A 114,089-nucleotide genomic window follows, 5' to 3' on the forward strand; every position below is an offset into this window, starting at 1 on the left:
TTGTGAAAGGGAGACGTCAATAAATAAAAAAACTCTTGCCCCGCGGCAAGAGTTTTTTTAATGAACGGCCTTTTTTTCTGCGGCCAGAGCAGGTGTTTTCAGTTTCTTCGGTGTTATATTCACTAAACAAATGCTTGTGACGATCAGAAGCAGTCCGGCTAAAAGGCTGACGGTAAGCGGCTCATGCAGGAATATCGAGCTGACGACAATGGATATGAGCGGGATCAGGAAGGTGTAAGAGGCAACCTTGCTTGCTTCCCCTGAACCGACAAGCGTAAAAAAGGCGAGCCAGCCGAGCGCGATAACAAAAACTGAAATGAACAGAAGGCTCAGAATGAACGGAGCTTTCCATTGAATGGCTGAAAAGCTTTCTGAAAAACGGCCGGAGCTGACAAGCAGTACGCCGCCGATCAGAAGCTGAAGAGCGACCATCCAGATAGAATCCGCGCGTCCGCCCGTTCTTTTCACATATACCGTGCCGAGCGCCCAGCTGACCGCAGAGCCTAAGGCCAAAAGAATGCCGGCGATGGAAATATGGCCTCCGAAACCGGCTGCGCTGATGACGGCGACACCGGCAAAGCCCAGAATAAGACCGGCTATTTTTAAAGGATACATCGATTCCCCGAGCCACAGCCAAGAAAAAACGCCCATTAAAACCGGCTGGAAAAACACGATGGCTGAAAATAAGCCGGCAGGCAGGTAATTCAATCCGACCGTTTGCAGGCCGTAAAATAAAGTAATATTTAAAATGGCAGAAATAAGATAGATCGGCCACGTTTCTTTAAAACGCAGCTTTTTAAAACGGGGCAGCGCCACCATTAATAATAGAAGTCCGCCGATCAGCGTGCGGATTCCGGCAAACAGAAGAGGCGGCGAATAGGCAAGCGCGGCCTTTGTCAGCGGCCAGTTAATTCCCCATACCGTGACTAGAAACGCCAGCATAAGAGCCGTCTGTATTTTCGAAAGCTGTTTCACGTCGTTCACTCCTTGTAGAACAATTCCATCATATGATACGGTAATCAGTAAGATAAATAAAATGAATCTTTTTTATAAGGAGCATAAGTAAAACGTTATGACAATTACACAACTGCGGGTTTTTGTTCAAATCGCTGAAACGGGAAGCTTTACAAAAGCGGGGCAGGCGCTGAATATGACGCAGCCCGCCGTCAGCCATGCCATCTCTGCGCTTGAGTCAGAGCTCGGCATCAAGCTGATCATCCGCGAGCGCCGCAACGGCGTAAGGCTCACGGACACGGGCGGAAAAATTCTCGTCCATATCAGAGAGGTGCTCAAAGGCATAGAAAAAGCCGAGCAGCTGGCGGCCGCGGAAAGAGGTCTTGAACAGGGAACGATTCACATCGGCACATTTCCGGCCGCTTCCGCTTATTTCATTCCAAAGCTGATCAGCGTGTTTAAAAAACGGTATCCGAAGCTTGAACTGGTGCTTCATGAAGGAACGGCGGACGAAGTAAAAGAATGGCTGCAATCCCGGATGATTGACGCGGGCATTCTGCTGTTCCCGACAGAGGATATGGATTCCTTTCTGCTGAAAAAAGACAAAATGGCAGCGGTTATGCATAAAGATCATCCTCTCGCCGCACGCTCAACCGTAACGATAAAAGATCTGGACGGTGAACCGATGGTGGTTTGCGAAGGCGGTTACACGTCACCTTTTGCAGGCCTGTTTAAACAAGCCGGTGCCGAACTTTGCGCCGCCTTTACCGTGTTTAATGTCAGTACGTCCATCAATATGGTGCGGGAGGGGTTGGGCATGGCAATCTTATCCGATATGTCCATGGCCGGCAATCCCCTCCCGGAAGAAGTGGTGATTAAAGAGTTTGCGCCGGATGTATTCAGGGAGGTGCAGCTGGCGGTTCCTTCCATGAAAGACGCATCACTTGCCGCCAAGCTTTTTATTGATGTCGCCGAGGAGCTGTTCATCCGTAAGAAAACCGCCGCTGACTGATTGTTCGAAGATCATCGAATCAAATTGTTTAACTCACGGGAAAAGCTGTGGTAAGGTGTGTGGTAAAGACCTTGTTTAAGATCTGCTTACACTAAACCGCAAAGGAGAAAACGATGGCTGAACATACATTGAAAGATACTGCGTTTTCCGTATTGAATTTATCGCCGGTCGTACAGGGAGGAACGGTTGCTGAATCGTTCCGCAACAGCATGGATTTAGCGCGCCGCGCCGAGGAGTGGGGCTATAACCGCTATTGGCTGGCGGAGCATCATAATATAGAAGGTGTCGCCAGCTCGGCAACGGCGGTGCTGATCGGCCATATCGCCGGCGGCACGAAAAAAATCCGCGTCGGTTCTGGGGGTATTATGCTGCCGAATCATTCGTCACTTATAATCGCGGAGCAATTCGGAACCCTTGAAACGTTATATCCAGGGCGGATTGACCTCGGACTCGGGCGTGCGCCGGGTACCGACCAATTAACGGCGAGGGCCTTAAGAAGAAACATAAACAGCGGGGAGGATTTCCCGGAGCAGCTTGAAGAATTGAGAAATTACTTCAAACCGTCAGGCAATGTGCGCAATCAAGTCCGCGCCATTCCGGGCGAAGGGCTGGACGTGCCGATCTGGCTTCTGGGCTCAAGCGGCTTCAGCGCGCGTCTTGCGGGAGAGCTCGGGCTTCCGTTCGCCTTTGCGGCTCACTTTTCACCGAAAAACACCGTGCCCGCCCTTGAGCTGTACCGCAGCTCCTTCCGTCCGTCAGACGTACTGGATCAACCGTACGCGATGGTCGGCGTCACCGTCATTGCCGCCGATACGGATGAAAAGGCGGAGCATCTGGCAACATCGCATTATCAAAGATTTTTAGACCTCGTCCGCGGCACGCCGAACCAGCTGAAGCCTCCTGTTGAAGACATGGATCAAATCTGGTCGCCGTATGAAAAAGCGATGGTCAATGAACAGCTCAGTTCAACGATCGTCGGCGGACCGGAGCGTGTGAAGGAAAAGCTGGAAAGCTTTATCCGGACAACACAGGCGGATGAAATCATGGTGAATTCAGAAAGCTTTGAGCATGCCGACAGAATGAGATCATTTGAGATCATCGCCGAATTAAAAAACAGCTGAGCAAAAAAAGCAATGTGCCGCGCACATTGCTTTTTTTATTCGCCGATCAGCTTGACTGAATTCCGGATGATGAGTTCCGGTTCATACACGACGTCATCCTTCTTCGGTTTTTTATGTTCTAAGCAGTCGATGACGTATTTTGCCGCCGCTTTCCCCATAATGGATTTCGGATGCTTGACAGAGGTGAGCTTCACCTCGGAAATCTGGGCGAAATGTGAATCATCATAGCCCATGACCGATACGTCATCAGGCACCTTTAACCCGAATTCTCTGAGAAGATTAATCGTCTTCAGCGCAATTTCGTCATTGTAGCAAAGAATGGCCGTCGGATGTGACCCGCTGTTTTGCTCAAGGGTATGCTTAATTTTTTGGAGAAGCACGGTTTCTTTTTCCTCAGTCGTGTAAGTCACGATCATGTCCGGAGACGGAAAAATCCCGCGCTCCCGATGCGCCTGAAGATAGCCGTTCATCCGTTTGACGCCCTGCGTGTCATCCGCTTTAAAGATTCCCATAATGTGCGTGTGGCCGAGGGACATGACGTATTCGCAAGCCATCATGCCGCCTTTGACATCATTGACGGAAAAGCTCGGTGCGGCCAGCTCCGCATAAGAAGCGTTAATCATGGCAAACGGAATGCCGTTTTTCTCCAGATTGAGATAGTAGCCGATGTTGGGCGTCTGCAGCGCGCTTTTTGTAGGCTCGACAATCAGCCCGTCTATATTTTTGGACAGCAGGTTTTCAAGGCCGCGCCGTTCACTTTCTGTATTGTTGTTGGTGCTCGTCAGCAGCATGGAATAGCCCTGTTCGCTTAAATACGATTCGATTCCCCTGATGATGCTCGGAAAAATATAGTCTGATATGTACGTTGTAATGACGCCGATCGTTTTGTTTGAATGCATGGCTGATTTCGCCGTGCGTGAAGCGACAAAGGTGCCTCCGCCCTGAACGCTGTACAGCAGCCCTTGCGAGACCAAATCTCCGATCGCCTTTCTGATGGTATGGCGGCTGACGCCGAACTGCTGCATCAGCTCATTTTCCGTAGGCAGCTTTTCGTCCGGCTGTATTTTTCCTTGATTCAGCCATGAACAAATTTCTTCTTTTACTTGAGCATATTTCGGTAGCATATCAATTCCTCCAAAATGTATACGGACAAATTCCAGTATAACATAGTAAGCCCTTTCATCAAGCTGTAAAAATAATTGACAGATTATGAAAAACTGCTTATTCTTTATTTGTACGTACTAATTTTCCTTATTTTTAGATAAAATTCTTTATAAGTACGTACAAATGTGGCGATTCTGAAGAAAACAAAGCAACATCAAGCGCCGCACTCAGATTTGTAAGCGTTTTTATTCTATTATTCGCGGGAGGGTAAAATTCATGAAGAATCACCCGGCACCAATTGGCTCAAATGTACCTGTCACTCGGCAGCATTCCAAGTGGTTTGTCATTCTCATCTCATGCGCGGCCGGACTGGGAGGGCTTTTGTACGGTTATGACACGGCGGTGATTTCCGGCGCCATCGGTTTCCTGAAAGATTTGTACCGCTTAAGTCCTTTTATGGAAGGGCTCGTGATTTCAAGCATAATGATCGGCGGTGTTTTCGGCGTCGGGATTTCCGGATTTTTGAGCGACCGTTTCGGACGGAGAAAGATTTTGATGGCAGCGGCGCTGTTGTTTGCGGTGTCAGCGGTTGTCTCTGCGCTTTCTCAAAGTGTGTCTTCCTTAGTGATCGCCAGAGTCATCGGCGGTCTGGGAATCGGCATGGGCTCCTCGCTTTCTGTCACGTATATTACCGAAGCCGCTCCGCCGGCAATACGCGGCAGTCTGTCTTCACTGTATCAGCTGTTTACGATATTAGGGATTTCCGGCACTTATTTTATTAACCTCGCCGTTCAGCAGTCCGGCTCATATGAATGGGGGGTGCACACCGGCTGGCGGTGGATGCTCGCTTACGGCATGATTCCGTCCGTCATCTTTTTTATCGTGTTGCTTATCGTGCCTGAAAGCCCGCGCTGGCTTGCGAAAGCGGGGCGCCGGAATGAAGCCCTCGCCGTGCTGACGCGCATTAACGGCGAGCAGACCGCGAAAGAAGAAATCAAACAAATCGAAACGTCTTTACAATTAGAAAAAATGGGGTCATTGTCTCAGCTGTTTAAACCGGGGCTGAGAAAAGCGCTTGTGATCGGGATTCTGCTGGCTTTATTCAATCAGGTCATCGGCATGAACGCAATTACGTATTACGGGCCGGAAATTTTCAAAATGATGGGCTTCGGACAGAATGCGGGGTTTATCACGACATGCATCGTCGGTGTCGTTGAAGTGATTTTCACCATTATCGCGGTTCTTTTAGTCGATAAGGTGGGCCGGAAAAAGCTGATGGGGGTCGGATCTGCCTTTATGGCGCTGTTCATGATCTTAATCGGGGCATCCTTTTATTTTCAGCTGGCGAGCGGTCCGGCTTTAGTCGTCATCATATTGGGATTCGTCGCCGCTTTCTGCGTATCAGTCGGGCCGATTACGTGGATCATGATTTCGGAAATCTTTCCGAACCACCTCCGCGCACGCGCCGCCGGTATCGCGACGATATTCTTATGGGGGGCCAACTGGGCGATCGGCCAGTTCGTGCCGATGATGATCAGCGGGTTAGGGCTCGCGTACACCTTCTGGATATTCGCCGTCATTAATATTCTCTGTTTCTTGTTTGTCGTGACGATCTGCCCTGAGACGAAAAATAAATCATTAGAAGAAATAGAAAAACTCTGGATAAAATGAAAGCGTTTTACGACAAAAGTCCGCTCCGGCGGGCTTTTGTCTGTCACCTTCATTCCGTTTCTGTATATAATGACTGTATCAAGGAGATACTGGAAAATCCTGCGAAGAATGTCGACGAATTGACCTTTAACAGTTGAATTAACAATGTCATCCTGTTAAAATAATTAAAGAAAGCAGACATAATTTTTTTTGGCTATGATGGGACGTTTTTTGTCATAGCGGGACATTTTCTGTCCAGTATGAATAGGAAGGAACGTTTGAGTCATGAACCAGTTAATACAAGCTCAAAAAAAATTATTGCCTGATCTTTTGCTTGTGATGCAGAAAAGATTTGAAATCTTGCAGTATATCAGGCTTACCGAACCGATCGGCCGCAGAAGTCTTGCAGCCAGTCTCGGATTGACCGAGCGCGTTCTCAGAAGCGAGGTTCAGTTTTTGAAAGAACAGAATCTCATCGATATTAAAACAAACGGCATGACAATGACGGAAGAGGGCTACTCACTGCTTTCGATTCTGGAAGATACGATGAAGGATGTTTTAGGATTGACGCTTTTGGAAAAGACATTAAAAGAGCGGCTTAATCTGAAAGACGCCATTATCGTTTCCGGAGACAGCGACCAATCTCCTTGGGTCAAAAAAGAATTAGGGAGAGCGGCCGTTGCATGTATGAAAAAGAGATTTTCAGGCAAAAATATCGTCGCTGTAACCGGCGGTACGACAATTGAAGCCGTCGCCGATATGATGACGCCGGATTCAAAAAACCGCGAGCTCCTGTTTGTGCCCGCAAGAGGCGGTTTAGGCGAAGATGTGAAAAACCAGGCGAACACCATATGCGCGCATATGGCGGAAAAGGCTTCAGGCACTTACCGGCTTTTGTTCGTTCCCGGGCAGCTGTCACAAGGCGCCTACTCATCTATTATTGAAGAGCCTTCCGTAAAAGAGGTGCTTCACACGATTAAATCAGCGAGTATGCTCGTTCACGGAATCGGCGAAGCTAGAACAATGGCGGAGCGAAGAAACACGCCTTTGGAAGATTTGAAGAAAATAGATGACAATCATGCGGTGACAGAGGCATTCGGCTACTACTTTAATGCGGACGGAGAAGTCGTTCACAAGGTGCATTCAGTCGGAATGCAGCTTGATGACCTCGATGCCATTCCCGACATTATCGCGGTAGCGGGCGGATCATCAAAAGCAGAAGCAATTGAAGCTTATTTTAAAAAGCAGCGAAACACGGTTCTCGTCACGGACGAAGGAGCCGCAAAGAAGTTATTAAGGGATAACAGTCCCTCAATATAAATATCTCTCACTTATTTAAAGGAGGAAATAATCATGGCAGTAAAAGTCGGTATTAACGGTTTTGGTCGTATTGGACGTAACGTATTCCGCGCAGCATTAAACAATCCTGAAGTTGAGGTAGTAGCGGTTAACGATTTAACAGACGCTAACATGCTTGCTCATCTTTTACAATATGATTCCGTACACGGAAAATTAGATGCAGAAGTTAAAGTTGACGGCAGCAACCTTGTTGTTAACGGCAAAACAATCGAAGTTTCTGCTGAGCGCGATCCTGCGAAACTCAGCTGGGGCAAACAAGGCGTTGAAATCGTAGTTGAATCTACTGGTTTCTTCACAAAACGCGCAGACGCTGCGAAACACTTAGAAGCAGGCGCGAAAAAAGTTATCATCTCTGCACCTGCTAACGAAGAAGATATCACAATCGTTATGGGTGTTAACGAAGACAAATACGATGCGGCTAACCACCATGTTATCTCTAACGCATCTTGCACAACAAACTGCCTTGCGCCGTTTGCAAAAGTACTTAACGACAAATTCGGCATCAAACGCGGTATGATGACAACTGTTCACTCTTACACAAACGATCAGCAAATTCTTGATCTTCCGCACAAAGACTACCGTCGTGCGCGTGCAGCAGCTGAAAACATCATTCCTACATCAACTGGTGCTGCTAAAGCAGTTTCCCTTGTTCTTCCTGAACTGAAAGGCAAACTGAACGGCGGAGCTATGCGTGTGCCGACTCCAAACGTTTCTCTTGTTGACCTAGTTGCTGAACTGAACAAAGACGTAACGGCTGAAGACGTAAACGCAGCTCTTAAGGAAGCGGCTGAAGGCGATCTTAAAGGAATCCTTGGCTACAGCGAAGAGCCATTAGTATCCGGAGACTACAACGGCAATGCTAACTCTTCTACAATCGATGCTCTTTCTACAATGGTTATGGAAGGCAGCATGGTAAAAGTAATCTCTTGGTACGATAACGAAAGCGGCTACTCTAACCGCGTTGTTGACCTTGCAGCTTACATCGCAAAACAAGGTCTTTAATTCATAGCTCCCGGAAAGGGCCGGACTTGGTTCTTTCGGACAGAAACGCTATAATGAAAGCGGACAAGGGAAGGGGACGGACTCCCTTTCCCTTTTTCCATGAGAACCGGCTTTCAGAAAGCGCCGGATTGCTGCAGAACGTCCGCGTTTTGAAGTTTCCGCGGCACTTTCGTTTTCTGAGCCGCCTGCCCTGGCTCAGAAGACGATCTGCCCCGTGCCCGGAAGCTGCAATCTGCCCCGCGGCGGAAGCATCATGAGGCGTTTTCACGTTTCACGTTTTTCGTGCTATGCAAACCATTTTGAAGGAGGATCTCCTAAGGCATGAATAAAAAAACAGTAAAAGACATCGACGTAAAAGGCAAAGTCGTATTCTGCCGCGTTGACTTTAACGTTCCAATGAAAGACGGGGAAGTAACAGACGATACTCGTATCCGCGCTGCGCTTCCAACAATCAAACACCTTGCAGACCAAGGCGCGAAAGTCCTTCTTGCGAGCCACTTAGGCCGCCCGAAAGGCGAAGTGGTTGAGGAGCTTCGTTTAACTCCTGTCGCTGCACGCTTAGGCGAACTGCTCGGCAAAGAAGTGAAAAAAGCGGATGAAGCTTACGGCGATGCTGTAAAAGCACAAATTTCCGAGATGAAGGACGGAGACGTTCTTGTATTGGAAAACGTACGTTTCTATCCTGGTGAAGAGAAAAATGATCCTGAACTTGCAAAAGCATTTGCTGAGCTTGCGGATGTATATGTCAATGACGCATTCGGTGCTGCCCACCGTGCTCACGCATCTACAGCCGGAATTGCCGAGCATCTGCCGGCGGTTGCAGGATTCCTGATGGAAAAAGAGCTTGACGTTCTCGGCAAAGCCGTGACAAATCCTGAGCGCCCGTTTACGGCAATCATCGGCGGCGCGAAAGTAAAAGACAAAATCGGCGTAATCGAAAGTCTGCTTGATAAAGTGGACAACCTGATCATCGGCGGAGGTCTTGCTTACACATTCGTAAAAGCGCTTGGCTATGAAGTCGGTAAATCTTTGCTTGAAGAAGATAAAATCGAACTTGCAAAATCATTCATGGACCGCGCGAAAGAAAAAGGCGTTACATTCTATATGCCGGAAGACGTGCTCGTTGCTGATGATTTCTCTAACGATGCAAACGTTCAAATCGTGCCGATCTCTGAGATTCCAAGTGATTTAGAAGCGATCGACATCGGAACGAAAACCCGCGAAACGTACGCTGAAGTTATCAAAAACAGCAAACTTGTCGTATGGAACGGACCGATGGGCGTATTCGAAATCGACTTGTTCGCTCAAGGCACAAAAGCAGTGGCTGAAGCATTGGCAGAGGCAAACGATACATACTCTGTCATCGGCGGAGGAGACTCTGCGGCAGCCGTTGAAAAATTCGGCCTTGCTGACAAAATGAGCCATATCTCAACAGGCGGCGGCGCATCCCTTGAATTCATGGAAGGCAAAGAGCTTCCGGGTGTAGCTGCGCTGAACGATAAATAAAAACTGCTATAAGGAAGTGGAACAGATGAGAAAACCAATTATAGCCGGTAACTGGAAAATGAACAAAACACTCGGCGAAGCTGTCAGCTTCGTTGAAGAAGTAAAATCTTCCATTCCAGCAGCAGACAAAGCGGAAGCCGTTGTTTGCGCACCAGCTCTTTTCTTAGAAAAGCTGACTTCTGCTGTTAAAGGAACTGACCTGAAAGTCGGCGCCCAAAACATGCATTTTGAAGAAAACGGTGCGTTCACAGGTGAAATCAGCCCGGTCGCTCTGAAAGACCTTGGCGTGGATTACTGCGTCATCGGCCACTCTGAGCGCCGTGAAATGTTCGCTGAAACTGATGAAACAGTTAACAAAAAAGCGCATGCCGCTTTCAAACACGGCATTGTGCCGATCATTTGCGTAGGTGAAACGCTTGAAGAGCGCGAAGCCGGAAAAACAAATGATCTTGTTGCCGATCAAGTGAAAAAAGGTCTTGCGGGTCTTTCTGAAGAGCAAGTTGCCGCTTCCGTTATTGCGTACGAGCCAATCTGGGCAATCGGAACAGGCAAATCTTCTACAGCGAAAGATGCTAACGACGTCTGCGCACATATCCGTAAAGTCGTTGCTGAAAGCTTCAGCCAGGAAACTGCTGACAAGCTCCGCATTCAATACGGCGGCAGCGTAAAACCTGCAAATATTAAAGAATATATGGCAGAGTCCGATATTGACGGTGCTTTGGTCGGCGGCGCAAGCCTTGAACCGCAGTCATTCGTTCAATTATTGGAGGAAGGTCAATATGAGTAAAAAACCAGCTGCACTCATCATTCTTGATGGGTTCGGATTACGCAATGAAACAGTCGGAAACGCAGTCGCACAAGCGAAAAAAACGAATTTCGACCGTTATTGGAACCAATACCCTCATCAGACGCTGACGGCATCAGGCGAAGCAGTCGGACTGCCTGAAGGACAGATGGGGAACTCTGAAGTCGGTCATTTGAATATCGGCGCAGGACGTATTGTGTACCAAAGCTTAACACGCGTGAACGTTGCCATCCGCGAAGGCGAATTCGAACGCAATCAAACGTTCCTTGACGCCATCAAAAACGCGAAAGACAACGACAAAGCGCTGCACCTGTTCGGCCTTCTTTCTGACGGAGGCGTACACAGTCATATCAATCATTTATTCGCGCTGCTGAAGCTTGCGAAAAGTGAAGGACTGACGAAGGTGTATATTCACGGTTTCCTCGACGGCCGCGATGTAGGTCCGCAAACAGCGAAAACTTACATTCAGCAGCTGAATGAGCAGATCGAAGAAATCGGTGTCGGCGAAATCGCCAGCATTTCCGGACGCTACTACTCCATGGACCGCGACAAACGCTGGGACCGTGTGGAAAAAGCGTACCGCGCAATGGCTTACGGCGAAGGCCCGTCTTACCGCAGCGCGATGGATGTAGTCGACGATTCTTATGCGAACGGCATTCATGATGAATTCGTCATTCCGTCCGTCATCACAAAAGAAAACGGTGAACCCGTTGCGAAAATTCATGACGGCGATTCTGTGATTTTCTATAATTTCAGACCGGACCGCGCCATCCAGATTTCAAACACGTTTACCAACAAAGATTTCCGCGATTTCGACCGCGGTGAAAATCATCCGAAAAACCTGTATTTCGTCTGCCTGACTCACTTCAGTGAATCTGTTGACGGATATGTGGCTTTTAAACCGGTAAACCTTGACAATACGGTCGGTGAAGTATTAGCACAGCACGGGTTAAAACAGCTTCGCATTGCAGAAACTGAAAAGTATCCGCACGTTACGTTCTTTATGAGCGGCGGCCGCGAAGAAGAATTCCCGGGCGAAGAGCGCATCCTCATTAACTCGCCGAAGGTCGCGACATATGACCTGAAGCCTGAAATGAGCGCGTATGAAGTGAAGGATGCTCTTGTAAAAGAAATCGCGGCTGACAAGCACGACGCGATCATCCTGAACTTTGCAAACCCTGACATGGTCGGCCACTCCGGAATGGTCGAACCGACGATTAAAGCAATTGAAGCAGTGGACGAATGCTTAGGCGAAGTGGTTGACGCCATCATCGCTAAAGGCGGACATGCCATCATTACCGCTGATCACGGTAATGCGGACATTCTGATTACAGAAACAGGCGAACCGCACACTGCCCATACGACAAACCCAGTCCCTGTCATTGTGACGAAAGAAGGCGTGACGCTGCGCGAAGGCGGAATCCTAGGCGACCTCGCACCAACGTTATTAGACCTTCTCGGTGTTGAAAAACCGAAAGAAATGACAGGAACATCTTTAATTCAAAAATAAGCGTAAATCAAAAGGAGAGACAAACTCATGCCATACATTGTTGATGTTTATGCACGCGAAGTCCTCGACTCCCGCGGCAACCCAACAGTTGAAGTTGAAGTATATACAGAAACAGGAGCTTTCGGCCGCGCATTAGTGCCAAGCGGAGCTTCTACAGGTGAATACGAAGCGGTTGAGCTTCGTGACGGCGACAAAGACCGTTACCTTGGAAAAGGCGTGTTAACTGCTGTTAACAACGTAAACGAAATCATTTCTCCAGAGCTTCTCGGCTTTGACGTAACTGAACAAAACGCAATCGATCAGCTTTTAATCGAGCTTGACGGAACTGAAAACAAAGGCAAACTCGGTGCGAACGCAATCCTTGGCGTATCTATGGCTTGTGCGCGCGCAGCTGCTGATTTCTTACAGATTCCTCTTTACCAATACCTTGGAGGATTCAACTCAAAAACGCTTCCTGTACCGATGATGAACATCGTAAACGGCGGAGAGCATGCTGACAACAACGTAGACATTCAAGAATTCATGATTATGCCTGTAGGCGCGCCTAACTTCCGTGAAGCGCTTCGCATGGGCGCTCAAATCTTCCACAGCCTGAAATCAGTTCTTTCTGCTAAAGGAATGAACACAGCTGTAGGTGACGAAGGCGGATTCGCTCCGAACCTTGGTTCTAACGAAGAAGCGCTTCAAACAATCGTTGAAGCAATCGAAAAAGCCGGCTTCAAACCTGGCGAAGAAGTGAAGCTTGCTATGGATGCTGCATCTTCTGAGTTCTACAACAAAGAAGACGGCAAATACCATCTGTCTGGCGAAGGCGTTGTGAAAACATCTGCTGAAATGGTTGACTGGTACGAAGAAATGGTTTCTAAATACCCAATCATCTCTATCGAAGACGGACTTGACGAGAACGACTGGGAAGGCCACAAACTTCTTACAGAGCGTCTTGGCAAAAAAGTTCAGCTTGTCGGTGACGACCTTTTCGTTACAAACACGAAAAAGCTTGCTGAAGGTATCAAAAACGGCGTAGGCAACTCTATCCTGATCAAAGTAAACCAAATCGGTACATTGACTGAAACATTCGATGCGATCGAAATGGCGAAACGCGCGGGCTACACTGCCGTTATCTCTCACCGTTCAGGTGAAACTGAAGACAGCACAATCGCTGATATCGCTGTGGCAACTAATGCAGGACAAATCAAAACAGGTGCTCCGTCCCGTACGGACCGTGTTGCGAAATACAACCAGCTTCTTCGCATCGAAGATCAGTTGGCTGAAACTGCTCAATACCACGGTATCAACTCTTTCTATAACTTGAATAAGTAATCGAAAAAACCTCCCCATGGGGAGGTTTTTTTATATATCTGCATAAAGCCTTACCATGTCGCGGCACTGTATCCCGTTTTCGAAAATCTCCTCTTCATAATGCCTGATGAAAAAATCATGGTCGATGGCTTGAAGTCTGAAGCCACATTTTTGGTAAAGGGCAAGCTGGCCTATACTGGAGTTGCCCGTTCCAATTTCAATAGTCGCCGCTCCCATTTGTTTTGCCTTATTCACGGCCTCTTCTATGAGCTTTCTGCCGATGCCATTGTTGTGCATTGATTCTTTCACCGCAATATTGACGATTTCTACTGTTTTTGGTCTTGTTTTCAAAAGGACGAAGACCCCTGCAAGCTCGTCTGACGTCCAAGCCGTATAGCATTCTCCTCTTACAAGATAATCATCGACAATCTCTTTCGACGGATCGGCCAGCAGCAATAGTTCATACAGCGCTTCATCCGGCTCCGCGGCTTTTCGGATGCTCAGTTTTTGCATGTCCGTTTCTCCTCCTCCGTTATGATCGACAGCTATTTTTCAAAATAACTCCAAAATCATTCTACTTTATTATAAAATATGAAACATAGGAAAAGTTATACAAGTTTTGCAGATTGAATAGGAGGAAAGTCATGTTTTTTTGTAAGTATTGCGGCCAGCAGAACAACGAAGAGGCGCATTTCTGTAAAGAATGCGGAAAACCGATCGGGAAAGGAAGCCGGCTGGAGCGGCAGGCGGCTGAATCCGCATCACAGCCGAGAAAGCCGATCCCTAAAAAAACGCTCTTCCTATGGGGAGGCATTGCCGCAGCGCTGATCTTATTGATTGCCGCATATAAAACCGGAGCCTGGCTGACATCTGAAAAAAGGCTCACAGATCAATTCGAACAGGCGGTTCATGACGGGGACACGAAAAAGCTCGCAGCCCTGCTCACTCCTTCAGACAAAAAACTGAAGCTGAATGAGACCAATGTCAAACCGCTCCTTGCATACGCAAAGAAACACGATGAACTGCTGGCATCGCTTCGCGGCAATTCATCAGAAAAAGATGCGGTATACGTCAAAAAAGAGGGAAAAACCCTTCTTTTGTTTGACCATTACGAACTGAAAGTCGATCCGGTTTATTTCCGCGTCACAAGCAATTATAAAGGCGCCGATCTTTATATCAACAGCGAGAAAACAGGTACGGTCAAAAAAGCCGATGAAACCCAAATCTTCGGCCCGTATGCACCCGGTGTCTACACGGCGGAAGCCAAGCTTAAAAATGAGACGGTTGACGTTGTCAAAAAGCAAGAGGCAGAGGCGGCCGGCAGCCGGAATGTTGAGTTTGACCTGCCGTTAGACGCCGAGGATGTGACGTTCACTCCGGCAGACAGCTTCAAAAGCGTGAAAGGCGATCTGCTGATAAACGGCAAGTCCGTCCATAAAGATCCGTTTACATCCGTTACATACGGTCCGCTCTTAACTGACGGTTCCATGACAGCCGCCGTGGAGGCTGATTTTCCTTGGGGGAAAATGAAAACTGCCGATGTTCCGATCAACAGTACTGATGTGGACTTAACGCTTATCCCGGATCAAGATACACAACAAACAATCATGGACACGATTGTCAAAACAACGAAGCAGTATACAAAAGCGATGGCAGACGGAAATACTGATCAGATGACCGAGGCTGGTTCCGCCTGGAAAGAGCAGACGAAAGAAGCGGTATCCGGCATGAAGAGTTCCGGCACCTTTTTGAAGGATCAGTATAAAGAGACAAGCTTTGATCTGGATTCATTTGCGATTTCTCAAGAGAACGGCCGCTGGCAAGTAACTGTTACGGGTAAAGAGCTTCATGAGTCTGCTTATTTCGACGGGAATACGAAGCCTGATATGGAAGAGGCTGAGCCGAGTTTTCACTATGTACTCTCATATGATACAAAACATAAAAAATGGGTTTTCGAAAAAGCTGATCCTGCCTCAGATTCTTCCGGGACAAATGTAAAAAAAATAAAAAATGACCAGCCGAATACCTATACATCCGCATGGGCATCATCCAAAGGAAATACAGCTTCAGGCAGCGTGACAAACGAGCAAGTCACATCGTTTATGACTGATTACCTGACAAATCAATCAAGCGCCGTCAGCCTTAACAATTTTGCCATCATGGCGGGCAATTTAGAAGAGGGGAGCCCTTTGTATGCTGATCAGCAGAAACTGGTCAAAAAACTGCACAGCGAGGGGACGACCGAAGTATTTAATGAAGTGAATGTCAAAAGCTTTTCACAGAAAGGCTCCCATTTGACGATTCACACGTACGAGGAGTTTTATATTACGAAAGCCGGCGGCAGTCCGAAGCTCAGAACATACAATTGGACGTATGGCGGCGTTGTTAAAGACGGAAGAATTTATTTAACATCCATTCAATAAAAAAAACCCCCGCGCCAATCAGGCGGCGGGGGTTTCCGTTTTTAAAAGAAGAAATAATTCATGAGTTCTTTTATATAATGCTTGATCGTGAATTGAAACGTTACGCAAATGATCAAATAGATGACGATAACAGAATAAATGATATCCGCCTTAGTAGTGAGCTGATGCTGATAGCTCGCCAGCATGAGCGGAGGCACGGCAAACGCCGCTCCTAAAAGACCGACAGCCAGAATGGTGAAGCAAACGGTTGTATGAAGCAGCATAAAAATGAGGGCAAGAAGCAAAATAGCTGTAAACGGAATCAAAAAGGCCCCGAATCTGGACAGCGAATCTTTAAATGACACCTGCGCGCCGCCGGCCTTCAAAGCGATAAAAATCAAGAGATACAGGCAGAAAACGCATAATGCAAAGGTAAGCGCCGGTTTGATCACAACCGCGGTAAAACTGACGTCACGAAAGCCGTCTGATAGGAGAATATAAAACATAATCGGCGTCACCAGGCAGAAAAGCACCATGTTGATGATGCTGCTGACAAGCTGTTCGCCGCCTGTCGTTTTACATGTTTGGTACGGTCTCTTTAACACATCAAGCACGAATAAGGCAAATTGCTTTGAAGCCTGCTTAGCCGCGGCGCCGGCCTGAGCGGCCTGGCCTTGCGTTTGGCCTGCGCCTCCCTGCCCGGGCTGGGGCGCCCCGCACTTTTCACAAAACTTTCCGCCATCAGTATGATGGCCGCATTGAGAACAATACATTCTAAAACTCCTTTTACAAGTAATATAGGGATTTTGTTCAATATTTACATTATAAAAGAAAATAGGGCGGATGTAACGGAGTTTTCTAAAGATATACAAATCACTTTCTCTATGAATTGATAATAGAGAAAAAGTACCCATTATGGTAGAATTTTAATGGAGCTGATAGATATCATGTCTCTCGGCGCATTGATTCAGAGTGAAAAAGGAAATTAACGCATGCTAAAAAAATTGAAAATGCTTTATCGGCTGTTGAAATTCGGAAAAGGCTTATGGAGATAGCAAACAAAAAAACCGTCCTTACAAGGACGGTTTTTTTCTGTTTCCGGATCGTCCGGCTGAGGTTAAAAAGCAGACCCCGGGGTAAAAACCATGCATAAGAAACAGCGGAGAACAAAACATAACTCAATAATGGCAAGCCATAAGGAGGTACGCATGTTTTCATTCATCATTCATGTCTTCATTTCACTGTTTGCAGTCTCCAATCCCATCGGAAACGTGCCGATTTTTCTTTCACTGACGGAAGGGTACTCGGAGAAAGAACGGACAGCGATTGCGCGCAAGGCTTCCGTGCTGTCGTTTATCATCTTGGCGGCTTTTTTAATCTTCGGCCATCTGATCTTTAAACTGTTTGACATTAACATTCATGCCTTACGTATCGCGGGCGGCATTTTTATTTTCGGCATCGCTTATAATCTTCTGAACGCGAAGAAATCTCATGTACAGTCTCTCCATCATGAAGAGAAAGGGGAGAGCAAGGAGAAAGCCGATATATCCGTGACGCCTTTGTCGATTCCGATTATCGCCGGTCCCGGTACGATCGCGACGGTGATGAGTCTGTCGGCCGGCCATGGCGGCATCTTCCATTACATCAGCGTGCTTATCGGCATTGCGGCCGTCATCGCGATGACGTTCATCTTCTTTCACTATTCTTCTTTCATCAGCAATAAGCTCGGGAAAACCGAAATGAACGTCATTACCCGACTGATGGGGCTGATTTTGGCGGTGGTGGCGATCGGCATGATAGGCGCCGGTCTGAAAGGCATGTTCCCGATATTGGTTTCCTGACTTAAAAAAAAGCAGCGCCCGGTTATCTTCGGGTGCTGCTTTTTTCTATTTTCGGCACATGCTGAAACACTTCTTCACTCTCAAAAAATTCTATCAAACGGCTCAGCCAGTCATAATAATGGAGCCAATCCGTCAGTTCATCCAAAAGCTGGCGGGCTTTTTCTTCAATATCGGGACTGAGATTTTCCGATTCCAGAAGCTCAGTCAGCTCGCGGTTCAGCTTTTTATAGAGCATTTTGTTTTTGCTGACCGCCTTTGTCCAATTTGCCGTAAACAGGGAGATAAACGTCTGGTAATAATCACGCTCGACGTCGTAAAGGTCTTTCCGAACGCCTTTTTCAAACACTTTTTCAGCCAGATTGGCATCGGTCATTTCGCGGACCACCTGGCTCATCCTCGTTTTGCTCATCCCGGTCGCCTCTGACAGCTCATTTAACGTCATCGGCTTGCGGTTCATATAAATAATACCGAGCACACGTCCAAGTGTGGCCGGCATTCCGAATGTATGCATATTCTCGGCGATTCTCTCAATGAGATGCTCTTCAGCATGCCCGATGATATCAAGAGCGTTTTTTTCCACGGCTGATCATCCCTTCACTGGCTTTTCATGCTGACAATATATCATATTTTTTACAGTTGATGAAAAAGATGATGCGGCAGGATATGCGAGCTATCGGGAGCGATTGTAAGAACATCCGCATTGTCAGCGGGATAACATGAAAAAATACGTATATTGTATATAATTTCAACACATTGTAAACTTTTTATTTTACAAATTTCATCTTATAATAAAGATTATACTTTTCAGAAAAATAACGGAACCCTTCGGAGGTGCGCGGATTGCTGAGATTAGAAAATGTATCGAAAGTCTATAAAGGCGGAAAAAAAGCTGTTAACAGCATTGATTTAAATATCGAAAAAGGCGAGTTTATTTGTTTTATCGGGCCGAGCGGCTGCGGAAAAACGACGACGATGAAAATGATTAACAGACTGATTGAGCCGTCATCCGGTAAGATTTTTATCGATGGCGAAAACATTATGGAGCAGGACCCGGTGGAGCTGAGACGGAAAATCGGCTACGTCATTCAGCAGATCGGACTTTTCCCTCATATGACCATTCAGCAGAACATTTCCCTCGTGCCGAAACTGCTGAAATGGCCGGAACAAAAGCGGAAGGAACGGGCGCGGGAGCTTTTGAAGCTCGTCGATATGGGCCCGGAATATTTAGACCGCTATCCTCACGAGCTGAGCGGCGGACAGCAGCAGAGAATCGGCGTGCTGCGCGCCCTTGCAGCGGAACCGCCTCTTATTCTTATGGATGAACCGTTCGGAGCGCTTGATCCGATTACGCGGGATTCCCTTCAAGAAGAATTCAAAAAACTGCAAAGAACATTGAATAAAACGATTGTGTTTGTAACACACGATATGGATGAAGCTATTAAGCTGGCTGACCGGATCGTCATTTTAAAAGCGGGAGAGATCGTTCAGGCCGGCACTCCTGATGACATTCTCCGGAATCCGGCTAATGAGTTTGTCGAAGAATTTATCGGCAAAGAACGGTTATTGCAATCAAGACCGGACATTGAACGCGTCGAGCAGATGATGAACAAAAAGCCTGTCACCGTTACGGCGGACAAAACGCTTTCGCAGGCGATACAGGTGATGCGGGAGCACCGTGTCGATTCCCTGCTTGTCGTTGATGACCTGAATGTGCTGCAAGGGTATGTCGATGTCGAGATCATTGATCAGAACCGGAAAAAAGCGAGCCTCGTCGGCGACGTGCTCCGCTCTGATCTGTATATGGTCGAGCAGGGGACACTGCTGCGCGATACCGTACGCAAAATTTTAAAGCGCGGAATGAAATATGTACCCGTCGTTGATGAACAAAGGCATTTAGTCGGAATTGTCACGCGGGCGAGCCTTGTCGACATCGTTTACGATTCAATCTGGGGCGAGGAAGACCAGCTGGTGACAGGCTGACAAGGGGAGGAACGCTTACAATGAATGAAATGATCAAGTTTTTGCAGACGAACGGCGGAGAACTGTTATATAAAACGTGGGAGCATTTATACATTTCGATCATCGCCGTCATATTAGGCATTGTCGTCGCCGTTCCGCTCGGAGTGGCGCTGACGAGAATGAAAAAGGGCGCAGGCGCCGTCATCGGCGCCGTCAACATTGTGCAGACCTTGCCGAGTCTCGCGATACTGGCATTTTTTATCCCGCTGTTAGGCGTGGGAAAGGTGCCCGCGATCGTCGCGCTGTTTTTCTATTCGGTGCTGCCGATTCTCCGGAACACGTATACAGGCATTCAAGGCGTAAACAAAAATCTGCTGGAATCGGGAAAAGGCATCGGGATGACGGTCTGGGAGCAGATCAGGCTTGTGGAACTGCCGCTTGCGGTTCCGGTGATCATGGCAGGCATCCGCACATCCACCATTTATCTGATCGGCTGGGCGACGCTTGCTTCCTTTATCGGGGGCGGCGGGCTCGGAGACTATATTTTTATCGGCCTGAATCTCTATCAGCCTGAATATATTATCGGCGGCGCCGTGCCCGTCACCATTTTAGCCATTATCATTGATTATCTGCTGGCGGCGACGGAACGGAAGGTGACGCCGAAAGGGCTGAAAGGACTGAAGGAAGTATCATAAGGAGTTGGCTGTTTTGAAAAGAAATCAAAAGAGATGGATGTGCGCACTGGCGCTGTCGGCTGCTCTGCTTCTAGGCGGCTGTTCCCTTCCCGGCCTGAGCGGGGCTTCCGATGATACGATCAAAATCGGGGCGCAAAGCATGACGGAATCAGAAATTATCGCCAATATGATCGCACAGATGATTGAACACAATACAGACTTGAATACGGCATTAATTAAAAACCTCGGATCGAACTATGTCCAGCAGCAGGCGATGCTCGGCGGTGAAATCGATATCGCCGCGACGCGCTACTCGGGAACGGATTTAACGAGCACCCTCGGCATGGAAGCGGAAAAAGACCCGAAAAAAGCATTAGCCATCGTCCAGAAGGAATTTGAGAAACGCTTCCATTACAAATGGTTTGATTCTTACGGATTTGAGAACACATACGCTTTTACCGTCACGAAAGAGCTTGCGGAAAAAGATCATTTAGACAAAGTGTCCGATATTAAGAAGCATGCGGATCAATTTAAGCTCGGTGTAGACAATGCGTGGCTGAAAAGAAAAGGTGACGGCTATAAAGGCTTTATCGACACGTACGGCTTTGAATTCGGCACAACCTATCCGATGCAGATCGGACTTGTATACGATGCCGTGAAAAACGGGAAAATGGATGCCGTCCTCGCCTATTCAACGGACGGACGGATCAAAGCGTACGATCTGAAAATTTTAAAAGACGACAAGCAGTTTTTCCCGCCGTATGACTGTTCGCCGGTCATTCCCGACAGCGTGCTGAAGCAGCATCCTGAACTGAAGGGCATTGTGAATAAACTGATCGGCAAAATTGATACGGAAACGATGCAGGGATTGAATTACGAGGTGGACGGCAAGCTGAAAGAACCGTCCGTCGTCGCTAAAGAATTTTTGGAGAAACATCATTATTTTGAATAAGAAATGAGGTGGGGCAAATGGAAGTGCTGCAGCAGCTCGGCACTTATTATTCTCAAAACGGCGCCTATGTGCTTCAGGAGTTTTACCGCCATTTTCTCATGTCGGTATACGGCGTTTTATTTGCGGCGATCGTCGGGGTTCCGCTCGGCATCTTCATTGCCAGGTACAGAACATTAAGCGGCTGGGTATTCGCGGTGACAAACGTGATTCAGACCGTGCCGGCGCTTGCGATGCTTGCGGTGCTGATGCTCGTCATGGGGCTCGGCGCCAATACGGTGATATTGTCGCTGTTTTTATATTCGCTTCTTCCGATCATCCGGAATACGTACACGGGAATCGCCAGCATTGAACACGCTTATCTTGAATCGGGAAAAGCGATGGGCATGACCAAATTTCAGGTGCTCCGCATGGTGGAGCTGCCGCTTGCGCTTTCCGTCATCATGGCGGGGCTGCGGACGGCGCTCGTCATCGCGATCGGCATTACGGCAATCGGTACGTTTGTCGGCGCGGGCGGACTCGGTGACATCATTGTCAGGGGCTCAAACGCCACGAACGGAACCGCGATTATTTTGGCCGGCGCCATTCCGACAGCGCTGATGGCCGTTATCGCAGATCTTGTGATGGCATGGCTGGAGCGGGCGCTGAGTCCGGTGAGAAAGAAAAAACGAACCAAAGCGCCGAATGCGGCATGAAAAAAACGCCTTGCGGGTCAGGGCGTTTTTTTCTTATGGCTTCGGAACATGCTTGAAAATTTCTTCGCTTTCAAAAAACTCGATCAGGCGGCTGATCCAGTTGTAGTAATCAAGCCAATCCTTTAATTCTTTCAGCAGTTCGTTGATTTTTTCCTCAACTTCTTCCGGCACGCCGTTTTCAAGGACGGCTGTCAGTTCGCGGTTCAGCTTTTTATGCATCATTTTATTTTTGCTGACGACCTTGCTCCATGTGGCCGTAAACAGCGTAATAAAGGTTTGGTAATAATCCTGCTCGACGTCGTATAAATCTTTGCGGACGCCTTTTTCAAACACTTTTTCCGCCAGATTGACGTCAAGCATTTCACGGACCGCCTGGCTCATTCTCGTCTTGCTCATGCCGGTCGCTTCTGATAATTCAGTTAAGGTCATCGGCTTGCGGTTCATATAAATAATGCCTAAAATGCGCCCCACCGTCGCGGGCATTCCGAATGTATGCATATTTTCAGCGATTCGTTCTATCAAATGATCTTCAGCTTGTTCGATTACGTGTAACGGATCTTTCTCCAACAGTTTCAATCCTTTCAGTCAGCAATTCCGATGTCAATATACCACATTTTTAAACCGGCGGAAATGCTCTTCCGAGAGAATTTGGCAGTAATCCGGAGCAATAAGAAGAACTTTGCCGGTCAATACGGGTTAATCAGTGCTTACACAACCTTTATATATAATATGGACAAATTGTAAACTTTTTAATTTACAAAGTTTAATTTATAATGGGAAACGTTCAATTGTCTGAAAAGTTAAATTTGAATTTAACGAATTGAATAAACTTAATCATGGAGGTGTGAGTGTTTGCTGACATTAGAAAATGTCTCGAAAATGTATAAAGGCGGGAAAAAAGCCGTCAACAGCATCAACCTGAATATCGCCAAAGGCGAATTTATTTGTTTTATCGGACCGAGCGGCTGCGGCAAAACGACGACGATGAAAATGATCAACCGCTTAATTGAACCGACAGAAGGCAGAATCCTGATAGAAGGCCGAAACATTATGGAACAAGACCCGGTGGAACTCAGAAGAAGCATAGGCTATGTCATCCAGCAGATCGGGCTGTTTCCGCATATGACCATTCAGCAGAACATTACGCTCGTTCCGAAGCTTTTAAAGCATCCTGCCGAAAAACGGAAGGAACGGGCGCGGGAGCTTTTAAAGCTCGTTGATATGGGGCCTGAATATTTAGACCGTTACCCTCATGAACTGAGCGGAGGACAGCAGCAGCGAATAGGTGTATTACGGGCACTTGCCGCAGAGCCGCCGCTCATCTTAATGGATGAACCGTTCGGGGCGCTTGACCCGATTACGAGAGATTCCCTTCAGGAAGAATTTAAAAAACTGCAAAAAACCTTACATAAAACCATCGTATTTGTTACCCATGATATGGATGAAGCCATCAAGCTTGCGGACAGAATCGTCATTCTGAAAGCGGGAGAAATCGTCCAGGCCGGAACGCCTGATGAGATTCTCAGATTTCCGGCGAATGAATTTGTTGAGGAGTTTATCGGCAAGGAACGGCTGATCCAATCATCCAGCCCTGATATTGAACGGGTGGAGCAGATCATGAATCCCGATCCCGTGACGGTAACACCTGAGAAAACACTGTCAGCCGCCATTCAGCTGATGCGTGCCGAGCGGGTGGATTCGCTGCTCGTCATTGATGAAAAGAACGTTCTCCAAGGTTATGTCGATGTGGAGATGATTGACCGCAATCGAAGACAAGCGGTAACCGTCGCGGAAGTGCTTGAACGGGATCTGTACACGGTCAGAAGCGGCACTCTGCTCCGCGACGCCGTCCATAAAATTTTAAAAAGAGGCATGAAATTTGTGCCGGTCCTTGATGAAGCCGGCCGATTAACGGGAATCGTGACAAGGGCAAGCCTCGTTGACATCGTCTATGACTCCATCTGGGGAGAAGAGAATCAGCTCGCGGTGATGTCATGAGGAGGCTTCAATTGATATGAATCAGACCGTGCAATTTTTACAGGCAAATGGAGGAGAGATGCTTTATAAAACATGGGAGCATCTGTACATCTCATTAATCGCCGTCATGGCGGGCATTCTCGCCGCCGTTCCGCTCGGCGTCCTGCTGACGAGGATGAAAAGAGGAGCCGGCGCCGTCATCGGCATCGTCAACATCATTCAAACCTTGCCGAGCCTTGCCATTCTTGCGTTTTTTATTCCGCTTTTAGGCGTAGGAAAGGTCCCGGCCGTTGCGGCGCTGTTTTTCTATTCCATGCTGCCGATTCTCAGAAACACGTATACGGGGATTCTCGGCGTCAATCGGCATCTTCTGGAATCGGGAAAAGGAATCGGCATGACGGCATGGGAGCAGATCAGGCTTGTAGAGCTCCCGCTTGCCGCTCCGGTCATCATGGCGGGCATCAGAACGTCTTCGATTTATTTAATCGGCTGGGCGACACTCGCCTCCTTTATCGGCGGAGGCGGGCTGGGAGATTACATTTTTATCGGCTTGAACCTTTATCAGCCGGAGTATATTATCGCAGGCGCCGTTCCGGTCACAGTGCTGGCGGCAGCCGTCGATTACATGCTGGGGATGACAGAACGGAAAGTCACGCCTGACGGGCTGAAGAGCATAAAGGATGCTACATAAGGAGGAGGTCTCTCATGGGGAATAGATGCAAAAAACGGCTGCTCGCAATCGCCTGTATCGGCATGCTGCTCCTTGGCGGATGCTCGCTCCCGGGATTGAGCGCCGCATCGGAGGATACCATTAAAATCGGCGCGCAAAGCATGACCGAATCAGAAATCATCGCGAGCATGCTCGGACAGATGATCGAACATCACAGCGGGTTGAAAACATCCGTTATTAAAAATCTCGGTTCCAACGCCGTGCAGCAGCAATCCTTGATCAACGGTGATATTGATATCGCCGCTACGCGCTATACAGGTGACGCGCTGACCGGGACGCTTCGCATGGAGCCGGAAAAAGACCCGGACAAAGCGCTGCGGCTCGTTCAGCGTGAATTTCAAAGCAGATATGACATGAAATGGTTTGATTCTTACGGCTTTGATAATACATACGTCTTTACCGTTTCCGGACAGCTTGCCCGCAAGTACCATTTAGAATCGGTATCCGATGTCAAAAAAGAAGCGTCTCATCTGAAATTCGGCGTAGATAACTACTGGATGAAGCTGAGAGGCAACGGATATCAGGATTTTATGAAAACATACGGAATGTCATTTGAAGGCACGTATCCGATGCAGATCGGCCTCGTTTACGACGCGCTGAAAAGCAGAAAGATGGATATCGCGCTCGCTTATTCCACCGACGGAAGAATCATCGCTTACGGACTGAAAACGCTGAAGGATGATAAGCAGTTCTTTCCTCCGTATGACTGTTCACCCGTCGTTCCGGATCAAGTATTAAAAGAGCATCCCGAACTGGAGGGCGTGATCAATAAAATGATCGGCGCGATTGATACAAAGATGATGCAGAAAATGAATTACGAAGTCGACGGCCGATTAAAAGAGCCGTCCGTCGTGGCCAAGGAATATTTAGAAAAACATCATTACTTTGAATAACGGAAAGGAGATGTGCGGATGGACACGATGAAGGAGCTGTTTACGTATTACGCTCAAAACGGCAGCTATGTTCTGTATGAGTGCTGGCGGCACTTTCTCATGTCGGCGTACGGCGTCGTTTTCGCCGCCGTTTTCGCCATTCCGGCCGGAATTGTGACAGCCAGGCACGGGCGTCTCTCCGGCTGGGTGTTTGCTGTGGCGAATGTGATTCAAACCGTTCCGGCGCTGGCGATGCTCGCCGTCCTGATGCTTGTCATGGGACTCGGCGCCAATACGGTCATCACGGCTTTGTTTTTGTATTCCCTGCTGCCGATTCTCAGAAATACGCACACGGGCATTATCAATATCGAGCACGCTTATCTCGAGTCGGGAAAAGCGATGGGCATGACGAAATACCAAATCCTTCGTATGGTGGAGCTGCCGCTTGCGCTTTCCGTCATTATGGCGGGTCTCCGAACGGCGCTCGTCATTGCCATAGGCATCACGGCGATCGGCACCTTCGTCGGGGCTGGCGGCCTCGGCGATATGATCGTCAGAGGGTCGAACGCGACAAACGGAACCGCCATTATTCTGGCGGGCGCCATCCCGACCGCGCTGATGGCGGTGGCCGCAGACCTGCTGATGGCGTGGCTGGAACGAGCCCTCAGCCCGGTGAAAAAACAAAAAAGAAAGCTGATCGTACGCTCAGCCTCATGAAAAAAAGCATTCTTCCGCGGGAAGGATGCTTTTTTTGATTTCTTGATTAAATTTTGATAACTGCGCTGTAAAGTCTTACTTATCAAATAACAAAGCAAAGGGGTAAATCAAATGAGCAACATCATAGAAACGAGACAGCTGCAAAAATCATTCGGCAGACAACAGGCAGTGGCTGATGTGTCTCTATCAGTAAAGCGCAACAGTATATACGGCCTGCTCGGTCCGAACGGCGCGGGAAAATCAACGACACTTAAAATATTGACCGGCATGCTGCAGCAAACATCCGGCGAGGTTCTGTTCGACGGACATACATGGAAGCGCGAAGACTTGAAAAGCATCGGTTCCCTGATTGAAGCGCCGCCGCTTTACAGCAACCTGACAGCCGCTGAAAATCTGAAAGTCCGCTGCGTTATGCTCGGACTGCCTGATTCAAGAATTGCGGAAGTGCTGGAAATCACGGGATTAACGGGAACCGGAAAAAAGCGCGCCGGACAATTTTCCATGGGAATGAAACAGCGTCTCGGCATTGCGTTAGCATTATTAAGCCGTCCGTCGCTCTTAATTCTTGATGAGCCGACAAACGGATTGGACCCGATGGGAATTCAGGATTTGCGGGAATTTATCCGCTCCCTCCCCGGACAGGGCATGACGGTTATTTTATCAAGCCACCTGTTATCAGAAGTCGAGCAGATCGCAGACCATATCGGGATCATCAGTGACGGCGTTTTAGGATATCAGGGAGAAATCAGCCGGGAAGATGATCTGGAGCAGTTGTTTCTGGAGGTTGTCAAATCAACACGGGAGAAAGCGGGGACAGGAAAATGATTCAGTACATGCAGGCGGAACATCTTACATCTAAAAGAACATTTATCAGAAAGCTCATCATTCTGATTCCGCTTCTGAACACGGCTTTTTCTTTTCTGCTGAATACGGCTTATTTTATGACGGGCACGTTCAATTGGTGGGCGGTTATTTTCATGCCGCTCATGATTGCTCTAATGTGCGGTTTATCTGTTAAAAAAGAGAAAAAATCTGCGAATGACCGCGCGGTGTACTCATTGCCGGCAGATTTAAAAAGCATATGGCTCTCAAAAATAAGCTTGATCGCGCTGTATTCACTCCTGTCGCAAATCGTTTTTTTCATCATCATGTTTTTACTTGGCCTTGTATTTCCGGGAATTGCTGCGCTGCAGCTGAAAGGCGTTGAAGCAGGCTCCCTTTTATGGCTGACGACGCTTTGGGAAATTCCGTTCTGCTTATGGATTGCCAGACAGTTCGGATTTACGGCAGTCATTCTCGTGAATATGATCGCCGCTTTTGTTTTGGGTATTGTGCCGGCGTCCAGTTCATTGTGGTGGCTGAGCCCATGGAGCTGGTCAGTCCGGGTGATGTCACCGATTCTCGGGATCCATCCGAACGGAATTCCGCTTCCCGCAGACAGCGGCTTATTAAACGGAAACGTGATCATTCCGGCTATTATTCTTTCTATTCTTTCTTTTATCGCAATAAGTTTGATTTCCGCAGTGTCTTTTTCAAAAGGGGGAAACCGGTCATGACCGTGCTTTTACGATATATGTGGGCCGATGTATTAAAAATGAAGCGCACGCCGCTCATATGGATGCATGCTGCGGCGCCGGTTTTATGCGCGGGATTTTTCCTTTTGTTTTTGTATATGTATGGAAGGATTCAGGAGCCTTATGAGCTGTACAGCGTCTTCTTCAGCGCGATTGCCGTTTTATACCCTTTCATCATCAGTATTGTCTGCGGCATGTCTGCCTCCGTCGAGGAACAGGCGGGCCATTTTCAGATGATGCTGGCGGTTCCGTATTCGAAAATCGTCAGTTTTGCGGGCAAGCTGCTTCTATTGCTGCTGTTGAATGTGTTATCGATAGGTCTTGTCATCTGTCTTTATTTGGCGGGGATGAAATTTGTTCTTCACATCAATGATCTCCCCTATCTTACGTTTTTAAAAGGAGGGGCGTGGCTGATTGCCGGCAGTATTCCGCTTTATATGATGTCTTTTTTTGTCGGCGTAAAGTACGGCATGGGACCGTCCGGACTTTTAGGGGGTGCGGGATTATTAATGGCGGCGCTCATGAATACGGGACTTGGCGATATCATCTGGCGTTTTTTCCCGTGGGGATGGAGCGTGCGGCTTTCAGGCCTTGCAGGACTGCTGCATTTTGACAAAGTCAAAAAAGAGTTCCTCCCTTATGTAAGATACGATATGAGATTCGGAGAAATAATGTTATATTTTTCTATAGTGATATTATGTCTGGCCGGCCTCTTTTGGTGCAGAAGATGGGAAGGGCGGCGTTCATATGAATAAAGGCAAGGAGCGATTCGGCCGGTGGCAAACATTTTAGCAATTGATGATGAAAAAGATATTCTCGTTCTGATCAGAAACATTTTACAGCGTGATCAGCATACAGTAACGATTCTGGAAAAAGCGGAGGATCAGTCATTGGATTTTTTTCAAGGCTATGATTTGATTCTTCTCGATGTCATGATGCCCGGAACGGACGGGATTGAACTCTGCCGGCGGATTCGGCCGCTGGTGGACAGCCCGATCCTGTTTTTAACGGCAAAGTCTGACGAAGAATCCATTGTGAAAGGCCTCATGACAGGCGCTGATGATTACATCACAAAGCCGTTCGGCGTACAGGAATTGATGGCAAGGGTAAACGCGCATGTCAGAAGGGAACGGCGTGAGAAGCATCAGACGAAACGGCTGATATCAGGCTTCATGTTTGATTTTGACAATAAAGAAGTGTGGATGGATGACCGGAAACTGCCTCTTACGAAAAACGAATATAAAATCGTTGAATTTCTGGCACAGCATAAAAACAGAACATTCTCACGGGAGCAGATTTACGAGGAAGTGTACGGCTTGGACGGCGATGCGCTCTATTCAACCATTACGGAGTTTATCAGAACCATCCGGAAAAAATGTAAAGAACACGGGGCTGATCCGATCAAAACGGTGTGGGGTGTCGGATACAAATGGGAATAGCAAAAGGAAAATCCAGCATCCGCAAAGAGCTTGTCAAATTTACCATCACGCTGTGTCTGAGCACGATGGGGGTGGCGGCATTATGTGTCGCCTTAAATGCCATTGCCATGAATGCCGGAGCGATCCTGCCCGCAAACTACAGCGAGCATGAGGCGGAACAGATCAAACCCCGCCTGAAATCAGCGGAAAAGATAACAGAAGATATGATTCCCGCAGGTATGACATACGCCGTTTTTGATAAAAAAACAAAGCGGATGACAAAAGGAACGATGACGGAACAAGATGCGGCCAACGCCAGAAAAAAGATTCAGCATCAGCCGTATTTTAATTATGCTCAAAAAGGATTCATGGTGATAAATCGGAAAGATGAATACGGCGTTCTCCAATATTCACTCAGGTCGGAATTTCAGTCGCCGCTGTTAAGGCGCTATCTGCCGAATTATGAATGGACGGGTCTTACGATTCTGATCACTTTGCTTCTTTTGACCGTTTTTATCGTGACGACGCGTTTCGCCAATCAGCTGAGACGGCATTTCAGCACACTCAGCTCCATTACGGCAAGCATTCAAAAACAGAATTTAAATATCAATCCAAAAAGGTCGCGTATAAAAGAATTTGACGATGTCATTGACTCTCTGCTGAAAATGAAAGATGCGCTTCAGGCATCTCTGGCGGCGCAGTGGGAGGCGGAGCGGATAAAGAAAGAACAGATCGGCGCGCTTGCGCATGATATTAAAATTCCGGCAACGATCATTAAAGGAAATGCCGAGCTGCTTCAGTTAACAGAGCCTGATGAGGAGCAGGCGGAATATGCGCAGTATATTCTGGATGCCGGAAACAAAATCGAGCATTATGTCGGACAGCTGATCCAGCTTTCCAAAGCGGAGGAGGCAGTTGCCGTTCATGTGGAATATACTGACCTCAAAGAGTGGATTCAAAACATATATCGTGACGCGGCGGCGCTTGCGGGGCCGAAGCAGATTGATCTCGTCCTCAGCGAACGGGGAATTGACCGAATAGAAGCGCCGATCGATCATGAGCTGCTCCACAGGGCGGTCATGAATATCGCGGCAAATGCCGTCGACTATACGCCGGAAGGAGGGGAAATCCGTGTGGACGTCCTGTGCACCGATTCCGCCCTCCATCTTGCCGTATCCGACAGCGGAAGCGGGTTCTCGCCGGAAGCGCTGAAAAGAGCGACACAGCTTTTTTACACGGAGGATAAAAGCAGACATTCGGCGGGGCATCACGGCATGGGGCTTACATTCGCCCATCATGTCGTACATCTTCACCACGGCGAATTAATACTTGAAAATCAGGAGTCTGGAGGAGCCCGGGCGGAGATTCGAATTCCGCTGGAAGGCGTCAGACAAAAACAAGCCCTGCACGTATGAGGGCTTGTTTTTCTGTTTAAGAAAAAGCAAAAATAAAAACGGCTGCCCGTTTGAGAGATCAGCCGCTTATGCGGAAAAGAGTTTATCAGGAAGGATCAATCCATTGTGAAGACCACTTGGAAATTTCCTCTAAAATAGGGGCTAATGCGCAGCCTTTTTCCGTTAATGAATACTCAATGCGGACAGGCGTTTCGGGGATAACATCCCGTTTGATGACACCTTCTGTTTCAAGTTCTTTCAGACGTTCTGACAAGACTCTTCCGCTTAAATTCGGAAGCGCCGCTTCAATTTCGCTAAATCGCTGCTGTCCGTTCAATAACTGAAAGACGATTAGAGCCACCCAGCGTTTACTTAGGATGTCGACCGCTTTTTCGAATCTGGGGCACATTTCTGATTGGTTCATGCTTTTTCACCTCGTCTTCTGCTATTATACCGCAAAATCGGAGGGAACGTATGTCTGGCGCTCGTTAAGTTGGGAGGGGATCAAAAAGAGGATGAGGAATCCGGGGAGCGCTTTTTCGCTTCAGCCGCGATAAAATCAAAGTATTTGCTGACGCTTTCAATATCTTCTTTTGTGAAGTGCTGCCACTTTTTGCTGTCAAACAGCGGCAGATGCTCCGCGCCTCTGTCAACGGCGGTCTGATAGATGGCGCAGATGGATTGATAGCTTTCGGATGTTTCGCGGATTTCCTCCTGAAATGCCTTGATGTGTCCGGCCCGCGCCATTAACTCCTCGTACGGAATTTTTAATGTATCCGCCAATTTTCTGATGGTCGCCGGTTTAGGAATGCCGCGGTGCCCGTTTTCAATTCTGGAAATGGTCGCCGAGCTGACGCCGGAATAGACGGCAAGCTGATTGACGGTAAGCTTCCGGGCGCGGCGCAGCTCTCTTAATTGCTTTCCGAATGTGTTCAATAAGATCGCCTCACATGTGCAAAGTCATGAGTCTTCATTTGTTCTTTTTTTGGCTTCCGCCGCTAAGAACGCAAAGTATTTATCAAGCAGAACCAAGTCTTCTTTCGACAGGTGCCGCCAGTTCTCCCGCTCCAATAGGGATAAATCATGCAGCTCATACGTTTCGGCTTTTTCCAGCAAGGTGCAGCCCGTGTCGTACGGGGTTCTCGTTTCCTGGACGGTCTCTATGTATCCCGCCGTCTGCATCAGTTCCTCATACGGGATTTTTAACGCATCTGCAAGCTTTTTAATGGTTGCAGGTTTCGGCACCCCGCGTTTGCCGTTTTCAATCCGCGAGATTCCCGCGGCGCTGACGCCTGAATACGTTGCCAGCTGGTTCACTGTCAGATGCCTTTTTTCCCGCAATGTCCGCAATTGTTTCCCGAAGCTTTCCACAGTCTCTCCCCCTCCCGCGGTCTATTTATATTCTAGTATGTTTATTGACTAAAGGGAATAGCCAGGCTGGAAAAGTATTGACAAAAGTTAACAAAAGCCGTATCTTATGTATAAGAAAGAAAGTATTTGACAGAACGGAAGGTGAAGAAAGTGGTCGAAAAGATACAGATCAGAAGAGATTATGTGCTGCAGTATATGGTCAATAATGACTACTCGTTAAACCAGCTCGCCCTGGAGATCGGAATATCTCCCGCCACACTGAGCCGTGTACTGAATGGAGAGCGGAGGCCGGGACAGCTGGTCATCGGAAAAATGCTCTATTACTTTGACATGAAATTTGAAGATCTTTTTTACTACGACTTTGTTGACAAAAGTCAATGATGATGGAAGATTCAAACGCATTTCCGTTTTTCTGACATGATGTGCACCGATACGGCGTGACATGCCTTTGTTTTTCATGTAAAATAGAAGCAATGTAGGCCAGTCAGTCTGGAGGTGTATGGGATGCACACATTATTGATTACCTTATTGGTTATCGTCAGTATTGCACTTATTATTGTCGTATTGCTTCAAACCAGCAAAAGCGCCGGTTTATCGGGTGCAATTTCAGGCGGGGCGGAGCAGCTTTTCGGAAAACAGAAAGCAAGGGGCCTTGATCTGATTCTTCACCGCACAACCGTTGTGCTGGCAGTCTTGTTTTTCGTGTTGACGATTTCGCTGGCGTATATCGTATAAGGCAATGTTTGTATAAGGTCTGATTTAATATCAGGCCTTTTTCTTGTTGAGAGACGGCGTTTGTTTCTCGCAAAACTGTGGAAAACTAAATTGAATGTGCAAAAAAGGGGTTATGAGCATGAAAATTGTGACACCAAAACCATTTACATTTAAAGGCGGAGACAAAGCGGTGCTTCTGCTGCACGGATTTACGGGAAATACGGCAGACGTCAGAATGCTCGGCCGCTACTTGAATGAGCGCGGCTACACTTGTCACGCGCCTCAATATAAAGGGCACGGCGTTCCGCCGGAAGAGCTGGTACATACGGGGCCTGAAGATTGGTGGAGAGACGTCATGGACGGTTATGAATATTTACGGTCTGAAGGCTATGAAAACATTGCGGCCTGCGGACTGTCGCTTGGCGGGGTTTTTTCATTGAAATTGGGTTACACTGTACCCATAAAGGGAATTGTTCCTATGTGTGCGCCGATGCACATTAAAAGTGAAGAGGTTATGTACGAAGGAGTTCTTTCCTACGCGCGCAATTATAAAAAATTCGAAGGAAAACAGCCGGAGCAGATTGAAAAGGAAATGAAGGAGTTTGAAAAAACACCGATGAATACGCTCAAATCGCTTCAGGAGCTGATTGCCGATGTGCGCAAAAACGTCGACATGATCTATTCCCCGACATTTGTGGTTCAGGCACGGCATGACCATATGATTAATACAGAAAGTGCGAACATCATTTACAACGAGGTGGAAACGGACGACAAACAGCTGAAATGGTATGAAGAATCAGGCCATGTCATTACGCTCGATAAAGAACGGGACCTCGTTCATCAGGATGTGTACGAATTTTTAGAGAAACTCGATTGGTAACAAACAGGAGGTCGAATAATGGAAAAAGAAGCGTTTATGGACCGTCTTCTCGCGTTTATGAAGGAAGAGGCGTACAAGCCCCTTACCGTTCAGGAACTCGAGGAGATGCTGAACATCACGGAAGCAGATGAATTTAAAGAGCTGGTAAAAGCGCTGGTGGCGCTCGAGGAGACGGGACAGATTGTCCGCACCAGAAGCAACCGCTACGGGCTTCCGGAAAAAATGAATTTAGTAAAAGGAAAAATTTCCGCGCATGCAAAGGGATTCGCGTTTCTATTGCCGGAGGATACCTCTTTAAGCGACGTGTTTATTCCGCCGAATGAACTGAATACGGCCATGAACGGCGATATCGTCATGGTGCGGCTCAATTCCCAGTCAAGCGGATCGAGACAGGAAGGCACGGTCATCCGCATCCTGGAAAGAAGCATCGACCGCGTCGTGGGCACATACACAGAAACGAAAAGCTTCGGCTTTGTCATCCCGGATGATAAGAAAATCACGAGTGATATTTTTATTCCGAAACATGCCAATAACGGCGCTGCGGAAGGCCATAAAGTCGTCGTCAAACTGACAAGCTACCCTGAAGGCAGAATGAACGCCGAAGGAGAAATCGTTGAAATACTCGGCCATAAAAATGATCCGGGGATCGATATTTTATCAATTATCCATAAGCACGGCCTGCCGGGGGACTTTCCGGCTGAAGTGATGGAGCAGGCAACAAGCACGCCCGATACCATCGATGAAAAAGACATCAAAGACCGCCGTGATCTCCGCGATCAGGTCATTGTCACCATTGACGGCGCGGATGCGAAGGATCTGGATGACGCCGTCACCGTGACAAAGCTTGATAACGGCAGCTACAAGCTCGGCGTCCATATTGCCGACGTCAGCCATTACGTCACGGAGAATTCCCCGATTGACAAAGAAGCGCTGGAAAGAGGGACAAGCGTGTACTTGGTTGACCGGGTCATTCCGATGATTCCGCACAGACTGTCTAACGGAATCTGTTCTTTAAATCCGAAGGTCGACCGGCTGACGCTTTCCTGCGAAATGACAATCAACCAGCAGGGACAGGTAACAGAGCACGAGATCTTCCAAAGCGTCATTAAAACGACGGAAAGAATGACCTATTCAGATGTCAACCGGATCCTCACAGAAGACGACGCCGAGCTGAAAGAAAGATATGAGCCGCTCGTCCCGATGTTTAAAGACATGGAACGTCTGGCGGAAATTCTCCGGGCGAAACGGATGGACCGCGGCGCCGTGGATTTTGATTTCAAAGAGGCGAAGGTGCTCGTCGATGAGGAAGGCGCCGTAAAAGACGTTGTCATCAGAGAGCGCTCAGTAGCGGAAAAGCTGATTGAAGAATTCATGCTTGTCGCAAACGAAACGGTGGCCGAGCACTTCCATTGGATGAACGTGCCGTTTATTTACCGGATTCACGAAGAGCCGAACGCCGAAAAACTGCAAAAGTTTCTGGAGTTCGTCACGACATTCGGTTATATCGTCAAAGGAAAAGCCGGAGACATTCACCCCCGCGCGCTGCAAAGCATTCTTGACGAAGTACGGGACCGTCCGGAAGAAACGGTGATTTCAACCGTCATGCTCCGTTCCATGAAGCAGGCGAAATACGACCCGCAAAGCCTGGGCCATTTCGGGCTGGCGACTGAATTTTATACGCACTTCACATCGCCGATCCGCCGTTATCCTGACTTAATCGTTCACAGGCTGATCAGAACGTATTTGATCAACGGACAATCGGACGAAGCGACTCAAGAAAAGTGGGCCGAACGCCTTCCGGAAATTGCTGACCATACGTCAACGATGGAACGGCGCGCCGTTGACGCCGAGCGGGAAACGGACGATCTGAAAAAAGCGGAATATATGCTTGATAAAATCGGCGAGGAGTTTGACGGCATGATCAGTTCCGTCACGAATTTCGGAATGTTTGTCGAGCTGCCGAATACGATTGAAGGGCTTGTGCACGTCAGCTTTATGACGGATGATTATTACCGTTTTGACGAGCAGCATTTCGCCATGATCGGTGAACGCACGGGCAACGTTTACCGCATCGGAGACGAAATCACGGTCAAAGTCGTCGACGTCAATAAAGATGAGAGAAACATCGACTTTGAAATTGTCGGCATGAAAGGCACCCGCCGTCCGAGAGAAACAACAGGCGACCGCAGAAAACGAGGCAGACCGGCGCGGAAACGCGTGTTAAACAGCAATACCCCGGCTTCACCGCCGAAATCGGAGGAAAAAGGGGAATGGTTTACAAAACCGAAGAAGAAAAAGAAAAAACGCGGTTTCCAAAACGCGCCGAAACAAAAACGCAAAAAGAAGAAGTAAATGCGAAAAGCAAATGGGGCAAAATGCTCTGTTTGCTTTCTTTCGCAAGCCGCATTTTCATTGTCGCGGAACGCTCCATTTGCTAAAATAAAGCGTATCGCACACATGAACGGTTTTTGCGGAGAGAGGAGGATAAGGCATGCCAAAAGGATCAGGCAAAGTATTATCGCAAAACAAAAAAGCAAACCATGATTACTTTATAGAAGAAACCTATGAAACAGGCATCGTGCTGCAGGGAACGGAGATTAAGTCCATCCGCGCCGGCCGCGTAAACATGAAGGATTCCTTTGCGAAAATCGAACGCGGCGAAGTGTTCCTCCACAACATGCACATCAGCCCGTACGAGCAGGGAAACCGCTATAACCATGACCCGCTCCGGACGAGAAAGCTTTTGATGCACCGGAAAGAAATCAATAAGCTGATCGGCCTGACGAAAGAGAAAGGCTATTCCCTCGTGCCGCTGAAGCTGTATTTGAAAAACGGCTTTGCCAAAGTGTTAATCGGCCTCGGAAAAGGGAAGAAAACATACGATAAACGCGAAGATTTAAAACGAAAAGACGCCAAAAGAGAAATCGAAAGAGCGTTCAGAGACAGACAAAAAGGCTTCTGATGCATGAGCCTTGATGTGATGATATGCCCTGTGCTATACTGTTCACACATCAGATTCACAGGCTGTTTATTGAAGACATTCCCAATTGAATTTGCCTGTGATCATGGTATAATAACAGTACAGCCAGTTGAGCAAGAGCTTGATAGATCTCCCGTATACCCTTAACAAGGGGACGTTACGGATTCGACAGGGATGGATCGAGCTTGAGCTGCGAGCCGAGAGGCGATCTCGTTAACACGCACCTAAATATAACTGGCAAAACTAAAAGTTTTAACCAAAACTTAGCACTAGCTGCCTAATAAACGCAGCGAGCTCTTCCTGACATTGCCTATGTGTCCGTGAAGAGCACATCCAAGTAGGCTACGCTTGCGTTCCCGTCTGAGAACGTAAGAAGAGACTGACAGACTAGCTCTCGGAAGGCCCGCCCGCAGGCACGAAGACGAGTGAAACACGAAATATGCAGGCTACGCTCGTAGACGCTTAAGTAATCGATGTTTCTGGACGTGGGTTCGACTCCCACCGTCTCCATACATAACAGAGGAACCGCAGTGCAGTCACATGACGCACTGCGGTTTTTTCATGCCGAAATCAAGGAGTGAAAGTGAATGGAAATCGTCATCATAGACGAAAAAGATGTTACAAGCACAGAAGCATTACACCGAATCTTAAAAGATCAATTAGATTTCCCGGACTATTATGGTGAAAATCTGAATGCCTTATGGGATTGTCTGACAGGCTGGATAGAATATCCGCTGACTTTGGTGTGGAAGAATTTTGAGGCCAGTCAAAAGGCATTGGGTTCGGATGCTGATGATGTATTAAGGATATTAAAAAAGGCTCAGGCAGAATTAGATGGTGAATTTTTCATTCAAATCGATCAGCCGTCAGCCGGGACAACGGACAGGCACTAAAAAGTGCGTACTTCCTCTCATCTATTTTTCTATCCGATAATAGGGACGGACTTCTTTATTCTAATGATGGGTTAATCTATAAAACAACAGACCATTATAAAACATTTCATAAAATAAAATAGTGGAAGGTGTTATTGATGTTAAAAGTCATCATAGACGGAAAAGATGTTACAAGCACAGAAGCATTACACCGAATCTTAAAAGATCAATTAGATTTCCCGGACTATTATGGTGAAAATCTGAATGCCTTATGGGATTGTCTGACAGGCTGGATCGAACTTCCGCTGACTTTGGTGTGGAAGAACTTTGAGGCCAGTCAAAAGGCATTGGGTTCGGATGCGGACGATGTCTTGGAGCTGCTTCAAGAGGCTCAGGAAGAGTTAGGGAATCGATTTGTCATTCAAATCGATCAGCCGTCAGCCGGGACAACGGACAGGCACTAAAAAGTGCGTACTTCCCCTCATCTATTTTTCTATCCGATAATAGGGACGGAAGGTTTCAGGCTTTCGATTTCTGTCCATATATAAGAAGAGACTTGCGATAGGGAGGAATGGATGATGGATTTGCAGTTGAAAGGGAAGACGGCGCTTGTGACAGGATCTACGTCAGGCATCGGGAAGGCGATTGCGGCTTCGCTGATTGCAGAAGGTGCGGCCGTGATCATTAACGGCCGCCGTGAAGAAAAGGTGAACGAAACGATCCGGGAACTAGAGAAACAGACGCCGGATGCCCGTCTCTATCCGGCCGCATTTGATTTAGGCACGGCGGAAGGGTGCGGCGCGATTTTTCAGCAGTATCCGGATGTGGATATTCTCGTCAACAATTTAGGAATCTTTGAACCTGCGGAATACTTTGATATTCCTGACGAAGAGTGGCTCCGGTTTTTCGAGGTGAATATCATGAGCGGCGTGAGGCTGACACGCCGGTATGCAAAGCGGATGATTGAACGGAAGGAAGGGCGGGTGATTTTTATCGCGAGTGAAGCGGCCGTCATGCCTTCTCAGGAAATGGCCCATTACAGCGCTACGAAAACGACGCAGCTGTCGCTGTCACGCAGTCTGGCCGAGCTCACGGAAGGGACGAATGTGACGGTGAATACGGTCATGCCCGGCTCCACGAAAACAGAGGGCGTCGAAACAATGCTCGAGTCGCTTTATCCCGGTGAAAACCTGACCGCGGTGGAGGCGGAGAGACGATTTATGAAGGAAAATCGTCCGACGTCGATCATTCAGCGATTGATCCGTCCGGAAGAAATCGCCCACTTTGTCGCCTTTTTAAGCAGCCCGCTGTCGTCTGCCATTAACGGATCTGCATTGCGGATCGACGGCGGCTTGGTGCGGAGCATTATATAAGATGAACGTAAAAAAACCCCCGTAAAGCGGGGGTTTTTTTAATGCGGATCACGCTGAAACCGGCCGATGATCCTGCTGATTAAATCTTTTGTGGCGCAGTCAAAATGCTCTTCTTTTTGGTTTGTCAACAGCCCGACCGGTGGTGAAATTGTTAAGTTATTGATCGGAATGACCTTCGTGCCCTCGATCGGTTCTGAGTGCGCCGTCGCCGTAAAGATTGAGACGCCGATATTTTCCCTGACATAGTATTGATGAGCCATGCTGCTGGTCAGCTCCATTTTTCGATAGCGGCTCCCGATGGCACGCTGCAGGTGCTGTTCAATTTGAATCCGGATCGGGCAATTGGCGGGCGTGAAAATCAGGCATTCATTTTCTAAATCCTCGAGATTGACGCTTGCTTTGTCGGCAAGGGGATGTCTGTCTGACACGATGACATTGAGCGAGTCATGGAAAAACGGATCGAAATAATTTTCCAGAATCAGCTCCGGCTCGCCGCATACGGCAAAATCAATGGCGCCCTCCAGCAGTTTGCGGCTGCATGTATTGGCATCATCCACGCTGACATTGACCGACATGTCAGGATAATCATGTAAGAAACCCCGCAGTACGGCAGGGAAGATCAGGCTTGCCGTCGGTTCGGATATGCCGATCTGAATAAGGCCGGCCTGGCCCTGTCTGATGTCGGCCAAAGTATGGTCAAGCACCTCGTATTGCGCGAGAAGCTGCCCGGCCCGCTCATGAAACAGCCGCCCCGCCCTTGTCAGTTTCAGCTTCTTTCCCCGTTCAAACAGCTGCGCGCCTACATCTTGTTCCAGCTGTTTAATCCGCATTGAAATCGTCGGCTGTGAGTAGTTCAGAATTTCGGCGGCCTTATAAAAGCTGCCTGACTGTACGATGGTATGAAACGTTTTAATGGTGCGTAATTCCAACGAAATCCCCTCCCGGCTGTTCATTAATTTTCTTGAACCTTTCCTTTACTTTTTTTGATTAGTCAAATAAATCAGTTTGTTTTATAGTATAAACAATCAAAGCTTAGTAAACAAATTGGAATTATATATTTTTGCGGGGAGAGTGACCGGAATGAGTGAAGACATATTTCGATTGGCTGAGAAAAAGGATGCGCCGGAGTTTTTAGAGCTGCTGTACAGCGCGTTTCAGCCGATCCGCAATTTGGAGATTGACTGGCCGTCGGCGCGGGCCGACATCGATATGGTAACAGAAAATATTGAAAATCATTCAGCCGTCGTGCTCGAACGGGACGGACGGCTTCTTTCAACAATTACGATCCGTTTTCCGTGGGAGAGTGACACGCCTCCGTCAAAATATCCGTTTGTCTGGTGGTTTGCGACGCTTCCTGAGCTGAAGGGGCAGGGCATCGGCAGCAAACTTTTGACTTATGTGGAAGAACACGTGCTGCGGGATACGCTGAAGGCCCCGGCCATCACGCTCGGCACTTCGGCGCGCAAGCATCCCTGGCTTGTAGATATGTACAGACGGAGGGGGTATGAAGTGTATTTTGAGCAGGAGAAAGACGGAGACATCGGAGTCATGATGAGAAAGGTGCTCATACCGGAGCGGTTTGACGCGTCGCTGTTAGGCACACCGAGCTGGGCGCAATGATAAAAAAACGGATCAGAGCCGGCTGTCTGCTTCTGCTGCTCGGCGTGCTGGCCGGGTGCGGGCAAGGAGAAAGCACAAAAGCGGGGAGCGGCGTGCAGACCGTCATTGTCGGCACGGGAACTGATTTTCCGAACATTGCTTTTATGGATGAAAAAGGCGAGCTGACCGGCTATGACATTGAAGTGATGAAAGCCATTGATAAACAGCTGCCGCAATACAAATTTGTCTTTAAGACGATGGATTTTTCGAATCTGCTCACAAGTCTCGGAAACCGGAAAATTGACGTGATCGCGCACAATATGGCGAAAAATAAGGAACGGGAGAAACGCTTTTTGTATCACAAGATCCCGTATAACTACTCGCCGATGTACATCACGGTGAAGGCGGATAATGACGCGATACACACGCTCCGGGATTTAAAAGGGAAAACCGTCATCGTCGGCGCGACGTCAAACGCGGCGGACTATATGACGGCATACAACAAAACCCACGGCAGCCCGATACATTTGAAATACGCCGGGCAGGGCAGCAATGATACAGCAAACCAAATTGAGACGGGACGCGCTGACGCCACCGTATCCACGCCGTTTGCCGTCGATTTTCAAAATAAGACGCACGCGTTCAAACAAAAAACGGTCGGTGATGTGCTGCTGGATACCGAGGTGTATTTTATGTTCAATAAAAACAGCCAAACCCTGGCGGACGATACGGATCGGGCGATTCAAAAGCTTGAGAAGGACGGCACATTGAAAAGGCTGAGTGAAAAATGGCTCGGCGCGGATTATTCAAAATCAAGTTTCACGAAATAATTGAAGCAGAAAACGGGGCGATCACATGAAAATAAGATTGGCGGTCATGTCATTAACAATTGCCGCAACGGCGGCGTTATCAGCCTGCGGCGCGGGCGGGGAGGCGGCATCAGGCAATCAGAAAAACGTGAACAACATCACGGTCGGCACGGGAACTCAATTTCCGAATATTTGCTTTATTGATGATAAGGGCAAATTGACGGGCTACGACGTTGAGCTGGTGAAAGAGCTTGACAGGCGCCTGCCGGACTATCGTTTCACTTTTAAAACGATGGATTTCTCCAACCTGCTTGTCAGCCTCGGCCAGCATAAAGTCGATATCGTAGCCCATCAAATGGAGAAAAGCGCCGAACGGGAGAAAAAATTTCTGTTCAATCAAGTCGCGTATAACAACTTCCCGCTGAAAATCACGGTGCTTCAAGAAAACGGGAACATTCACGGCATTGATGACTTGAAAGGGAAGCGGGTCATTACGAGTCCGACGTCAAACGGCGCGCTTGTGCTGAAGAAATGGAATGAAAAACACGGCAGTCCGTTTGAAATCGCTTATGTCGGCCAAGGCTCCAACGATGCGGCCAATCAGCTGAAATCCGGCCGCGCCGATGCGACGATTTCTACGCCGTTTGCCGTCGATTTCCAAAACAAAACGAGCGCGATCAAAGAAAAAACAGTCGGCGGGGTGCTGTCAAATGCCAAAGTGTTCTTTATGTTTAACAAAAATGAACAAACGCTGAGCGATGACATTGATAAAGCCCTGCAGGAAATCATTGATGACGGCACGCTTAAAAAGCTGAGTGAAAAGTGGCTCGGCGCGGATTATTCAAAGGAGCAATATTAAGTGAAAAAGAGAGGGATCGGCAATGGAAAAAGCGTTTGATATCAGTATGATCGCGTCCTTTGTGCCGACATTGCTCGGGTATTTGCCCGTCACGCTGTATATATTGGCGGTGTCTTTGCTGTTCGGCTTTCTATTGGGGCTGCTTTTGGCGCTGCCCCGCATCTATCGCATTCCCGTCTTGAATCAGTTTGCGAAGCTGTATATCTCTTTTTTCAGAGGAACGCCTATCATGGTGCAGCTGTTCATTGTATTTTACGGTATTCCGGCGCTCACGGCGCTCGCCGGGATTGATACCTCCAAAATGGACCCTTTGTATGCGGCCATCGCCACGTATGCGCTGAGCAGCGCGGCAAGAGCGGCGGAAATCATCAGGGGAGGTGTGAACAGCGTCGACCGCGGGCAGGCGGAGGCGGCGTTCAGCATCGGGCTGAACGGGGGGCAGACATTCCGGCGCATCATTCTGCCGCAGGCGCTTGTGCAGGCCTTTCCCAACATCGGAAATATGGTGATCGGTTTCTTAAAAGATACATCACTCGCTTTTTCGATCGGGGTGATGGATATGTCGGGCAGAGGACAGACCTTGATTACATCGAGCAATCATTCTTTAGAAGTGTATATATCGCTTTCTGTTCTGTATTATGCGGCCGCCCTTTTATTTGAACGTGTCTTCAGATGGGCCGAAAAACGAATCAAGAAAGATGAGACGCGCCTTGTGACGGTTTTTGACATGAGCGCGCACGGCTGAAAAGGAGGGAGAACAGTGGAGCTGGACATTCCGTTTATCGGCACTGCGATAAAACAAATGATGAAAACCGTTCCGCTTACATTGGCGATGACGGTCATTCCGATTATCACCGGATTTTTCATAGCTCTCGGCAATATCACGGTGCGTATATTCCGCATCAAATGGCTGCTGGCCTGCTCATCGTTTTACGTGTCTTTTTTCCGCAGCACCCCGGCGATTCTCCATATTATGCTGATTTATTTAGGGGTTCCGCTGATTGCCGATCAATTCAGCCGCGCGTTTCATCTCGGCTGGTCGGCCAATCAGATTCCGGTCGTCGTGTTTGTCATCATGGCACTGTCATTAACGGCAGGCGCTTATATGACGGAAATTCTCCGATCCGGGATCATGGCCGTCGATACAGGGCAGGCGGAGGCGGCATATTCAATCGGCCTGACGCGGGGACAGATGATTCGGCACGTGGTTCTGCCGCAGGCGTTCATGATATCGCTGCCGAACTTCACCAATATAGGCATCGGCTTTTTGCATACCACTTCCATCGCTGCAATTGTTGCAGTGCCTGAAATTACAGGAACGGCGACGATTGCGGCATCCGATAACTATGCGTTTCTGGAAGCATTTATCGGGGCGGCCGTGATTTATTGGGGATTAACGCTGATTCTCGAAGCTGTAAACAGTCTGGCGGAAAAAAGGGCAGCCAGATATCAAGGAGGCGCATTATGATCGAAATCCGAAACATTCAGAAACATTTTGGCAGTCATCACGTGCTAAAGGGGATCAATTTAAGTGTCCGGAAAGGAGAAGTCGTGACCATCATCGGCCCGAGCGGTTCCGGGAAAACCACTTTTCTGCGCTGCCTTAATTTACTTGAGCGGCCGGATGAGGGCGCCATTTCGCTGCACGGTGAAGTCATTAACTGCAAAAAGCCTGCCAAAAAAGACATTCTCAGACTGAGGAAGCAGACGGCGATGGTTTTTCAGCAATATCATTTGTTTTCGCATAAAACGGCAATTCAAAATGTCATGGAAGGCCTGACGGTCGCAAGGAAAATGAAAAAACCAGATGCATACGCCATTGCCGAGCGGGAACTGGCCAAGGTGGGGCTTCAAGATAAATTGCACGCCTATCCGAATCAGCTATCGGGAGGACAGAAGCAGCGGGTCGGAATTGCCCGGGCGCTTGCCATTCATCCTGATGTGATGCTGTTTGACGAACCGACCGCAGCCCTTGATCCGGAGCTTGTCGGCGAGGTGCTCGATGTGATGCTTAACATTGTGCGGACCGGCGCCACCATGATCATTGTCACACATGAAATGGAATTCGCCAGAAGAGTGTCCGACCAAATTGTGTTTATGGATGAAGGAGCAATCGTGGAACAAGGAACGCCTGAGGAAGTCTTTTACAAGACGAAAAAAGAAAGAACGAAGAAGTTCCTCCGCCGCGTGCTGCCTGATTACGGTTATGACATAAAAGAGCGCATAAAGGAGCCTGTCGTATGATTCGTTTAAGCATTTTAGACCAAAGTGTCACCGCGGAAAACCAAACCGCAGAAGAAGCCTTGCGGCAAACGGTGAAATTGGCTCAGGAGGCCGAACAATACGGATATGACCGTTTCTGGGCGGCGGAGCATCATAACAATGAAGAGATAGCGGGATCAGCTCCGGAAATTGTTCTGGGGTATCTTGCCGCAAGCACGAAAAAAATCCGTCTCGCATCCGGCGGGGTGATGCTGCAGCATTACAGTCCTTATAAAGTGGCGGAGCAGTTCCGGGTTCTGTCCGCCCTTGCTCCCGGCCGTGTGGCGCTTGGTGTCGGCAAAGCGCCCGGCGGATTTCAGCTGTCAACCGATGCGCTGCAGCGGGAGCTTATTCAGCCCGCCCGTTTATTTGAAGAAAAGCTTGAGGAGCTGACTCATTTCATCCGAAATGATTTTCCGGACTCGCACCGCTACGCGTCATTGCGGCCGGCGCCGCATACTGAGTATGCGCCTGACCTCTTTTTGCTCGGCGGCAGCGCGGAAAGCGCGATATCCGCGGCCAAACTCGGCATTTCCTTCGTTTTCGCCTATTTCATAAACGGTGAAGAGGCTGCGTTAGAAAAAGCGCGCCACGCCTTTGACGAGCATCTGCCGAAAGGGTCGAAGGCGGAATTTCACCTTGCGCCGATGGTATTTACCGCGCATACAAAAGCAGAAGCGGAAAAACACGTGGTATCGCGTGAGTCGGTCAAAATCATTCTCGAAGACGGCAAAAAGGTGAATGTCGGTTCCCGGGAACAAGCGGAAGCGTTTCTTGAACAAGTCACGCAGCCATATAAGCTGATTACACAAAAGACGGGTGTGATTGCCGGGACAAAAGAAGAGGCCGCCGCCGAGCTGCGACGATTATCCGTTCAATACAGCATTACTGATTTTGTGATTTTGTCGCCTATCAAAAACGCTGAGGAAAAACGATTGTCTTACCGGCTGTTAAGCGAAGCGGTGCAGCCGGCCCCACAATTATAGGAGGGATGAACATGAGTCATGAAGTAAACGTAGTGGTCTGGAGCAAACAGGGCTGCTCCTATTGCGATGAAGTGAAAGGATATTTGCGGGAAAAAGCCGTTGCATACGAAACAATTGATGTGACAGAGCGGGATGAAATGCGCGACGTGCTGCAGACGAAGTACGGCATCCGTCATGTCCCCGTCGTTGAAATCGGCAGCGGTGACAGCCGTGTGTATCAGGCCGTTACTCAAGTCGGCATTGAACATGTAGAACGGGCGCTTGCCGATTACGAGGGGAAAAAGGGGGAGAGAAAATGAACCGGACGGATCTTATTCAATTCGGAGCTATGATTCACGGTGTCGGCGGCACAACGGACGGCTGGCGTCATCCCGACGCCGATCCGACAGCAAGCACGAATGCGGCGTTTTACAGGCAAAAAGCGCAGACTGCTGAAAGGGGGCTGTTCAGCTTTGCTTTTATTGCGGACGGCTTGTTCATTTCTGAAAAGTCCATCCCGCATTTCTTAAATCGGTTTGAGCCGATCACTATTTTATCGGCGCTTGCCGCCTCTACAACCCATCTTGGTTTAATCGGCACATTTTCCACATCGTTCACTGAGCCGTTCACCATCGCAAGACAGCTGATGTCTCTTGACCATATCAGCGGCGGCCGGGCGGGCTGGAATCTCGTCACCTCTCCGCAGGCGGGAGCCGCGCGCAATCACAGCAAAGAAAGCCTTCCCGACCACAGCCGGCGCTATGCCATCGCCCAGGAACATGTGGACGTGGTGCGCGGTCTGTGGAATTCCTGGGAAGAAGATGCCTTCGTCCGCAACAAAGAAACCGGGCAGTTTTTTGACCCTGACAAACTGCATCGCCTGTATCACAAAGGCGAGTATTTTCAAGTGGAGGGCCCGCTGAATATCGGCCGGTCCAAACAGGGAGAGCCGGTCGTTTTCCAAGCGGGGTCTTCAGAAACCGGCCGGTCGTTTGCCGCGAGGAATGCAGATGCAGTCTTTACGCACTCCAATTCACTTGAGGAAACGAAAGCTTTTTATGATGATGTGAAGAAGCGGGCGGCGGATTACGGCCGGGACGCTTCCAAGCTGCGGATCTTTCCGGGAATCAGTCCGATTATAGCCGGCTCACAAGAAGAAGCGGAAGCGAAATACCAAGAATTCGCCGAGCTGATTCCGATAGAGAACGCTGTTAAATATGTGGCCAGATTTTTTGACGATTATGATCTGAGCCGTTTTCCGCTGGATGAGCCGTTTCCTGATTTGGGCGACGTCGGGAAAAACGCGTTTCAAAGCACGACAGACCGTATCAAAAGAGAGGCGAAAGCCCGGAATCTTACGCTGCGTCAAGTGGCGCGCGAAGCCGCGTTTCCGCGAACCCATTTTATCGGGACGCCGGAACGTGTAGCGTCATTAATTGAAACATGGTTTCAGCGGGAAGCGGCGGACGGGTTTATCATTCACTCTGACATCCCCGGCATGCTTGAAGCCTTTGTGGATCAAGTCATACCGATCCTTCAGGAAAAGGGGCTGTACCGAAAAAGCTATCCGGCCGATACACTGCGGGGGAATCTCGGATTGGATATTCCGGCCTGCAGACCCAATCCGATTTTGAGCAGAAACTGAGGTTTCTGCTTTTTCTGCTGCTTGCTATTCCCGTCATTACAGCCTTTTCAAAAAAATATACTAATTTCGAGATATTATTGTTGCTAAATGATTTTTTTGTAACTATAATTATTACAGAACTGATCAGTATAAAAAAACATTCATATTTCATAATAAATGTGTGTGTAATCTGAAAACGAAAGGGCTGTTTATAATGGCAAAAGTACTTTATATCACTGCTCATCCTCATGATGAAAAGACATCTTACAGCATGGCGACAGGAAAAGCGTTTATCGATTCTTATAAAGAATCAAACCCGAATGATGAGGTTGTACATATCGACCTTTACAAAGAGAACATTCCTCATATCGACGCGGATGTATTCAGCGGCTGGGGAAAACTTCAATCCGGCACAGGTTTTGAAGAGCTTTCTGAAAACGAAAAAGCGAAAGTCGGCCGTCTGAACGAGCTGAGCGATCAATTCGCGGCAGCTGACAAATACGTATTCGTCACACCGCTTTGGAACTTCTCATTCCCGCCGGTTATGAAAGCGTACCTTGATTCTGTGGCTGTAGCCGGAAAATCATTCAAATATACAGAGCAAGGCCCGATCGGTCTGTTGACAGACAAAAAAGCGCTCCACATTCAGGCGCGCGGAGGCTATTACTCTGAAGGACCGGCGGCTGACATGGAAATGGGCCACCGTTACATCGGCATCATGATGAACTTCTTCGGCGTTCCTTCTTTCGACGGATTAATCGTTGAAGGCCATAATGCTGAACCGAATAAAGCACAGCAAATTAAAGAAGATGCGATTGCCCGCGCGAAAGAAGCCGGAAAATCATTCTGATCTTAAAAAAACCTCCCCGCCGTACGGCTGGGAGGTTTTTCATATTAAAGGGCAATCGTCCGTTTTTGTTCGCTGCTTTTCATCGCCGCTTCAATGACACGGATGACATCGATGCCTTCTTTTGCCGTAACGGGAAGCGGTTTTCCGTTTAAGATGCTGTCTGCCAGCAGTTTGTAGTACGTAAGGTAAGAGCCGTTCTCAGAGGGGATTGTTTCTGTATGCCTTTTCTCATCCGCTGCGGTTGTCAGCTCTCCGAAGTTGTCAGGATCATCGGCGCCCCAGCTGTCGTCAACCGGCTTTTTGCCCGCTAAAAGCGCATCTTCCTGCCCATCCATTCCGTATTTGATAAAGCTAGCATTCCGTCCGTGAATCTGATAGCGCGGGCCGCTTGCCGCATTCATGGAGCCGGATTGAAGGATGACTTGAAGCTTGCCGTAATGGAGGGCGGCCAGAAAATAATCAACGGTTTCGCTGTTGTCCCGCTGCTTCATCATATGTGCGGTGACGGATTCCGGCATTCCGAAAAGCAGAAGTGTCTGGTCAATAATATGTGAACCGAGATCATACAGCGTTCCCGTGGCGGGTCCGTTCTTTTCGCGCCATTTTTCCTGTACAACCGGGTTGTATAGATCGTAGCTGACTTGATATGTATGAATGTCTTGAAGCGCCCCGTCCCGAATCAGCTTTTGTATTGTTAAAAAGTCATTGTCCCACCGCCGGTTGTGATACACGCTCAGTAAGACGCCTTTATCTTCAGCCGTTCTTCTCAGTTCCTCCGCTTCTGCTGAAGTCGCCGTCATCGGTTTTTCCACGACGGTGTGTTTTCCCGCCAGGAGACATTTCATCGCTGATTCATAATGCATTCCGCTCGGTGTCGTGACGATGACGAGGTCAATGTCAGGATCACCGGTAATGTCTTCAATCGCGCGCACGGCTTCAGCCCCCGGCAGATCACGTTTGACCTCCTCCGTTCTGGACGTCATGACTTTTTTGATCTGATAATCATCAAGGACGTCCAAAAGCGGCGCATGAAAGACTTTACCCGACAAACCATATCCCAATATGCCAACCTGTATCGTTTTCAATGAATTTCCCCCTCTTGATATGTGATAACAATATATACCCCGCGGGTGTACTGGTAAAACTTGTGTGTTGAAAATTTTTTACACCGGATTTTCAAGTCTGTATAATGAAGATAACGAAGAAAAAAACCGAGGTGGAAAATGGACAAACATACCGAGCATCAATCGTTAAATCATAAAAGCGCCAAAGAAAAAGACCAGATCCTGAACCGGCTGAAACGGATTGAAGGCCAGGTCAGGGGCATTCAGAATATGGTGGATAACGAACGATACTGCGTGGATATTCTCGTGCAGATTTCAGCCGTACAGGCAGCCATGCAGAAAGTCGCGTTTCATCTGCTGGAAGATCACGCCCATCACTGCGTAGCCGGCGCTATTGAGAGCGGAAACGGGGAGCAGGCGATTGCCGAGCTGCTTGACGTTGTGAAAAAAATCGCAAAATCGTAAAATAAAATGTTTTGAAATACCCTACAGGGGTATGGTAACATGAAGAAGAAAAAACAAGACGTGGAGGGAATCATCATGGAACAAAAAACACTGCAAGTCGAAGGCATGTCCTGTCAGCACTGCGTCAAAGCAGTAGAGACCGGAGTAGGAGAACTGAACGGAGTGACGGCGGTTCAGGTGAAATTGGAAGCCGGACAGGTGGATGTGACGTTTGATGAGAACAAAGTCTCCGTATCAGATATAAAAGACGCGATTGGAGATCAAGGTTATGACGTCGTATAGGATTTATCGCGCTGCGGAAACGGGCGCGGTTTTCTTTTATCATAATTATACCCCCCTGGGGTTTATGAAGAGAGATGAGGACATTGAGTGAACCGAAAGAAATGACCATTCAAGTGGGGGGCATGACATGCGCCGCCTGCGCTTCAAGAATTGAAAAAGGGCTGAAACGGATGGACGGCGTTAATGACGCTTCCGTCAATCTTGCGCTTGAGACTTCAAACATTTCCTATCACCCTGACAAAATCGAAGCAAGCGCCATAAAAGAAAAAATTGAAAAACTCGGCTATCACGTCGTGACGGAAAAAGCCGAGTTTCAGATTGAAGGCATGACGTGCGCCGCTTGCGCCAACCGGATTGAAAAGCGCCTGAACAAAATAGGGGGAGTTGACAGCGCACCGGTGAATTTCGCACTGGAAACAGTCACCGTTGAATACAATCCGAAAGAGGTGACACCGAAAGAGCTGAAAGAGACCGTGGCAAAACTCGGCTACAGATTAGACGAGAAGAAAGCGGTTGATGGAGACGGCGGATTATCCCAAAAGGAGAAAGAGCAGCGAAAACAGCTGATCAGGCTGATATTTTCTGCCGTTCTCTCCTTTCCGCTTCTATGGTCGATGGTCAGCCATTTTTCTTTTACTTCTTTTATCTGGATGCCGGATATCCTGATGAATCCGTGGCTGCAATTCGCGCTTGCCACCCCGGTGCAGCTCGTCATCGGCTGGCCTTTTTATACGGGAGCGTACAAGGCGCTGAGAAACAAAAGCGCCAATATGGATGTTCTCGTTGCGCTCGGAACGACGGCCGCTTACGCATACAGCTTGTACATGACGATTGCGTCTCTCGGACGAGACGGACATGTTGAGGGGCTTTATTATGAAACGAGCGCCATTTTGCTGACTTTGATTTTGCTTGGAAAGCTTTTAGAGATGAAAGCGAAAGGCCGCTCATCAGAAGCGATTAAAAAGTTAATGAAGCTTCAGGCGAAGACGGCGGCGGTTGAGCGGGAAGGGAAGGTACAGGTGATTCCGATTGACGAGGTCCGGACGGGGGACATCGTATACGTGAAACCGGGAGAACGCGTCCCTGTCGATGGCGAAGTGATTGAAGGCCATTCCGCAATTGATGAATCGATGATTACGGGAGAGAGCATGCCTGTCGATAAGTCTCCCGGAAGCACCGTCACCGGGGCGACGATCAATGCAAACGGCTTTCTCAAAATCAGAGCGGTGAATGTCGGGAAAGATACCGCGCTTGCACACATTATAAAAATCGTGGAAGAAGCCCAAGGATCAAAAGCCCCCATTCAGCGGCTCGCGGATCACATTTCAGGCATTTTCGTCCCGATTGTGCTGGGGCTGGCCGTGCTGACTTTTCTCATTTGGTATGTATGGGCGGCGCCGGGACAGTTTTCTGAAGCGATCGGCAAATTCATCGCCGTGCTTGTCATTGCCTGTCCGTGCGCACTCGGGCTCGCCACTCCGACGAGCATTATGGCGGGCTCCGGCCGCGCAGCTGAATTCGGCATTCTTTTTAAAGGCGGAGAGCATTTAGAAAAAACACAGCGTCTGACGACAATCGTACTGGATAAAACAGGAACGGTGACAAACGGCAGACCTGTTCTGACAGACGCCGTGCCGGCAGAGGGAATGAACGAAGAGGAACTCCTGCGGCTGGCGGCGGCCGCCGAAACGGGATCAGAGCACCCGCTTGGAGAAGCCATCGTGTCAGGAGCCGAAAAACGGGGGATTGCCATCCCGAAAATCACCCGGTTCCAAGCCCGGATCGGTTCCGGAATATACGCCGAGGCTGACGGCAGAACGATTCTAGCCGGATCAAGACGGCTGATGGAATCAGAACACATTGAACATGAGGCGCTGCTTCCGCAAATGGCCCGCTTGGAGGCGGAAGGAAAAACGGTGATGCTTATTGCGGCAGACGGCAAAGCGGCGGGGCTTATCGCAGTCGCCGATACAATCAAAGAAACATCTCCGGCCGCGGTGAAACGCCTGAATGATATGGGGCTTGACGTCATCATGATGACCGGTGACAACAAAAAGACCGCAGAAGCCATTGCAAAAGCCGCGGGCATCGGCAGCGTGATCGCCGAAGTGCTTCCCGAACAAAAGGCGGCGGAAATTTCCCGGCTGCAAAAAGAAGGCCGGCGCGTGGCGATGGTCGGTGACGGCATCAATGATGCTCCGGCGCTGGCTGTGGCCGATATCGGAATGGCCATCGGCACCGGCACAGATATCGCAATGGAAGCGGCGGATATTACGCTGATCCGCGGTGACCTGAACGGCATTGCCGACGCCATCGGCATGAGCAGGCTGACCATGAGAAACATCAAGCAGAATTTAGGCTGGGCATTGGGATACAACAGCATCGGCATTCCGATTGCGGCATCCGGCTTTCTGGCCCCGTGGGTGGCAGGCGCTGCCATGGCGTTCAGCTCAGTATCGGTCGTGCTTAATGCTTTGCGTTTACAGAAGGTGAAAAAAGACAAAATGGGCTGATGCCTGTTTTGTCTTTTTTATTGACACTTTATTCAAAGCCTGCATATAATAGAGAAAACACATATATGAGTATATGTTCATATATATAAATTCGTTTAGCTGTATTGATGTTATGGGAATCCTATTACGGAAAGTAGGGTGAGTCGAAAATGAAAGCAGCCAAAGGTGAATTTGTTTTAGACGGACTTGATTGCAGCAACTGTGCAAAAAAAATAGAAAACGGCGTAAAAGCCATTGACGGCATAGACGGCTGTGCTGTCAATTTTGCGGCAAGCACCATCACGGTCTCAGCCGGCGGCAAAAACGAGCAATGGATGAAAGACGAAGTCGCGAAAAAAGTAAAGTCCATTGATCCTCATGTGACCGTCCGTGCGAAACATGAAGATAAACCCGGCGAGGATGAATACCGCAAAAAGCTGCACCTGATGTTAGTGAGGCTGGCAGCGGGAGCCGTTTTGGCCGTCATCGCTTACTTCGCGCACACGGGCGCCGTCCTTGAGTTTCTGCTCTTTTTTGCTTCATATTTGATCATCGGCGGCGATATCGTAGCCAGAGCGGGAAAAAACATTGTCCGCGGCCAGGTATTTGATGAGCATTTTCTGATGGCGCTTGCCACGATCGGCGCATTTGTGATTCATCAGTATCCGGAAGGCGTCGCGGTCATGCTGTTTTACCAAATCGGTGAATTGTTTCAGGGAGCGGCCGTCAGCCGATCCAGAAAATCGATCAGCGCGTTATTGGACATCCGTCCTGAGTACGCCAATGTGAAAACGGAAAACGGCATGACTGCCGTTCCGCCGCAGGACGTCAAAGTCGGACAGGTCATCGTCGTGAATCCCGGAGAACGGATTCCGCTGGACGGAAAGGTGCTGAGCGGTTCTTCGATGGTTGATACATCCGCTTTAACGGGCGAATCCGTGCCGAGAAAAGCGGAGCCGGGGCAAGATGTGATGGCCGGATTTATGAATCAGAACGGCGTGCTTCATATTGAAACCTCTAAAGGATATGAAGACTCTGCCGTGTCAAAAATATTGGATCTGGTCGAAAATGCGGCCGGACGTAAAGCGAAAACGGAAAACTTTATTACGAAGTTTGCCAAGTATTATACACCGGCCGTTGTCATTGTTGCGGTGCTTCTCGCCTTTTTACCGCCGCTTCTCGTGCCTTCAGCCGCGCTATCCGACTGGGTGTACCGCGCGCTGATTTTCCTTGTGATTTCTTGTCCGTGCGCACTCGTCGTCTCCATTCCGCTCGGGTTTTTCGGCGGTATCGGGGCTGCGTCTAAAGCAGGGGTGCTCGTGAAAGGCAGCAACTATTTAGAAGCGCTCAATCAGGTGGCATACGCCGTGTTTGATAAAACGGGAACCTTAACGAAAGGCAATTTCGCCGTTACTGATATCAAGCCGGCGGCGGGATTTACGAAAGACAGCCTGCTTCATGCGGCCGCGCTTGCGGAAGTCCATTCCAATCATCCGATTGCTTCTTCCATCCGTGAAGCTTACAATCAACCGCTCGCGGCTGAGGAGATTGAAGAATATGAAGAAATACCCGGACACGGCATTCGGGTGAAAACCGGCGGATCAACGATTTTGGCCGGAAATCAAAAACTGATGGCAAAAGAACAAATCGCTTCCGGCACAGCTGAAAATAACGGAACCGTCGTCTATGTCGCCGTTGATCAGCGGTATGCGGGGGCGATCGTGATCGCCGACGAAATCAAAGAGGACGCCAAACAGGCCATTGCCAATTTAAAAGCGCTCGGCGTGAAGCGGACAGTGATGCTGACGGGTGATTCAAAGCAGACCGGAGAAGCTGTCGGCCGAGAGCTCGGTATTGATGACGTGTACACAGAGCTTTTGCCGGGTGACAAGGTAGACCGCGTCGAAGAACTTGAAGCGGCGCTTGCACCGAATGAAAAACTGATGTTTGTCGGCGACGGGATTAATGATACGCCTGTGCTTGCCAGAGCTGACATCGGAGCTGCCATGGGGGCTCTCGGCTCTGATGCCGCCGTCGAAGCGGCCGATGTCGTCCTGATGACAGACCAGCCGTCAAAAGCATCCGAAGCGATCCGGATTGCACGCCGCACACGCCGGATCGTCTGGCAGAACATCGGATTTGCTTTAGGCGTAAAAATCATTTTTCTCCTGCTTGGCGCATTCGGATTTGCCACCATGTGGGAAGCGGTCTTTTCAGATGTAGGCGTCACGCTGATCGCCGTTGCCAACTCGATGCGCGTCATGAGAGTGAAAGCGGAATAATTGTCAAAGATAATTCGTTTTTCAGGGTTTTCTTAAACAAGGTTGTCTTGGTAAAATAGAGAAGCGGGCCATCCGGCATCCGCTTCTTTTTTATTTTAAAAACAATGAGGTGTCTGAGTGAAAAAGAAACAATCGTCTGCGAAATTTGCGGTGATACTGACGTTAATCGTTGTCGTTTTATTTGCGGCCATCGTAATTATTAACAACCAAACGGAAAAAGCGGGCGAAACAGTCGCCGAACAGCCTTCCATTAAAGGACAGCCCGTGCTCGGCAAAGACAGCGCGCCTGTTACGGTAGTTGAATTCGGAGATTACAAATGTCCGTCATGCAAAGTATTTAACAGCGATATCTTTCCGAAAATCAAAAAAGATTTTATCGATAAAGGCGACGTGAAATTTTCATTTGTGAACGTCATGTACCACGGAAGCGGCTCGCGTCTGGCGGCTCTTGCTTCAGAAGAGGTGTGGAAAGAAGACCCGGCATCATTCTGGGCTTTCCATGAAAAGCTGTTTGAACAGCAGCCGTCAAGCGAACAGGAATGGGTCACGCCTGCATTGCTTGAAAAAACGGTCAAAAGCACCGCGAAAAAGGTTGATCCTGACAAGCTGAAGGAAAACCTTGATAAAGAAACCTTTGCAAAAGAGCTGAAAGCTGACACTGACCTGAATGATAAATTAAACATTACGGCGACACCGACGATTTATGTAAATGACAAGGTGATTAATGACTTCTCTAAATATGATGAGATTTCAAAAACGATTAAGAAAGAGCTGAAAAATGAAAAATAGAATCGTGTTTTTATATGCTTCTTGGGTGATAGCTCTTGCTGCCATGCTCGTCAGCCTTTATTTCAGCGAGATCAGAAAATTCATACCGTGCGAGCTGTGCTGGTATCAAAGAATTCTCATGTACCCGCTTGTCCTGATTTTAGGAATCGCCACCTTCCAGGGTGACACGCGCGTGAAAAAATATGTGCTGCCGATGGCCGTCATCGGCGCATTTATATCGACCATGCATTACCTTGAGCAGAAGGTGCCCGGTTTCAGCGGCATCAAGCCGTGTGTCTACGGCGTGCCTTGCTCATCTGAATATATTAACTGGTTCGGTTTCATTACCATTCCTTTCTTGGCATTGACGGCATTTATTCTCATTATTATCTGCATGTGTTTTGTCAAAACGGAACGCACGGCAAAATAAAGAGCCTGCTCCATGGGAGCGGCTCTTTTTCTATTATTTGTACCAAGCTTTGTTTGTCTCAATCTGTCTGTTATGGGAGCTGTCCCAAATATCCACGGAATAGGCATAATCATAATTCATGACGCAGCGGATGCCGCTGCCTTGGGCGTCATGCTGAAGTCCGAAGTTATGGGAAAACTCGTGCTGTGCCGCTTTCGCCGTGTTGGCCGTTCCTTGATCAAGGTTCACGCTGAAAGCAGGGCCGCTCGGTTTGCCGTTATATACATACGCGATACCGCCGGCGTCAAAACTTGATTTTGCGGTAAAACCGACGACAAAATGATAATTTTGATTTCTGAAGCTGCCTTGGAGATTCGATAAAATCTGAGAACTGTTTGAGCCGGAAGAATTCCAAGCCTGCACGGCCTGTACGACGAAATCAATGTTGTGATCACGGTTAAAAGCGACATCCGCCTGCTCCACGATCTGGACGATTCGCGTTTGCCAGTCGCTGTATTTGGCGCGGTATTCAGCGTCCGCCACCGCCAGCACTCTGACCTTCTGGCTGCCCGTACCGGCTTTAGTTGAGGCTTTATCCTGACTGACATTGGCATTAAATCGTTTCGTGCCGACCTGCTTGCCGTTTTCATCCAGAATTTTTGTGTCAACCGTCTGTTCAACTTGGACCGGGCCCTTCAGATCTTTAAAATGATCGGCTTTCGGAAGCGGGTTCGTATACACCGTTTTCGCCGGCTCCGCATGAGTGTGCGAATGTGTATGGCTTTCGGCTGACGGCAGGCCGGGAATTAATCCGGCGGCCAATAAAACAGGAAAAACAAGTGAACTGATTTTCATCTCATAACCCCCTTTTTGTTAGAGAAAGTATTCAATGAAACTTCTAATAAACCTTCCATTAAAGTATAAAATAGGAAAATACTCTCGCTCTCAGCCGTTGCGGGTGAGGTTGTCCCGGATTAGGAATCAGAATCTTTCAAAAATAAGGTTGATTTTAAGAGAAAGCGATTATAAAATCTAATGGTCGTCAGAAAATTTAACAAATAAAAAGGAGCATATGGAATGGCCTGGGAGCTGCTTAGTGTAATCGGCATCATTGCGTTTGCGGTCAGCGGAGCGATTGTTGCGATGGAAGAGGAGTATGATATTTTAGGCGTGTATATTTTGGGGATTGTAACGGCGTTCGGCGGAGGAGCCATCCGAAATCTGCTGATCGGTGTTCCGGTCTCCGCCTTGTGGGAGCAAGGCGCGTTTTTTCAAATCGCTCTCGCATCAGTTACGATTGTCTTTTTGTTTCCGAAGCTGCTGTTAAGGCATTGGAGTAAATGGGGCAACCTATCCGATGCCATCGGGCTTTCGGCGTTTGCCATCCAAGGCGCTTTATATGCCGTGAAAATGGGCCATCCGCTCAGTGCGGTGATTGCGGCAGCGGTCCTGACCGGCAGCGGGGGCGGCATCATACGGGATCTTCTTGCCGGACGAAAGCCGCTTGTGCTGAAAGCGGAAATTTACGCGGTCTGGGCCGCGCTCGGAGGGTTAATCGTGGGCCTCGGCTGGGCCGGGGATGCCGCCGGTTTGTATGTGCTGTTTCTTGTGCTTGTGGCATGCCGCATCTGCAGTTATGTGTTCAGGTGGCGCCTGCCGAATCGTTCCTATCATATAGATCAGTAAAAAAACCGATTTCACAAAAGAAATCGGTTTTTTTTCATAACGGCTTCTGATAAAAAAAGACGCCCGATATGATAAGAAAAAGGGTATTTGACCATAATGCTGAATAATATGTTGCATATATGTTTGTATGATGAAAGCCGGATTTGTCAGCTTGATGTCGGAGGTGCCGCTGATGGCAAAACGTGATAAAGAGTGGAAAGAAGAGCAGGAAAGAATCAATTTTGTCATGAAGGAACTGGAACAGAAACAAACTCATCTTGAAGCCTCATCGGGCGGATTGAAGCAGGATATTGTGGGCTTGAGAAAAACGTTTTGGGATGATGTCACCGTGAATATGGATGATGCCCACGAAGCGGCTGAGACATTTTCAAGCATTAAACAGCAGGCAGAAATGCTTTCAGAACGTGAACGGACGCATCGGCTTCAATATCGGCAGCTTCAAAAAATCCAAAAGCTGAAAACCTCTCCTTACTTCGGCCGTGTCGATTTTACGGAAAAAGGGGAGTCCTCTTCCGAGCGGATTTATATCGGGCTGACTTCTTTGATGGATGAAAACAACGAGCAATTTCTCATTTACGATTGGCGCGCGCCCATCTCATCTCTTTACTATCAATATTCCCCGGGAAAAGCCCGCTATGAAGTTCCGGAAGAAACGATAGAGGGAGACATCACACTGAAGCGGCAGTTTATCATTAAAAACGGGACGCTTAAAGCGATGTTTAATACGGATATGACGATTGGTGACGAAATGCTGCAAGAGGTGCTGAGCGGCCATTCCGGACAGCATATGAAAAACATCGTGTCAACCATCCAAAAAGAACAGAACGAAATCATCCGGGATGAAAAAAGTAAATATCTCATCGTTCAGGGAGCTGCCGGAAGCGGGAAAACATCCGCAGCGCTTCAGCGGGCCGCTTATTTGCTGTACCGCGGGCGCGGGGTGCTTGATGCCCGTCAGATTGTATTGTTTTCCCCGAACATTTTGTTCAACAGTTATGTGTCCGCCGTATTGCCGGAATTGGGAGAAGAGAATATGGAGCAGGCCACCTTTCAGGAATATATCATCCGCCGGCTCGGACGAAAGTTTGATTGTGAAAGCCCGTACGAGCAGCTTGAATATTGCCTGACTGAACAAAACCAGGACGCACTTTCCGTAAGGATCGCAGCCATTGCTTACAAAGCATCATCAGCTTTCCAGGCCATGATTGACCGCTATGCCGGCTCGCTTTCCGGCTCGGGCCTGATGTGTAAACAGATCAGCTTCCGGGGAGACATCCTGATTTCAAAAGAGCGGATTGAAGACTATTTTTATTCGCTTGATCAGCAGCTGCCGATTCCGAACAGAGCGGAGCTGACGGCGGAATGGCTTCTCGCGGAAATCAGCGCTCTCGAAAAAAAGGAGCGTAAGAAGGAATGGGTCTTGCAGGAGAGCGAGCTGCTTGATAAGGAAGACTATGCTGAGGTTTATCAAACACTCAAGAAGCAGGCGGCAGATGATGAACCTGCATTTGACGACCATCAGCGCGAACAGCGGCTGCTTGGCGCCATTATTGTCGGCAAAGCCTTTAAATCGATTAAGCAGGCCGTCAGACGGCTCGGCTTTCTCGATATAAAACGGATGTATCTCGGGCTGTTTTCAGACTGGGGAGCTGATGAAAAGCCCGATCATTGGGAGAGCATCGGCGCTTTGACCAGAAACGCATTTGCAGAACGGTCACTTCCGTATGAAGATGCCGCTCCGTATCTGTATTTTCAGGATCTGTTAGAAGGAAAAAGAAAAAACACACAAATGAAGCACGTCTTCATTGATGAAGCGCAGGATTATTCCCCATTTCAGCTCACGTATATTCAGAGCATCTTCCCAGCGGCAAAGATGACGGTGCTCGGTGATGTCAGCCAGGCGATTTATGCCCACACCATTACGGGCCCTTCTTCCCTCGCCGGCTGCTTTCGCAATGGTGCAGAAAAGTATGTCAGCCTGAAACGGACTTACAGATCGACGCGGCAGATTGTTGAATTTACGAAAGCGCTGCTGGCTGACGGCGATGACATTGAGCCTTTTAACCGGAACGGGGAAAAACCGCGTGTTTTGCGGACGGATACAGAAAATGCGCGGCAGGAACAATTGGCGGATACAATCCGGGAGCTCAGACAAAAAGGCTGGGAGACGGTCGCCGTCATCTGCAAAACGGCCGCGGAAGCCAAAAAAGTGTTTCAGGCGGTCAGCGCCGGGAGCGGTGTCCGCTTGATCAATAAAGAAAACCAGCCTTTTCAAAAAGGGGTATGCGTCATTCCCGTGTATTTGGCAAAAGGCATTGAGTTTGACGCCGTCATTGCCGCTGACGCCTCTGCTGCCCAGTACAAAAGCGAACATGACCGTAAGTTGTTATATACGGCCTGTACGCGGGCGATGCATCATCTGACCGTATTGTCTCCGGGAGAACCCTCTCCTTTTATAAAAGAAGTGCCCGCCGGCTTATTCGTGTAAGCCCTTTGCCAAGTGCAAAGGGCTTTTTATCATTAGTAATCTTAATCATTGTCATCATGATTATATATTTTACTTACATACAAACTTTCGGTAAAGTTTCAATTAGAATATTATTTTGACAATTCCTATAGAAATAACGTACGTTACGTTTAATTCCTTGTGAGGTGGATATCGTTGCAACTTCAGGTCATGAACAGTCCGTTTAATCAGGAGCAGGCAGAGCTCCTTAACCGCCTTCTGCCGACCTTGACAGAATCACAGAAAATCTGGCTGAGCGGTTATTTGGCTGCGGCCCGGTCCGAATCCGGTGAAACAGCCGCACCCGCTGCTCAGGCTCCAGCAGAAAGCCCGGCAGTCTCAAGAGAAGTGACCGTATTATACGGATCGCAAACGGGAAATGCGGAAGGTCTTGCGAAACAGACGGTAAAGACGCTTGAGGAACGGGGATTCCAGGTCACCGTCGCGTCGATGAACGATTTTAAGCCGAATAATCTGAAAAAAGTAAACAATTTACTGATCGTGGTGAGCACGCACGGAGAAGGCGATCCGCCGGATAACGCGCTGGCCTTTCATGAATTTCTTCACGGCAGACGCGCGCCGAAGCTTGAAGCGCTCCGTTATTCCGTTTTGGCGCTCGGGGACAGCTCGTATGAATTTTTCTGCCAGACCGGGAAAGAGTTTGACGAGCGTCTTCAAGAGCTCGGCGGCACCCAGCTTGCGCCGCGGGTTGATTGCGATCTTGATTATGATGAGCCGTTTTCGGAATGGCTTGACGCGGTCATCGGCGGTTTGAATGAAGGAGCGGGAAATCAAACAGCCGAAGCGCCTGCCGAGACGCCGGCTCTCGGTGAATCCGTTTATTCTAGAACGAATCCGTTTCGGGCGGAGGTTCTTGAGAACATCAATCTGAACGGACGCGGTTCGAATAAAGAAACACGCCATCTCGAGCTTTCGCTTGAAGGATCGGGCCTCGCGTATCAGCCCGGAGACAGCCTCGGCATCTATCCGGAAAATGATCCGGCGCTCGTGGATGAGCTGATCAATGAGCTGAAATGGGACCCGAAACAGGAAGTGGCGGTGAATAAACAAGGAGAGCGCCTCCCGCTGAAAGATGCGCTTACTTCTCATTTTGAAATAACCGTCTTAACAAAACCGTTCCTGCAAAAGGCCGCACAGTTTACGGCTGACCAAAAGCTGAGTGAACTTCTGGCCGAAGGAAACGAAGAGCAGTTGAAAGCATACATCAACGGCCGTGATCTGCTTGATCTCGTCCGGGATTTCGGTCCGTGGGAAGCTTCCGCGGAAGACTTTCTTTCCATCCTGCGTAAAATGCCGGCCCGGCTCTATTCGATCGCAAGCAGTTTAGAAGCGAATCCGGAAGAGGTGCATCTGACAATCGGAGCGGTCAGATATGACGCGCACGGCAGAGAACGAAAAGGCGTCTGCAGCATTCTTTGTGCGGAAAGACTCCAGCCGGGAGATACGCTTCCGATTTACATTCAGCACAACCAAAACTTCAAGCTGCCGGAAAATCCGGATACACCGGTCATTATGGTCGGGCCGGGGACAGGCATCGCGCCGTTCCGTTCCTTTATGCAGGAGCGTGAAGAAACCGGAGCTGAGGGGAAAACATGGCTGTTTTTCGGGGATCAGCACTTTGTCACTGATTTTCTGTACCAGACGGAATGGCAAAAATGGCTGCAAAACGGTGTTCTCACAAAAATGGACGTCGCTTTTTCTCGGGATTCGGAGGAAAAGGTATATGTGCAGCACCGCATGAAAGAACAAAGCAAAGAGCTGTATGAATGGCTGCAGCAGGGAGCCGCCGTATACATCTGCGGTGATGAACAGCATATGGCGCATGACGTGCACCAGGCGCTTCTCGATATCATTCAGGAAGAAGGCGGCATGAGCCGTGAAAAAGCGGAAAGCTTCCTGGCAGACATGCAGCAGAAAAAACGCTATCAGCGTGACGTATATTGATTTTGGTTTGAAAGGAGCTTATTCAGCATGGTGAACAACATTTTAAAAGCGCCGGAAGGCCCTCCAAGTGATGTTGAGGAAATTAAAGAAAAAAGCGATTATTTGCGCGGCACATTGAAAGAAGTCATGCTCGACCGGATTTCAGCCGGCATCCCGGACGAAGACAACCGGCTGATGAAGCATCACGGAAGCTACTTGCAGGATGACCGCGATCTCCGTAATGAGCGTCAAAAACAAAAGCTTGAACCGGCTTATCAGTTCATGCTGCGCGTTCGGATGCCAGGCGGCGTTTCAACTCCGGAACAATGGCTTGTCATGGATGAACTGGCGCAAAAATACGGAAACAATACATTGAAGCTGACAACGCGTGAAACGTTCCAAATGCACGGAATTTTAAAATGGAACATGAAAAAAACGATTCAGAAAATCAATGCGGCGCTGCTTGATACCATTGCGGCCTGCGGAGATGTCAACCGAAACGTCATGTGCGCTTCAAACCCGTACCAGTCTGAAATTCATGCGGAAGTATACGAATGGTCGAAGAAATTGAGCGATGACCTTCTTCCGCGCACGAGAGCCTATCATGAAATCTGGCTTGATGAGGAACGTGTGGCGGGCACTCCTGACACGGAAACGGAACCGATGTACGGGCCGCTGTACCTGCCGCGGAAATTCAAAATCGGAATCGCCGTGCCTCCGTCCAATGATATCGATGTCTTTTCTCAAGATCTCGGCTTCATTGCCATCGTGGAGGAAGGCCGTCTTATCGGATTCAACGTGGCAATCGGCGGCGGTATGGGAATGACGCACGGCGATACGGCCACTTATCCGCAGCTTTCAAAAGTCATCGGCTTCTGCAAACCGGAGCAGCTGTATGATGTAGCGGAAAAAACCATTACGATTCAGCGCGATTACGGAAACCGTTCCGTCAGAAAGAATGCCAGATTCAAGTACACCGTTGACCGTCTCGGGCTGGAAAACGTAAAAGCCGAGCTGGAAAACCGCCTCGGCTGGCAGCTGGATGAAGCGAAACCTTATCATTTTGACCATAACGGCGACCGTTACGGATGGGTGAAGGGTGTAAAAGGGAAATGGCACTTTACAATGTTTATCGAAGGCGGCCGCGTCACGGACTATGAGAATTACAAGCTGATGACGGGATTGCGTGAAATCGCCAAAGTCCATACGGGAGATTTCCGTCTCACTTCTAATCAAAACCTGATTATCGGCAATGTCTCGAGCCAGAAAAAGAAACAAATCAGCGCATTAATCGAACAATACGGTCTGACAGACGGCCGGCAGCATTCCGCCCTCCGCCGCAGTTCAATGGCTTGCGTCGCGCTTCCGACATGCGGGCTCGCCATGGCCGAAGCCGAGCGGTATCTGCCGAAATTGATTGATAAGATTGAAGACATTGTTGACGAAAACGGGCTGCGGGATGAAGAAATCACCATCCGTATGACCGGGTGCCCGAATGGCTGCGCCCGCCATGCGCTCGGCGAAATCGGATTTATCGGAAAGGCGCCCGGAAAATATAATATGTATTTAGGAGCGGCGTTTGACGGCAGCCGTTTGAGCAAAATGTACCGGGAAAATATCGGTGAAGAGGAAATCCTGAGTGAGCTTCGCACTATTCTCCCGCGCTACGCGAAAGAGCGTGAGGAAGGCGAACACTTCGGCGATTTCGTCATCCGCGCGGGCATCATTAAAGCGACGACAGACGGCACGAATTTTCACGAATAAGATGAGCTAAGGATAGAGACACACTGACGGTGCGTTCTCTATCCTTTACTAAGCAGCATAAACGCTGCACCGCGTCATGAAACAGATGACGCAGCTTGCGAAAAAGCCTGTTTTCAGAGAAAACAGGCTTTTTCTTTTTCCGGAAAAAATGTAGCTGAAGGCAAAAAAGTTCGCCGTGAGCACGTTATGAGAAATTTTAAATAAAAACGGGTAAAATAAAAGAAGAATGGTTGCGTGCGGAAAATATATTGAATCTGCCCGATCATCGGCTCCGGCCTTTGGCAAAGGCAGAGAACAGGCAATAATGATATGATGCAGCAGATGAAGGAGGTCATGCTTTGGACATATTTTTAGTCGTACTCGTACTTTTAACCATCATCGCGATCTCAAATATCGTAAATCGGTTTGTCCCCTTTATCCCGGTGCCTCTGATTCAGGTGGCGCTCGGTATCATTGCGGCGTCATTTCCGCAGGGGCTTCATTTTGAACTGAATACCGAATTGTTTTTTGTTTTGTTTATCGCTCCGCTGCTTTTTAACGATGGAAAACGGACGCCGCGTGCGGAACTTTGGAATTTAAGGGCGCCGATTTTGCTGCTTGCGCTCGGGCTCGTGTTTGCCACGGTGATTGTCGGCGGTTACACGATTCATTGGATGATTCCGAGCATTCCGCTGGCTGCCGCGTTCGGGCTGGCGGCGATACTGTCACCGACTGACGTTGTCGCGGTCAGCGCGCTGTCAGGGCGAGTGAAGATGCCAAAAGGCATTCTGCGTCTCCTTGAAGGAGAAGGACTGATGAATGACGCATCCGGCCTGGTCGCTTTTAAATTTGCGATTGCGGCAGCCGTGACGGGCGCATTTTCGCTGGCGCAGGCCGCCTTCAGTTTCGTTCTGATTTCAGCCGGAGGTTTACTCAGCGGTGTCGTCATTTCTTTTTTGATTATCCGTTTCCGGCTGTTTTTGCGCCGCCTCGGCATGCAGGATGTCACGATGCATATGCTGATTCAAATTCTGACGCCGTTCGTCATCTATCTCGCGGCTGAAGAAATCGGCGTTTCCGGCATTTTAGCGGTTGTGGCCGGCGGCATCACGCATGCGGTGGAGCAGGACCGTCTTGAATCAACGATGGTCAAACTGCAAATCGTCTCTTCAAGTACGTGGAATATTATTTTGTTCATTCTGAACGGTCTTGTTTTCGTTATTTTAGGTGCGCAAATACCGGATGTGGTTTCTGTCATCTTTAATGATACCGCGTTTAACAATATGATGGTCATCGGGTACATTATCGTCATTACGCTGACGTTAATGATTCTCAGGTTTTTGTGGGTGCTGTTTTTTTGGAACGGCAAGTGGTTTTTTAACAAGGATCAGAGTATTTATAAACCCGGCCTGCGCTCGACCCTGCTGATTTCGGTTTCAGGCGTCAGGGGAGCGGTCACGCTTGCGGGTTCCTTTTCCATTCCTTACGTGCTCTCTGACGGCTCGCCGTTTCCTGAACGGAATTTGATTCTCTTTTTAGCCGCGGGCGTTATTATGTGCACATTGGTGCTGGCGACAATCGTACTGCCGATTTTGACAGATAAGCCGGAAGACAATGTGAAAGAGAAGAAAGTCAAATTGCTGACAGCGAGACGGAAGCTGATAAAAGCTGCCTTAACCGCCATTAAAGAAAATATGAATGAGACAAACAAAACGGCTTCTTTTGCGGTCATTGCCGAATACAATGAGAAAATGAAAAATCTCAGGTTTCAGCAGTTCACCGTCAAAAACCGCACGAAAAAAGATGAGCGGAAAGTCCGCGCCCAAGGGATACAGGCTGAACAGGAAGAATTGCTGCGGCTGATTGAGCGGGGCGACATACCGGAAGAAACGGCTGACAGCCTTCAGGAACGGTTTGATGAACTGGAAGTGCTGTATACGAATCCGTTTAAAGTCGGCTTATCTAAGAAAAAGCTGAAACGCCTGATGTACTGGATCTTTTTCGGTGAACAAAAAAAGCCGGAAATGTCGATTTTAAATGAAGAAGGCCTCATCCGCACCACGAGGGTTAAAACGGCAAAAGCGGCCATTGAAAGCCTGAAAAAACACATGACTGAAGAAAATAAAGATGTGACGCTTGCCGTCATTTCCTTTTACAATCACTTGATTTTCAGGCTGGGGCACTCGTATCACGAACAGAGTCCGAGCCGCCGTTTTGAAAATCAAAAACTCGAAATCAAACTGCGGGCCGTGCAGGCCATCCGCAACGAAATCCAAACATTATTCGAAGAGCGGGAAATTTCCCGCGATATGTCACATGAGCTTCGCCAATACATCAATGATGTGGAAGCGGCCATGCTTGACGGAGGTGAATAAAAAAAGTCCGGCATCTGTTCGCCGGACTTTTTTTGATTACGGACGATGGAATTCGACGTGATCGCCGTCGCGGTCAAACCAGCCTCTGAAGGCCCAGTTGATCCAGCCGCCATCACCTTTATTGGTGAAGCTTCCGTCTTCAAACACCCAAATGCCGTACGTGATGCCGTCATAAACGGCGGAACCGTAAAACTGAACGCCGTTAAAATGATCTTCATATTCCTGGCTTAAATTAAACACCATGACGTTATATTTTTGTCCGGAAGCGTAGAATGAAGATTCCATTAAGTTTTTGACGAAGCCGTCACGGTTTTGCGCCGACTTAATCGCGTCAGCAATCGAATTGCCGATGCCGAGCAGGTCAACGTCAATGTTTAATCCGACATCTTTTGCTGAGACATCTGATGATTGCTGTGCCATGTTTTGAGGGACCGGGGTTTCTTTTGCGGATACAAAGGACAGAGGAGTCAGAGACAAAGCGGCGCCAAGGGCAACGGACATCGGGATACGCATACGTTTCATATGATTTCCTCCTTCAATTGTGTGGTGGCTACAGTAGCGATTTACCCGGACAGTTACCCGGTTAACCGGAATTTTTGAAAAATAGGAAAATAATAACGGCAGTGGTGCTTGGGCACTAAAGATGGTTTTTGTGATAACGATGAGCGTATAATTGGTTTCTTACGGCGGAAATGTGAGATAATAATAACCGTTTACATAATGACTAGAAAGGATGGTTCAACGTGGCAAAAAGCTTAAAAGATACTGTAAAGCTTCATAATGGCGTTGAAATGCCGTGGTTCGGCCTTGGCGTCTTCAAGGTGGAAAACGGAAGCGTAGCGGCGGACTCCGTCGAAGCGGCAATCAGAAACGGCTACCGCAGCATTGATACGGCGGCTATTTATAAAAATGAAGAGGGTGTCGGCGAAGGCATCAGAGCTGCGGGCGTTGCCAGAGAAGAGCTGTTCATCACGTCAAAAGTGTGGAATGAAGATCAAGGATACGAAACGACACTTGACGCGTTTGAGAAAAGCCTTGAGCGCCTCGGCCTCGATTACCTCGACCTTTACCTGATTCACTGGCCGGGCAAGGATAAATATAAAGACACATGGCGCGCTCTTGAAAAGCTGTACAAAGACGGCAAAATCCGCGCCATCGGCGTCAGCAACTTCCAAGTGCATCATTTAGAAGAGCTGCTGAAAGATGCTGAAATCAAGCCGATGGTCAACCAGATTGAATTCCACCCGCGCCTGACTCAAAAAGAAGTAAGAGATTTCTGCAAAGCGCAGGGCATTCAAGTGGAAGCTTGGTCTCCATTGATGCAGGGACAGCTCCTCGATAACGAAGTGCTGTCACAAATTGCGGAAAAACATAACAAATCAGTTGCTCAAGTGATTTTGCGCTGGGATCTTCAGAACGAAGTCGTTACCATTCCGAAATCCATTAAAGAGCACCGCATCATAGAAAATGCCGATATTTTTGATTTCGAACTGTCACAGGAAGAAATGGAAAAGATCAGCGCATTGAACAAAGACGAGCGTGTCGGCCCGAATCCGGACGAGCTTCTGTTCTAAGAAAAAACAGCCCTTTACGGGGCTGTTTTTCTTTACATAAATGTCTGTGTCTGACGTTTTACGCTGAACCTGTATGCGGCTATTAATAACAGGGCGGCGGCGAAGGCTCCCAAAATGATGATGTTCAGCATCAGGCTTTGGAGCGTGCGGCCGTGCTGCAATTGATCGACCGTATCGAGCACCCAGCGCTGAGGCAGAAATTCGGCGATTGTCTGCACCGTTTTCGGCATAATATTGCTCGGAAAGAAGCAGCCGGCGAGCAAGCATGTCGGCACGACGATCAAATTCAAAAGCGCCGATGTTGAAGCGCTGCTGTTGGAAAAACCGACGGCAATAAAGGCGATTCCGATCGCGCTTAATGCAAACAGCATCATCAGGACGAACAGCTGCCACAGCGGGAATGACGGATGAATATGAAAAGCGGCGCCCATAAAGAGAACGGCGAATAGAATTTGGACGGCCATGATAATGATATTCACCGCCGCGTTTGCCAGTACATACTGCTTTGATGTGATCGGCGTTGACAGAAGCCTGTAGTACGTCCTGTTTTCCCGCTCTTTAATCATCAGTTCCGTCAGGTTGCCGGCGGAATAGAGCATAATGATAATGAGATACCCGATGACTGAGTAAGTCATTTCTTTATGGTTCGATGTATCTTGTAAAACAGCGGACTCCGTTTGAATCGGAGAATGCTTGAAATCGGCGTACATCGCCTGAAAGGCCTTTGCGTCCCCGCCGGAAGATTTGCCGATTGAGGCGGCGCTGTTCATATAATTGTACAAATAAGAGCTGACATATCCGGTGACCTGGGCGCCTTTCAGCGAGGTCATGCCGATGTGAGCCGGTTTCCCGTCTTTTACGCTTTGGGAGAAGCCTTTTTCAAACGTAATGAGCGCCTCCATTTTTCCTGAAGCGATCTTGGATGTGGCGGACGCAGCCGTTTCCTCCGAAATCTTCACATGATCCAGTCCTTTTAAAAACGTGACCGTATCCTGTGCCACTTCTCCGCCGTCCTGATTGAGAATGCCGATATTGAGCGTTTCGGCTCCGCCGTTGGCATTGGTCATGAAGGAGAGGAAGACGCCGATCAGCGGAGCCCCGATATAAAGAATAAGCTGTTTTTTGCTTTTTGTAATCCCTTTGAGAGTGTGTGCAAACAGCCACCAGAAGTTTTTCATATTACAATCCCTCCCGTCTTTGAAACGTAAATGCGGCGATCAGCAAAAAGAGTGCCGCCAATGCTGTATTTAAACCGAGTGCAGGCCATGCCGCTGATACATCATTTGCGTAAATGATGTTGTTAATCGCCTTATTGATCCATGATAAGGGCGACAGGACGGAAATTCCTCCGCCTTCATATTTGTAATAGGCGCCGCCGATAATGGACATCACCTGAACGATGATGACGGTGATTAATCTGGCGCTTTCGGGTTTTCTGGTCAAATAGCTCAGGCTGAGCCCGAAGCTGACGGCCAAAAGAATTTCAGAAACGAGAATCAGAAGCACAAGGCCCATGTGGCTGCCCCAATTCGCTTTTAAGATAAATTTGCTGAAGGCGACAACGGCAAGAATCGTCAGAACATTCACAGCCAAAATGCCGAGCATCTTTCCGAGAAAGATATCGCTTTTCCGGAGCGGGGCGGCGATCAGGCGATCCGCGGTGTGCCGTATTCTTTCCCCGCGGAATAAGGTGCTTGCAAAAATCGAGGCGTACAGCCCGATCATCGTCGTCATGGATATCGCGTAAAAATCTTTCGCTTTCGGTTCTTTCGCTTTGTGTAAAGACGTCTGCTTCATATAATCGCTTTTGATTTGTCCGGCGGAAGGTGCCTTATGCGCCTTGTAAGCGGCGGCGCCTGCTTTGTATTGATTGGTAAAAGCGGTCAGCATACCTTGGACAATCGTGCCGTTTATGCCGCTCCGGTCATTTGTATAGACTTGAAAACCGGTGTTTTTTACAGTGACGAAAGCATCCGCCTGATTTTCTCGAACCTCGTTTTTGCCTTTTGCCTCCGTGGCCGCTTTTTGAAAATAGACATGCTCTTTTTTTGCGGCTTTCATAAACTTAGTAAAATCATGAGAAAGAGGGCCGTTTGACTGGTCCGTATATACGACCTCGATGTTCCCGACCGTCACCTCTGAATCAAAGGCGTTTGATAATGCCGCAGTGAAAATCAGCATGAAGACGATCGGAAAAGCAAGCATGAAAATAAAAGTTCGTCTGTCGCGGAAACTGATTTTGATTTCTTTCACGGCGATGTGCAGAATATTCATTTGCAATCCTCCTTTCAGTGAGGTCAGTCGCGCAGGCTTCTGCCTGTCAGCGTGAGAAATACCGTTTCTAAGTCAGGGGCCTGTTCCTGCAAGGAGCGGATTTCAATTCCTTTGTCCATGAAGTACCGGATCAGGCGGTTTAAATTGTTGACCCCTGTGTCAGAGCTGATTTTCACGCTGTTTTCTTCCAGTGTGGCGGCTCTGACGCCTGGCAGCTCCTGAATATCGCCGAGGCTGATGCCGTTTCCGGATGACAGCTCAATCACGACGTCCTTCGTGTCGGTAATGATGGAGGTCAGCTGTTCTTTTGTGCCTTCTGCGATGACTTTTCCGTGGTCGATGATGGCGATGCGCGTGCATATTTCTTCTACTTCCTCCATGTAGTGGCTCGTGTAGATGATCGTGCAGCCCATTTCATTCAGCTTTTTCACTGATTGCAGAATATAATTTCTTGATTGCGGGTCAATGCCGACCGTCGGTTCATCCATGATGATCAGTTTCGGCCGGTGGGCAAGGGCGCAGGCGATATTGAGCCTGCGCTTCATTCCGCCGGAAAAATGCTTCGGCAAATATTTGTGTTTATCGCTCAAGCCGACGAATGTCAGGGCTTCCTCGACCCGTTCTTTCAGAGCCGCCCCTCTCAGGCCGTACAGCCCGGCGAAGAACTTCACATTTTCATAGGCGTTTAATTCTTCGTAAATCGCGAGGTCCTGAGGGACGATGCCGATATTCATTTTCGTTGCTTTGCTATATTTGAAAATATCTTTTCCGAGAAACAGAATGTCTCCGCCTGAAGGTTTTAAAAGGCCTGAGATCATATTGATCGTCGTGCTTTTTCCGGCTCCGTTTGCGCCGAGAAACCCGAAAATCTCACCTTCTTTTACGGCAAGCGACATCTGGTCAACGGCGGCATAATCACCGAATTTCTTACTCAGCTGTTTGAGCTCCAAAATGTTCATGTTTCCACCTCTATGTCTTATGATGCTCTTATTATAAAAAAAAGAATGAACGGCCGTTAGTGCAGCTGTTCATTCCTTTGACATGAGAATCTTCATATTTTTCACATGAAAACATTCACTTATTCAACCGGAAGCAATGTCGTGACGGAAAAACCGGCCGTGCCGTCAAAAATAACGGTTCCGTGCAAAACGGCCGCCCGTTCTTCCATACCGAGCATGCCGAGGCCTTTTTTAAAGCGGACGGCGCCGTTTCCGTTATCTTTCACTTCCGCTTTCACGGCTTTGTTCAGCACATGGATATCAATGAAGATCTGTGTGGCATCGGCGTATTTCATTGCATTGGTCAAGGCTTCGGTTACGTTTTCCTGAATGACTCTCCAATGCATTTGCGTCAGTCTGTCCAAATCGCCTTGATGCGTAAACGGAACCGGCATCCCGTTTTTGGCCGAAAATTCATCAATAAACGTTCTTAATCTGTGAATGCCCATTTGTTCAGCGGGCGGTTTCATATTTTTAAGCGTAATGCGGATATCCTCTATGCCTTCTTTGGAAATGGTAATGGCGTTTTGGAGCAGTTCAGCCGCTTTGTCCGGATGGGAGCCGAGCATCCGCTTCGCCGCTTCCATCTGAATGAGCGCGCCTGTCATGGAATGGCCGATTTTGTCATGGATGGCTTGGGACAACCTGTTTCTTTCTTCGAGTTTGCCGGTATACTCCGATTGTTTGATATATTCTGTGCTGCTGTGCAGCTGTTTCGTCAGTTTTTCAATGCTTGAGCGCATATTGTCTGACTGCTCTTCATATTTTTTCAGCCGGTCGCTGGACCGGGCGGCCAAAACGAATATCGCCAAGCAGAACAAGGTCATGACGATATAAGTCGGAAGGTCGCCGTACGAGATAAATAAAAACGGCAAAAACACGAGCAGGCAGAACACATAGCGGTGAACCGGATATTCGGCAAGAACGGCAAAAATGGCGGGCGGCAAAAGAAATAGAAACGCCGGATGGCCTAAGGCGGAAAGCCAAGCGGTCAATGCCAGCGTCATGAGGATGATCCCGCGCCTCCAAGCGGGCGGCCTGATCATGCAGACCGCAATGCCCAAAGACAGATAAGCGAGCAGAAACAAGACGGCGTACGGCGTGTAAGGGCGGTCTGCCGATACGAACAAAAAAGCCGTATAAAAAATGGCGATCAGTCTGCTCATCAGCATCCAAAAATCCATACCGTTCAACGCCCGTTATCCACCTTCCCGGTGATATAATAAATCGCGATCTGCGTTCTGTGCTCAAGCCCTGTTTTCCCTAAAATAGATGAAATATAATTGGCCGTCGTCCCTTCAGAAATGAAAAGCTGTTTTGAAATTTCCCTGTTCGACAGTCCTTTCGCAATAAGCGACATGATACTGAGCTCTCTTTCAGTAAACTGGCTTTCATCAATCTGATGCGCTGCTTCCGCCGGCCGGAAAAGGCTGTCTTTTATTTTATCCAGCACGGTGTCCTGAAGAATGCTGTGCCCGTTGAAAACGCTTTTGATCGCATCGCGTATCCGTTCCGGTTCGGTATTTTTTAATAAATATCCTTTCGCGCCGTTTTTAATCGCTTCTAAAATATACTCATCGTCGTCAAATGTCGTCAGGATCATCGGCTTCGTATCCGTTTCCTCCGCGATCCGTTTTGCGGCTTCGACACCGTTCATCACCGGCATGCGGACGTCCAGCAAGGCGATATCGACGGGATTGTGTTTACAATACTCTGCCGCCTCGAGTCCGTTTTCCAACGTTGCCGATACAGTAAATTCCTCATATGTATGCAAAATGATTTTCATTCCTTCTCTGATGAAAGAATTATCATCCGCGATAATGACATTAATCTTCATGGCCGCACCCTTTGTGTGTTTTTTGTTTCATTATATACCATCCGATTTTAAATCAAAAAGCCTTCCGGCGAAAGGTGCGCGGAAGGCGGATCGGTCAAGCGGGTTTTTTCAATTGAATGAAAAACAGCATCAGGAAAGAAATGATCACAATACAGATCACCCACACCCAGGCGAGTGTTTCATTGCCGGAGTCCATCGCGACGTAAATCGCTGTCGGCAGCGTTTGGGTGACGCCGGGAATATTTCCCGCAAACATTAAAGTCGCCCCGAATTCACCTAGCGCCCTTGCAATACTGAGAATGCTTCCGGTCAAGAGGGAGGGAAAGGCAAGCGGGACGGAAATACGGGTGAACACCTGCCATCTGCCGGCTCCGTCTACTTTCGCCGCTCCCTCGATGTCGGCATCAACCGCGGCGAAGCCCGTTTTAGCGGACTGATACATAAGCGGGAAGGCAACAATGGCCGAAGCGATCACCGCGGCCGACCACGTGAAAATGACGGGCTGGTGAAAAATCCGCTCAATCGCCCGGCCGATAAAGCTGTGTTTCCCGAAAATAATAATGAGAATGAAGCCGACAACGGTAGGCGGAAGAACGAGCGGGAGCATAAACAGGGTCTCCACAGCCGTTTTTCCGGGAAATCGCGCTTTCGCCATCCAGGCGCCGGCAAGCGTCCCGAGAATGATGACGGCGATGCCTGATGTCAAAGCCACCTGAAACGACAGTACGACGGGAGTGAAAAACTCCGAAGCCGTAATGTTACTTGGCAGTAAATCCATATTTCTTAAACACTTTCATCGCTTTATCTGACTGCAGATACTGATAAAACGCTTCTGCTTCTTTACGGTGCTTTGTATCCTTGACGATGCCGAGCGGATAAACGATCGGATCGTGCGTTTTCGCCGGCGCTTCATCGGTGATTTTCACCTTTTTCGAAATCAGCGCGTCTGTTTTATAGACAAGCCCGGCATCGACATTTCCGGTTTCAACATAAGAAAGCACCTGGCGAACGTCTTTTGCATAGACGACTTTATCTTTTACCTTGTCCCACAGGGATAATGCCGTCAATGACTGTTTGGCGTATTGTCCGGCCGGAACGGATTCAGGCGTGCCGAGCGCAATTTTTTCCGTGCTGTCTTTTTTCAGGTCATTCAGATGTGTCAGGTGTGCGCTGTTTTTCTCAGGCACGATCATGACGAGATCATTTTTCAAAAGATCCGTGCTGTCCTTTTTATCGATATCTCCGTCATGAACGAGCTTTTCGAATTTATCTTCGGCTGCCGAGAAGAATAAATCAGCTCCCGCGCCTTGTGAAATTTGTTTTTGCAATGTGCCTGATGATCCGAAGTTGTCTTGAATGGTTACGTTTGAATGAGATTTTTCGTAGTTGGTCTGGATTTCTTCAAGTGCATCCTGAGCGCTGGCTGCCGCAGAGACGGTCAGCGTGACTTTTTCGTTTTGTCCGCCTTTGGACGATTGTCCGGATGAGCAGCCCGCAGTTGCGAGGAAAACGGCCATAGCCGCAGTTGTGAGTAGTGTCGCTTTCTTTTTCAACATTGTGCACCCCTTATAGCTAAATATCATTAGATCAAACTAATTATAACGCAATTGTACGTGATGGTGCGGTTTTTTTTCAATATCTGAACAGTTATAATAAAAACGGAGCGTGATAATATGACGGAAGCCACTTCCTATACAATAGAAGAAGTTGCGGGCCTTTTGAAGGTCTCCAAACTGACAGTATATGATTTGATAAAAAAAGGACTCATTCCGGCGTACAGGGTCGGAAGACAGATGAGGGTCGATGAAGAGGACTTAAAACAATATAAAGCAAACATGAGAATGTCAAAAAAGCCATCCGCAGCAGAAGCGCCTGACCCGTCCCGCGGGCGGGAGCCGGAAAAAAGGCAGTCCGTTATCATCAGCGGGCAGGATGTGTCGATGGACCTCCTCAGCAAACAGCTGGAACAAACAATACAGGCGGCTCCGCTCCGCAAGTACAGCGGCAGTTTGAACAGCCTGATCGAGATGTACCGCGGGGCCTGTGACATCGTCAGTCTGCATTTATACGATGGGGAGACGGGGCAGTATAACATCCCGTACGTGAAGCGCATTCTTTCAGGGGAGCCGTTTGCGCTTTTTCATGTCGTGCTGCGGCAGGCCGGATTATATGTGAAAAAAGGTAATCCGCTGAACATTCAGGGTTTTCAGGACATGAGCCGAAAAGATGTCCGCATCGTCAATCGCGAAAAAGGATCAGGCGCGAGGGTGCTGCTGGATGAACAGCTCAGATCTTTCGGCATTACGCCGTCTGATGTCGCCGGCTATCATGACATTGTCACGGATCATCTGTCAGCGGCTTCACAAGTATCAAGCGGAAAGGCGGATATCGGAGTCGGGTCGCAGCATGCGGCGCATATGGCGGGCACGGACTTTATCCCGGTGATCAGTGAGCAGTACGATGTGGTCGTCTTAAAACAAAACCGGGAGCTTGTTCAAAGCGTGCAGGACATTCTTAATTCTGAGGAATTCAAGTCTCAGCTTTCTCAATTATCCGGATATGATACGAAAATGACCGGACGGCTTATATATGAAACATGAAAAATCCCTCCATATAACGGAGGGATTTTTTTATTGCTTATAAAACCGCAGCAGGTCGCCGTTTAATATTTTATCGGAAAGCATCAGCTCTTGTTCCGCTTTTTCTTTCTCATCGCTGCACGCGCTCATGTCAGAAAGCGGTTCACCCGTTTTACGGCTGTAACACGTATTTTTCGTATAAATATGATCATCCGTGATAAAGCTGCCGTTTCTCAGTACCGCAAACGGGGTCCGCTCTCTGGAAAACAGATCATTGCCGAACTGAATGCTGCCCTTCGTTTCAATGCCGAGCAGGTGAAGCAGCGTCGGTCTTACATCAACCTGTCCCGCGGCCGAAGCAATCGTTTCCGGCGCACGGTCGGTCACCCCGGGAATATGAATGATAAACGGCACGCGCTGAAGCTGAACCGTATCAAACGGAGTGATTTCCTCTTTCCCTAAGAATTCGGCAAGTCCTTGATTATGGGCTTCGGATATACCGTAATGATCTCCCATCAGGACGATCATCGCGTTGTCATACAGTCCTTCTTTTTTCAGCTTCTTGAAAAAGTGTTTCAGGGCCTCATCTTCATAGCGGACCGTCGTCACATAGCGGTTTAATAACTCGCTGCTTGTGTCCGGTTCCTCAATGAGCTGATCCTGTTTATCAATTTCAAAAGGAAAATGGTTGGTCAAAGTCAGCAGGCTCGCGTAAAACGGCTGCGGAAGCTTCTTTAATTTTTCCGCTGACTGTTCGAGAAATTCCTTGTCCTTCAGACCCCAGCCTGTTGAATTTTCCTGTGTCACCTTAAATTCATCCGCGTCGAAAAAACGGTCGATTCCGAATGCCTCGTACATCTCATCCCGGTTCCAAAAGGTCTTATGATTGGCATGCAGAACGGCTGAATAGTATTGACGGTCTTTTAACATATGGTACATCGTATTGAACCGGTGGCCGCTTTTTGTAAAAAAAACGGCGCCGCTTGAAGACGGATACAGCGAATTCGCAGTAATGAATTCTGAATCTGAGGTTTTTCCCTGTTCAGTCTGCTGATAAAAATGAGTGAAGTCATAACTTTTTTTCCGCAGTATATTTAAAAACGGGGTAATCTCCCGCCCGTTGACCCGCTCATCCATTACAAAACGCTGTGTTGATTCGAGCGTCACAAAAATCACATTACGCCCCTTTGCGAGCCCGAACTTTGATTCGGACGGCCTGCTGTAGTCGGCTTGAGTGTAATTTGCGACCGCCGCAAGGCTGTCTTCATCGGCAAACGCTTTAGCCCCTGCATTCAGCGTCTGCGAAATGGTGTCATACAAATGAAAGTGGAACAGGCCGATTCCTTTTACGAGCGCTTCACGATCAAAAGGGTGCTTGAACAGCTTCGGCTGCTCGGCCTCAGACAGCGCAAGGTTGCACAGCATGAGGCCGGCTGATGCCCACGCATACGCTTTAACGGTACGGGTGCTGGCTTTACCTTTATCGGCTTTATGCCTTTTACCAAGATAAAACAAAACCGCAATATCCAAAAATAAGGCGATATAAAGCGGGTGAAACAGCTCTTGGACGCTGCTTCCCATATCACCCATATTGCTCGCCTGAAACAAAACCGGTATGGTGATAAAATCAATATAAAACCCGTAAAACACCGTATTCGCGATTAAAATTCCCGTCAGCATCACATTTGCCGAAAGCAGAAAGATCCGCTGTTTTTTTTCTGTCAGCAGCAGGGCGATGCCGAACAGCGGCACAATGAAGCTCAGCGGATTAATGAGAAGCAGACATTCCTCAAGAACCGAATTGTTCTGCAGATCAAAACCGAGCTTATAAACGGCATAGGTTTTCATCCACATGAACAGGATGGACAGGCATAAAAACCGATGATTGCTGAAAAAGGTTTTCTTCATATGTATGACTCCTCACCCTAAAAGCGAAAGATGCTTTTTGTTTAAGAGATGCGGCCGTGAACCAGTTCGTATAAATAATAGCAGGATACAATCGTTAAGCCGGCCAGCACAAGCTGCTCCGAAAAACTCCCCGTTCTCATATAAAGGGGAAGACGGAAGCGGATGGCGGACGGAAACAGCAGTTTAATGCCGTTGACGGTCCATGCGTCAAGCACAAGATGGCTCGCCATTCCGATCATCAGTCCGGCGGAAATGCTCGGATTCGGAATATAGGTTGCCGTAATGAAAAACATAATAAGCATAAACAGCAGGCTGTGTGTAAACGTTCTGTGGCCGAACACCGTGCTTACGATTTTGGACAGAACGGGCAGCGTCCTGCCGATTTTGCTTTTCGTATGGCATATGTCGGGAATCAGCGCCCCGAGGGCACCCGCTGAGGTCATAAGGACCGGATCATACCCGTAATAATACGCAATTGCGGAACAAGAAGCGATGCCTCCCATGATGTGTGTTTTTCCTGTCATTTTTCGCTTCTCCTTTTTATTTTTGCCAAAATCCCCTGAATTACAAATATATCAAGAGAATGCATGTTTGATCAACAAACTTTACCTGTTCCGCCAAAAGGAAGGAGACGCGGATTCCGCATATTCTGCCGCGGAAAAAGACACATTATAGGTGTACCTATATTTGATAAAGAGGTGATACAGATGGCTTTCTTTAACAAAGAAAAAGGAAAAAACAGCGATAAAAACAAAAATGTCATTCAAGGCGCGCTTGAAGACGCCGGTGCAGCTCTGAAAGACGATCCGCTTCAAGAAGCTGTTCAAAAGAAAAAAAACAACCGCTGACCATATAAGACGGGTAGGGCGAACGCTCTATCCGTTTTCCATCTAATTTTTCCCTTTGACAGATCTTTTTATCTCTGATAACCTCTGAGTAGAATTGAATGATAAAAATCCTCACTCTTTCTCGGTGAGGTAGAGGTTGCGCTTGATGATGAGTCGCACATGCCAGGCTGATAGGGGCCGCAAAACATGTGTTAAAGGCATCAGCGCCGAAGTGTAAAGAAAGCCGATCCTTCTTTATGCTGGGACTGTATCTGAATAAGTGCAGGACTGCCGCGTGCTTTTTCGCGGAGGGCTATCCGGAGATCAAGGGTGTGTGTGTTTCTTTAAGCATGGACTTTTGTTCAGGCTTTTTTTGCGTGTAAATATGGTCTCGGGGTCTGGTCCGTACGAATGAACAACCAGGAGGTACAGGAATGGAACAGACGAAAAAATGGGGTTTTTGGTTATTAACGGCGTTTGTCGTAGGAAATATGGTAGGCTCGGGCATCTTTTCGCTTCCGAGTACGCTCGCAAAAATCGCGAGCCCGTTCGGCGCCACATCGGCATGGCTTTTAACGGGAGCCGGTGTGTTAATGATCGCGCTGGTCTTCGGCCACTTATCCATCCGCAAGCCTGAGCTGACGGCGGGGCCGCAAAGCTATGCGCGTGCGCTGTTCAGCGATCGGAAAAAAGGGAATGCAGCGGGCTTCACGATGGTGTGGGGCTACTGGGTGGCGAGCTGGATCAGCAACGTGGCGATCATCACGAGCCTTGCCGGATATTTAACATCATTTTTCCCGATTTTAACGGATAAGCGTGAAATGTTTTCGATCGGCGGTCAGGCGGTTACGCTCGGCCAGCTGCTGACGTTTGCCGTATGTACGGTTTTATTATGGGGCACTCACACGATTCTCGTCACCAGCATTAACGGTGCGAGTAAATTAAATTTTGTCACGACGTTTTCAAAAGTATTAGGATTTATCTTCTTTATCATTGCAGGTTTGTTTGTGTTTCAAACGTCGTTTTTCGATCATTTTTATTTTCCGGTTCAAACAGGTCCTCACACAGTTGAGGGAATCGGCGGACAGATCCACAATGCGGCGATTTCAACATTATGGGCGTTCGTCGGAATTGAATCGGCAGTCATTTTATCCGGGCGCGCCCGTTCGCAGCGTGACGTGAAACGCGCCACCATTACCGGATTATTGATCGCTCTCAGCATCTATATCATCGTAACATTGATTACGATGGGCGTGCTTCCGCATGGTAAGCTTGTCGGCTCGGAAAAACCGTTTGTTGACGTATTGTACGCGATCGTCGGCAGCGCGGGAAGCGTCATTATGGCGATTCTGGCGATTTTGTGTCTGTTCGGAACGATGCTCGGCTGGATTCTTCTCGGTTCTGAAGTTCCGTATCAAGCGGCGAAATCAGGAGACTTTCCCGCTGCTTTTGCAAAAACGAATAAACAGGGCAGCCCGGTTGTGTCGTTAATCGTAACGAACGTGATGTCACAGATCTTTATCTTTTCGGTTATTTCCCGGACGATCAGTGACGCGTTTACGTTTTTAACGACGGCGGCGACGCTCGCTTATCTGATTCCGTATCTCGTGTCAGCGTTTTACAGCCTGAAGCTCATTTTTACGGGTGAAACGTATGACGAGATAAAGGGTTCAAGAGTAAGAGACGGTATCATCGCCATCCTTGCCTGCATTTATTCTTTTTATGTCATTATTACCGGAACGGCCGATTTAACGACCTTTATTCTCGGTATCGGGCTGTTCTTCGTCGGTTTGCTGTTATATCCTTTCGTCTCAAAGAAATTTGCAAACAACAGACAATCGGTATGACAAAAAGACATCTCACGTCTGTGAGATGTCTTTTTTTGTTTGCGGCAGCTGATTACTTTTTGACGGCATGTATATAATGAATGGTCTCGAATGCGGTTAAATGGTCAGTGCGTCCGCTGAAAAAACGGTCATTGACGTCCGCCGGAGATAAATGTTCATAAATAAGCAGACCTGATGATTCTAATATTTTTTCGATTTCTTTATAACTGAAACACGATAACATCGGTTCTCCGCTTGCTGCAGCCATTTTCACCATGTTTTCCACTCTGTTTGACAGTCCTCTTTCTTCAAAAAGGGACTCATCTGCATAATCAAACACGATAGAGCTTCCCGGCGGGACTTCAGCAAATAATTGTGTGAGCAGGCGGGCGAGATGCTTTTTCGTAAGATAGTATGACACACCGAGCAGGCTGAAAAAGGTTTTTTGGCGTGAAAAACCTTCCTGATACAGACGGCTGAAAGAAAGCGAAGCGGCGAAGTCCATCGGTACAAAATGAAGATGATGGGAAATACCGAGATTCAGATGTTTCAATCTGTTTATTTTGTCTTCCTGTGAAGCGGGATGATCGATTTCAAATATGTCTAAGGCGTTTGTCATCTCAGGATGCCTGAAACAAAAAGTATCGAGCCCCGCGCCAAGGATAACATACTGTTTGGCCCCGAGCTTCACTTCATTCAAAAGCACTTCTTCACAATATGCGGCACGGGCTAACGGTGTAGGAGACAGCTGTACTTGAGTCACCCATTTTAAGATGTCATCCGGTTGGCCTTGAAGCCTCTGGGCCATGTCTTTGCTGAAAAATGATATACCTTGAATCAGATGATCGCGGATGTCCGAATGCTCTTTTTCAGAAATCAGATCTTGTGCCATAAAATCATCAAATATCACCGGGGTGTCGTATTTACTGTGGTACGCCCTTCCGAAAGCGGACAGAAGGGAAGTCATACTCGCCTTGTTTTCTTTCATATAAAATCCTCCGTTATTTACATCAATCTCCGGCCGGGAGAATCTTATTATACATGTTAATCCAAAAATGTAAATTATAGCATAGGTGCCGTTTATTATTTACATGGTGCTAGGAGCCTGTCCTACTTTTATAATTTAAGGTATTTCTTAACTGTTCATTACATGAAAGTAATGTTCTGATGACTATACTGGATGATGGAAATATGATCCATTCCTAAAATGCTTGGCAAAACCTAATGGAATCATATAATATATAAACTAAACTTTGCGATTAAGGTGTGAGAAATTTGTCTAAAAAGCACGAAATAATATCAGCTGCAAGAGAGATTATTTATTCTAAGGGATATCAAGCAACCTCTATAAATGATATTCTTGTGGCTGCAGAGATTGGAAAAGGCCAATTTTATCACTACTTCTCATCTAAATATGATTTAGGATTAGCAGTAGTGGAATCTATAGTCCATGAATGGCAAACAGAGTTAATATCAGATATTCTTCAGTCAGATAATACTCCAGTAAATAAGTTAAATATGATGTTGGACAGAACACTTACTTTTCATACTGAAGTGAAGAATAAATCAGGTTGTCCTATAGGAAACTTAGCCATTGAAATGAGCGAGCATGATGAAACGTTTCGTGTAAAAATTCAACATTTATTTGAATGTTGGATAGGGGCTATAGAGATTACATTAAATGAAATGGTTGAACAAGGTCTGTTAGATTCCTTTGATACTAAAAAAGATGCTCAAGCAATTGTAGCTATGATTGAAGGAGGAATTTTGCTAATGAAAAACCAACAAAACGTCAACTTTTTAAGTGACATTATAGAAGTAATCCGAAAACAATTTAATCTAGAATAGTCAACTGTTTTTTTCTTGCAATATTGTTTTTCTTATGTTAAGCTCTTTTTGTACCGACTGGTAGGTACAATCCTGTGCTGAAGGAGAGATAAACAATGGCAAAATTAAATGGTGTTGATATGAGTATTATTGAAGGTTTAGTGGAGCAATACAAAAAAAATCCTGCTGAAGGTACTGGAAGTTGGTCATCTTCTGTAAAATGGGATAATGGATTCCATGTTGAGGCAAAAGTAGGTGATCATGCTCCTATTCATGTTGATGAGCCAAAATGGTTAGCAGGCTCCAATAAGGGAGCAAACCCAGTGGAATATTTATTAAGCGCACTAGGTTCTTGCTTGTCAGTGGGGTTTATTGCAACTGCTAGTGGAATGGGAATTAAGATAAACTCATTAGAAGTAGAGGTTTCAGGACAACTAGATTTGAATGTCTTTTTAGGATTAAAGGAAGGAAATCCTGGTTTTGATGAAATCAATGCGCATTTTAATGTCGATAGTGATGCGGATGAACATCAGATTGAAGAACTTGTTGCACAGGCCATGAAACTTTCACCTGTAAAAAATACAATCCAAAGAAATGTTCATGTTCAGGCATCTTTAAGTCACAATAAGAAAAAAGAATAATTATAAGAGTATTTTTCAAAAGTTACTGTACCAAATAGTAGGTACAGTAACTTGCTTATAACTGACTGAAGGAGTGCAACAGATATGTATTATTCTAAAGAACATTTATGGGTAAAGGTTGATAACAGCATTGCTATCTTAGGAATTACTGATTATGCTCAATCAACGCTTGGAGAAATTGTATTTCTAGAACTCCCAGAAGTGGGAACTTCAACAGTGAAAGATGCTAGCTTTGGGAGTATTGAATCAGTTAAAACTACATCTGAGCTTTTTTCTCCGATTAACGGACAGATTATAGAAGTGAATACAGAATTAGAAGATAGTCCAGAATTTGTGAATGAATCACCTTATGATAAAGGGTGGTTACTGAAAGTAAAAGCTTCTAACACAGAGGAGATAAAAGAACTTCTAAAGGCGGAGGAATACGATAATTACGTAAGTCAAATTTAAATAATTTAATTAAAGGAGTGTTCATATGAAAATTGAAGTTTGGTCTGATGTAGCATGTCCCTTTTGTTATATAGGTAAACAAAATTTAGAAAAAGCATTGAAACAATTCGCTTTTAAAGATGAAGTTAAAGTTGAATATAAAAGTTTTGAATTAGATCCTAGTGCGCCAGTATATAACGGGCAAAGTTTTTACGAAAAATTACTTTCTAAATTTGGGGATGCCGAACAAACAAAACAGTTCCTTGAAAACTTAACTCAAAGTGCAAAAAAGGTTGGATTAACATTTAATTTAGAAGGTTTGAAACCAACTAATACGTTTGATTCCCACCGCTTAACAAAATGGGCAAAAACAAAAGGAAAAGAAGCTGATATCTTGGAAAATCTGCTTAATGCACACTTTACTGATTCTAAGGATGTAGGTGATCATGAAACCCTTGCAGATTTAGCAGAGGCTTCTGGTTTAGATAGACAAGAGGCTCTGAAGGTCCTAAATGACAAGTCTCTTTATGCAGATGAGGTAAGATCAGATCAAATAGAAGCTAAGCGTTATGGTATCTCTGGAGTTCCCTTTTTAATTATAAATCAGAAATACGCCGTTTCAGGTGCACAACCAGCAGAGGCTTTCTTAGAGGCACTCAACAAGGTATGGGAAGAAGAAAATCCGTTACTGAAACTTAAGAATATATCAGTGAATAATGAGGATGACACACTATGTACTGATGGAAGCTGCGGAATTCCTCCAAGAAAAAAATAAGTGGGGCAACCAATTTTTCTTAGATGAGTTTTTTAAAACTCTAACTTCTCTTCCAAAACTAAATATAGATCTGGTCTGTTTAGCAATGGCAGTTTTAAGTTTAAACCTATTAAAGACTAGTATTAGGAGGGAGAGGTCTAATGGTAGAAACAGTTGAATTAACATCTTTAGATTCAATAGATAACTTTATCCATCATAATAAATTTAGTTTTTTGTATATTTCAAGGCCGGATTGTGGAGTATGCCATGCAGTCTTGCCTCAACTCAGAGAATTACTGGATAAATTTCCACATATCAAATTAGGGTATATCAATGCTTACAACGTAGAGGAGATAGCCTCAAGGTTTTCAATTCTTACGGTTCCTGCACTCCTTTTATTCATTGAAGGAACTGAATATTTGAGAGAAGCACGCTTTGTTCATTTTGAACAATTAGAAAAAAGACTGGAAAGAGTAAGTGAAATCTATATCACATGATGTTTTAACAATGTTAAAAATGATGGCAATCAAAAACTAAAGGAGTGTTTAATATGTCTAATTTGAATGTAAAACTGAATGCTGTTTGGAAAGGAGGAGTAGAAGGTAACGGCACCATCAAATCTCAATATATTGATACACCCATTGCTATAGGAACAGAGTATGGAGGTAATGGGCAAGGAGCATCACCTAAAGAAATCCTTGTGTCATCAGTACAAGCTTGTTATGTAGCAACATTAGTGTCTATGGTTGAATCAAGAAAACTGCCAGTAGTGAGTATTGAGGTTGATTCTGAGATGGTTGCTTCTGACAGTAGTTTTGATATTATCCATTATCCTCGTGTTGTTTTATCTGCTGATGCAACAGAAAAAGAAGTACAGTCAATGCAAAGAGTGAATGAAGCAGCTGATAGAGCATGTATAGTAGGTAACATGGTCAAAAAAGCAGGCGTAGAAATAGAAGTCAAAGGTAAAGTGTCTACTCTTTAATCGATTCAATTAATTATTAAAAAAAGCTTTTTACAACTCAGGAGGAAAAACAAAATGACTATAATCAAAGTAACAGATGGTAATTTAGAAAAGAACTTAAATACAGATAAAGTGGTTTTACTAAACTTTTCAGCATCTTGGTGTGGACCATGCCGGGTTTTTGCTGAGACATTAGAGGAGTTTGACAAAGAGTTTGGTGATAAAGTACAAGTTGTTAAAGTTGATGTGGATGAGAATCCGGAGCTTGCTGCAGAATTTGGTGTAATGAGTATCCCTAATACACGCTTCTATTTTAATAATAAATTCGAAAAACCTTTTACTGGTATTGTTGGTATTGTGCAATTAAAAGAAGAAGTTTCAAAAATTAAGTCCCTTTAATCAAATGTGCATTATTGAATTCTTTTAAAGGAGGGAGATCACATTGGAGGAAATGAAAATTTATGATGTCATCATAGTTGGGGCAGGACCCGCTGGAATGACAGCAGCAGTTTACACTTCACGTGCTAATTTGAACACATTGCTTATTGAACGTGGAATACCTGGTGGACAAATGGCTAATACGCAGGATGTAGAGAATTATCCTGGTTTTGATCATATTTTAGGTCCAGACCTCTCTAATAAAATGTTTGAGCACGCCAAAAAGTTTGGTGCTGTATATGAATATGGAGATATAAAAGAAATTATAGATGAAGGCCGTTTAAAAAAAGTAGTAACTACAAAGAAAGAATTTTATGCAAAATCTGTTATCATCGCTACTGGGGCAGACCATAAAAAGCTTGGAGTTCCAGGGGAGAATGAGCTTGGTGGTTTAGGAGTTTCATATTGTGCAGTATGTGATGGAGCATTCTTTAAAGGACGTGAACTTGTTGTTGTGGGTGGAGGAGATTCGGCTGTAGAAGAAGCTGTGTATCTTACACGTTTCGCTTCAAAAGTCACCATTATTCACCGTCGAGATCAGTTGCGTGCACAAAAAATACTCCAAGAAAGAGCATTTAGCAATGAAAAGATTGAATTCATTTGGAATAAAGAAGTTACAAGTATAAATGCAGGAAATGGAACAGTGAATACAGTAACGTTAAAAGATACAAAAACAGGGGAACAATCTCAATTCCCTGCAAATGGTGTATTTATTTACGTGGGTACACTTCCGTTAAATGCTGCATTCAAAAACTTAGATATAACCAATGAAGAAGGTTATGTAGTGACGGATGAAGCAATGGCTACTAAGATTCCTGGTATTTATGCAGCTGGAGATATCCGTGATAAAACCCTGCGCCAAATTGTCACAGCTACGGGTGATGGATCAATAGCAGCTCAAAGCGTCCAACATTATATTGAAAACCTTGAGAATTCATAAGAAACAACATTGATCTATTTTGGTAATATATCATCACACCTAATTGTACCGAATAGTAGGTACAGTCAGGTGTGAAATAAAAAAGTTAGAGGGGAAAATTATGAATCAGAACGATAGTTTATACAAAAAATCACATTTTAACCGTTTAGGTGAATTTAGTACACTTTCACCTGAAAGCTTTAAAACATTTGTAGATTTTGACAGAAAAGCGTTATCTGAAGGAAAGTTAACAGCTAAATTAAAGGAATTAATTGCAGTTGCTGTTGCTCATACGACTGGATGTCCCCATTGTATTGATTTTCATGTTAAACAAGTTAAAAAACATAGAGCTTCTAGGGAGGAAATGGCTGAATCAATTATGGTAGCAACTGCCTTGAAAGCAGGGTCTGCTCTTGCTCATGGTGTCAATGCTTTAAACGCTTATGATGGAACAGCTGATGATGAATTATTTAGAGCTCCTTATATCAACCGACTAAAAGAGTTTTCTCAGTTAGATGGAGATGCCTTTAAAGCGTTTATGACTTTTGACCAACAAGCGATGAAGGCGGGATTACTTAGTGTTAAGGAAAAAGAGTTGATTGCTATAGCAGTGGCACATACAACAGGGTGCCCTTACTGTATTGATATCCACACTAAAGCAGCCAAAAAAGCGAAAGCAACGAGAGAAGAAGTTGCTGAATCAATTATGGTAGCAACTGCCTTGAAAGCCGGATCTGCTCTTTCTCATGGAGTTAATGCATTAGTTGCATATGATGAATAATCTTATGGAAGGTTATGTACTGTTGGCAGCTGTGCCATTCCCCCAAAAAATCATAATAACTTTTATTAGATAACGAGAGTAGAAAGAGATAATCTTTATAAAAAACAAAATGAAGGAGATATAAAAATGACAAAAATTAATGGAGTCGATACAAAAGTTATTGAAAACTTAGTAGAAAATTACAAGAAAAATCCTGAGGAAGGAATGGCAGGATGGTCTTCTTCGGTAAAATGGAAAGATGGATTTTACGCTGAAGCGCATGTAAGTGACCACAAACCCATTCCGATTGATGAGCCAGATTGGTTCTCAGGATCTAATAAGGGTCCAGGCCCAGCTGAACTTTTATTAAGTGCTCTGGGTGGTTGTTTATCACTTGCATTTATTGCAACAGCTAGTTTAAAGGGTATTAAGGTGAATTCCCTAGAAGTTAGCACTTCAGGACAATTAGACTTAAATGTAATGTTGGGCTTAAAAGAAGGAAATCCAGGTTTTAATGAAGTTGATGTTCAATTCACGGTAGATAGTGACGCAGACGATAAACAACTTGAAGAGTTAGTTTCAAAAGCAATGGAAATTTCTCCTGTAAAAAATTCACTAGAAAGAAATGTTCACGTGAATTCAACGCTTAAACGTAACAAGTAAAAAAAGCTTTATGACAAGGCCGACCTTACTTTACCTTTGTATAACTAATTTTAAAAAGAACGTAGATATACCCGACATATTCCATGCGTAATGTCTACGTTCTCATACGTTGCAGGCAGAATTGGAAACGCGAGGGGAGGAAAAAACCCCATTATGTCTGATGTGAACAGTATTAATAGATGGAGAGCTCTATTTTTGATTGCATTGGCTGAACTATTTGCCCTCAGTTTATGGTTTAGCGCTTCAGCCGTTCTTCCCCAATTAAGACATCAATGGGGAATGAGTGCAACAGAAGGGTCATGGATGACCACATCCGTACAGGTTGGATTCATTATTGGAGCCATTTGTTTTGCTTTTCTAGGGTTGGCAGACCGTTATAACCCAAGAAAAATATTTGCTATTGCCAGTATATTCGGAGCTGTTATCAATAGTTTATTTACTTTAAGCACCGGAATGGTAATGGGATTAAGTTTTCGTTTTCTAACAGGAATTACTATGGCAGGTGTTTATCCAACTGCCGTGAAACTACTCTCTACTTGGTTTCAAAATAGACGAGGATTTGGTATTGGAATCCTGATTGCAGCTCTGACATTAGGTTCTTCATTGCCACATCTTTTTAATTTATTTATTCCGAATGTCAGCTGGAAGATATTAATGCTGGTCAGCTCTTTATTAGCATTAATCGCAGCTGGTATTATGCATTGGGGTCTTCCGGATGCTCCGGAGTCTAAAAAAGAAGTAGCTACTGTGTCGATAAATACACTCAAATACATTTTAAAAAATCGACCTGTAATGCTAGCTAACTATGGATATTTTGGTCATATATGGGAATTGTATGCTATGTGGACATGGCTTCCATATTTCTTAACAGCCAGCTTTAAAGCATCCTTAAAGGGAACAACTTTACAAGAGACCAGTACACTATTTGCATTTTTAACAATTGGAATTTCGGGGGCTATAGGTTCGATAATAGGTGGATTATGTGCTGATAAAATTGGAAAATCACGACTTTCTATGATTGCCATGATTGTTAGTGCTGTATCTTCTTTATGTATCGGACTTACCTTTGGTCTTTCTATATGGATTACCGTTATTGTAGCAATCATTTGGGGGATATCAGTTGTTGCAGATTCAGCACAATTTTCAGCAATGGTTGCAGATTTCGCAAAATCAGAATGTGCAGGAACTGCCTTGACATTTCAAATGGCTATAGGTTTTCTTATTACGGTCTTTTCTATTTATTTGATTCCAGTCTTTGAAGATATCGTAGGGTGGAAATGGGCATTCTCCATCCTTGCGATCGGTCCTGTTATAGGAGTTTGGGCAATGATTTCTCTAATCCGTTATAAACATTAAACGATGTACTCATTTTGTTTTTTAACACAGTAATGGCATTTATTTTTCGTATTTAAGAGAACTTGACAGATTCTCTTTCTATTTTCACTTGTTTAATCTTTGTTCTTTAATTAAAGCAATCCTTTAGTTGAATAGGAACAGCTTAACTTTCACCCCTGATTTTTAACACTATTCTTGTTATTATTCCCACTGCATAAGTGAGGAAGTTCCATGAAATTATGGAGCTTTAGGAACCAACTGTTGGAGTAACAGTACAGTATCAGGCTTAATCTTAAAAACTTTAACATAGCAATGGATTTTCCGGATTTCCTAACCGTTACTGATTATCGCATTAGTGTTTGGTGATTCTTTATGCAAAAATGTAACAGAATCAACAAAGCCGAGAAAAATAGTTTCGGTAAAGGAGGGTGAATGAGGATAGACAAGAAGTTACTCACGGAAGCTGGTTATAATGCGTTGAAGAAAGAATTACTTTATTTAAAGAAAAAAAGATGGAAAGAAGTTAGTGAAAAAGTTCTAGAGAGTAGAAATTTTTGTGATTTTAATGAAGATCCTGAGTATCAAATTTCAGTAGATGAATTTGCTGCACTTAAAAAGAAAATAAATGATTTGGAATACATTATAAAGCAAGCAAAAATAATTAAAAATGCAAATATACGAGAAGTAGGGATCGGATCCATTGTCACTGTTAAAGAAATGACAGGAAAATATGAAATGCATCTTAAACTTGTTAGTTCTGCAGAATCACATTTATCTGAAAACTATATATCTGATGAGTCTCCAATCGGAAAAAGTCTAATTGGTCACAAATTAAATGATGATGTAATAGTCATGACCCCTTCTGGAATGATACATTTATTAATCATTGAAATACAGTGATTTTTTTCTTAAGCTACTCTGTTGTACTCTATTTTAAATAAGGTAGATAATTGATGGTTGGTAGTAACAATTGTGCTTTGTGAATGAAAATGGTGAATATACGTCTTTTTATTTTTTAAAAGATACAGGGTTGCAAAAACCTAAAAAAGCATGCTAATATAGTATTGTACCGACTGGTAGGTACAAAAGTTTGGTTGTTGATAGAAGGAGGTTAAGTGATTACACCAACAGAACTGTATTATTCCAAGGACCCTATTTGGGCAAAAGTTGAAGATCGAGTACGTTTGGAGATTACAGATTATGCTCAAACAACGATTTGATGAAATTGTATTCTTAGATCCCCCGAGGAAGGGAATTCATTATCGATAAACAATAGCTGTGGTGATGTGGAGTCCATTAAAACTACTCCGAACTTATCTCATCCTTTAGATTCTAAAAGTAAACACAGAATTAGAGGATAGTCCTGAATATGTAAATGAATCCCCTTATGATCAAGGATGGATGCGAGATGTTCAAATGGATAATATAGATGATATCCAACATCTTATACGTGCTAAAGAATACAAAGATTATGTATATGAAAAGAATGGAGGGAATCATGATGGAAAATTTACAATCAATGGATCATTTTGAGAAGTTAAAAAAAACAGAGCGCGTTGTCTTTATGTTTTCAGCGGACTGGTGCCCAGACTGTCGGGCGATCGAGCCAATTTTGCCGGACATTGAAGCAAATTATTCGGAATATCAGTTTATTTATGTAGACCGGGATGACTTTATTGATTTGTGCATAGAACTGAATGTATTTGGTATTCCAAGTTTTATCGCTTATCATAACGGAGAAGAAGCAGGGCGGTTTGTTAGCAAGGCTCGAAAAACACAAGAAGAAATCGAAACATTTCTTAACAGCTTGTCCGCTTAATCTGCTAACATAAAATTGTACCAAACGGTAGGTACGGATAAATGGAATTAGAGGGAAGAATTATTAGTCAAGACGATGTTAAACAAGTTAAAAAACATAGAGATTCCAAAGAAGAAGTTGCTGAATCAATTATGGTAGCAACTGCCTTGAAAGTCGGATCTGCTCTTGACCATGGAGTTAATGCATAATGAATAAGTCTTAAAGTATAAAACTTGGAGGTTTTTATGAATAATTTTCAGTCAGTTGAAGCTCTTTTTAAACCATTCGAAATGGGAAATCTGAAACTATCTAATCGTATTTTGATGGCACCTATGACGCGAAACTTTTCTCCAAATGGAGTACCAGGGGAGGATGTCGCTGCGTATTATCGTCGTAGAGCTGAAAATGGTGTTGGACTTATTGTGACAGAGGGTACGTTTATCAACCATCCTGATGTTGCATCCGAGGTGCCAGCATGGCAGGAGGACGTACCACACTTATACGGTGAAGAGGCGCTAAACGGTTGGTCAAAAGTAGTTGATGGGGTACACGAGGCCGGTGGGAAAATTTTCTCTCAATTGTGGCACATGGGTGCACGAGGCAACGCTAATGATTACTCAAAACAAGAAATTTTGGAATTGGTTGAAGCTTTTGCACAGGCAGCAGCCAATGCTAAAAAGGTTGGTTTTGATGGCATTGAGATTATGGCAGCCCATGGATTTTTAATCGATCAGTTCTTTTGGGAAAAAACAAACACACGTACCGATGAATACGGTGGCGACATAGTTAAGCGCACACGCTTTGCGAGTGAGGTCATCGCAGCTTGCCGACGTGTTGTTGGACCAGATTTCCCAATCTCGTTGCGAATCTCACAGTGGAAATATGATTTCTATACAGCAAAATTAGTAGAAACTCCAGAAGAACTAAAACGTTTCTTAACGCCATTAGCTGATGCAGGGGTGGACATCTTTCATGCATCTATTCGTCGCTTTTGGGAACCTGCATTTGAAGGATCTGAACTGAATCTGTCAGGATGGATTAAAAAACTGACAGGAAAACCAACAATTACAGTTGGCTCTGTCGGTCTTGATGGCGCTGATTTCGTGGATTTCTTCGCTACTGGAGAAGAGGCCAATGGCAAAGCCAACAAAATGGGCAATTTGATCGAGAGATTAGAACGTGAAGAATTTGATTTGATAGCGGTGGGTCGCGCATTATTGGCTGATCCTGACTGGGTAAACAAAATCCGAGACGGACGAACAGAAGAATTAATTCCGTTTACGCGTGAGGCAATTGAAACATTAAATTAAACAGAGCTTAAAAAATAATAAAGAACCCATTTTGATTGATTATTTTAAAATGGGTTCTTTTTATTACTTTCAGATAAAGATCCCATAACACTAGTACTTAACTTTTAGTGATTGATTTTGTAAGGTATATGAAATTAATGGGAATTTTTTCGAGTTGAGTCTTTCATATGGTTGTTTACTACAGAAGCTATTTTCATGAAGTTTATAAAATCTTCTGTTGAAAATTGATCCAGTCTACTCAATATTTTTCCATATTCTATTCGATCAAGTTCTTTGTGATACTTATAAGCTTGTTTCCCTTTTTCCGACAATTCTATGATAACTTCTCGGCTATTGGTTGGATTTTTATATTTTATAACCAACCCTTTTTTTAATAATTTATCCACCATTTGAGAAATGGCACCTTTTGTTTTATTGGTAAGCTTCACAAGGTGCGAAGGACTAACTTTCACATTTTCTCCAATTAAATCAATGGTATGTGCTTCAACCATATATAGTTCATCTTCTGTTCCATATTTTCGAGGTATGTTTTCGTATGCGCTCGTGTTACGAGAGAGTTCATAAATAGATTCTAGTAGCTCATTAAAAATTTCTTCTCTTGTCTTCATACATTTCACCTGGTATCACTTTAGTTATTTATTCCTCAGTATAGCATACCTATTTACTCTTAATTGAACATGAACAACATAGCCCATATTTAATTTTTGACGGTAAGCCAGATTTAAGACCCCATACTCAAATTGACTCCTGAAAGTTTAGGTGCTAAACTGTTAGGAGTCAATTTGAGATTTAATTACTCATTTAGAAAGGATATGGTAAAGATATGTCTTTCAAACAATTTAGCATCTTACTATTGCTGGCTAGCCTTTTTGGTGCATCATTTTTATTCATCAAAATAGCTTCACCTTCATTAGGCCCTTTATTTCTTATTGAAAGCCGTGTAGGAATTGCAGCTATCTCTCTTATTATTTTTGCACGATTACTAAAACAAAAAATAGAAATCAAGTACAAATGGAAAGAGTTAATGATTCTGGGTGCCATTAATGCAGCCATTCCATTCGTTTTAATTGCTTACGCTGAGTTAAACCTTTCCGCGTCACTTGCTGCTATTATTAATTCTACAACTCCCTTGTTTTCCGTAATCATATCTATTTTATGGCTTAAAGAAGGTAAAAATATGCGTACTTTCCTTGGTATTATTATGGGGTGCATAGGAGTAGGAATCCTGGTTGGTTGGAGTCCTATTCAACTAAATGTAAAGGTTATATTATCAATAGTAGCTATTTCTTTAGCAGCTTTATTCTATGGAATAGGAGGAGTATATAGTAAAAGAGCTTTTCAAGATATGAAATCTTTTGATTTAGCTATTGGACAGCAATTAGGAGCAAGTATTGTTTTACTGCCTTTTGCACTCCTTGATATGCCTAACAAGTTACCAAGTATAGGTGTGACTATTTCAGTTTTAGGATTAGCCGTATTTTCTACAAGTGTTGCTTATCTTCTCTATTTTTATCTGATAAAAAATATAGGTCCAACTAAAACCGTTAGTGTAACCCTATTGGTACCCATATTCGGTATAATCTGGGGTGTTTTATTTTTAGATGAACGAACTACCTTGAGTACTTATATAGGCTTATCGGTAGTATTAATGAGTATACTCTTAGTGTCTAATACAAAGCAGAAAGTATCTAATATACCCGAACAAGTAGTTAAATAGAGAAACTCTTCTTAATTAAATGGGGTGCTAGATCCCTAACTGATAGAAGAGTGACTTATATGCTATTGACTCTTTAGTTACTCTATTCTTCATAATGAGAAAGGAAATCTGAAATCAAAATTTGTAAATTGTTTATTTTAACCAGGTAAATTAACATAAGTTAAAAGAAAGAGCGATTAAACCATTTCATAGCAAAATGGGTAGTAGAGAACTAAACTCTGTGATATTATTACTTAATATTCAGAATATAAAGACGAGTGAAACGAGGGTATAATGATGGAGAAAAAACATTCATTAGGGTTTGAAACAATTGCTCTTCATGGAGGGCAAGTACCTGACCCCACTACAAATTCTAGAGCAGTCCCTATTTATCAAACAAGCTCATATATCTTTAACGACACAGATCATGCTGCAGATTTGTTTTCTTTAAAAGAACCCGGAAATATTTATACACGAATCATGAATCCTACTCATGATGTTTTTGAGCAACGTGTTGCCCTAATGGAAGGCGGCGTAGGGGCATTAGCAACTTCATCGGGACAGTCAGCTATTACATATTCTATTTTGAATATTGCAGAAGCAGGAGATGAAATTATCGCTTCCAGCAGCCTGTATGGGGGGACCTATACTTTATTTGCTCATACTTTTCCAAAGCTAGGAATCAAATTTCACTTTGTTGATGTAGACGATCCAGCTCAATTTCAAGAAAAAATGAATGACAAAACAAAAGCTGTGTTTATAGAAACGATTGGAAATCCTCGAATTAATATTGCGGATATTCAAGCAATTGCCGATATTGCACATGCAAATAATGTTCCGCTTATCGTTGATAATACATTTGCCTCCCCATATTTATGCAGGCCAATTGAGTATGGAGCAGACATTGTGGTTCATTCAGCTACCAAATTTATTGGCGGCCATGGAACCTCTATCGGCGGTGTTATTGTAGATTCTGGAAAATTTAATTGGGCGAACGGAAAATTTTCAGGTTTGTCAGAACCAGATCTAAGTTATCATGGGCTAGTTTATACAGATGCACTGGGATCGCTAGCTTATATTACAAAAGCACGCGTTACGTTGCTTAGAGACATTGGAGCTTCCGCTTCGCCATTCAATACATTTATGTTTCTTCAGGGATTAGAAACTCTTCCTCTGCGGATGGAGCGCCATGTAGAAAATGCCCTTAAGGTTGCACAATTTTTAGAAAAACATCCCCATGTCTCATGGGTTAATTATCCAGGCCTTGCATCAAACCCTTATCACGAACTTGCCCAAAAGTATTTGCCAAAAGGAGCAGGATCCATTTTCACATTTGGTATTAAAGGCGGGGTGGAAGAAGGGAAGAAATTTATTAACAGCGTGAAGATTTTCAGTCATTTGGCGAATGTTGGCGATGCGAAATCACTGGTTATTCATCCTGCCAGCACGACCCATCAACAGCTGGATGAAGAAAGTCAGGTAAAAGCCGGTGTTACTCCGGATATGATTCGTCTTTCTATTGGTATTGAAACGATTGATGATATTCTTTACGATTTAGACAACGCTCTCCAAGCCAGTCAGCAATAACAATACCTGCAGCTCCTCGCAAAATAAATCCTCCTAAACCATTTGATAAACAAATTTCATATAATTGATTAATAGAACTATATGCTATGGTTTACAAATGGTTAAAACTAATTGACAACAGAATTGATGAATTTTTTTGTCAAGTTTTAAGCGTAATAAAAAGCCGCTGTGACAGCGGCTTCGGGGTTACTTTGTTAAGCTTTTTGTGATGTAGTCGAGCTGGCCTTCAAGTGAGATCGGGTCTGAGAAATAGAAGCCGATCGGATCAATGCGGTAGACATGGTTTTGTTTGACGGCATCGAGGTTCTTCCAGATTGAGCTGTCAAGCACGCCTTTGTCGTCACCGCCGGCCTGCCATGGCCCTATAAAGATGTAGTCTCCCGCGAAGTCAGGCAGTTTCTCGAGTGAAATGCTGGCGTAGCCCGGTCCTTGATTAATGGCTTTTTCCTGCGTCAGTTTTGTGGCCTTCAGCCCGAGTTTGTCATAAATGATGCTTCCGCCGCGGCCGAAGTCTTTACCGAATACATAGATGTCTTTCCCGTTTGTCTGCATGATGGAGATGGTTTTTGAGCCGACCGCTTTTTGAACCTTTGTTTTAGCGGCAGCGGTTTTCTTATCCCATTCAGCCAGCCATTTGTCTGCTTTATCTTCAGTGCCTGTCATTTTCGCAAACTCTTTGAATTGATCAATATTGCTGAGCTTGTCATATTTAATGGCGATCGTCGGCGCGATTTTTTCCAGTTTTTCAATATCGGCGCCTTGTGTCGTCCAGACAACGATTAAATCCGGCTTTAAGTCAATGATTTTTTCAACGGACGTGCCGTCGCCGATGTTTGTCACACCTTTTGTTTTCCCTTTGTAATAAGGGTTTTTAAATACGTTTTGCGGCGCGCCGACAACATTGATGCCGAGCTGTTTAAAGTCACCGTAGTAGCCGTCAGCCATGACGACGACCCGTTTCGGGTGCTTCGGAATTTTAATATTGCCGTTTTCGGCTTTATACGTGATGGTTTCTTCTTTTTCAGAAGAACCTTTCGTGTCTGAAGAATTGCCGCATGCGGCCAAAGCGGCGATGAGCAGCATGGCAATCAGCGCTGCGCCGATTTTCTTGTATGTATGGAACATCTGACATTCCTTCTTTCATAAAAATTAGTGATAAAGAGAATCATTATCAGTGTGATTATATCACTGCTTTCATAGAGAAGCACGCTCTTTTTTAAGAAAAACTTTCTTTTTTTATATGAAATTAGGTCTATTAAAAGAGAAGATAAAAGTGCTATACTGAAACAAGTCATTGATAATCATTATCATTACCATTCTTGTTTTGAGAAAGGAAGAACGAGTGTTGGGTCTATTGAAAAAGAAACAGACAATGACGGCTCAAGGGGCATCAGGGAGTGAAATCCAGTGGACGGCGCGTTCATTCCGGGCGGCTGTGCTGCTGTGTGCCGGTATTGCGGTTTTATTGATCGGCGCGGCTCTGTCTGTTTCCATCGGAGCTGCCGATATTCATCTGCGGACGGTGTGGGATGCTCTCTTTCACTTTCAGCCGCAAAATACATCTCATCAAATCATACGCGATCTGAGGCTGCCGAGAACCGCCGCCGCCGCGCTCGTCGGGGCTTTTTTAGCTGTGTCCGGGGCGATTATGCAGGGGCTGACGCGGAACCCGCTTGCTGAGCCTTCCATTATGGGCGTGACGTCGGGGTCAGGATTTGCGATCGCATTGGCATTTGCTTTTTTTCCGGGGCTCTCTGCCGCTGGGCTTGTTTTGTGGTCCTTTGCGGGAGCGGGAATCGGAGCGCTTATTGTGTTTGGCATCGGCCTGTTTTCAAAAGGCGGGCTGACACCGGTGAAGCTCGCGCTGGCCGGTACGGCAGTCGGCTATTTCTTAACGGGGCTTTCAAGCGCGATTGCGATCCGTTTTGATGTCGCCCAGGATGTGAAGTTCTGGTACGCCGGAGGAGTCGCTTCCGTGAAATGGGAAGGCGTGCAGCTGCTGTTGGCGGTCGGGGTTATCGGACTTTTGCTGGCATTTCTGATTGCGCGCTCAGTGACGGTGCTGAGCTTGGGTGAGGAGCTGGCCAAAGGGCTCGGGCAGTACACATCGCTTGTGAAAGTAATCGGAATGTTTGTCGTTGTCCTCTTGACAGGGGCTTCAGTCTCAGTCGCCGGAGCCATTTCTTTTATCGGATTGGTGATTCCGCATATCACCCGATTTTTAGTCGGGGTAGATTACAGGTGGATCATTCCCTGTTCGGCGGTATTCGGCGCCGTTCTGTTAGTCTTCAGTGATATTGCCGCAAGACTCGTCAATGCGCCGTTTGAAACACCGGTCGGCGCTTTAACCGCTCTTATCGGCGTTCCCTTTTTCTTTTATTTGGCGCGCAGGGAAAGGAGAGGGCTGTAATGAATGTAAAATCGAAAAAACCGCTGGCGGTCATGGCCGTTACGTTTTTGCTCATATGCATCGTCTTTTTTATCAGCTTAAACATGGGTGTGATCCGGATTGCGCCTCTTGATACGCTGCGTGTCTTTTTCGGACAGGGGGATGCCCGGGATCAGCTCGTTTTATTTGAATTCAGACTGCCGCGCATGGTGCTGTCATTGCTGGTCGGCGCCGGAATCGCGGTTTCAGGCGCGATTTTTCAAAGCGTGTCTCAAAATGACTTGGCGGAGCCGGGCATTCTCGGTATTAACGCCGGGGCGTCTTTGGCGGTCGTTTTGTTTATCTTCTTTTTCCAAGGATCAGCTGTTGATTTAAGCATGGCCGGTACATGGCTGCTTCCGGTGAGCGCTTTGGCGGGGGCTTTTCTGGCTGCTCTGCTCATCTATGTGCTGGCTTGGAAAAAAGGCGTTTCACCTATCCGGCTCGTTTTGGTCGGGATCGGCGTCAATGCGGGGTTTAATGCGCTGCTCTTGATTTTTCAGCTGAAAATGGACCCGCGGGATTTCATGCAGGCGCTTGTATGGATTTCCGGTTCGATTTGGAACGCCAATTGGAAAATGGTGCTGTCCATTTTGCCGTGGCTGCTGGTTCTTTTACCGTTCAGCCTCTATAAAGCCAGGTATTTAAATGTGCTCCAGCTCGGTGATCAGCTGGCGGCGGGGCTTGGCACCCGGGTTGAAAAGGAGCGGCGCGTTCTGCTGATGTGCGCCGTTGCCCTGACCGCGTCATGTGTTGCGGCAGCCGGCGGAATCGCTTTTCTCGGACTCATTGCGCCGCATTTGGCCAGAAGGCTTACCGGCCCGCGCCACCAGACGCTTATCCCGGTTTCGGCTTTAATCGGAGCATTTTTATTTCTGCTTGCCGATACGCTGGCGAGAAATGTGCTTGCACCGTCCGAAGTTCCCGTCGGCCTGGTGATTTCCGTGCTCGGAGCGCCGTATTTTGTATATTTGCTGATGAAAACGAAATAGAGGAAGGAGACTGCCGCGATGAACTCATTATCGGCGGAACAGCTTACTGTCGGTTATGGCGACCGTTTGATAGCGAAAGAATTGGATATCGCCATACCGAAAGGAAAAATTACAACGCTGATCGGTCCGAACGGCTGCGGAAAATCGACGGTTCTCAAAACGATGTCAAGAATCATGAAACCGAAATCCGGCGCCGTCTATTTAAACGGACAGGCGATCATGCAAAAATCCACGAAAGACATCGCCAAGGAAATGGCAATTCTTCCGCAGACGCCTGAAGCGCCGAGCGGGCTGACGGTGTACGAACTTGTTTCTTACGGCAGGTTTCCGCATCAGTCCGGAATGGGCCGTTTGAGTGATAAAGACCGTGACATGATCAAATGGGCGCTTGAAGAGACGGGGATGGCCGAATTTTACGACCGGCCGATCGAAGCGCTTTCCGGGGGGCAGCGGCAGCGTGTGTGGATCGCCATGACGCTCGCTCAAGAAACAGAGCTGCTGCTTCTTGATGAACCGACCACTTATTTAGATCTCGCCCATCAGCTTGAAATTTTGCAGCTGCTGGACAAATTAAACAAAGAGCAGGGCCGCACTATCTTAATGGTCATTCATGATCTGAACCATGCCGCCCGTTTTTCCCATTACATGATCGCCCTGAAAAAAGGGCGCGTCATCAAGGAAGGAACGGCGGAGGAAGTCATGACTCCCGGCATATTGGAAGACGTGTTTCAGATTGACGCACAGATTGTAAAAGATCCGCGCACGAACAAACCGGTCTGCTTAACCTACGATTTAATCCGGCATGAAAACGCAACGGTATGATGAAAAAAACGCAGAGCCATTCCGGCCTGCGTTTTTTTATTGCGCCCGGGGCTGCTTTTGTCCGGAGACGCATTTATCCAAAACGAAAAAAACCCCCGCCACAATCAGCTCCTCCGTCGTTGACAGCCAAATCTTTTCAATCAGTTTATCCGTCGTATACGCGGTCATCCAGAGGAACAGCAGCTGAACGGTGCTGGCTAAAAGGAGAAAAGGCAGCCTGCCCGTCCCGAAAAAGGTAAAGCTATGTATCATCAGCCGCTCAAGCGGTTCAAAACATAAACCGAGAAAAATAAAAAGCACGGAAAAAAGCAGGACGTACGCCATCGATCCGTAGCTCGTCCCGGCTAATGAAAATACAGCCATCATCACGATGAAATACCCGAATAATACGGCAGCGGCTGCCAGGGCATACCGGAGCACATGAAGAAAAAACATTTTCGTCCCGTTTTGATTGATCATCTGTTCAGCTCCTTTTCACACAGAGGAGACTTGCAGAGACGGAACTCTGCAAGTCGATGTATCTTCAGCATTTCTTTTTGACGACAGGGTGTTTCTCTTTCGAAAGAATATCCGTAAAGTCTTTGCCCAGATCCAGATGCTGCTGGACGAATTTCTCAGGAAGCATGGCAAGCCATTGGTTCAGGGACACATCGGCATAGTGGTCATCCTTGAAGATTTCCAGGAAGACGAGCGGCTCATCTCCCAAATTCTCCACATAGTGGCCCATTGCGAACGGAACGTAACCGACATCCCCGGCCTGATAGTTAAATGTTCTCGCATGGCCGTCCGATGCAAAAACCGTCATCCGTCCTTTACCGGAAATATAATACTGCCATTCATGCGTGTTCGGATGCCAGTGCAGCTCTCTCATTGCGCCCGGTTCGACCACGACAAGCGCTGAAGCGATCGTTTTGGACACTTTGAAGTTTGTGGAATCCGCGATATATACTTTGCCGCCATCCGTCTCAGCAGTCGGGCCTTCATCCAGCAGGCGGTAAGTGAACGGATATGGCACTTCACCGTTCGGGCCTTCCACAATGTCATCTTTCAGCTTCCCGGGAACCGGCTCTTCAAAGATATATTTTTCTTTCCCGGGCAGGCCGGCGAGGTCTTTTTCTGAAACCCCGAAGTTGTTGGCGATGACATCAAGCGGTGTGTGGGCAAGCCAGTCAGTCACTTGGAATGTGCTGTTTTCTGAGAAGGAACCGTCATCAAAAACCAAGAGGAATTCACAGCCTTCTTTCAGCGCCTGAATGGAGTGCGGCAGGCCTGACGGGAAGTACCACAGATCTCCTTCCTTCACGTCATCGATAAAACTGCGTCCCTGTTCATCAACAATCGTGACCCGCGCTTTGCCCGTCAGCATATATGCCCATTCCGCTTCTTTATGCCAGTGCAGCTCACGGATGGCGCCCGGTTTTAAACGCATGTTGACAGATGCCAGATTTTCAGAAATCGGCAGCTCGCGAACGGTCACCTCACGCGCGTATCCGCCCTTTTCCAGCCGGTTGTGCACATCTGAGAAAGAGAATTTCATATTATCCACTGTGCCGTGATCCGTTTCCGGCGGCGTCAGCATATCCGGATTTTGGCGGTCTCTTTCAAGGTTGCGCGGTATCGTGACGGTCGCCCCTTTGTCTCCTCTGATCGGCTGCGGGATATTGCAGTTGTTTTCTTTTGACATGTAAATCGTCTCCTCTCAAGCTTTGTTTTTTCAGAAAGAGAATGTGAAAGGCCTTTCGTTTTCCCTTCTGCTTTGTTAAGTGATGCGTTCCGATGAAAAGTCAACTTCGTGTGAAAATTAATTTTTCATTTTCTGATCTTTCAGTTCCGTCATCAGTTCGATCAGGGCGTCAAACTTCTTCTCAAACCGTGTGAGAAGATACATGGCAATCAGAGCCGGAAAGCCGAGATTGCCGATCTGTCTGACCGCTTCTTCTATAAAAACCTGATCCATTATCAGCCACCTCCTGACTTGACCTGCAGTCATGTATATAAGTGAAAGAAAGAGCGGCTCCTGTAAACCTGATATCCCGGTTGAGGGTCTTTTTTTTGTTCCGGCAAATCCGGGACATAAGGAGTACGGAATCTTAGTCGGAAAGGAGTAGTTTACTTTTTTTTGCTTTCTTTCATTTAATTTAAATAGGGGGCGGTTTTATGGACTATCAAGTTCTTTTACGGTCAAAATGCAAGGAAATTATGAAACATCCGATCGTTAAACATTTTTTAAGTGACCCAAAGCATTACGAGAAATTTAAAAATGTGCTGGAACATTCAGACGAGAAGGATGCAAAATCACTGGACGACCATTTTAAGCAGTTTTATAAGGAAATCCGGATCATCAAATATATGAACTCTATGATCCGGATTTTCTCCATCGATTTTGACAAACGCATCCGTAAAAATCAGAAGCGCTATCCGCTGACGGTGGATCAGCCGGAGGGAGGTGAAGCGCTTCCCTATGAAATGGGAAAAGACGCGTATGAAGAGTTTCTGCGGAAGCAGGGGGATTTGAGCCAGCATGTCCAAAACCGTGATTTATACGAAGCGCTTCAGACGTTAACCGATAAACAAAAAAGCGTGCTGACGAATATTTATCTTCACGGAGCGACGATGAAGGAGATTGCCGAGTCGCTGGGTGAATCACGGCAGAACATTTCCAATATTCATAAAAAAGGGCTCGACAATCTCAGAAAGCAGCTGGACAAGCAAAAAAAGGGGGAAAATAAGCAGTGAACGGGCCATTTGACTTCAACAAAGAGAACACAGATACCGACGAAATGGAACTTTTGATTTCGCGTTTTTCGCCAATGATAAAAAAAAAACTGAGCAATACATCATACCAGGAAAGAGAAGATCTTGAACAAGAATTGAAGATTAAAATAGTTGAAAAAGCGGACATGCTGTTATGCCAGGAAGTGCCGGGTTTTTGGGAATTTATACTTCATCTTATAAATGAAAGCTCCTGACAAAAGCGGCGGGATGATTGATATTCCGCTCTGACAACGTGAGAAAAACGAGAAGAGATGTCCGTCTCGTTTTTCTTTTCTGTTTCCCCGCAAGACCTCCGCACTAAAAAGATACCAAATCTTATCCATATAATGATATGATGAAAAAAACAAAGAGAAAGGAACGTCCAAGGTGGAAAATGCGTCAATTTTAATTGTAGACGATGAGAAGGCGATCGTTGATATGGTCAAACGCGTTCTCATCAAAGAAGGCTATCACAACATTAAGACAGCCGGAAGCGCTGAGGAAGCGATCGAGTTTGTTAAACATGAAACCGCGGATCTGCTCGTGCTGGATGTGATGATGGAAGGCATGTCCGGTTTTGAAGCATGCACCGAAATCCGGAACTATACCGACGCTCCGATCTTTTTTCTGACTGCCCGTTCTTCTGATGCGGATAAGCTGTCAGGATTTGCATTGGGAGCTGACGATTATATAACAAAGCCGTTTAATCCGCTCGAATTGGCGGCGCGGATCAGGGCGACGTTAAAGAGAACCTATAAGCGCGAAGAGAAAACGGCGGTAAAGACGTATTCATACAGCCATTTTTCCTATTCGCCGCAAAACGCCGAGCTGATCGTCGGGGGCGAGCCCGTCAGCTGCTCCGCACAGCTTCTGCAGCTGCTTCAATATTTCTGTGAACACCCTGATGTGGTACTCTCAAAAGATCAGATCTATGAAAAAGTATGGGGATATCCGTCTTACGGCGATAACAACACCGTCATGGTGCATATCCGCAAACTCAGAGAAAAGATTGAAAAAGACCCCAGCAATCCGTCTTATATTGTAACGGTGCGCGGCCTCGGCTATCGGTTTATTCCCGATCAAGGAGAAAAAGGAACCCGGTCATGAGAATGCGCGGAAAATTTCTGCTCCACTTTTTCGGTCAGCTGCTGCTTGTCATCCTGCTGATGTCCGTTTTGGCCGTCGCTTCTTTCTTCTATTTGGATTGGCGTTTCAGCGAAGCGGAAGCCAATGCGGGACTGACCAAAGCGACGGCAGACTCGTTTGAAGCGTGGCTTGATAAAAATGAAGACGGCACATGGGATGTCGATGAATTTTTAAAGATGTCAGTCAGAAAGCAGAAGGGCTGGCTGCAGATCATTAATGACAATGAAAAAACGGACTACGCCTACAGAGTGCCGAAAGACGTCCCGAGCCATTACAGCAGAAAAGACCTCTTATCCATTTATCAGTACCGGAATTTTGACAACTACAAGCTGAATTACTGGACGGTCACGATAAATGATGAGACCTATTTGATTCTGTTCGGCTGGAAATCCGCCAGTGAGCAGCTTCTCACTTACATCGAATCACAGGAGCCATCCCTCGCTTCCCTTTCTCAATATAAAAAAAGCACGGTTGATTATATTAAACGGGAAAAAGGGGCGGTCTACCTTCTCGAAGACAGCGGCAGACTGCTCGGGGATATCAACAGCACGAAAAAAGAACGGAACACCGTCAATGAGCTTGAATTGCTGAAATACAGTTCCAAGCCGTGGAATTACAAACGGGAAATTTCTTTTAAAAGACTCGATAAAACGAAATGGATGGTCGCGTCGGTGCCGAACCCCGTGTACATCCCCGATCACGAGTTTAACAAATCATTTTTGAGAAATGTGATGAAAACCCTCTTCCTCTTGATCGGAATCTTAGTATTTATGATCTGCATCCTGACCATCTGGTACTCTTTCCGTTTCGGCTGGCCGCTGTTTCATACCATCAAATGGCTCGTCAATTTATCAAAGGGCCGGCTTGAAGAGCCGAAGAACCGCAAAGGACAGCCGGTCAGCAAAAACAAAAAAGGCAAAACAAAGCAGCCGTTCCGCTTTTTCGCCGAGATTTTCGAATCGATGGATCAGCTGACCGACACGCTGAAGCGGGATAAGAAAAACAGAGAAAAAATCCAGGCGACAAGGGAAGAATGGATCGCCGGGCTGAGCCATGACTTAAAAACCCCGCTGAGCACGATTTACGGCTACAGCATGATGCTTGAATCGAAGCAATACGACTGGACCCCGGAAGAAGTCAAAGAAATGGGGCAGATCGTCCGGGAAAAATCAGAATATATGTCCAAGCTGATTGAGGACTTAAACTTAACGTACCGCCTCAAAAACGCGGCCCTCCCGATCGAACGGCGGCTGATCAACGTCGTGCCGTTTATCAGAAACGTCACGAACGATTTCACGAAAAATACGTTCTCGGAAGGCTATGACATCGCCTTTGAAACCAAAAAGGAAGACATTCTTTTCGCCATTGATGAAGCGTGGTTCCGCCGTGTTCTGGAGAATCTGCTGGCAAACGCGGTTAAGCATAATAAGAAAGGGACCGCCATTCGGGTCGTGCTTGAGGAATCAGCCGAACAGCTCATTCTGAAGGTGAAAGATAACGGAAGAGGAATGGACGACGAAACGATTCACCAGCTGTTTAACCGTTATTACCGGGGAACGAATACGAAAGGCCCGTCAGAAGGAACGGGACTCGGGCTCGCCATTGCCAAGGAGCTGGTTCATCTTCATAACGGAACCATCCATGTCAACAGCAGAATCAGCGCCGGAACGGTGATTACGATTCTTTTTAAAAAAGATTGAGTTTGGACGCCGCTTTGTCGGGAATAACAATAGAAGACTGACAAGCAAAAGAGGTGTTCACACATGGAAGCAGCATTACGAGCAGATACGAGAGCAGTTATCGGAGAAGGCCCTTTATGGGATAAGGACAAGCAATGCCTGTACTGGGTGGATATACTGGGCAGCCAGCTCCATATCTTCACTCCGGCTGACGGAATCAACCGTTCCGTTAAATTCAAATCATTTGTCACGGCTCTGGCCTTGTATTCAAAGGAAGAGCTGGTGATGACGATGAAAGACGGGTTTTACCTGTACAATCTTCGGGAAGATACATTGACGAAGATGAAGCAGCCGAGAGACATGCGGGAAGATATCCGTTTCAATGACGCAAAATGCGACCCGTCCGGCAGATTATGGGCGGGAACGACGAGCATGGAAGGCAAAGAAGAGGAGGCTTCGCTGTACCGTCTGAATACGGACGGCAGCCTTGCCAAAATAAAAGACCAGGTCTCCACCTCGAACGGTTTGGATTGGGATCGGGACCGAAACTTGATGTACTATATCGACACTCCGACGCAGGAAATCGTCTGTTATGCATACGATCCTGAAACCGGAGCCGTATCAGATCCGAAAACGGTCTACCGCTTTCCGGAGTCGCAAGGATCTCCCGACGGAATGACCATTGACCGTGACGGAATGCTGTGGGTGGCTCTGTTCGGAGGCGGCCGTGCCGTCCGGATTGACCCGTTTTTGCATAAGGAAATTGCATCTATCGACGTTCCGGCGAAATACGTCACCTGTTGCGCGTTCGGAGGCAGAGAATTGAACACGTTATACATTACGACCGCGACGGAAAAATTGACGGAAGCCGAAAGACTTGAGCAGCCGCATGCGGGCGGCCTGTTTTCAGCAGAGCTTGAGACGGGCGGCTGGGAGCCGGTTCCGTTTGCAGGCATGATGTAAAAAAAGCCCTGGCATATGGGGAAGTTCCCATTGTGCCGGGCTTTTTTGTGTTAAATGGAGCGGATGATGCCGCCTTCAACCCGCTGTGCGGTGCCGTTAATGGCAGAAGCCGCTGATGAAGCGAGAAATACAATCGTATTGGCGACTTCTTCCGGGGTTGCATAGCGCTGAATCAATGATGTCGGTTCATTCACTTTAAAATAATCCCGGACGAAGCTGTCCGTGTCTTCTCCGGCAGCCTTTGCGGCTCCTTCCATGTAAGAAGCGACGCCTTCGGTCCATGTCGGTCCCGGCAGCACGGAGTTGACCGTGACATTTGTGCCTTTCGTCATTTCCGCCATTCCCCGGGACAAGCTGATTAACGCCGTTTTCGTCATTGAATACGGAATCATTTGCGCAAGCGGTTTGACTCCGGCTTCACTGGAGATGTTCAGAATCCGTCCGCTGTTTCTTTCGAGCATTTGCGGCAGAAAACGCCGGCACAGGCGCACGGCGCTCATAACATTCACTTCAAAATACCGAGTCCATTCGTCATCAGACACCTCAGCGAAGTCCTTTACTTCAAAAAAGCCGAGGTTATTGACGAGAATATCGACTTCCCCGATTCCGCCGGCGCGCTTGATCAAGTCATCCGCCTCATCCTGACGCGATAAGTCCGCAGCGATGCCGTGGACCGTTCCGTAAGCGGAAAGCTCCTCAACCGTCCGTTCCACAGTTTCTTTTTTTCTTCCGTTTACAATCACCTCGGCGCCTTCGGCTAAAAAGCTTTTTGCCGCGGCTTTTCCGATCCCTGAAGTTGATCCTGTAATCAACACGAGCTTTCGTTCAAGCTGTAATTCCATGATAATCCTCCTTTTTACACCATTGTGTAACAGTATACATGATGAATTTTAGTGTGTACGAACAATTTGCTTTCATGCAAAAAGGCCGGATATACAAGCCTTAAAGACTTATAGTATAATTACTGCGAAAAAAGGATACGAATGTCAAAGAGACAATCGTTTACCATAATCAGGGGGAGTTAAAAGAATGAAGAAGATCACTGCCGTCTGGGCGGCGCTCTTGGTCACCGCCTTTGTGATCGCCGGCTGTTCCGGCGCACAGGAAGAAGGAAGCGCGGCCAAACAAAAAGCCGTCTCAACCGAAGCATTCCCGGTAACCATTAAGGATGCCGCGAACGAAAAAGTAACCATAAAGCAGGCACCGGAAAAAATCGTTTCCCTCATGCCGAGCAATACGGAAATTACATACGCGCTCGGACTGGGAGATAAGGTCGCAGGCGTCACGACAAATGATACATATCCGAAAGAAGCGGTAAAAAAACCGAAAGTCGGAGATATGAATGTGAACGCTGAAAAAGTCATCGCGCTGAAGCCGGATCTCGTGCTTGCCCACGCGTCCTCTATGTCCGCTTCCGCCGATGCGATGAAGCAACTGAAAGATGCGGGCATCACCGTCTTAACGGTCAATGATGCGCAATCGTTCCAAGACGTGTACAAATCAATCAGCATGATCGGAAAAGCGGCCGGCAAAGAAAAGCAGGCGGATAAGCTGATCAAATCGATGAAATCCGACCTTTCCGGCATAGAAAAGAAAGCGGCGGCCATTTCTGAAAAAGACGAAAAGAAAGTATTCGTCGAAGTGTCTCCTGACGGCTACACGACGGGGAAAGGCACGTTTATGAACGAAATGCTTGAAGATATACACGCGAAAAACGCCGCCGGCAGCCAGACCGGCTGGGTTCAGCTGACGGATGAAGCGATTGTCAAAATGAATCCGGACGTCATCATTACGACAGACGGCGTAAAGGCCGCTGAAGTGGAAAAACGCGCCGGCTGGGGTGCCGTCAATGCGGTCAAACACCACAATGTCTATTCTGTTGATCCCGACCTTGTCACACGCTCAGGCCCGCGCCTTGTCAAAGGGGTCGAGAAGCTTGCAGAAAGCGTTTATCCTGAAACGTTTAAAAAGTAACCGCCCGCTGGCCTACACGGTCAGCCTGCTGTTTTTAGCCGTTTGTACGGCACTCGGCATTTCAATCGGCAGTCTGCATATTCCTTTATCCGACGTTTTTTGGATCGGGATCGGCCGGACATCCTCGGCTGACCCTATGAATGTAAATATTATGATGAATATCCGCCTGCCGAGAGTCGTTCTGGCTGCCCTTGTCGGAGCCGCGTTATCCATTGCGGGAGCGGCGTTTCAGGGACTTCTGAAAAATCCGCTCGCCGACCCTTATACACTCGGGGTATCTTCGGGAGCCTCAGCGGGAGCCGTTATCACCTTGTTTTTCGGCATTCAGATTCCCGTCATCGGCCGGTTCACACTACCGGTTGTCAGCATCGCCGCAGCCATTGCGGTCATGGCGGCGGTTCTGTTTTTCAGCCGCCTCGTTCATGCGTCGATGTCGGTTTCGACGCTCATTTTGACAGGCATCATCATGAATTCTTTTCTCGGGGCTCTCATATCGCTTGTGATCGCTTTAACGGGCAATGATCTGCTCCCGATTGTCCGCTGGCTGTTAGGAAGCGTGTCAATGAGGGGCTGGGGCTATGTCGCGCTGTTTCTGCCTTTTTTTCTGGCCGGGACGGCGCTTCTGCTTATCAATGGCAGAGAATTAAACATTATGACTTATGGAGAAGAAAAGGCAAGGCTGTTAGGCGTCAGTACGGGAAAAAGAAAATGGCTGATGATCGCCGCCGGATCTCTGCTGACGGGAGGAGCGGTTGCCGTCTCGGGGACGATCGGATTTGTCGGCCTTGTCATTCCCCACGTGACACGGCTTTTGTGGGGGACGGATCATCGCCATTTACTGCCGCTGTCAGCATTGACGGGCGCCGGGTTTCTCATTTTGGCGGATTTGTTTTCCCGCACCGTCATTGAGCCTGTCGAATTGCCGATCGGCATTATGACGGCTTTGGCGGGAGCGCCTGTGTTTGCCTTGATTCTGCTTCGCCAGCATCATGGAGGGAAACGCTTATGATCAGGGTGAGCAGCCTGTCCGGCGGGTACGGAGGCCGGATGATTGTAGAAGATGTCAGCTTTACCGCCGGAAAAGGTGAATTTGTCGGCATACTCGGTCCGAACGGCTCGGGAAAAACAACGCTGATGAAATTGCTGACGGGAATGCTCTCTCCGTCAAAAGGCGAGGTGCTCGTAGCAGGCAGGCCCGTCGGCGGATACAAGCCGCGGGAACTTGCGAAAATCATGGCCGTTTTGCCGCAGCATACGGAGCAAGCTTTTACATTTACCGTTAAGGAAACAGTGTCCTTCGGCAGATATCCGTATCAAAAAGGACTCTTCAGACAGATGGATCAACATGACGAAGACATTGTCCGGGAAGCGATGGAAATGACGGGCATCGACCGATATGCGCAGCAATCCGTCCGCAATCTGAGCGGCGGGGAGCGGCAGCGCGTCTTTCTGGCGCAGGCGCTGGCTCAGCAGCCTGAGGTGCTGTGTCTGGATGAGCCGACGACCTTTCTTGATCTCAAATATCAGAAAGACCTGCTTGATACGGTGAAGCGGTTGACGAGAGAAAGAGGCCTGACGGTCATCAGTATTTTTCACGACCTAAACGCCGCAGGCCAATATTGTGATCAGCTCCTGATGATGAAAGACGGACGCGCTTTTCCGAAGCAGACGCCGGATCAGGCTTTGAAAAAAGAGACGATTGAAGACATTTACGGCATCACCGTCAGCGCTGTTGCCCAGCAATCGTCACCGAAACCGCTGATCGCTTTCATGCCGGAAGCGCAGGAGGAAAGAGAGCCTGTCAACGTTCCGTTCGCCTCTCTGATAAACAAAAGCGGAAATACCGTAACGCTTCATACAGAACGGCCGTTCAGAATGTTGTCAACCGCATCTGACGGCCCGGGCTTTTCGTGGAGCCGCCGGCTTTCCGGCTCAGCGGCCGCTGGTTTGATCTGCCGTACGTTTGATTCGGTCACAATTGCCGTGACTGCGCAGCATACCGTTTGGGTGCTGATCAGCGGACGTTTATCGGAACAGGGATTTGTACGGCTGTTAACGGCAGCGGCTGAAGCGAGAATGCAGGCTCTTTCCGGCAGACAGGCAAAAGGCGACATTGTCATTTGTGCCTTGCAGACAGGAGAGGCGATGGATGTCCCTCACGCGGAAAGAGCCGTCAGAAGAGGAACCGCGGCATGTGTAAAAGCGGCGGAAGAAGGAGGAATACAACGATGAAGCTGTATACGAAAACCGGTGATAAAGGACAGACAAGCCTGATCGGCGGCAGAACGGATAAAGACAGTCTGCGGGTTGAAAGCTACGGGACGATTGATGAGCTGAACAGCTTTATCGGGCTTGCGCTTGCGGAGCTTGATGATTGTGAGAATTGCGGTGATGTGAAAGCCGAACTCCGAAACATTCAGCATGAGCTGTTTGACTGCGGCGGCGACTTGGCGACGGTCACTGAACATAGAAGCTATACATTAAGAGAGACATCTATTTCCGCATTGGAAGACTGCATAGACCGTTACACGGCTGAAGCGCCCCCGCTTGAGAAATTTATTCTTCCGGGCGGGCATAAGGCGGCTGCTCAGCTTCACATCGCGCGGACCGTCACGAGACGGGCTGAGCGTCTCATCGTGAAACTCGGCAAAACAGAAGAGATAAACGATACGGTGATGCGTTACTTGAACCGCCTGTCTGATTATTTTTTCGCGGCGGCAAGAGCGGTTAACGCAAGACAGGGCGTTCAGGATATAGAATATGAAAGAAGCGCCGCGGTATTCCGTGATGATGAATAATGTTTTGTTCAGCCGGCATCAGCAAGCCGGCTGTTTTTTTATAGAGATATCCATCAATTGAACCTTTATTGACAGGAGGAAAATGTATCTTATGCATTATTGACTGAAAAATTAAAAAATGAGATATTATAAGAAACATTGTAAAATAATGGGGGATTTGATAGATGGATACATATAATAAGAGCGAGAGCATCTGGAATAAAAATTTCACCCTTCTGTTTATCTCAAGGCTAGTTAAATTGTCAGGCGACGGTTTTGCCTTTAATTCCATTCTGTGGTTTTTGATTTTTGACGGGGAAGGCGCGATCGGCACGTCCCTGCTCATTGCGGTCACGTTCCTTCCGGAGGCGATGCTGGCGCCGATTACCGGGCCTTTTATGAAGCAGCATACGCTGAAATTCTGGATGTATTTCTCCGACCTGACGCGCGCGGCGGTCGTGTTGATCATTCCGGTCTGTTACTTTAACGGTTTTTCTCCTTTATGGTTTGTCATGCTTCTCATGATTGTGCATTCAGCCACGGGAGCCGCTTATAATCCTGCATCTATCTCATTAATCCCCAATATTGTCAGAGAAAACAGCCTGCAGAAAGCGAATGCGGTCATCCAGTCATCAGGCCAGATCGTCAGGCTTGCCGCCATTACGCTGAGCGGGGTGTTCTTAACATTTATCAGTCCCGCTTATTCTTTGTTTATCGCTCTTATATTCTATCTTCTATCAGGTTTTCTCGTACTCTTTATGTCATACCAAGTCCAGCATGCCAAACAGGATACAGTCGCCGTCAGACAGCGCGGGACGTATTTCGGAAGGCTCAAACGGGGTTTCGTTCTTGTCAGGAAACACCAGATTTTATACCCGCTCGCCATCTATTGTATCTTCATGAATTTTGCGGCCGCTCCGTGGGAGGCGCTCTCTGCCGTTTATGTCGCCGAAGATTTAAACATGCCGCCGATCATCTACTCGCTTTTGAAAGCGACAGGCACGGGCGGAGCCTTTTTAATGGGTTTTATTTTGGCTAAGGTGAAGGTGAACAAATACGGTCTCCTGTTTGTGTCAGCGGGAATCATAGAAGGAGCGGCATTTTTCATCACCGGCCTCAACACTTTTCTGCCGCTCGTCTTCCTCGCCGCGTTTGCGTTCGGATCTGCCGTCAGCGCTATTAATGTGCCGGAATATACGATTATTCAGACGTCTGTGGACCATGATGACCAGCCGCAAGTCTATGCCGTCATCCATATGATCTCAAACATATCCATTCCGCTCGGCGCGGTTCTTTGCGGATACGCGGCTAACGCCTTCGGTCCCGGAAAAGTCATTGCCGCCGGCGGTCTCGTTGAAGTCCTGTCCGGTCTGGGAATATTGTTCTTTACGAAGCTGGCCAAAGCTGAACGCTCAGATCTCATCAGGGAAAAAGAAGCGAGCATCAGAATATAGATTTTTCGTGAAACGCCCTGCGCCGTCCGGTGCAGCGGCGTTTTTTTATGCGAAGGTCCGGGGGCTTATACGACTCCGGTCTGATATGAAAATCAATCTCTGACTCGTTTTGCCGGCCGCGGGATTTGTTTATAGTAAAGACAAGGAAAACGAAAGGAGGATCTGCATGAATATAAATGGTAAAACGGCAGGCGGCTTTCTGCTGATTGTGTTCGGACTTTCTGTCTTTTTCGGAGGAGGCCATTTCGCATTTATCATCCCGCTGGCGATCGGAGGCCTGATGCTTTACTGGGGAATCAAACGTTTTTCAAAAGGCCGGGCGGTATCGGGTATCATCGCGGGCGTCATCGGAGCTATGATTCTCGTCGGTTCTCTTCCATTTATCGTTGCGATCGGACTGGCCGGCGCCATGGTGTATTTCGGGTGGAAGATGATGAAGCAGGGCGGCTCAGATACCGCTTCCCGCCAGTATGAACCGGAAGCGGCATCACCGGGCTATCAATCCGGATTTGACTCTGAATGGGAAGAATTTCTGAAGAAAAAATAAGGAGGAAGACAAAATGGTCTTAAAAAGAATAAGAAATATGTTCGTCGCATCTGTTAACGAAGGGCTTGATAAATTAGAAAATCCGAAAGTCATGCTGAATCAATATGTGCGTGATATGGAAAGTGACATCGCTAAGGCGAAACAAACGATTGTCAAACAGCATACGATCGTCCATCAGTTTAAGAAAAAACAGGAAGACGCCTCCGAAACGGCGGCAAAACGGAAAAACCAGGCTCAGCTTGCTTTTGATGCCGGGGAAGAGGAGCTGGCGAAAAAGGCGCTGACTGAAATGAAATACCTTGAGGGAAAAGCGGCCGAACATGAAAAAGCGTATGAGCAGGCGAAAACACAGCTGGCAGAGCTGAAAGAGCAGCTGGAAACTTTAGAAACGCGCCTCCGCGACGTAAAGGATAAAAAACAGGCGCTCATCGCCCGCGCAAACGCGGCAAATGCGAAGGAACATATGAACGCTTCTTTCGACAAAATTGACAGCGAAAGCGCCTACAGAGAGTTCCTTCGAATGGAAAGCCGCATTGAAGAAATGGAAGTCCGCGTCAAATACGGCACTTCAGCTGAGGCGAACACAGAATACAGCCGCTCCCAATATTCAGACGAGGTGGAAGCTGAGATTGAAAAAATGCGCTCGCTTTCTCTGGAAAAAACAGAGCGTCAAAAAGCGGCTCATGAATAATGTGCACAAGGGAAGATCGGCGCGTTTACGCCTCTTCCCTATACGCACGTATCAATTATCCGGCTTTTCCTTTATAATAAAATGAATGAAAAAGGATGGAACGTAATGAAGCGTAAGATTGCCAAAGGACTGATGGCGGCGTCCGTTCTGATCTGCTGTCTGTTTTTGGTGAAAGAAGTGTTTGCCGGGCGTTTTTTTCCGCTGTACGAAACAGAAGCGGAATCGGCAAGCATACCGCCGCGTGCCGTCAACAGCCTGTCGGTTTCATCGGAACAGACGGATGTGAAAATCATCGCGGAAGCGCGGAATGATATCGCGGCAAACATGACGGGACCGGCGGGGAAAATGTTTGTCCAAAACAGGGGAAAGACCCTCAATCTTAAAGCGAAGGAGAAAGGGTTCCAATTTCTGAATCTCTTTCAGCGCCCTCTGCTGATTGTCCGCATTCCGTATGATTATCATCGGGACATCACCGTCCATACATCAAGCGGCAGCATTGCCGTCGACGGAAACAAGGGGCTGTCTCTTGCGCACCTCGGCGTCCGTTCTGTAAGCGGGAACATGTCGCTGAAGCACGTGAAGACGGATGTGTTTGAAGCGAAGGGGCTGTCGGGCAATCTCACAGCAGCAGGCCTTGCGGCAAAAACGGGGGCTGTCCGTTTATCCTCGGGACATGTCGGGCTTCAACATGTGGCGGGCGCCCTTGACGTGCGGGTCGCTTCTGGCAGTGTCGATGCCTCGCTTGAGACGGCGGATGCTCCCGTATCCGTCAGGCTTGCGAGCGGCAGCGCAGCGATCAGCCTGCCGAAAGACGGAAGTTTTACGGTGAACGCCGAGACGGCAAGCGGAAGGATTCGGCCGTCTTATTCCTTTGAGAAAACGAGTAAGGAAGGCGGGGCATTTACCGGCATGAAAGGCAGCGGCGCCAGGCCGATTGATATAAAAGTGACGAGCGGCAATATTGCACTGCAATAGTCAAGGAAAGGAGGGGCAAGCAGCTGATGGCAAAAAAACAGATTCTCGGACTTATCATCGCCTTATTAGGCGTCAGCATGTTTTTGCGTATTATCGGCATCGGCGACTTCTTGTTTTGGCCGCTCTTTTTTCTGATCACAGGCTATATTTTTAATAAATATTCCCGCGGCTGGCTCGGCTCCGTCCTCTATATCTTCGCCGCTTTTTTATTTTTGAGAAACCTGTTCAGCGCCACCTTTAACCTG

Annotated in this window: 122 protein-coding genes, 1 other RNA gene and 1 riboswitch (2 of these 124 cut by a window edge); of the genes, 94 read left to right on the plus strand and 29 right to left on the minus strand. The window is 47.0% G+C overall.

The genetic code is table 11. The annotated features are described in order from the left end of the window. Positions 1-23, plus strand: the 3' end of a protein-coding gene (locus tag ACNFN4_RS08310; RefSeq protein ID WP_029973563.1) for an amino acid permease. 1,318 nt of this gene lie to the left of the window's left edge; only the last 23 of its 1,341 coding nucleotides appear in the window; its start codon lies beyond the left edge, outside the window; its stop codon occupies positions 21-23. Between the two features lie 34 nt (positions 24-57). Here the strand turns inward: ACNFN4_RS08310 and ACNFN4_RS08315 are convergent, their stop codons facing one another. Continuing rightward, a complete protein-coding gene (locus ACNFN4_RS08315) occupies positions 58-975 on the minus strand; it encodes a DMT family transporter (RefSeq protein WP_072177071.1) in 918 nt (305 codons plus the stop codon). A gap of 97 nt (positions 976-1,072) precedes the next feature. On the opposite strand from ACNFN4_RS08315, the gene ACNFN4_RS08320 reads away from it, so the two are divergent. Beyond that, a complete protein-coding gene (locus ACNFN4_RS08320) occupies positions 1,073-1,966 on the plus strand; it encodes a LysR family transcriptional regulator (RefSeq protein ID WP_022553810.1) in 894 nt (297 codons plus the stop codon). 113 nt (positions 1,967-2,079) lie between these two features. Further along, a complete protein-coding gene (locus ACNFN4_RS08325; RefSeq protein ID WP_014305852.1) occupies positions 2,080-3,087 on the plus strand; it encodes an LLM class flavin-dependent oxidoreductase in 1,008 nt (335 codons plus the stop codon). A gap of 35 nt (positions 3,088-3,122) precedes the next feature. On the opposite strand, the gene ACNFN4_RS08330 is transcribed toward ACNFN4_RS08325, so the two are convergent. Continuing rightward, positions 3,123-4,211 carry a GntR family transcriptional regulator gene (locus ACNFN4_RS08330; protein ID WP_141235108.1) on the minus strand — a complete coding sequence of 363 codons (1,089 nt, stop codon included), beginning with the start codon at positions 4,209-4,211 and terminating at the stop codon, positions 3,123-3,125. Positions 4,212-4,467: 256 nt separating this feature from the next. Here ACNFN4_RS08330 and ACNFN4_RS08335 point away from each other — a divergent pair, with 256 nt between their 5' ends. The 7 genes from ACNFN4_RS08335 (at position 4,468) to eno (ending at position 13,343) form a co-directional block, all read left to right on the plus strand. Beyond that, positions 4,468-5,862 (plus strand): sugar porter family MFS transporter, encoded by a 1,395-nt coding sequence (locus tag ACNFN4_RS08335; protein ID WP_003151605.1) that lies wholly within the window; start codon positions 4,468-4,470, stop codon positions 5,860-5,862. Between the two features lie 264 nt (positions 5,863-6,126). Continuing rightward, positions 6,127-7,161 carry a gapA transcriptional regulator CggR gene (cggR, locus tag ACNFN4_RS08340; protein WP_003151607.1) on the plus strand — a complete coding sequence of 345 codons (1,035 nt, stop codon included), beginning with the start codon at positions 6,127-6,129 and terminating at the stop codon, positions 7,159-7,161. Between the two features lie 33 nt (positions 7,162-7,194). Beyond that, positions 7,195-8,202 carry a type I glyceraldehyde-3-phosphate dehydrogenase gene (gene gap / locus ACNFN4_RS08345; protein WP_003151611.1) on the plus strand — a complete coding sequence of 336 codons (1,008 nt, stop codon included), beginning with the start codon at positions 7,195-7,197 and terminating at the stop codon, positions 8,200-8,202. Between the two features lie 321 nt (positions 8,203-8,523). Next, positions 8,524-9,708, plus strand: a complete 1,185-nt coding sequence (locus ACNFN4_RS08350) for a phosphoglycerate kinase (protein ID WP_053285142.1) — start codon at positions 8,524-8,526, stop codon at positions 9,706-9,708. Positions 9,709-9,733: 25 nt separating this feature from the next. After that, positions 9,734-10,495, plus strand: coding sequence for a triose-phosphate isomerase (gene tpiA, locus ACNFN4_RS08355; RefSeq protein WP_003151618.1), 762 nt, complete (start codon positions 9,734-9,736; stop codon positions 10,493-10,495). Next, positions 10,488-12,023 carry a 2,3-bisphosphoglycerate-independent phosphoglycerate mutase gene (gene gpmI / locus ACNFN4_RS08360; RefSeq protein ID WP_182072011.1) on the plus strand — a complete coding sequence of 512 codons (1,536 nt, stop codon included), beginning with the start codon at positions 10,488-10,490 and terminating at the stop codon, positions 12,021-12,023. Before tpiA ends, gpmI begins: the two co-directional genes overlap by 8 nt. Before the next feature lie 27 nt (positions 12,024-12,050). Further along, entirely contained in the window at positions 12,051-13,343 is a 1,293-nt protein-coding gene (gene eno / locus ACNFN4_RS08365; protein WP_007409956.1) for a phosphopyruvate hydratase, read from the plus strand. 30 nt (positions 13,344-13,373) lie between these two features. Here eno and ACNFN4_RS08370 read toward each other — a convergent pair whose 3' ends face one another. Continuing rightward, complete coding sequence (locus ACNFN4_RS08370) at positions 13,374-13,835, minus strand: GNAT family N-acetyltransferase (protein ID WP_022553806.1); 462 nt, start codon at positions 13,833-13,835, stop codon at positions 13,374-13,376. A gap of 131 nt (positions 13,836-13,966) precedes the next feature. Here ACNFN4_RS08370 and ACNFN4_RS08375 point away from each other — a divergent pair, with 131 nt between their 5' ends. Then, a complete protein-coding gene (locus ACNFN4_RS08375) occupies positions 13,967-15,745 on the plus strand; it encodes a zinc ribbon domain-containing protein (RefSeq protein ID WP_021495212.1) in 1,779 nt (592 codons plus the stop codon). 41 nt (positions 15,746-15,786) lie between these two features. On the opposite strand, the gene ACNFN4_RS08380 is transcribed toward ACNFN4_RS08375, so the two are convergent. Next, a complete protein-coding gene (locus ACNFN4_RS08380) occupies positions 15,787-16,497 on the minus strand; it encodes a hypothetical protein (protein ID WP_014418906.1) in 711 nt (236 codons plus the stop codon). A gap of 435 nt (positions 16,498-16,932) precedes the next feature. On the opposite strand from ACNFN4_RS08380, the gene ACNFN4_RS08385 reads away from it, so the two are divergent. Next, on the plus strand, positions 16,933-17,565 hold the full coding sequence (locus ACNFN4_RS08385; protein WP_007409973.1) for an NAAT family transporter: 633 nt from the start codon (positions 16,933-16,935) through the stop codon (positions 17,563-17,565). 22 nt (positions 17,566-17,587) lie between these two features. Here ACNFN4_RS08385 and ACNFN4_RS08390 read toward each other — a convergent pair whose 3' ends face one another. Then, positions 17,588-18,145, minus strand: coding sequence for a GbsR/MarR family transcriptional regulator (locus ACNFN4_RS08390; protein ID WP_014418904.1), 558 nt, complete (start codon positions 18,143-18,145; stop codon positions 17,588-17,590). Between the two features lie 260 nt (positions 18,146-18,405). Here ACNFN4_RS08390 and opuCA point away from each other — a divergent pair, with 260 nt between their 5' ends. From opuCA to opuCD, 4 genes are read left to right on the plus strand one after another with little or no spacing between them, the layout of a single operon-like run. Beyond that, a complete protein-coding gene (gene opuCA / locus ACNFN4_RS08395) occupies positions 18,406-19,545 on the plus strand; it encodes an osmoprotectant ABC transporter ATP-binding protein OpuCA (RefSeq protein WP_053285144.1) in 1,140 nt (379 codons plus the stop codon). A gap of 20 nt (positions 19,546-19,565) precedes the next feature. Continuing rightward, positions 19,566-20,219: an ABC transporter permease gene (locus ACNFN4_RS08400; RefSeq protein ID WP_003151654.1), complete on the plus strand. Its 654-nt coding sequence runs from the start codon at positions 19,566-19,568 to the stop codon at positions 20,217-20,219. A gap of 37 nt (positions 20,220-20,256) precedes the next feature. Beyond that, positions 20,257-21,150 (plus strand): osmoprotectant ABC transporter substrate-binding lipoprotein OpuCC, encoded by an 894-nt coding sequence (gene opuCC, locus ACNFN4_RS08405; RefSeq protein WP_094296336.1) that lies wholly within the window; start codon positions 20,257-20,259, stop codon positions 21,148-21,150. A 17-nt stretch (positions 21,151-21,167) separates the two neighbouring features. Further along, positions 21,168-21,842 carry a glycine betaine/carnitine/choline/choline sulfate ABC transporter permease OpuCD gene (gene opuCD / locus ACNFN4_RS08410; protein WP_003151658.1) on the plus strand — a complete coding sequence of 225 codons (675 nt, stop codon included), beginning with the start codon at positions 21,168-21,170 and terminating at the stop codon, positions 21,840-21,842. Between the two features lie 33 nt (positions 21,843-21,875). Here the strand turns inward: opuCD and ACNFN4_RS08415 are convergent, their stop codons facing one another. Then, on the minus strand, positions 21,876-22,409 hold the full coding sequence (locus tag ACNFN4_RS08415) for a GbsR/MarR family transcriptional regulator (RefSeq protein WP_104678873.1): 534 nt from the start codon (positions 22,407-22,409) through the stop codon (positions 21,876-21,878). Between the two features lie 285 nt (positions 22,410-22,694). On the opposite strand from ACNFN4_RS08415, the gene ACNFN4_RS08420 reads away from it, so the two are divergent. The 9 genes from ACNFN4_RS08420 to ACNFN4_RS08460 all read left to right on the plus strand — a co-directional run bounded on the left by ACNFN4_RS08420 (position 22,695) and on the right by ACNFN4_RS08460 (position 30,545). Beyond that, complete coding sequence (locus ACNFN4_RS08420) at positions 22,695-23,840, plus strand: betaine/proline/choline family ABC transporter ATP-binding protein (RefSeq protein ID WP_029973568.1); 1,146 nt, start codon at positions 22,695-22,697, stop codon at positions 23,838-23,840. Between the two features lie 16 nt (positions 23,841-23,856). Further along, positions 23,857-24,510: an ABC transporter permease gene (locus ACNFN4_RS08425; protein WP_053285146.1), complete on the plus strand. Its 654-nt coding sequence runs from the start codon at positions 23,857-23,859 to the stop codon at positions 24,508-24,510. A 14-nt stretch (positions 24,511-24,524) separates the two neighbouring features. Next, positions 24,525-25,442, plus strand: a complete 918-nt coding sequence (locus ACNFN4_RS08430) for an osmoprotectant ABC transporter substrate-binding protein (RefSeq protein ID WP_021494140.1) — start codon at positions 24,525-24,527, stop codon at positions 25,440-25,442. A gap of 18 nt (positions 25,443-25,460) precedes the next feature. Next, positions 25,461-26,138: an ABC transporter permease gene (locus ACNFN4_RS08435; protein WP_021494139.1), complete on the plus strand. Its 678-nt coding sequence runs from the start codon at positions 25,461-25,463 to the stop codon at positions 26,136-26,138. A gap of 111 nt (positions 26,139-26,249) precedes the next feature. Beyond that, the gene (locus tag ACNFN4_RS08440) at positions 26,250-26,963 is read left to right on the plus strand and encodes a lantibiotic protection ABC transporter ATP-binding protein (RefSeq protein WP_022553802.1); all 714 of its coding nucleotides are present in this window, start codon (positions 26,250-26,252) and stop codon (positions 26,961-26,963) included. Continuing rightward, on the plus strand, positions 26,960-27,694 hold the full coding sequence (locus ACNFN4_RS08445; protein ID WP_104678874.1) for a lantibiotic immunity ABC transporter MutE/EpiE family permease subunit: 735 nt from the start codon (positions 26,960-26,962) through the stop codon (positions 27,692-27,694). Before ACNFN4_RS08440 ends, ACNFN4_RS08445 begins: the two co-directional genes overlap by 4 nt. Then, entirely contained in the window at positions 27,691-28,467 is a 777-nt protein-coding gene (locus tag ACNFN4_RS08450; protein ID WP_104678875.1) for a lantibiotic immunity ABC transporter MutG family permease subunit, read from the plus strand. Before ACNFN4_RS08445 ends, ACNFN4_RS08450 begins: the two co-directional genes overlap by 4 nt. Positions 28,468-28,488: 21 nt before the next feature. Further along, entirely contained in the window at positions 28,489-29,151 is a 663-nt protein-coding gene (locus ACNFN4_RS08455; protein ID WP_003151668.1) for a response regulator transcription factor, read from the plus strand. Beyond that, positions 29,142-30,545: a sensor histidine kinase gene (locus tag ACNFN4_RS08460; protein WP_017418904.1), complete on the plus strand. Its 1,404-nt coding sequence runs from the start codon at positions 29,142-29,144 to the stop codon at positions 30,543-30,545. The genes ACNFN4_RS08455 and ACNFN4_RS08460 overlap by 10 nt, the downstream gene beginning before the upstream one ends. Positions 30,546-30,630: 85 nt before the next feature. Here ACNFN4_RS08460 and ACNFN4_RS08465 read toward each other — a convergent pair whose 3' ends face one another. The 3 genes from ACNFN4_RS08465 to ACNFN4_RS08475 form a co-directional block, all read right to left on the minus strand. Next, the gene (locus ACNFN4_RS08465) at positions 30,631-30,948 is read right to left on the minus strand and encodes a winged helix-turn-helix transcriptional regulator (RefSeq protein ID WP_007613812.1); all 318 of its coding nucleotides are present in this window, start codon (positions 30,946-30,948) and stop codon (positions 30,631-30,633) included. Between the two features lie 80 nt (positions 30,949-31,028). Next, on the minus strand, positions 31,029-31,460 hold the full coding sequence (locus tag ACNFN4_RS08470) for a helix-turn-helix domain-containing protein (protein ID WP_003151674.1): 432 nt from the start codon (positions 31,458-31,460) through the stop codon (positions 31,029-31,031). Between the two features lie 24 nt (positions 31,461-31,484). Next, entirely contained in the window at positions 31,485-31,895 is a 411-nt protein-coding gene (locus ACNFN4_RS08475; RefSeq protein WP_029973570.1) for a helix-turn-helix domain-containing protein, read from the minus strand. Between the two features lie 195 nt (positions 31,896-32,090). Here ACNFN4_RS08475 and ACNFN4_RS08480 point away from each other — a divergent pair, with 195 nt between their 5' ends. The 9 genes from ACNFN4_RS08480 (at position 32,091) to ACNFN4_RS08520 (ending at position 38,714) form a co-directional block, all read left to right on the plus strand. After that, positions 32,091-32,276, plus strand: coding sequence for a helix-turn-helix domain-containing protein (locus tag ACNFN4_RS08480; protein ID WP_087920807.1), 186 nt, complete (start codon positions 32,091-32,093; stop codon positions 32,274-32,276). Positions 32,277-32,399: 123 nt separating this feature from the next. After that, on the plus strand, positions 32,400-32,630 hold the full coding sequence (gene secG / locus ACNFN4_RS08485; protein WP_003151681.1) for a preprotein translocase subunit SecG: 231 nt from the start codon (positions 32,400-32,402) through the stop codon (positions 32,628-32,630). Positions 32,631-32,748: 118 nt separating this feature from the next. Next, a complete protein-coding gene (locus ACNFN4_RS08490) occupies positions 32,749-33,489 on the plus strand; it encodes an alpha/beta hydrolase (RefSeq protein ID WP_137987881.1) in 741 nt (246 codons plus the stop codon). 18 nt (positions 33,490-33,507) lie between these two features. Beyond that, positions 33,508-35,841: a ribonuclease R gene (rnr, locus tag ACNFN4_RS08495; protein ID WP_021494134.1), complete on the plus strand. Its 2,334-nt coding sequence runs from the start codon at positions 33,508-33,510 to the stop codon at positions 35,839-35,841. Positions 35,842-35,980: 139 nt separating this feature from the next. After that, entirely contained in the window at positions 35,981-36,451 is a 471-nt protein-coding gene (gene smpB / locus ACNFN4_RS08500; RefSeq protein WP_003151688.1) for an SsrA-binding protein, read from the plus strand. Between the two features lie 168 nt (positions 36,452-36,619). Continuing rightward, positions 36,620-36,982: a transfer-messenger RNA gene (ssrA, locus tag ACNFN4_RS08505) on the plus strand. A 74-nt stretch (positions 36,983-37,056) separates the two neighbouring features. Further along, the gene (locus ACNFN4_RS08510; RefSeq protein ID WP_014418893.1) at positions 37,057-37,362 is read left to right on the plus strand and encodes a barstar family protein; all 306 of its coding nucleotides are present in this window, start codon (positions 37,057-37,059) and stop codon (positions 37,360-37,362) included. Positions 37,363-37,499: 137 nt separating this feature from the next. After that, positions 37,500-37,805, plus strand: a complete 306-nt coding sequence (locus ACNFN4_RS08515) for a barstar family protein (RefSeq protein ID WP_014418892.1) — start codon at positions 37,500-37,502, stop codon at positions 37,803-37,805. A 114-nt stretch (positions 37,806-37,919) separates the two neighbouring features. Further along, positions 37,920-38,714, plus strand: coding sequence for an SDR family NAD(P)-dependent oxidoreductase (locus ACNFN4_RS08520; RefSeq protein ID WP_014721805.1), 795 nt, complete (start codon positions 37,920-37,922; stop codon positions 38,712-38,714). A 38-nt stretch (positions 38,715-38,752) separates the two neighbouring features. Here the strand turns inward: ACNFN4_RS08520 and ACNFN4_RS08525 are convergent, their stop codons facing one another. After that, positions 38,753-39,643: a LysR family transcriptional regulator gene (locus ACNFN4_RS08525; protein WP_017418907.1), complete on the minus strand. Its 891-nt coding sequence runs from the start codon at positions 39,641-39,643 to the stop codon at positions 38,753-38,755. A 151-nt stretch (positions 39,644-39,794) separates the two neighbouring features. Here ACNFN4_RS08525 and ACNFN4_RS08530 point away from each other — a divergent pair, with 151 nt between their 5' ends. From ACNFN4_RS08530 to ACNFN4_RS08575, 10 genes are all read left to right on the plus strand, one after another. Further along, complete coding sequence (locus tag ACNFN4_RS08530) at positions 39,795-40,334, plus strand: GNAT family N-acetyltransferase (RefSeq protein ID WP_003151702.1); 540 nt, start codon at positions 39,795-39,797, stop codon at positions 40,332-40,334. Then, entirely contained in the window at positions 40,331-41,143 is an 813-nt protein-coding gene (locus tag ACNFN4_RS08535; protein ID WP_014418889.1) for an amino acid ABC transporter substrate-binding protein, read from the plus strand. The genes ACNFN4_RS08530 and ACNFN4_RS08535 overlap by 4 nt, the downstream gene beginning before the upstream one ends. A gap of 25 nt (positions 41,144-41,168) precedes the next feature. After that, on the plus strand, positions 41,169-41,981 hold the full coding sequence (locus ACNFN4_RS08540) for an amino acid ABC transporter substrate-binding protein (RefSeq protein WP_182072005.1): 813 nt from the start codon (positions 41,169-41,171) through the stop codon (positions 41,979-41,981). A 22-nt stretch (positions 41,982-42,003) separates the two neighbouring features. Further along, positions 42,004-42,726, plus strand: coding sequence for an amino acid ABC transporter permease (locus ACNFN4_RS08545; protein ID WP_017418910.1), 723 nt, complete (start codon positions 42,004-42,006; stop codon positions 42,724-42,726). A gap of 15 nt (positions 42,727-42,741) precedes the next feature. After that, positions 42,742-43,449: an amino acid ABC transporter permease gene (locus ACNFN4_RS08550; RefSeq protein WP_025649289.1), complete on the plus strand. Its 708-nt coding sequence runs from the start codon at positions 42,742-42,744 to the stop codon at positions 43,447-43,449. Next, on the plus strand, positions 43,446-44,225 hold the full coding sequence (locus tag ACNFN4_RS08555) for an amino acid ABC transporter ATP-binding protein (RefSeq protein ID WP_061862573.1): 780 nt from the start codon (positions 43,446-43,448) through the stop codon (positions 44,223-44,225). The genes ACNFN4_RS08550 and ACNFN4_RS08555 overlap by 4 nt, the downstream gene beginning before the upstream one ends. Then, positions 44,222-45,229, plus strand: coding sequence for an LLM class flavin-dependent oxidoreductase (locus tag ACNFN4_RS08560; RefSeq protein WP_094296291.1), 1,008 nt, complete (start codon positions 44,222-44,224; stop codon positions 45,227-45,229). Before ACNFN4_RS08555 ends, ACNFN4_RS08560 begins: the two co-directional genes overlap by 4 nt. 11 nt (positions 45,230-45,240) lie before the next feature. Next, positions 45,241-45,528 carry a glutaredoxin family protein gene (locus ACNFN4_RS08565; RefSeq protein ID WP_021494131.1) on the plus strand — a complete coding sequence of 96 codons (288 nt, stop codon included), beginning with the start codon at positions 45,241-45,243 and terminating at the stop codon, positions 45,526-45,528. Further along, on the plus strand, positions 45,525-46,853 hold the full coding sequence (locus tag ACNFN4_RS08570) for an LLM class flavin-dependent oxidoreductase (protein ID WP_061862570.1): 1,329 nt from the start codon (positions 45,525-45,527) through the stop codon (positions 46,851-46,853). Before ACNFN4_RS08565 ends, ACNFN4_RS08570 begins: the two co-directional genes overlap by 4 nt. A 193-nt stretch (positions 46,854-47,046) precedes the next feature. Continuing rightward, positions 47,047-47,682 (plus strand): FMN-dependent NADH-azoreductase, encoded by a 636-nt coding sequence (locus tag ACNFN4_RS08575; protein ID WP_012118449.1) that lies wholly within the window; start codon positions 47,047-47,049, stop codon positions 47,680-47,682. Positions 47,683-47,726: 44 nt separating this feature from the next. Here ACNFN4_RS08575 and ACNFN4_RS08580 read toward each other — a convergent pair whose 3' ends face one another. Further along, positions 47,727-48,767 carry an oxidoreductase gene (locus tag ACNFN4_RS08580; protein WP_022553792.1) on the minus strand — a complete coding sequence of 347 codons (1,041 nt, stop codon included), beginning with the start codon at positions 48,765-48,767 and terminating at the stop codon, positions 47,727-47,729. 138 nt (positions 48,768-48,905) lie between these two features. Between ACNFN4_RS08580 and csoR the strand changes: the two genes are divergently transcribed. The 6 genes from csoR to ACNFN4_RS08610 all read left to right on the plus strand — a co-directional run bounded on the left by csoR (position 48,906) and on the right by ACNFN4_RS08610 (position 55,465). Next, positions 48,906-49,211, plus strand: a complete 306-nt coding sequence (csoR, locus tag ACNFN4_RS08585; RefSeq protein ID WP_003151723.1) for a copper-sensing transcriptional repressor CsoR — start codon at positions 48,906-48,908, stop codon at positions 49,209-49,211. A gap of 75 nt (positions 49,212-49,286) precedes the next feature. Continuing rightward, positions 49,287-49,493: a copper chaperone CopZ gene (gene copZ, locus ACNFN4_RS08590; protein ID WP_182072812.1), complete on the plus strand. Its 207-nt coding sequence runs from the start codon at positions 49,287-49,289 to the stop codon at positions 49,491-49,493. A gap of 83 nt (positions 49,494-49,576) precedes the next feature. After that, the gene (locus ACNFN4_RS08595; protein WP_038461606.1) at positions 49,577-52,006 is read left to right on the plus strand and encodes a heavy metal translocating P-type ATPase; all 2,430 of its coding nucleotides are present in this window, start codon (positions 49,577-49,579) and stop codon (positions 52,004-52,006) included. Between the two features lie 149 nt (positions 52,007-52,155). Then, positions 52,156-54,267: a heavy metal translocating P-type ATPase gene (locus ACNFN4_RS08600; RefSeq protein WP_021494128.1), complete on the plus strand. Its 2,112-nt coding sequence runs from the start codon at positions 52,156-52,158 to the stop codon at positions 54,265-54,267. Between the two features lie 117 nt (positions 54,268-54,384). Further along, on the plus strand, positions 54,385-55,056 hold the full coding sequence (locus ACNFN4_RS08605; RefSeq protein WP_012118444.1) for a DsbA family protein: 672 nt from the start codon (positions 54,385-54,387) through the stop codon (positions 55,054-55,056). After that, positions 55,046-55,465, plus strand: a complete 420-nt coding sequence (locus tag ACNFN4_RS08610) for a disulfide oxidoreductase (protein ID WP_014418879.1) — start codon at positions 55,046-55,048, stop codon at positions 55,463-55,465. Before ACNFN4_RS08605 ends, ACNFN4_RS08610 begins: the two co-directional genes overlap by 11 nt. Before the next feature lie 33 nt (positions 55,466-55,498). Here the strand turns inward: ACNFN4_RS08610 and ACNFN4_RS08615 are convergent, their stop codons facing one another. Further along, positions 55,499-56,299, minus strand: coding sequence for a zinc-dependent metalloprotease (locus ACNFN4_RS08615; RefSeq protein WP_029973578.1), 801 nt, complete (start codon positions 56,297-56,299; stop codon positions 55,499-55,501). A 222-nt stretch (positions 56,300-56,521) separates the two neighbouring features. On the opposite strand from ACNFN4_RS08615, the gene ACNFN4_RS08620 reads away from it, so the two are divergent. The 5 genes from ACNFN4_RS08620 to ACNFN4_RS08640 all read left to right on the plus strand — a co-directional run bounded on the left by ACNFN4_RS08620 (position 56,522) and on the right by ACNFN4_RS08640 (position 65,698). Beyond that, positions 56,522-57,130: a trimeric intracellular cation channel family protein gene (locus tag ACNFN4_RS08620; RefSeq protein WP_007410017.1), complete on the plus strand. Its 609-nt coding sequence runs from the start codon at positions 56,522-56,524 to the stop codon at positions 57,128-57,130. A gap of 172 nt (positions 57,131-57,302) precedes the next feature. Continuing rightward, positions 57,303-59,618 carry an RNA polymerase recycling motor HelD gene (gene helD, locus ACNFN4_RS08625; RefSeq protein ID WP_448200118.1) on the plus strand — a complete coding sequence of 772 codons (2,316 nt, stop codon included), beginning with the start codon at positions 57,303-57,305 and terminating at the stop codon, positions 59,616-59,618. Positions 59,619-59,792: 174 nt separating this feature from the next. Further along, positions 59,793-61,601 (plus strand): assimilatory sulfite reductase (NADPH) flavoprotein subunit, encoded by a 1,809-nt coding sequence (locus ACNFN4_RS08630; protein WP_022553786.1) that lies wholly within the window; start codon positions 59,793-59,795, stop codon positions 61,599-61,601. Positions 61,602-61,628: 27 nt separating this feature from the next. Next, positions 61,629-63,344 carry an assimilatory sulfite reductase (NADPH) hemoprotein subunit gene (gene cysI, locus ACNFN4_RS08635; protein WP_025649282.1) on the plus strand — a complete coding sequence of 572 codons (1,716 nt, stop codon included), beginning with the start codon at positions 61,629-61,631 and terminating at the stop codon, positions 63,342-63,344. Between the two features lie 338 nt (positions 63,345-63,682). Beyond that, positions 63,683-65,698 carry a Na+/H+ antiporter gene (locus tag ACNFN4_RS08640; protein ID WP_007613743.1) on the plus strand — a complete coding sequence of 672 codons (2,016 nt, stop codon included), beginning with the start codon at positions 63,683-63,685 and terminating at the stop codon, positions 65,696-65,698. A 36-nt stretch (positions 65,699-65,734) separates the two neighbouring features. On the opposite strand, the gene ACNFN4_RS08645 is transcribed toward ACNFN4_RS08640, so the two are convergent. Further along, positions 65,735-66,220 carry a hypothetical protein gene (locus tag ACNFN4_RS08645; RefSeq protein WP_007613741.1) on the minus strand — a complete coding sequence of 162 codons (486 nt, stop codon included), beginning with the start codon at positions 66,218-66,220 and terminating at the stop codon, positions 65,735-65,737. 221 nt (positions 66,221-66,441) lie between these two features. Here ACNFN4_RS08645 and ACNFN4_RS08650 point away from each other — a divergent pair, with 221 nt between their 5' ends. Next, positions 66,442-67,272 (plus strand): aldo/keto reductase, encoded by an 831-nt coding sequence (locus ACNFN4_RS08650; protein ID WP_007410023.1) that lies wholly within the window; start codon positions 66,442-66,444, stop codon positions 67,270-67,272. Positions 67,273-67,304: 32 nt separating this feature from the next. Here the strand turns inward: ACNFN4_RS08650 and ACNFN4_RS08655 are convergent, their stop codons facing one another. From ACNFN4_RS08655 to modA, 7 genes are all read right to left on the minus strand, one after another. After that, complete coding sequence (locus tag ACNFN4_RS08655; RefSeq protein ID WP_053285154.1) at positions 67,305-68,450, minus strand: ABC transporter permease; 1,146 nt, start codon at positions 68,448-68,450, stop codon at positions 67,305-67,307. 1 nt (position 68,451) lies between these two features. Then, entirely contained in the window at positions 68,452-69,546 is a 1,095-nt protein-coding gene (locus ACNFN4_RS08660) for an ABC transporter permease (protein ID WP_182072001.1), read from the minus strand. A gap of 23 nt (positions 69,547-69,569) precedes the next feature. Continuing rightward, on the minus strand, positions 69,570-70,505 hold the full coding sequence (locus tag ACNFN4_RS08665) for an ABC transporter ATP-binding protein (protein ID WP_020956334.1): 936 nt from the start codon (positions 70,503-70,505) through the stop codon (positions 69,570-69,572). A 119-nt stretch (positions 70,506-70,624) separates the two neighbouring features. Further along, positions 70,625-71,737: a sensor histidine kinase gene (locus ACNFN4_RS08670; protein ID WP_182071999.1), complete on the minus strand. Its 1,113-nt coding sequence runs from the start codon at positions 71,735-71,737 to the stop codon at positions 70,625-70,627. After that, positions 71,734-72,381, minus strand: coding sequence for a response regulator transcription factor (locus ACNFN4_RS08675; RefSeq protein ID WP_007410028.1), 648 nt, complete (start codon positions 72,379-72,381; stop codon positions 71,734-71,736). Before ACNFN4_RS08675 ends, ACNFN4_RS08670 begins: the two co-directional genes overlap by 4 nt. A gap of 94 nt (positions 72,382-72,475) precedes the next feature. Next, positions 72,476-73,159: a molybdate ABC transporter permease subunit gene (gene modB / locus ACNFN4_RS08680; RefSeq protein ID WP_020956333.1), complete on the minus strand. Its 684-nt coding sequence runs from the start codon at positions 73,157-73,159 to the stop codon at positions 72,476-72,478. After that, on the minus strand, positions 73,140-73,937 hold the full coding sequence (gene modA / locus ACNFN4_RS08685) for a molybdate ABC transporter substrate-binding protein (RefSeq protein WP_182071997.1): 798 nt from the start codon (positions 73,935-73,937) through the stop codon (positions 73,140-73,142). Before modA ends, modB begins: the two co-directional genes overlap by 20 nt. Before the next feature lie 117 nt (positions 73,938-74,054). Here modA and ACNFN4_RS08690 point away from each other — a divergent pair, with 117 nt between their 5' ends. Beyond that, positions 74,055-74,981 (plus strand): substrate-binding domain-containing protein, encoded by a 927-nt coding sequence (locus tag ACNFN4_RS08690; RefSeq protein WP_007410031.1) that lies wholly within the window; start codon positions 74,055-74,057, stop codon positions 74,979-74,981. Between the two features lie 30 nt (positions 74,982-75,011). Here the strand turns inward: ACNFN4_RS08690 and ACNFN4_RS08695 are convergent, their stop codons facing one another. Both ACNFN4_RS08695 and ACNFN4_RS08700 read right to left on the minus strand, forming a co-directional pair. Next, on the minus strand, positions 75,012-76,868 hold the full coding sequence (locus ACNFN4_RS08695; protein ID WP_182071995.1) for an LTA synthase family protein: 1,857 nt from the start codon (positions 76,866-76,868) through the stop codon (positions 75,012-75,014). 41 nt (positions 76,869-76,909) lie between these two features. Next, complete coding sequence (locus ACNFN4_RS08700) at positions 76,910-77,392, minus strand: metal-dependent hydrolase (RefSeq protein WP_003151759.1); 483 nt, start codon at positions 77,390-77,392, stop codon at positions 76,910-76,912. A gap of 183 nt (positions 77,393-77,575) precedes the next feature. Between ACNFN4_RS08700 and sspJ the strand changes: the two genes are divergently transcribed. Together sspJ and ACNFN4_RS08710 are read left to right on the plus strand one after the other, a co-directional pair. Then, the gene (gene sspJ / locus ACNFN4_RS08705; RefSeq protein WP_007410034.1) at positions 77,576-77,716 is read left to right on the plus strand and encodes a small acid-soluble spore protein SspJ; all 141 of its coding nucleotides are present in this window, start codon (positions 77,576-77,578) and stop codon (positions 77,714-77,716) included. Positions 77,717-77,838: 122 nt separating this feature from the next. Next, positions 77,839-78,019: riboswitch (Lysine riboswitch) on the plus strand. Between the two features lie 110 nt (positions 78,020-78,129). Then, positions 78,130-79,542 carry an amino acid permease gene (locus ACNFN4_RS08710; RefSeq protein WP_071392268.1) on the plus strand — a complete coding sequence of 471 codons (1,413 nt, stop codon included), beginning with the start codon at positions 78,130-78,132 and terminating at the stop codon, positions 79,540-79,542. A 52-nt stretch (positions 79,543-79,594) separates the two neighbouring features. Here ACNFN4_RS08710 and ACNFN4_RS08715 read toward each other — a convergent pair whose 3' ends face one another. Continuing rightward, positions 79,595-80,509, minus strand: coding sequence for a class I SAM-dependent methyltransferase (locus ACNFN4_RS08715; RefSeq protein WP_104678947.1), 915 nt, complete (start codon positions 80,507-80,509; stop codon positions 79,595-79,597). A gap of 287 nt (positions 80,510-80,796) precedes the next feature. Between ACNFN4_RS08715 and ACNFN4_RS08720 the strand changes: the two genes are divergently transcribed. The 16 genes from ACNFN4_RS08720 to ACNFN4_RS08795 all read left to right on the plus strand — a co-directional run bounded on the left by ACNFN4_RS08720 (position 80,797) and on the right by ACNFN4_RS08795 (position 91,359). Next, positions 80,797-81,369, plus strand: coding sequence for a TetR/AcrR family transcriptional regulator (locus ACNFN4_RS08720; RefSeq protein ID WP_022553778.1), 573 nt, complete (start codon positions 80,797-80,799; stop codon positions 81,367-81,369). A gap of 95 nt (positions 81,370-81,464) precedes the next feature. After that, positions 81,465-81,989, plus strand: coding sequence for an OsmC family protein (locus ACNFN4_RS08725; RefSeq protein ID WP_022553777.1), 525 nt, complete (start codon positions 81,465-81,467; stop codon positions 81,987-81,989). An 84-nt stretch (positions 81,990-82,073) separates the two neighbouring features. After that, positions 82,074-82,439, plus strand: a complete 366-nt coding sequence (gene gcvH / locus ACNFN4_RS08730; RefSeq protein WP_022553776.1) for a glycine cleavage system protein GcvH — start codon at positions 82,074-82,076, stop codon at positions 82,437-82,439. A 25-nt stretch (positions 82,440-82,464) separates the two neighbouring features. Then, entirely contained in the window at positions 82,465-83,193 is a 729-nt protein-coding gene (locus tag ACNFN4_RS08735) for a DsbA family oxidoreductase (protein ID WP_022553775.1), read from the plus strand. 140 nt (positions 83,194-83,333) lie between these two features. Then, a complete protein-coding gene (locus tag ACNFN4_RS08740; protein ID WP_022553774.1) occupies positions 83,334-83,669 on the plus strand; it encodes a thioredoxin family protein in 336 nt (111 codons plus the stop codon). A gap of 53 nt (positions 83,670-83,722) precedes the next feature. Further along, complete coding sequence (locus ACNFN4_RS08745; protein ID WP_038461601.1) at positions 83,723-84,157, plus strand: OsmC family protein; 435 nt, start codon at positions 83,723-83,725, stop codon at positions 84,155-84,157. A 54-nt stretch (positions 84,158-84,211) separates the two neighbouring features. Continuing rightward, the gene (locus tag ACNFN4_RS08750; RefSeq protein ID WP_022553772.1) at positions 84,212-84,535 is read left to right on the plus strand and encodes a thioredoxin family protein; all 324 of its coding nucleotides are present in this window, start codon (positions 84,212-84,214) and stop codon (positions 84,533-84,535) included. Between the two features lie 43 nt (positions 84,536-84,578). Next, entirely contained in the window at positions 84,579-85,514 is a 936-nt protein-coding gene (gene trxB / locus ACNFN4_RS08755; RefSeq protein WP_104678948.1) for a thioredoxin-disulfide reductase, read from the plus strand. 100 nt (positions 85,515-85,614) lie between these two features. Continuing rightward, a complete protein-coding gene (locus ACNFN4_RS08760; RefSeq protein ID WP_022553770.1) occupies positions 85,615-86,274 on the plus strand; it encodes a carboxymuconolactone decarboxylase family protein in 660 nt (219 codons plus the stop codon). Positions 86,275-86,400: 126 nt separating this feature from the next. After that, positions 86,401-86,916, plus strand: a complete 516-nt coding sequence (locus ACNFN4_RS08765) for an OsmC family protein (protein WP_022553769.1) — start codon at positions 86,401-86,403, stop codon at positions 86,914-86,916. A 153-nt stretch (positions 86,917-87,069) separates the two neighbouring features. Further along, positions 87,070-88,272: an MFS transporter gene (locus ACNFN4_RS08770; protein ID WP_038461599.1), complete on the plus strand. Its 1,203-nt coding sequence runs from the start codon at positions 87,070-87,072 to the stop codon at positions 88,270-88,272. A gap of 411 nt (positions 88,273-88,683) precedes the next feature. Then, positions 88,684-89,151, plus strand: a complete 468-nt coding sequence (locus tag ACNFN4_RS08775) for a GreA/GreB family elongation factor (protein WP_022553767.1) — start codon at positions 88,684-88,686, stop codon at positions 89,149-89,151. A 429-nt stretch (positions 89,152-89,580) separates the two neighbouring features. Then, entirely contained in the window at positions 89,581-89,784 is a 204-nt protein-coding gene (locus ACNFN4_RS08780) for a hypothetical protein (RefSeq protein ID WP_079891276.1), read from the plus strand. Beyond that, positions 89,723-90,070 carry a thioredoxin family protein gene (locus ACNFN4_RS08785; protein ID WP_323054380.1) on the plus strand — a complete coding sequence of 116 codons (348 nt, stop codon included), beginning with the start codon at positions 89,723-89,725 and terminating at the stop codon, positions 90,068-90,070. Before ACNFN4_RS08780 ends, ACNFN4_RS08785 begins: the two co-directional genes overlap by 62 nt. A gap of 41 nt (positions 90,071-90,111) precedes the next feature. Beyond that, positions 90,112-90,258: a hypothetical protein gene (locus ACNFN4_RS08790; protein ID WP_259347345.1), complete on the plus strand. Its 147-nt coding sequence runs from the start codon at positions 90,112-90,114 to the stop codon at positions 90,256-90,258. 36 nt (positions 90,259-90,294) lie between these two features. Next, on the plus strand, positions 90,295-91,359 hold the full coding sequence (locus tag ACNFN4_RS08795; protein ID WP_022553765.1) for an NADH:flavin oxidoreductase: 1,065 nt from the start codon (positions 90,295-90,297) through the stop codon (positions 91,357-91,359). A 134-nt stretch (positions 91,360-91,493) separates the two neighbouring features. On the opposite strand, the gene ACNFN4_RS08800 is transcribed toward ACNFN4_RS08795, so the two are convergent. Next, positions 91,494-91,967, minus strand: a complete 474-nt coding sequence (locus tag ACNFN4_RS08800) for a MarR family winged helix-turn-helix transcriptional regulator (protein ID WP_038461595.1) — start codon at positions 91,965-91,967, stop codon at positions 91,494-91,496. Between the two features lie 215 nt (positions 91,968-92,182). Between ACNFN4_RS08800 and ACNFN4_RS08805 the strand changes: the two genes are divergently transcribed. Continuing rightward, positions 92,183-93,076 (plus strand): DMT family transporter, encoded by an 894-nt coding sequence (locus tag ACNFN4_RS08805; protein WP_022553764.1) that lies wholly within the window; start codon positions 92,183-92,185, stop codon positions 93,074-93,076. A 276-nt stretch (positions 93,077-93,352) separates the two neighbouring features. After that, the gene (locus ACNFN4_RS08810; protein ID WP_053285167.1) at positions 93,353-94,642 is read left to right on the plus strand and encodes a homocysteine synthase; all 1,290 of its coding nucleotides are present in this window, start codon (positions 93,353-93,355) and stop codon (positions 94,640-94,642) included. 186 nt (positions 94,643-94,828) lie between these two features. On the opposite strand, the gene ACNFN4_RS08815 is transcribed toward ACNFN4_RS08810, so the two are convergent. Continuing rightward, positions 94,829-95,767: an iron-hydroxamate ABC transporter substrate-binding protein gene (locus ACNFN4_RS08815; protein WP_104678949.1), complete on the minus strand. Its 939-nt coding sequence runs from the start codon at positions 95,765-95,767 to the stop codon at positions 94,829-94,831. Between the two features lie 247 nt (positions 95,768-96,014). Here ACNFN4_RS08815 and ACNFN4_RS08820 point away from each other — a divergent pair, with 247 nt between their 5' ends. The 3 genes from ACNFN4_RS08820 to ACNFN4_RS08830 are packed head-to-tail and all read left to right on the plus strand — an operon-like array spanning position 96,015 to position 98,884. Further along, positions 96,015-97,052, plus strand: a complete 1,038-nt coding sequence (locus ACNFN4_RS08820; protein WP_029973587.1) for a FecCD family ABC transporter permease — start codon at positions 96,015-96,017, stop codon at positions 97,050-97,052. Next, positions 97,052-98,062 (plus strand): FecCD family ABC transporter permease, encoded by a 1,011-nt coding sequence (locus ACNFN4_RS08825; RefSeq protein WP_088056425.1) that lies wholly within the window; start codon positions 97,052-97,054, stop codon positions 98,060-98,062. Before ACNFN4_RS08820 ends, ACNFN4_RS08825 begins: the two co-directional genes overlap by 1 nt. An 18-nt stretch (positions 98,063-98,080) precedes the next feature. After that, the gene (locus tag ACNFN4_RS08830) at positions 98,081-98,884 is read left to right on the plus strand and encodes an ABC transporter ATP-binding protein (protein ID WP_448200119.1); all 804 of its coding nucleotides are present in this window, start codon (positions 98,081-98,083) and stop codon (positions 98,882-98,884) included. Between the two features lie 36 nt (positions 98,885-98,920). Here the strand turns inward: ACNFN4_RS08830 and ACNFN4_RS08835 are convergent, their stop codons facing one another. The 3 genes from ACNFN4_RS08835 to ACNFN4_RS08845 form a co-directional block, all read right to left on the minus strand. After that, positions 98,921-99,343, minus strand: a complete 423-nt coding sequence (locus tag ACNFN4_RS08835) for a YrvL family regulatory protein (protein ID WP_031378358.1) — start codon at positions 99,341-99,343, stop codon at positions 98,921-98,923. A gap of 64 nt (positions 99,344-99,407) precedes the next feature. Further along, positions 99,408-100,568, minus strand: coding sequence for an oxalate decarboxylase family bicupin (locus ACNFN4_RS08840; protein WP_007410043.1), 1,161 nt, complete (start codon positions 100,566-100,568; stop codon positions 99,408-99,410). A gap of 117 nt (positions 100,569-100,685) precedes the next feature. After that, complete coding sequence (locus tag ACNFN4_RS08845) at positions 100,686-100,841, minus strand: YvrJ family protein (RefSeq protein ID WP_012118419.1); 156 nt, start codon at positions 100,839-100,841, stop codon at positions 100,686-100,688. A 242-nt stretch (positions 100,842-101,083) separates the two neighbouring features. Here ACNFN4_RS08845 and ACNFN4_RS08850 point away from each other — a divergent pair, with 242 nt between their 5' ends. The 5 genes from ACNFN4_RS08850 (at position 101,084) to ACNFN4_RS08870 (ending at position 105,426) form a co-directional block, all read left to right on the plus strand. Further along, positions 101,084-101,620, plus strand: a complete 537-nt coding sequence (locus tag ACNFN4_RS08850) for a sigma-70 family RNA polymerase sigma factor (protein WP_087920805.1) — start codon at positions 101,084-101,086, stop codon at positions 101,618-101,620. After that, a complete protein-coding gene (gene rsoA, locus ACNFN4_RS08855) occupies positions 101,617-101,853 on the plus strand; it encodes a sigma-O factor regulator RsoA (RefSeq protein WP_003151778.1) in 237 nt (78 codons plus the stop codon). The genes ACNFN4_RS08850 and rsoA overlap by 4 nt, the downstream gene beginning before the upstream one ends. A gap of 172 nt (positions 101,854-102,025) precedes the next feature. Further along, positions 102,026-102,745, plus strand: a complete 720-nt coding sequence (locus ACNFN4_RS08860; RefSeq protein WP_410571355.1) for a response regulator transcription factor — start codon at positions 102,026-102,028, stop codon at positions 102,743-102,745. Then, positions 102,742-104,484, plus strand: a complete 1,743-nt coding sequence (locus tag ACNFN4_RS08865; RefSeq protein WP_007613700.1) for a HAMP domain-containing sensor histidine kinase — start codon at positions 102,742-102,744, stop codon at positions 104,482-104,484. Before ACNFN4_RS08860 ends, ACNFN4_RS08865 begins: the two co-directional genes overlap by 4 nt. A 63-nt stretch (positions 104,485-104,547) precedes the next feature. Further along, positions 104,548-105,426 (plus strand): SMP-30/gluconolactonase/LRE family protein, encoded by an 879-nt coding sequence (locus tag ACNFN4_RS08870; RefSeq protein ID WP_448200120.1) that lies wholly within the window; start codon positions 104,548-104,550, stop codon positions 105,424-105,426. Positions 105,427-105,476: 50 nt separating this feature from the next. Here ACNFN4_RS08870 and ACNFN4_RS08875 read toward each other — a convergent pair whose 3' ends face one another. Further along, complete coding sequence (locus tag ACNFN4_RS08875; protein ID WP_003151783.1) at positions 105,477-106,268, minus strand: SDR family NAD(P)-dependent oxidoreductase; 792 nt, start codon at positions 106,266-106,268, stop codon at positions 105,477-105,479. Between the two features lie 187 nt (positions 106,269-106,455). Between ACNFN4_RS08875 and ACNFN4_RS08880 the strand changes: the two genes are divergently transcribed. The 9 genes from ACNFN4_RS08880 to liaF all read left to right on the plus strand — a co-directional run. Continuing rightward, positions 106,456-107,400 (plus strand): ABC transporter substrate-binding protein, encoded by a 945-nt coding sequence (locus ACNFN4_RS08880; RefSeq protein WP_012118415.1) that lies wholly within the window; start codon positions 106,456-106,458, stop codon positions 107,398-107,400. Then, on the plus strand, positions 107,363-108,409 hold the full coding sequence (locus tag ACNFN4_RS08885) for a FecCD family ABC transporter permease (RefSeq protein WP_025285248.1): 1,047 nt from the start codon (positions 107,363-107,365) through the stop codon (positions 108,407-108,409). Before ACNFN4_RS08880 ends, ACNFN4_RS08885 begins: the two co-directional genes overlap by 38 nt. Then, positions 108,406-109,632 carry an ABC transporter ATP-binding protein gene (locus tag ACNFN4_RS08890; protein WP_007410053.1) on the plus strand — a complete coding sequence of 409 codons (1,227 nt, stop codon included), beginning with the start codon at positions 108,406-108,408 and terminating at the stop codon, positions 109,630-109,632. The genes ACNFN4_RS08885 and ACNFN4_RS08890 overlap by 4 nt, the downstream gene beginning before the upstream one ends. Beyond that, positions 109,629-110,198, plus strand: coding sequence for a cob(I)yrinic acid a,c-diamide adenosyltransferase (locus ACNFN4_RS08895; protein WP_007410054.1), 570 nt, complete (start codon positions 109,629-109,631; stop codon positions 110,196-110,198). The genes ACNFN4_RS08890 and ACNFN4_RS08895 overlap by 4 nt, the downstream gene beginning before the upstream one ends. Positions 110,199-110,362: 164 nt before the next feature. After that, positions 110,363-111,631 (plus strand): MFS transporter, encoded by a 1,269-nt coding sequence (locus ACNFN4_RS08900; protein WP_007410055.1) that lies wholly within the window; start codon positions 110,363-110,365, stop codon positions 111,629-111,631. A 166-nt stretch (positions 111,632-111,797) separates the two neighbouring features. Further along, positions 111,798-112,178, plus strand: a complete 381-nt coding sequence (locus ACNFN4_RS08905) for a protein liaI (RefSeq protein WP_007410056.1) — start codon at positions 111,798-111,800, stop codon at positions 112,176-112,178. A 13-nt stretch (positions 112,179-112,191) separates the two neighbouring features. Beyond that, positions 112,192-112,869, plus strand: a complete 678-nt coding sequence (gene liaH / locus ACNFN4_RS08910) for a stress responsive protein LiaH (protein ID WP_007410057.1) — start codon at positions 112,192-112,194, stop codon at positions 112,867-112,869. A 105-nt stretch (positions 112,870-112,974) separates the two neighbouring features. Beyond that, entirely contained in the window at positions 112,975-113,844 is an 870-nt protein-coding gene (liaG, locus tag ACNFN4_RS08915) for a LiaG family protein (protein ID WP_059367852.1), read from the plus strand. Positions 113,845-113,870: 26 nt separating this feature from the next. Then, a protein-coding gene (liaF, locus tag ACNFN4_RS08920) for a cell wall-active antibiotics response protein LiaF (protein ID WP_003151794.1) crosses the window boundary here: on the plus strand, positions 113,871-114,089 show its beginning. Its footprint extends 513 nt past the window's final position; only the first 219 of its 732 coding nucleotides appear in the window; it begins with the start codon at positions 113,871-113,873; the stop codon falls past the right edge of the window.

It is taken from the genome of Bacillus sp. N1(2025), assembly GCF_053470005.1.

Coding starts and splice junctions, on each gene's coding strand:
- ACNFN4_RS08320 (WP_022553810.1), top strand. CDS start 1,073: ATGACAATTACACAACTGCGGGTTTTTGTTCAAATCGCTGAAACGGGA.
- ACNFN4_RS08325 (WP_014305852.1), top strand. CDS start 2,080: ATGGCTGAACATACATTGAAAGATACTGCGTTTTCCGTATTGAATTTA.
- ACNFN4_RS08330 (WP_141235108.1), bottom strand. CDS start 4,211: ATGCTACCGAAATATGCTCAAGTAAAAGAAGAAATTTGTTCATGGCTG.
- ACNFN4_RS08335 (WP_003151605.1), top strand. CDS start 4,468: ATGAAGAATCACCCGGCACCAATTGGCTCAAATGTACCTGTCACTCGG.
- cggR (WP_003151607.1), top strand. CDS start 6,127: ATGAACCAGTTAATACAAGCTCAAAAAAAATTATTGCCTGATCTTTTG.
- gap (WP_003151611.1), top strand. CDS start 7,195: ATGGCAGTAAAAGTCGGTATTAACGGTTTTGGTCGTATTGGACGTAAC.
- ACNFN4_RS08350 (WP_053285142.1), top strand. CDS start 8,524: ATGAATAAAAAAACAGTAAAAGACATCGACGTAAAAGGCAAAGTCGTA.
- tpiA (WP_003151618.1), top strand. CDS start 9,734: ATGAGAAAACCAATTATAGCCGGTAACTGGAAAATGAACAAAACACTC.
- gpmI (WP_182072011.1), top strand. CDS start 10,488: ATGAGTAAAAAACCAGCTGCACTCATCATTCTTGATGGGTTCGGATTA.
- eno (WP_007409956.1), top strand. CDS start 12,051: ATGCCATACATTGTTGATGTTTATGCACGCGAAGTCCTCGACTCCCGC.
- ACNFN4_RS08370 (WP_022553806.1), bottom strand. CDS start 13,835: ATGCAAAAACTGAGCATCCGAAAAGCCGCGGAGCCGGATGAAGCGCTG.
- ACNFN4_RS08375 (WP_021495212.1), top strand. CDS start 13,967: ATGTTTTTTTGTAAGTATTGCGGCCAGCAGAACAACGAAGAGGCGCAT.
- ACNFN4_RS08380 (WP_014418906.1), bottom strand. CDS start 16,497: ATGTATTGTTCTCAATGCGGCCATCATACTGATGGCGGAAAGTTTTGT.
- ACNFN4_RS08385 (WP_007409973.1), top strand. CDS start 16,933: ATGTTTTCATTCATCATTCATGTCTTCATTTCACTGTTTGCAGTCTCC.
- ACNFN4_RS08400 (WP_003151654.1), top strand. CDS start 19,566: ATGAATGAAATGATCAAGTTTTTGCAGACGAACGGCGGAGAACTGTTA.
- opuCC (WP_094296336.1), top strand. CDS start 20,257: ATGTGCGCACTGGCGCTGTCGGCTGCTCTGCTTCTAGGCGGCTGTTCC.
- opuCD (WP_003151658.1), top strand. CDS start 21,168: ATGGAAGTGCTGCAGCAGCTCGGCACTTATTATTCTCAAAACGGCGCC.
- ACNFN4_RS08425 (WP_053285146.1), top strand. CDS start 23,857: ATGAATCAGACCGTGCAATTTTTACAGGCAAATGGAGGAGAGATGCTT.
- ACNFN4_RS08430 (WP_021494140.1), top strand. CDS start 24,525: ATGGGGAATAGATGCAAAAAACGGCTGCTCGCAATCGCCTGTATCGGC.
- ACNFN4_RS08435 (WP_021494139.1), top strand. CDS start 25,461: ATGGACACGATGAAGGAGCTGTTTACGTATTACGCTCAAAACGGCAGC.
- ACNFN4_RS08440 (WP_022553802.1), top strand. CDS start 26,250: ATGAGCAACATCATAGAAACGAGACAGCTGCAAAAATCATTCGGCAGA.
- ACNFN4_RS08445 (WP_104678874.1), top strand. CDS start 26,960: ATGATTCAGTACATGCAGGCGGAACATCTTACATCTAAAAGAACATTT.
- ACNFN4_RS08450 (WP_104678875.1), top strand. CDS start 27,691: ATGACCGTGCTTTTACGATATATGTGGGCCGATGTATTAAAAATGAAG.
- ACNFN4_RS08460 (WP_017418904.1), top strand. CDS start 29,142: ATGGGAATAGCAAAAGGAAAATCCAGCATCCGCAAAGAGCTTGTCAAA.
- ACNFN4_RS08465 (WP_007613812.1), bottom strand. CDS start 30,948: ATGAACCAATCAGAAATGTGCCCCAGATTCGAAAAAGCGGTCGACATC.
- ACNFN4_RS08480 (WP_087920807.1), top strand. CDS start 32,091: ATGGTCAATAATGACTACTCGTTAAACCAGCTCGCCCTGGAGATCGGA.
- secG (WP_003151681.1), top strand. CDS start 32,400: ATGCACACATTATTGATTACCTTATTGGTTATCGTCAGTATTGCACTT.
- ACNFN4_RS08490 (WP_137987881.1), top strand. CDS start 32,749: ATGAAAATTGTGACACCAAAACCATTTACATTTAAAGGCGGAGACAAA.
- rnr (WP_021494134.1), top strand. CDS start 33,508: ATGGAAAAAGAAGCGTTTATGGACCGTCTTCTCGCGTTTATGAAGGAA.
- smpB (WP_003151688.1), top strand. CDS start 35,981: ATGCCAAAAGGATCAGGCAAAGTATTATCGCAAAACAAAAAAGCAAAC.
- ACNFN4_RS08510 (WP_014418893.1), top strand. CDS start 37,057: ATGGAAATCGTCATCATAGACGAAAAAGATGTTACAAGCACAGAAGCA.
- ACNFN4_RS08515 (WP_014418892.1), top strand. CDS start 37,500: ATGTTAAAAGTCATCATAGACGGAAAAGATGTTACAAGCACAGAAGCA.
- ACNFN4_RS08520 (WP_014721805.1), top strand. CDS start 37,920: ATGGATTTGCAGTTGAAAGGGAAGACGGCGCTTGTGACAGGATCTACG.
- ACNFN4_RS08530 (WP_003151702.1), top strand. CDS start 39,795: ATGAGTGAAGACATATTTCGATTGGCTGAGAAAAAGGATGCGCCGGAG.
- ACNFN4_RS08535 (WP_014418889.1), top strand. CDS start 40,331: ATGATAAAAAAACGGATCAGAGCCGGCTGTCTGCTTCTGCTGCTCGGC.
- ACNFN4_RS08540 (WP_182072005.1), top strand. CDS start 41,169: ATGAAAATAAGATTGGCGGTCATGTCATTAACAATTGCCGCAACGGCG.
- ACNFN4_RS08545 (WP_017418910.1), top strand. CDS start 42,004: ATGGAAAAAGCGTTTGATATCAGTATGATCGCGTCCTTTGTGCCGACA.
- ACNFN4_RS08555 (WP_061862573.1), top strand. CDS start 43,446: ATGATCGAAATCCGAAACATTCAGAAACATTTTGGCAGTCATCACGTG.
- ACNFN4_RS08560 (WP_094296291.1), top strand. CDS start 44,222: ATGATTCGTTTAAGCATTTTAGACCAAAGTGTCACCGCGGAAAACCAA.
- ACNFN4_RS08565 (WP_021494131.1), top strand. CDS start 45,241: ATGAGTCATGAAGTAAACGTAGTGGTCTGGAGCAAACAGGGCTGCTCC.
- ACNFN4_RS08570 (WP_061862570.1), top strand. CDS start 45,525: ATGAACCGGACGGATCTTATTCAATTCGGAGCTATGATTCACGGTGTC.
- ACNFN4_RS08575 (WP_012118449.1), top strand. CDS start 47,047: ATGGCAAAAGTACTTTATATCACTGCTCATCCTCATGATGAAAAGACA.
- csoR (WP_003151723.1), top strand. CDS start 48,906: ATGGACAAACATACCGAGCATCAATCGTTAAATCATAAAAGCGCCAAA.
- copZ (WP_182072812.1), top strand. CDS start 49,287: ATGGAACAAAAAACACTGCAAGTCGAAGGCATGTCCTGTCAGCACTGC.
- ACNFN4_RS08600 (WP_021494128.1), top strand. CDS start 52,156: ATGAAAGCAGCCAAAGGTGAATTTGTTTTAGACGGACTTGATTGCAGC.
- ACNFN4_RS08610 (WP_014418879.1), top strand. CDS start 55,046: ATGAAAAATAGAATCGTGTTTTTATATGCTTCTTGGGTGATAGCTCTT.
- ACNFN4_RS08615 (WP_029973578.1), bottom strand. CDS start 56,299: ATGAAAATCAGTTCACTTGTTTTTCCTGTTTTATTGGCCGCCGGATTA.
- ACNFN4_RS08620 (WP_007410017.1), top strand. CDS start 56,522: ATGGCCTGGGAGCTGCTTAGTGTAATCGGCATCATTGCGTTTGCGGTC.
- helD (WP_448200118.1), top strand. CDS start 57,303: ATGGCAAAACGTGATAAAGAGTGGAAAGAAGAGCAGGAAAGAATCAAT.
- cysI (WP_025649282.1), top strand. CDS start 61,629: ATGGTGAACAACATTTTAAAAGCGCCGGAAGGCCCTCCAAGTGATGTT.
- ACNFN4_RS08645 (WP_007613741.1), bottom strand. CDS start 66,220: ATGAAACGTATGCGTATCCCGATGTCCGTTGCCCTTGGCGCCGCTTTG.
- ACNFN4_RS08655 (WP_053285154.1), bottom strand. CDS start 68,450: ATGAAAAACTTCTGGTGGCTGTTTGCACACACTCTCAAAGGGATTACA.
- ACNFN4_RS08660 (WP_182072001.1), bottom strand. CDS start 69,546: ATGAATATTCTGCACATCGCCGTGAAAGAAATCAAAATCAGTTTCCGC.
- ACNFN4_RS08665 (WP_020956334.1), bottom strand. CDS start 70,505: ATGAACATTTTGGAGCTCAAACAGCTGAGTAAGAAATTCGGTGATTAT.
- ACNFN4_RS08675 (WP_007410028.1), bottom strand. CDS start 72,381: ATGAAGATTAATGTCATTATCGCGGATGATAATTCTTTCATCAGAGAA.
- modB (WP_020956333.1), bottom strand. CDS start 73,159: ATGGATTTACTGCCAAGTAACATTACGGCTTCGGAGTTTTTCACTCCC.
- modA (WP_182071997.1), bottom strand. CDS start 73,937: ATGTTGAAAAAGAAAGCGACACTACTCACAACTGCGGCTATGGCCGTT.
- ACNFN4_RS08690 (WP_007410031.1), top strand. CDS start 74,055: ATGACGGAAGCCACTTCCTATACAATAGAAGAAGTTGCGGGCCTTTTG.
- ACNFN4_RS08695 (WP_182071995.1), bottom strand. CDS start 76,868: ATGAAGAAAACCTTTTTCAGCAATCATCGGTTTTTATGCCTGTCCATC.
- ACNFN4_RS08700 (WP_003151759.1), bottom strand. CDS start 77,392: ATGACAGGAAAAACACACATCATGGGAGGCATCGCTTCTTGTTCCGCA.
- sspJ (WP_007410034.1), top strand. CDS start 77,576: ATGGCTTTCTTTAACAAAGAAAAAGGAAAAAACAGCGATAAAAACAAA.
- ACNFN4_RS08710 (WP_071392268.1), top strand. CDS start 78,130: ATGGAACAGACGAAAAAATGGGGTTTTTGGTTATTAACGGCGTTTGTC.
- ACNFN4_RS08715 (WP_104678947.1), bottom strand. CDS start 80,509: ATGAAAGAAAACAAGGCGAGTATGACTTCCCTTCTGTCCGCTTTCGGA.
- ACNFN4_RS08725 (WP_022553777.1), top strand. CDS start 81,465: ATGGCAAAATTAAATGGTGTTGATATGAGTATTATTGAAGGTTTAGTG.
- gcvH (WP_022553776.1), top strand. CDS start 82,074: ATGTATTATTCTAAAGAACATTTATGGGTAAAGGTTGATAACAGCATT.
- ACNFN4_RS08735 (WP_022553775.1), top strand. CDS start 82,465: ATGAAAATTGAAGTTTGGTCTGATGTAGCATGTCCCTTTTGTTATATA.
- ACNFN4_RS08740 (WP_022553774.1), top strand. CDS start 83,334: ATGGTAGAAACAGTTGAATTAACATCTTTAGATTCAATAGATAACTTT.
- ACNFN4_RS08745 (WP_038461601.1), top strand. CDS start 83,723: ATGTCTAATTTGAATGTAAAACTGAATGCTGTTTGGAAAGGAGGAGTA.
- ACNFN4_RS08750 (WP_022553772.1), top strand. CDS start 84,212: ATGACTATAATCAAAGTAACAGATGGTAATTTAGAAAAGAACTTAAAT.
- ACNFN4_RS08760 (WP_022553770.1), top strand. CDS start 85,615: ATGAATCAGAACGATAGTTTATACAAAAAATCACATTTTAACCGTTTA.
- ACNFN4_RS08765 (WP_022553769.1), top strand. CDS start 86,401: ATGACAAAAATTAATGGAGTCGATACAAAAGTTATTGAAAACTTAGTA.
- ACNFN4_RS08770 (WP_038461599.1), top strand. CDS start 87,070: ATGTCTGATGTGAACAGTATTAATAGATGGAGAGCTCTATTTTTGATT.
- ACNFN4_RS08775 (WP_022553767.1), top strand. CDS start 88,684: ATGAGGATAGACAAGAAGTTACTCACGGAAGCTGGTTATAATGCGTTG.
- ACNFN4_RS08785 (WP_323054380.1), top strand. CDS start 89,723: ATGTATATGAAAAGAATGGAGGGAATCATGATGGAAAATTTACAATCA.
- ACNFN4_RS08790 (WP_259347345.1), top strand. CDS start 90,112: ATGGAATTAGAGGGAAGAATTATTAGTCAAGACGATGTTAAACAAGTT.
- ACNFN4_RS08795 (WP_022553765.1), top strand. CDS start 90,295: ATGAATAATTTTCAGTCAGTTGAAGCTCTTTTTAAACCATTCGAAATG.
- ACNFN4_RS08800 (WP_038461595.1), bottom strand. CDS start 91,967: ATGAAGACAAGAGAAGAAATTTTTAATGAGCTACTAGAATCTATTTAT.
- ACNFN4_RS08805 (WP_022553764.1), top strand. CDS start 92,183: ATGTCTTTCAAACAATTTAGCATCTTACTATTGCTGGCTAGCCTTTTT.
- ACNFN4_RS08810 (WP_053285167.1), top strand. CDS start 93,353: ATGGAGAAAAAACATTCATTAGGGTTTGAAACAATTGCTCTTCATGGA.
- ACNFN4_RS08815 (WP_104678949.1), bottom strand. CDS start 95,767: ATGTTCCATACATACAAGAAAATCGGCGCAGCGCTGATTGCCATGCTG.
- ACNFN4_RS08820 (WP_029973587.1), top strand. CDS start 96,015: ATGACGGCTCAAGGGGCATCAGGGAGTGAAATCCAGTGGACGGCGCGT.
- ACNFN4_RS08825 (WP_088056425.1), top strand. CDS start 97,052: ATGAATGTAAAATCGAAAAAACCGCTGGCGGTCATGGCCGTTACGTTT.
- ACNFN4_RS08830 (WP_448200119.1), top strand. CDS start 98,081: ATGAACTCATTATCGGCGGAACAGCTTACTGTCGGTTATGGCGACCGT.
- ACNFN4_RS08835 (WP_031378358.1), bottom strand. CDS start 99,343: ATGATCAATCAAAACGGGACGAAAATGTTTTTTCTTCATGTGCTCCGG.
- ACNFN4_RS08840 (WP_007410043.1), bottom strand. CDS start 100,568: ATGTCAAAAGAAAACAACTGCAATATCCCGCAGCCGATCAGAGGAGAC.
- ACNFN4_RS08845 (WP_012118419.1), bottom strand. CDS start 100,841: ATGGATCAGGTTTTTATAGAAGAAGCGGTCAGACAGATCGGCAATCTC.
- ACNFN4_RS08850 (WP_087920805.1), top strand. CDS start 101,084: ATGAAACATCCGATCGTTAAACATTTTTTAAGTGACCCAAAGCATTAC.
- ACNFN4_RS08865 (WP_007613700.1), top strand. CDS start 102,742: ATGAGAATGCGCGGAAAATTTCTGCTCCACTTTTTCGGTCAGCTGCTG.
- ACNFN4_RS08870 (WP_448200120.1), top strand. CDS start 104,548: ATGGAAGCAGCATTACGAGCAGATACGAGAGCAGTTATCGGAGAAGGC.
- ACNFN4_RS08875 (WP_003151783.1), bottom strand. CDS start 106,268: ATGGAATTACAGCTTGAACGAAAGCTCGTGTTGATTACAGGATCAACT.
- ACNFN4_RS08880 (WP_012118415.1), top strand. CDS start 106,456: ATGAAGAAGATCACTGCCGTCTGGGCGGCGCTCTTGGTCACCGCCTTT.
- ACNFN4_RS08890 (WP_007410053.1), top strand. CDS start 108,406: ATGATCAGGGTGAGCAGCCTGTCCGGCGGGTACGGAGGCCGGATGATT.
- ACNFN4_RS08895 (WP_007410054.1), top strand. CDS start 109,629: ATGAAGCTGTATACGAAAACCGGTGATAAAGGACAGACAAGCCTGATC.
- ACNFN4_RS08900 (WP_007410055.1), top strand. CDS start 110,363: ATGGATACATATAATAAGAGCGAGAGCATCTGGAATAAAAATTTCACC.
- ACNFN4_RS08905 (WP_007410056.1), top strand. CDS start 111,798: ATGAATATAAATGGTAAAACGGCAGGCGGCTTTCTGCTGATTGTGTTC.
- liaH (WP_007410057.1), top strand. CDS start 112,192: ATGGTCTTAAAAAGAATAAGAAATATGTTCGTCGCATCTGTTAACGAA.
- liaG (WP_059367852.1), top strand. CDS start 112,975: ATGAAGCGTAAGATTGCCAAAGGACTGATGGCGGCGTCCGTTCTGATC.